The organism is Caulobacter sp. GW821-FHT12A07, assembly GCF_058807655.1.
Map to the genome: position 1 here is coordinate 108,229 of NZ_JBXAQX010000007.1, position 111,618 is coordinate 219,846.

110 protein-coding genes and 2 tRNA genes (2 of these 112 cut by a window edge) are annotated in these 111,618 nt (G+C 68.7%); 63 read left to right on the forward strand and 49 right to left on the reverse strand.

Annotation, left to right across the window (positions count from 1 at the left end; all coding sequences use genetic code 11):
* The 7 genes from AC1RRS_RS15755 to AC1RRS_RS15785 all read left to right on the forward strand — a co-directional run.
* Positions 1-861, forward strand: the 3' portion of a protein-coding gene (locus tag AC1RRS_RS15755; protein WP_492855950.1) for a DMT family transporter. The gene continues 18 nt to the left of window position 1, outside the view; 861 of the gene's 879 nt are visible here — the last part of the coding sequence; the start codon falls outside the window, past its left edge; the stop codon is at positions 859-861.
* Positions 862-1,222: 361 nt separating this feature from the next.
* Positions 1,223-2,266 (forward strand): rod shape-determining protein, encoded by a 1,044-nt coding sequence (locus tag AC1RRS_RS15760; RefSeq protein ID WP_056761599.1) that lies wholly within the window; start codon positions 1,223-1,225, stop codon positions 2,264-2,266.
* A 48-nt stretch (positions 2,267-2,314) separates the two neighbouring features.
* Entirely contained in the window at positions 2,315-3,421 is a 1,107-nt protein-coding gene (gene mreC, locus AC1RRS_RS15765; protein WP_492855951.1) for a rod shape-determining protein MreC, read from the forward strand.
* Complete coding sequence (locus AC1RRS_RS15770; RefSeq protein ID WP_487288365.1) at positions 3,418-3,927, forward strand: hypothetical protein; 510 nt, start codon at positions 3,418-3,420, stop codon at positions 3,925-3,927. Before mreC ends, AC1RRS_RS15770 begins: the two co-directional genes overlap by 4 nt.
* Before the next feature lie 4 nt (positions 3,928-3,931).
* Positions 3,932-5,971 (forward strand): penicillin-binding protein 2, encoded by a 2,040-nt coding sequence (gene mrdA, locus AC1RRS_RS15775; protein WP_487288364.1) that lies wholly within the window; start codon positions 3,932-3,934, stop codon positions 5,969-5,971.
* Positions 5,968-7,125: a rod shape-determining protein RodA gene (rodA, locus tag AC1RRS_RS15780; RefSeq protein WP_110119952.1), complete on the forward strand. Its 1,158-nt coding sequence runs from the start codon at positions 5,968-5,970 to the stop codon at positions 7,123-7,125. The genes mrdA and rodA overlap by 4 nt, the downstream gene beginning before the upstream one ends.
* An 81-nt stretch (positions 7,126-7,206) precedes the next feature.
* Positions 7,207-8,082 carry a hypothetical protein gene (locus tag AC1RRS_RS15785; protein ID WP_492855952.1) on the forward strand — a complete coding sequence of 292 codons (876 nt, stop codon included), beginning with the start codon at positions 7,207-7,209 and terminating at the stop codon, positions 8,080-8,082.
* Positions 8,083-8,109: 27 nt separating this feature from the next.
* Here the strand turns inward: AC1RRS_RS15785 and AC1RRS_RS15790 are convergent, their stop codons facing one another.
* The 3 genes from AC1RRS_RS15790 to AC1RRS_RS15800 all read right to left on the reverse strand — a co-directional run bounded on the left by AC1RRS_RS15790 (position 8,110) and on the right by AC1RRS_RS15800 (position 9,700).
* Complete coding sequence (locus AC1RRS_RS15790; protein ID WP_492855953.1) at positions 8,110-8,409, reverse strand: winged helix-turn-helix domain-containing protein; 300 nt, start codon at positions 8,407-8,409, stop codon at positions 8,110-8,112.
* Positions 8,410-8,411: 2 nt separating this feature from the next.
* The gene (locus tag AC1RRS_RS15795; RefSeq protein WP_492855954.1) at positions 8,412-8,987 is read right to left on the reverse strand and encodes a hypothetical protein; all 576 of its coding nucleotides are present in this window, start codon (positions 8,985-8,987) and stop codon (positions 8,412-8,414) included.
* Positions 8,988-9,073: 86 nt separating this feature from the next.
* Positions 9,074-9,700, reverse strand: a complete 627-nt coding sequence (locus AC1RRS_RS15800; RefSeq protein WP_492855955.1) for a LysE/ArgO family amino acid transporter — start codon at positions 9,698-9,700, stop codon at positions 9,074-9,076.
* Between the two features lie 68 nt (positions 9,701-9,768).
* On the opposite strand from AC1RRS_RS15800, the gene AC1RRS_RS15805 reads away from it, so the two are divergent.
* Positions 9,769-10,665, forward strand: a complete 897-nt coding sequence (locus tag AC1RRS_RS15805) for a LysR family transcriptional regulator ArgP (RefSeq protein WP_492855956.1) — start codon at positions 9,769-9,771, stop codon at positions 10,663-10,665.
* Here AC1RRS_RS15805 and AC1RRS_RS15810 read toward each other — a convergent pair.
* Both AC1RRS_RS15810 and AC1RRS_RS15815 read right to left on the reverse strand, forming a co-directional pair.
* A complete protein-coding gene (locus tag AC1RRS_RS15810) occupies positions 10,662-11,918 on the reverse strand; it encodes a DNA polymerase IV (RefSeq protein ID WP_492855957.1) in 1,257 nt (418 codons plus the stop codon). The two genes, AC1RRS_RS15805 and AC1RRS_RS15810, sit on opposite strands and share 4 nt — an antisense overlap.
* Positions 11,915-12,571: a hypothetical protein gene (locus tag AC1RRS_RS15815; protein WP_492855958.1), complete on the reverse strand. Its 657-nt coding sequence runs from the start codon at positions 12,569-12,571 to the stop codon at positions 11,915-11,917. Before AC1RRS_RS15815 ends, AC1RRS_RS15810 begins: the two co-directional genes overlap by 4 nt.
* Before the next feature lie 122 nt (positions 12,572-12,693).
* Here AC1RRS_RS15815 and divK point away from each other — a divergent pair, with 122 nt between their 5' ends.
* Positions 12,694-13,062, forward strand: a complete 369-nt coding sequence (gene divK, locus AC1RRS_RS15820) for a cell-cycle response regulator DivK (RefSeq protein ID WP_487288354.1) — start codon at positions 12,694-12,696, stop codon at positions 13,060-13,062.
* Positions 13,063-13,068: 6 nt separating this feature from the next.
* Positions 13,069-14,436: a PleD family two-component system response regulator gene (locus tag AC1RRS_RS15825; RefSeq protein ID WP_487288353.1), complete on the forward strand. Its 1,368-nt coding sequence runs from the start codon at positions 13,069-13,071 to the stop codon at positions 14,434-14,436.
* 28 nt (positions 14,437-14,464) lie between these two features.
* Here AC1RRS_RS15825 and AC1RRS_RS15830 read toward each other — a convergent pair whose 3' ends face one another.
* From AC1RRS_RS15830 to AC1RRS_RS15845, 4 genes are all read right to left on the reverse strand, one after another.
* The gene (locus tag AC1RRS_RS15830) at positions 14,465-15,226 is read right to left on the reverse strand and encodes a glutaminyl-peptide cyclotransferase (RefSeq protein ID WP_492855959.1); all 762 of its coding nucleotides are present in this window, start codon (positions 15,224-15,226) and stop codon (positions 14,465-14,467) included.
* A 138-nt stretch (positions 15,227-15,364) separates the two neighbouring features.
* Positions 15,365-15,532, reverse strand: a complete 168-nt coding sequence (rpmG, locus tag AC1RRS_RS15835; protein ID WP_004620056.1) for a 50S ribosomal protein L33 — start codon at positions 15,530-15,532, stop codon at positions 15,365-15,367.
* Positions 15,533-15,613: 81 nt separating this feature from the next.
* Positions 15,614-16,048, reverse strand: a complete 435-nt coding sequence (locus tag AC1RRS_RS15840; RefSeq protein ID WP_492855960.1) for a DUF6265 family protein — start codon at positions 16,046-16,048, stop codon at positions 15,614-15,616.
* A gap of 2 nt (positions 16,049-16,050) precedes the next feature.
* On the reverse strand, positions 16,051-16,785 hold the full coding sequence (locus AC1RRS_RS15845) for an NUDIX hydrolase (RefSeq protein ID WP_492855961.1): 735 nt from the start codon (positions 16,783-16,785) through the stop codon (positions 16,051-16,053).
* A gap of 163 nt (positions 16,786-16,948) precedes the next feature.
* On the opposite strand from AC1RRS_RS15845, the gene AC1RRS_RS15850 reads away from it, so the two are divergent.
* Both AC1RRS_RS15850 and AC1RRS_RS15855 read left to right on the forward strand, forming a co-directional pair.
* The gene (locus AC1RRS_RS15850; protein WP_492856092.1) at positions 16,949-18,205 is read left to right on the forward strand and encodes an amidohydrolase; all 1,257 of its coding nucleotides are present in this window, start codon (positions 16,949-16,951) and stop codon (positions 18,203-18,205) included.
* A gap of 211 nt (positions 18,206-18,416) precedes the next feature.
* On the forward strand, positions 18,417-19,328 hold the full coding sequence (locus AC1RRS_RS15855; RefSeq protein ID WP_487288348.1) for an Hsp33 family molecular chaperone: 912 nt from the start codon (positions 18,417-18,419) through the stop codon (positions 19,326-19,328).
* Positions 19,329-19,508: 180 nt separating this feature from the next.
* On the opposite strand, the gene AC1RRS_RS15860 is transcribed toward AC1RRS_RS15855, so the two are convergent.
* From AC1RRS_RS15860 to metZ, 4 genes are all read right to left on the reverse strand, one after another.
* Positions 19,509-19,784: a hypothetical protein gene (locus AC1RRS_RS15860; RefSeq protein WP_110119967.1), complete on the reverse strand. Its 276-nt coding sequence runs from the start codon at positions 19,782-19,784 to the stop codon at positions 19,509-19,511.
* A gap of 100 nt (positions 19,785-19,884) precedes the next feature.
* Positions 19,885-20,232, reverse strand: coding sequence for a hypothetical protein (locus tag AC1RRS_RS15865; protein ID WP_492855962.1), 348 nt, complete (start codon positions 20,230-20,232; stop codon positions 19,885-19,887).
* 74 nt (positions 20,233-20,306) lie between these two features.
* Positions 20,307-20,771, reverse strand: a complete 465-nt coding sequence (apaG, locus tag AC1RRS_RS15870; RefSeq protein ID WP_110133203.1) for a Co2+/Mg2+ efflux protein ApaG — start codon at positions 20,769-20,771, stop codon at positions 20,307-20,309.
* Positions 20,752-21,936, reverse strand: a complete 1,185-nt coding sequence (gene metZ, locus AC1RRS_RS15875; RefSeq protein WP_492855963.1) for an O-succinylhomoserine sulfhydrylase — start codon at positions 21,934-21,936, stop codon at positions 20,752-20,754. Before metZ ends, apaG begins: the two co-directional genes overlap by 20 nt.
* A gap of 206 nt (positions 21,937-22,142) precedes the next feature.
* Here metZ and AC1RRS_RS15880 point away from each other — a divergent pair, with 206 nt between their 5' ends.
* The 10 genes from AC1RRS_RS15880 to AC1RRS_RS15925 all read left to right on the forward strand — a co-directional run bounded on the left by AC1RRS_RS15880 (position 22,143) and on the right by AC1RRS_RS15925 (position 29,810).
* Positions 22,143-23,444 (forward strand): glycosyltransferase, encoded by a 1,302-nt coding sequence (locus AC1RRS_RS15880; RefSeq protein WP_492855964.1) that lies wholly within the window; start codon positions 22,143-22,145, stop codon positions 23,442-23,444.
* Between the two features lie 74 nt (positions 23,445-23,518).
* Complete coding sequence (locus AC1RRS_RS15885) at positions 23,519-24,547, forward strand: 2'-deoxycytidine 5'-triphosphate deaminase (protein WP_110119971.1); 1,029 nt, start codon at positions 23,519-23,521, stop codon at positions 24,545-24,547.
* A gap of 74 nt (positions 24,548-24,621) precedes the next feature.
* A complete protein-coding gene (locus AC1RRS_RS15890; RefSeq protein ID WP_492855965.1) occupies positions 24,622-25,506 on the forward strand; it encodes a TraB/GumN family protein in 885 nt (294 codons plus the stop codon).
* A 27-nt stretch (positions 25,507-25,533) separates the two neighbouring features.
* Positions 25,534-26,427, forward strand: coding sequence for a kinase (locus tag AC1RRS_RS15895; protein ID WP_492855966.1), 894 nt, complete (start codon positions 25,534-25,536; stop codon positions 26,425-26,427).
* Positions 26,428-26,587: 160 nt separating this feature from the next.
* Positions 26,588-26,854 carry a hypothetical protein gene (locus tag AC1RRS_RS15900; protein ID WP_492855967.1) on the forward strand — a complete coding sequence of 89 codons (267 nt, stop codon included), beginning with the start codon at positions 26,588-26,590 and terminating at the stop codon, positions 26,852-26,854.
* A gap of 82 nt (positions 26,855-26,936) precedes the next feature.
* Entirely contained in the window at positions 26,937-27,386 is a 450-nt protein-coding gene (locus AC1RRS_RS15905; RefSeq protein WP_492855968.1) for a hypothetical protein, read from the forward strand.
* A gap of 12 nt (positions 27,387-27,398) precedes the next feature.
* Complete coding sequence (locus tag AC1RRS_RS15910; protein ID WP_492855969.1) at positions 27,399-27,992, forward strand: hypothetical protein; 594 nt, start codon at positions 27,399-27,401, stop codon at positions 27,990-27,992.
* Positions 27,993-27,999: 7 nt separating this feature from the next.
* On the forward strand, positions 28,000-28,194 hold the full coding sequence (locus AC1RRS_RS15915) for a helix-turn-helix transcriptional regulator (protein ID WP_110119977.1): 195 nt from the start codon (positions 28,000-28,002) through the stop codon (positions 28,192-28,194).
* Between the two features lies 1 nt (position 28,195).
* Positions 28,196-28,867: a hypothetical protein gene (locus AC1RRS_RS15920; RefSeq protein ID WP_492855970.1), complete on the forward strand. Its 672-nt coding sequence runs from the start codon at positions 28,196-28,198 to the stop codon at positions 28,865-28,867.
* A gap of 52 nt (positions 28,868-28,919) precedes the next feature.
* Positions 28,920-29,810 carry a TraB/GumN family protein gene (locus AC1RRS_RS15925; RefSeq protein WP_492855971.1) on the forward strand — a complete coding sequence of 297 codons (891 nt, stop codon included), beginning with the start codon at positions 28,920-28,922 and terminating at the stop codon, positions 29,808-29,810.
* A gap of 7 nt (positions 29,811-29,817) precedes the next feature.
* Here AC1RRS_RS15925 and AC1RRS_RS15930 read toward each other — a convergent pair whose 3' ends face one another.
* A complete protein-coding gene (locus AC1RRS_RS15930; RefSeq protein ID WP_492855972.1) occupies positions 29,818-30,324 on the reverse strand; it encodes a hypothetical protein in 507 nt (168 codons plus the stop codon).
* Between the two features lie 69 nt (positions 30,325-30,393).
* Positions 30,394-30,981 (reverse strand): HD domain-containing protein, encoded by a 588-nt coding sequence (locus AC1RRS_RS15935; RefSeq protein WP_492855973.1) that lies wholly within the window; start codon positions 30,979-30,981, stop codon positions 30,394-30,396.
* A gap of 273 nt (positions 30,982-31,254) precedes the next feature.
* Here AC1RRS_RS15935 and AC1RRS_RS15940 point away from each other — a divergent pair, with 273 nt between their 5' ends.
* A complete protein-coding gene (locus AC1RRS_RS15940; RefSeq protein WP_492855974.1) occupies positions 31,255-31,884 on the forward strand; it encodes a sce7726 family protein in 630 nt (209 codons plus the stop codon).
* Here the strand turns inward: AC1RRS_RS15940 and AC1RRS_RS15945 are convergent.
* The 3 genes from AC1RRS_RS15945 to AC1RRS_RS15955 are packed head-to-tail and all read right to left on the reverse strand — an operon-like array spanning position 31,799 to position 34,601.
* Complete coding sequence (locus AC1RRS_RS15945; protein WP_492855975.1) at positions 31,799-32,890, reverse strand: beta family protein; 1,092 nt, start codon at positions 32,888-32,890, stop codon at positions 31,799-31,801. The two genes, AC1RRS_RS15940 and AC1RRS_RS15945, sit on opposite strands and share 86 nt — an antisense overlap.
* Before the next feature lie 11 nt (positions 32,891-32,901).
* Positions 32,902-34,155 (reverse strand): helix-turn-helix domain-containing protein, encoded by a 1,254-nt coding sequence (locus AC1RRS_RS15950; protein ID WP_492855976.1) that lies wholly within the window; start codon positions 34,153-34,155, stop codon positions 32,902-32,904.
* Complete coding sequence (locus AC1RRS_RS15955; RefSeq protein WP_492855977.1) at positions 34,152-34,601, reverse strand: DUF6932 family protein; 450 nt, start codon at positions 34,599-34,601, stop codon at positions 34,152-34,154. The genes AC1RRS_RS15950 and AC1RRS_RS15955 overlap by 4 nt, the downstream gene beginning before the upstream one ends.
* Positions 34,602-35,185: 584 nt before the next feature.
* On the opposite strand from AC1RRS_RS15955, the gene AC1RRS_RS15960 reads away from it, so the two are divergent.
* A tRNA-Gly gene (locus tag AC1RRS_RS15960) sits at positions 35,186-35,260 on the forward strand.
* 79 nt (positions 35,261-35,339) lie between these two features.
* Here AC1RRS_RS15960 and AC1RRS_RS15965 read toward each other — a convergent pair.
* From AC1RRS_RS15965 to AC1RRS_RS15985, 5 genes are all read right to left on the reverse strand, one after another.
* The gene (locus AC1RRS_RS15965; protein ID WP_492855978.1) at positions 35,340-35,777 is read right to left on the reverse strand and encodes an EF-hand domain-containing protein; all 438 of its coding nucleotides are present in this window, start codon (positions 35,775-35,777) and stop codon (positions 35,340-35,342) included.
* A gap of 148 nt (positions 35,778-35,925) precedes the next feature.
* Positions 35,926-37,422, reverse strand: a complete 1,497-nt coding sequence (locus AC1RRS_RS15970) for a PepSY-associated TM helix domain-containing protein (RefSeq protein ID WP_492855979.1) — start codon at positions 37,420-37,422, stop codon at positions 35,926-35,928.
* Positions 37,422-37,985 (reverse strand): hypothetical protein, encoded by a 564-nt coding sequence (locus tag AC1RRS_RS15975; protein WP_492855980.1) that lies wholly within the window; start codon positions 37,983-37,985, stop codon positions 37,422-37,424. The genes AC1RRS_RS15970 and AC1RRS_RS15975 overlap by 1 nt, the downstream gene beginning before the upstream one ends.
* Positions 37,982-40,288 carry a TonB-dependent receptor gene (locus AC1RRS_RS15980; protein WP_492855981.1) on the reverse strand — a complete coding sequence of 769 codons (2,307 nt, stop codon included), beginning with the start codon at positions 40,286-40,288 and terminating at the stop codon, positions 37,982-37,984. Before AC1RRS_RS15980 ends, AC1RRS_RS15975 begins: the two co-directional genes overlap by 4 nt.
* A 119-nt stretch (positions 40,289-40,407) precedes the next feature.
* The gene (locus AC1RRS_RS15985; RefSeq protein WP_487288324.1) at positions 40,408-41,142 is read right to left on the reverse strand and encodes a helix-turn-helix transcriptional regulator; all 735 of its coding nucleotides are present in this window, start codon (positions 41,140-41,142) and stop codon (positions 40,408-40,410) included.
* A 95-nt stretch (positions 41,143-41,237) separates the two neighbouring features.
* Here AC1RRS_RS15985 and AC1RRS_RS15990 point away from each other — a divergent pair, with 95 nt between their 5' ends.
* Both AC1RRS_RS15990 and AC1RRS_RS15995 read left to right on the forward strand, forming a co-directional pair.
* A complete protein-coding gene (locus AC1RRS_RS15990) occupies positions 41,238-41,999 on the forward strand; it encodes a glutathione S-transferase family protein (RefSeq protein WP_492855982.1) in 762 nt (253 codons plus the stop codon).
* Between the two features lie 83 nt (positions 42,000-42,082).
* Entirely contained in the window at positions 42,083-42,808 is a 726-nt protein-coding gene (locus AC1RRS_RS15995; protein ID WP_492855983.1) for an energy transducer TonB, read from the forward strand.
* Positions 42,809-43,839: 1,031 nt separating this feature from the next.
* Here AC1RRS_RS15995 and AC1RRS_RS16000 read toward each other — a convergent pair.
* The 6 genes from AC1RRS_RS16000 to erpA all read right to left on the reverse strand — a co-directional run bounded on the left by AC1RRS_RS16000 (position 43,840) and on the right by erpA (position 50,654).
* A complete protein-coding gene (locus tag AC1RRS_RS16000) occupies positions 43,840-44,919 on the reverse strand; it encodes a cytochrome c peroxidase (RefSeq protein WP_492855984.1) in 1,080 nt (359 codons plus the stop codon).
* 3 nt (positions 44,920-44,922) lie between these two features.
* Positions 44,923-47,430 (reverse strand): TonB-dependent receptor, encoded by a 2,508-nt coding sequence (locus AC1RRS_RS16005; protein ID WP_492855985.1) that lies wholly within the window; start codon positions 47,428-47,430, stop codon positions 44,923-44,925.
* Positions 47,431-47,590: 160 nt separating this feature from the next.
* The gene (locus tag AC1RRS_RS16010; protein ID WP_492855986.1) at positions 47,591-47,956 is read right to left on the reverse strand and encodes a hypothetical protein; all 366 of its coding nucleotides are present in this window, start codon (positions 47,954-47,956) and stop codon (positions 47,591-47,593) included.
* 67 nt (positions 47,957-48,023) lie between these two features.
* Positions 48,024-48,935 (reverse strand): hypothetical protein, encoded by a 912-nt coding sequence (locus AC1RRS_RS16015; RefSeq protein ID WP_492855987.1) that lies wholly within the window; start codon positions 48,933-48,935, stop codon positions 48,024-48,026.
* Positions 48,936-49,004: 69 nt separating this feature from the next.
* The gene (gene xth, locus AC1RRS_RS16020; protein ID WP_487288316.1) at positions 49,005-49,793 is read right to left on the reverse strand and encodes an exodeoxyribonuclease III; all 789 of its coding nucleotides are present in this window, start codon (positions 49,791-49,793) and stop codon (positions 49,005-49,007) included.
* A 528-nt stretch (positions 49,794-50,321) separates the two neighbouring features.
* Positions 50,322-50,654, reverse strand: a complete 333-nt coding sequence (gene erpA, locus AC1RRS_RS16025; RefSeq protein WP_110120917.1) for an iron-sulfur cluster insertion protein ErpA — start codon at positions 50,652-50,654, stop codon at positions 50,322-50,324.
* Between the two features lie 77 nt (positions 50,655-50,731).
* Here erpA and AC1RRS_RS16030 point away from each other — a divergent pair, with 77 nt between their 5' ends.
* From AC1RRS_RS16030 to AC1RRS_RS16095, 14 genes are all read left to right on the forward strand, one after another.
* Positions 50,732-51,916, forward strand: a complete 1,185-nt coding sequence (locus tag AC1RRS_RS16030; protein ID WP_492855988.1) for a deoxyguanosinetriphosphate triphosphohydrolase — start codon at positions 50,732-50,734, stop codon at positions 51,914-51,916.
* Positions 51,917-52,057: 141 nt separating this feature from the next.
* Entirely contained in the window at positions 52,058-52,873 is an 816-nt protein-coding gene (gene ftsN, locus AC1RRS_RS16035) for a cell division protein FtsN (RefSeq protein WP_492855989.1), read from the forward strand.
* A gap of 14 nt (positions 52,874-52,887) precedes the next feature.
* On the forward strand, positions 52,888-53,916 hold the full coding sequence (nagZ, locus tag AC1RRS_RS16040) for a beta-N-acetylhexosaminidase (RefSeq protein WP_492855990.1): 1,029 nt from the start codon (positions 52,888-52,890) through the stop codon (positions 53,914-53,916).
* Positions 53,913-54,734 (forward strand): segregation and condensation protein A, encoded by an 822-nt coding sequence (locus AC1RRS_RS16045; RefSeq protein ID WP_492855991.1) that lies wholly within the window; start codon positions 53,913-53,915, stop codon positions 54,732-54,734. Before nagZ ends, AC1RRS_RS16045 begins: the two co-directional genes overlap by 4 nt.
* Positions 54,735-54,759: 25 nt before the next feature.
* Complete coding sequence (gene scpB / locus AC1RRS_RS16050) at positions 54,760-55,431, forward strand: SMC-Scp complex subunit ScpB (protein ID WP_492855992.1); 672 nt, start codon at positions 54,760-54,762, stop codon at positions 55,429-55,431.
* A 143-nt stretch (positions 55,432-55,574) separates the two neighbouring features.
* Positions 55,575-55,799: a twin-arginine translocase TatA/TatE family subunit gene (locus AC1RRS_RS16055; protein WP_492855993.1), complete on the forward strand. Its 225-nt coding sequence runs from the start codon at positions 55,575-55,577 to the stop codon at positions 55,797-55,799.
* Between the two features lie 104 nt (positions 55,800-55,903).
* Positions 55,904-56,542: a Sec-independent protein translocase protein TatB gene (gene tatB, locus AC1RRS_RS16060; RefSeq protein ID WP_492855994.1), complete on the forward strand. Its 639-nt coding sequence runs from the start codon at positions 55,904-55,906 to the stop codon at positions 56,540-56,542.
* Positions 56,539-57,441, forward strand: coding sequence for a twin-arginine translocase subunit TatC (gene tatC / locus AC1RRS_RS16065; RefSeq protein ID WP_110120911.1), 903 nt, complete (start codon positions 56,539-56,541; stop codon positions 57,439-57,441). The genes tatB and tatC overlap by 4 nt, the downstream gene beginning before the upstream one ends.
* Positions 57,442-57,481: 40 nt before the next feature.
* A complete protein-coding gene (locus tag AC1RRS_RS16070) occupies positions 57,482-57,730 on the forward strand; it encodes a ribbon-helix-helix domain-containing protein (RefSeq protein WP_492855995.1) in 249 nt (82 codons plus the stop codon).
* Positions 57,720-58,013, forward strand: a complete 294-nt coding sequence (locus AC1RRS_RS16075; RefSeq protein WP_492855996.1) for a type II toxin-antitoxin system RelE/ParE family toxin — start codon at positions 57,720-57,722, stop codon at positions 58,011-58,013. Before AC1RRS_RS16070 ends, AC1RRS_RS16075 begins: the two co-directional genes overlap by 11 nt.
* A gap of 81 nt (positions 58,014-58,094) precedes the next feature.
* On the forward strand, positions 58,095-59,390 hold the full coding sequence (serS, locus tag AC1RRS_RS16080; RefSeq protein WP_492855997.1) for a serine--tRNA ligase: 1,296 nt from the start codon (positions 58,095-58,097) through the stop codon (positions 59,388-59,390).
* On the forward strand, positions 59,387-60,202 hold the full coding sequence (surE, locus tag AC1RRS_RS16085) for a 5'/3'-nucleotidase SurE (protein WP_492855998.1): 816 nt from the start codon (positions 59,387-59,389) through the stop codon (positions 60,200-60,202). Before serS ends, surE begins: the two co-directional genes overlap by 4 nt.
* Entirely contained in the window at positions 60,202-60,861 is a 660-nt protein-coding gene (locus AC1RRS_RS16090) for a protein-L-isoaspartate(D-aspartate) O-methyltransferase (RefSeq protein WP_487288303.1), read from the forward strand. Before surE ends, AC1RRS_RS16090 begins: the two co-directional genes overlap by 1 nt.
* A gap of 105 nt (positions 60,862-60,966) precedes the next feature.
* On the forward strand, positions 60,967-62,871 hold the full coding sequence (locus AC1RRS_RS16095) for a LysM peptidoglycan-binding domain-containing protein (protein WP_492855999.1): 1,905 nt from the start codon (positions 60,967-60,969) through the stop codon (positions 62,869-62,871).
* A gap of 88 nt (positions 62,872-62,959) precedes the next feature.
* Here AC1RRS_RS16095 and sodC read toward each other — a convergent pair whose 3' ends face one another.
* Positions 62,960-63,484 (reverse strand): superoxide dismutase[Cu-Zn], encoded by a 525-nt coding sequence (gene sodC, locus AC1RRS_RS16100; protein WP_492856000.1) that lies wholly within the window; start codon positions 63,482-63,484, stop codon positions 62,960-62,962.
* A gap of 115 nt (positions 63,485-63,599) precedes the next feature.
* Here sodC and gyrA point away from each other — a divergent pair, with 115 nt between their 5' ends.
* From gyrA to AC1RRS_RS16130, 6 genes are all read left to right on the forward strand, one after another.
* Positions 63,600-66,356, forward strand: a complete 2,757-nt coding sequence (gene gyrA, locus AC1RRS_RS16105) for a DNA gyrase subunit A (protein ID WP_492856001.1) — start codon at positions 63,600-63,602, stop codon at positions 66,354-66,356.
* Positions 66,357-66,378: 22 nt separating this feature from the next.
* Positions 66,379-66,867 carry a pantetheine-phosphate adenylyltransferase gene (gene coaD / locus AC1RRS_RS16110; RefSeq protein ID WP_110120905.1) on the forward strand — a complete coding sequence of 163 codons (489 nt, stop codon included), beginning with the start codon at positions 66,379-66,381 and terminating at the stop codon, positions 66,865-66,867.
* Between the two features lie 237 nt (positions 66,868-67,104).
* Positions 67,105-67,950 carry a peptidylprolyl isomerase gene (locus tag AC1RRS_RS16115; protein ID WP_492856002.1) on the forward strand — a complete coding sequence of 282 codons (846 nt, stop codon included), beginning with the start codon at positions 67,105-67,107 and terminating at the stop codon, positions 67,948-67,950.
* Positions 67,951-67,962: 12 nt separating this feature from the next.
* Positions 67,963-68,847: a peptidylprolyl isomerase gene (locus tag AC1RRS_RS16120; protein ID WP_492856003.1), complete on the forward strand. Its 885-nt coding sequence runs from the start codon at positions 67,963-67,965 to the stop codon at positions 68,845-68,847.
* Between the two features lie 68 nt (positions 68,848-68,915).
* Entirely contained in the window at positions 68,916-69,383 is a 468-nt protein-coding gene (locus AC1RRS_RS16125; protein ID WP_110120902.1) for a peptidylprolyl isomerase, read from the forward strand.
* A gap of 51 nt (positions 69,384-69,434) precedes the next feature.
* Entirely contained in the window at positions 69,435-70,007 is a 573-nt protein-coding gene (locus AC1RRS_RS16130) for an HD domain-containing protein (RefSeq protein WP_492856004.1), read from the forward strand.
* Here the strand turns inward: AC1RRS_RS16130 and AC1RRS_RS16135 are convergent.
* Positions 69,994-70,974 carry an endonuclease/exonuclease/phosphatase family protein gene (locus tag AC1RRS_RS16135; protein ID WP_492856005.1) on the reverse strand — a complete coding sequence of 327 codons (981 nt, stop codon included), beginning with the start codon at positions 70,972-70,974 and terminating at the stop codon, positions 69,994-69,996. The two genes, AC1RRS_RS16130 and AC1RRS_RS16135, sit on opposite strands and share 14 nt — an antisense overlap.
* Positions 70,975-71,121: 147 nt before the next feature.
* On the opposite strand from AC1RRS_RS16135, the gene queA reads away from it, so the two are divergent.
* Entirely contained in the window at positions 71,122-72,228 is a 1,107-nt protein-coding gene (queA, locus tag AC1RRS_RS16140) for a tRNA preQ1(34) S-adenosylmethionine ribosyltransferase-isomerase QueA (protein WP_492856006.1), read from the forward strand.
* Entirely contained in the window at positions 72,229-73,338 is a 1,110-nt protein-coding gene (tgt, locus tag AC1RRS_RS16145; protein ID WP_492856007.1) for a tRNA guanosine(34) transglycosylase Tgt, read from the forward strand.
* Between the two features lie 845 nt (positions 73,339-74,183).
* On the opposite strand, the gene AC1RRS_RS16150 is transcribed toward tgt, so the two are convergent.
* Together AC1RRS_RS16150 and AC1RRS_RS16155 are read right to left on the reverse strand one after the other, a co-directional pair.
* Positions 74,184-75,002 (reverse strand): hypothetical protein, encoded by an 819-nt coding sequence (locus AC1RRS_RS16150; RefSeq protein WP_492856008.1) that lies wholly within the window; start codon positions 75,000-75,002, stop codon positions 74,184-74,186.
* Between the two features lie 183 nt (positions 75,003-75,185).
* Positions 75,186-75,260, reverse strand: a tRNA-Lys gene (locus AC1RRS_RS16155).
* 227 nt (positions 75,261-75,487) lie between these two features.
* On the opposite strand from AC1RRS_RS16155, the gene AC1RRS_RS16160 reads away from it, so the two are divergent.
* The 4 genes from AC1RRS_RS16160 (at position 75,488) to AC1RRS_RS16175 (ending at position 81,186) form a co-directional block, all read left to right on the forward strand.
* A complete protein-coding gene (locus AC1RRS_RS16160; protein WP_492856009.1) occupies positions 75,488-76,738 on the forward strand; it encodes a rhamnogalacturonan acetylesterase in 1,251 nt (416 codons plus the stop codon).
* Positions 76,739-76,746: 8 nt separating this feature from the next.
* Positions 76,747-77,736: an alpha/beta hydrolase gene (locus AC1RRS_RS16165; RefSeq protein ID WP_492856010.1), complete on the forward strand. Its 990-nt coding sequence runs from the start codon at positions 76,747-76,749 to the stop codon at positions 77,734-77,736.
* Positions 77,733-79,175, forward strand: a complete 1,443-nt coding sequence (locus tag AC1RRS_RS16170; RefSeq protein ID WP_492856011.1) for a rhamnogalacturonidase — start codon at positions 77,733-77,735, stop codon at positions 79,173-79,175. Before AC1RRS_RS16165 ends, AC1RRS_RS16170 begins: the two co-directional genes overlap by 4 nt.
* 187 nt (positions 79,176-79,362) lie before the next feature.
* Entirely contained in the window at positions 79,363-81,186 is a 1,824-nt protein-coding gene (locus tag AC1RRS_RS16175; protein ID WP_492856012.1) for a hybrid sensor histidine kinase/response regulator, read from the forward strand.
* Between the two features lie 317 nt (positions 81,187-81,503).
* Here the strand turns inward: AC1RRS_RS16175 and AC1RRS_RS16180 are convergent, their stop codons facing one another.
* From AC1RRS_RS16180 to rhmD, 8 genes are all read right to left on the reverse strand, one after another.
* Positions 81,504-83,138 carry an MFS transporter gene (locus AC1RRS_RS16180; RefSeq protein ID WP_492856013.1) on the reverse strand — a complete coding sequence of 545 codons (1,635 nt, stop codon included), beginning with the start codon at positions 83,136-83,138 and terminating at the stop codon, positions 81,504-81,506.
* Positions 83,139-83,240: 102 nt separating this feature from the next.
* The gene (bglB, locus tag AC1RRS_RS16185; protein WP_109099342.1) at positions 83,241-84,350 is read right to left on the reverse strand and encodes a beta-galactosidase BglB; all 1,110 of its coding nucleotides are present in this window, start codon (positions 84,348-84,350) and stop codon (positions 83,241-83,243) included.
* Positions 84,351-84,390: 40 nt separating this feature from the next.
* The gene (locus AC1RRS_RS16190; RefSeq protein WP_492856014.1) at positions 84,391-88,164 is read right to left on the reverse strand and encodes a beta-galactosidase; all 3,774 of its coding nucleotides are present in this window, start codon (positions 88,162-88,164) and stop codon (positions 84,391-84,393) included.
* Between the two features lie 5 nt (positions 88,165-88,169).
* Positions 88,170-88,505 carry an L-rhamnose mutarotase gene (locus AC1RRS_RS16195; protein WP_110122029.1) on the reverse strand — a complete coding sequence of 112 codons (336 nt, stop codon included), beginning with the start codon at positions 88,503-88,505 and terminating at the stop codon, positions 88,170-88,172.
* 31 nt (positions 88,506-88,536) lie between these two features.
* Positions 88,537-89,442, reverse strand: coding sequence for an amidohydrolase family protein (locus AC1RRS_RS16200; protein ID WP_492856015.1), 906 nt, complete (start codon positions 89,440-89,442; stop codon positions 88,537-88,539).
* A 57-nt stretch (positions 89,443-89,499) separates the two neighbouring features.
* The gene (locus AC1RRS_RS16205; protein WP_487288285.1) at positions 89,500-90,249 is read right to left on the reverse strand and encodes an SDR family NAD(P)-dependent oxidoreductase; all 750 of its coding nucleotides are present in this window, start codon (positions 90,247-90,249) and stop codon (positions 89,500-89,502) included.
* Positions 90,246-91,109: a 2,4-didehydro-3-deoxy-L-rhamnonate hydrolase gene (locus tag AC1RRS_RS16210; protein WP_110122026.1), complete on the reverse strand. Its 864-nt coding sequence runs from the start codon at positions 91,107-91,109 to the stop codon at positions 90,246-90,248. The genes AC1RRS_RS16205 and AC1RRS_RS16210 overlap by 4 nt, the downstream gene beginning before the upstream one ends.
* Positions 91,110-91,152: 43 nt before the next feature.
* Complete coding sequence (gene rhmD, locus AC1RRS_RS16215) at positions 91,153-92,331, reverse strand: L-rhamnonate dehydratase (protein WP_487288284.1); 1,179 nt, start codon at positions 92,329-92,331, stop codon at positions 91,153-91,155.
* Between the two features lie 212 nt (positions 92,332-92,543).
* Between rhmD and AC1RRS_RS16220 the strand changes: the two genes are divergently transcribed.
* From AC1RRS_RS16220 to AC1RRS_RS16255, 8 genes are all read left to right on the forward strand, one after another.
* Positions 92,544-93,377, forward strand: coding sequence for an IclR family transcriptional regulator (locus AC1RRS_RS16220; protein WP_110122024.1), 834 nt, complete (start codon positions 92,544-92,546; stop codon positions 93,375-93,377).
* Positions 93,378-93,409: 32 nt separating this feature from the next.
* Positions 93,410-94,171 carry an L-rhamnose 1-dehydrogenase Lra1 gene (gene lra1, locus AC1RRS_RS16225; RefSeq protein WP_492856016.1) on the forward strand — a complete coding sequence of 254 codons (762 nt, stop codon included), beginning with the start codon at positions 93,410-93,412 and terminating at the stop codon, positions 94,169-94,171.
* Positions 94,172-94,175: 4 nt separating this feature from the next.
* Positions 94,176-95,315, forward strand: a complete 1,140-nt coding sequence (gene lldD, locus AC1RRS_RS16230) for an FMN-dependent L-lactate dehydrogenase LldD (RefSeq protein ID WP_492856017.1) — start codon at positions 94,176-94,178, stop codon at positions 95,313-95,315.
* Positions 95,315-96,106, forward strand: a complete 792-nt coding sequence (locus AC1RRS_RS16235) for a rhamnogalacturonan acetylesterase (RefSeq protein ID WP_492856018.1) — start codon at positions 95,315-95,317, stop codon at positions 96,104-96,106. Before lldD ends, AC1RRS_RS16235 begins: the two co-directional genes overlap by 1 nt.
* Positions 96,107-96,428: 322 nt before the next feature.
* The gene (locus AC1RRS_RS16240) at positions 96,429-97,673 is read left to right on the forward strand and encodes an SGNH/GDSL hydrolase family protein (protein WP_492856019.1); all 1,245 of its coding nucleotides are present in this window, start codon (positions 96,429-96,431) and stop codon (positions 97,671-97,673) included.
* 76 nt (positions 97,674-97,749) lie between these two features.
* Positions 97,750-97,929 (forward strand): hypothetical protein, encoded by a 180-nt coding sequence (locus tag AC1RRS_RS16245; protein WP_492856020.1) that lies wholly within the window; start codon positions 97,750-97,752, stop codon positions 97,927-97,929.
* Positions 97,930-98,157: 228 nt separating this feature from the next.
* Entirely contained in the window at positions 98,158-99,420 is a 1,263-nt protein-coding gene (locus AC1RRS_RS16250) for a serine hydrolase domain-containing protein (protein ID WP_492856021.1), read from the forward strand.
* A gap of 31 nt (positions 99,421-99,451) precedes the next feature.
* A complete protein-coding gene (locus AC1RRS_RS16255; protein WP_492856022.1) occupies positions 99,452-100,219 on the forward strand; it encodes an SDR family oxidoreductase in 768 nt (255 codons plus the stop codon).
* Positions 100,220-100,248: 29 nt separating this feature from the next.
* Here the strand turns inward: AC1RRS_RS16255 and AC1RRS_RS16260 are convergent, their stop codons facing one another.
* From AC1RRS_RS16260 to AC1RRS_RS16270, 3 genes are all read right to left on the reverse strand, one after another.
* The gene (locus AC1RRS_RS16260; protein ID WP_492856023.1) at positions 100,249-100,665 is read right to left on the reverse strand and encodes a hypothetical protein; all 417 of its coding nucleotides are present in this window, start codon (positions 100,663-100,665) and stop codon (positions 100,249-100,251) included.
* Between the two features lie 117 nt (positions 100,666-100,782).
* Positions 100,783-101,628, reverse strand: coding sequence for an arginyltransferase (locus AC1RRS_RS16265; RefSeq protein ID WP_492856024.1), 846 nt, complete (start codon positions 101,626-101,628; stop codon positions 100,783-100,785).
* A gap of 110 nt (positions 101,629-101,738) precedes the next feature.
* Positions 101,739-102,638 carry a flagellar motor protein MotB gene (locus tag AC1RRS_RS16270; protein WP_487288271.1) on the reverse strand — a complete coding sequence of 300 codons (900 nt, stop codon included), beginning with the start codon at positions 102,636-102,638 and terminating at the stop codon, positions 101,739-101,741.
* Positions 102,639-102,765: 127 nt separating this feature from the next.
* Here AC1RRS_RS16270 and AC1RRS_RS16275 point away from each other — a divergent pair, with 127 nt between their 5' ends.
* Together AC1RRS_RS16275 and AC1RRS_RS16280 are read left to right on the forward strand one after the other, a co-directional pair.
* The gene (locus tag AC1RRS_RS16275; RefSeq protein ID WP_492856025.1) at positions 102,766-103,623 is read left to right on the forward strand and encodes an NAD(P)-dependent oxidoreductase; all 858 of its coding nucleotides are present in this window, start codon (positions 102,766-102,768) and stop codon (positions 103,621-103,623) included.
* 3 nt (positions 103,624-103,626) lie between these two features.
* Entirely contained in the window at positions 103,627-104,694 is a 1,068-nt protein-coding gene (locus tag AC1RRS_RS16280; protein ID WP_492856026.1) for an alpha/beta fold hydrolase, read from the forward strand.
* Positions 104,695-104,857: 163 nt separating this feature from the next.
* On the opposite strand, the gene AC1RRS_RS16285 is transcribed toward AC1RRS_RS16280, so the two are convergent.
* From AC1RRS_RS16285 to AC1RRS_RS16305, 5 genes are all read right to left on the reverse strand, one after another.
* Positions 104,858-105,748: an exonuclease domain-containing protein gene (locus AC1RRS_RS16285; protein WP_492856027.1), complete on the reverse strand. Its 891-nt coding sequence runs from the start codon at positions 105,746-105,748 to the stop codon at positions 104,858-104,860.
* Entirely contained in the window at positions 105,724-108,075 is a 2,352-nt protein-coding gene (ligA, locus tag AC1RRS_RS16290; RefSeq protein ID WP_492856028.1) for an NAD-dependent DNA ligase LigA, read from the reverse strand. The genes AC1RRS_RS16285 and ligA overlap by 25 nt, the downstream gene beginning before the upstream one ends.
* Positions 108,076-108,249: 174 nt before the next feature.
* The gene (locus AC1RRS_RS16295; RefSeq protein ID WP_492856029.1) at positions 108,250-109,236 is read right to left on the reverse strand and encodes a DUF2891 domain-containing protein; all 987 of its coding nucleotides are present in this window, start codon (positions 109,234-109,236) and stop codon (positions 108,250-108,252) included.
* Positions 109,217-110,170 (reverse strand): DUF979 domain-containing protein, encoded by a 954-nt coding sequence (locus tag AC1RRS_RS16300; RefSeq protein ID WP_492856030.1) that lies wholly within the window; start codon positions 110,168-110,170, stop codon positions 109,217-109,219. The genes AC1RRS_RS16295 and AC1RRS_RS16300 overlap by 20 nt, the downstream gene beginning before the upstream one ends.
* Positions 110,167-110,835 carry a DUF969 domain-containing protein gene (locus AC1RRS_RS16305; RefSeq protein ID WP_492856031.1) on the reverse strand — a complete coding sequence of 223 codons (669 nt, stop codon included), beginning with the start codon at positions 110,833-110,835 and terminating at the stop codon, positions 110,167-110,169. Before AC1RRS_RS16305 ends, AC1RRS_RS16300 begins: the two co-directional genes overlap by 4 nt.
* A gap of 164 nt (positions 110,836-110,999) precedes the next feature.
* Between AC1RRS_RS16305 and AC1RRS_RS16310 the strand changes: the two genes are divergently transcribed.
* On the forward strand, positions 111,000-111,618 hold the 5' portion of the coding sequence (locus AC1RRS_RS16310) for a class II aldolase/adducin family protein (protein ID WP_492856032.1). Its footprint extends 158 nt past the window's final position; the window shows 619 of its 777 coding nt (coding positions 1-619); it begins with the start codon at positions 111,000-111,002; its stop codon lies beyond the right edge, outside the window.

Sequence of the window (111,618 nt, forward strand, 5' to 3'; positions counted from 1 at the left end):
ACCATCGGCGCGGCGGCCCTCCAGGTCGCCCGCAACGCGGCGCAGCGATCGGTGATGGGCGGGGCCGGCCCCTGGGGCGCGACCCTCGTTAGGTTCCTGTTCGGCCTGCCGTTCGCGATCGTCTTCGCCGCGATCGCGTTCCTGGTCACCAAGGACCCTCAGGCGCATCTGACCACGCGCTTCTGGCTGGGCGCCTTCGCCGGCGCCGGCCTGCAGATGGCGGCGACGGCGGCGCTGCTGGTCGCCATGCAGCGCTCCTCCTTCGCTCTCGGCACGGCCATGCAGCAGAGCGGCCTGCCGTTCGCCCTGGTCTGGGGCGCGCTGCTGTTCGGCGACCAAATCAGCGGCCTGCAATGGGCCGGCGGCCTGGTGGCCACGGCCGGTCTGGCGGCTCTTTCCTGGCCGCGTGGTCCGGTGACGATGAAGCGCGGCGCGGCCCTGGCCGGTCTGGGCGCGGGGGCGATGTTCTCGCTCAGCGCCAACTGCTTCCGCCAGGCCTCGCTGACCTTCGATCCCGCGCACCTGGCCTATTCGGCCTTCGTGACGGTGATGGTGGTCCAGGCCATCCAATCGGTCGCCCTGACGGCGATCCTGATGGTCCGCAATCCCGACGCCGTGGTCGCCGTGCTGGCGGCCTGGCGCAAGTCGCTGGGCGCCGGTTTCTGCGGCGCGGCGGCTTCGGGCCTGTGGTTCACGGCCATGGCGCTGTCGCCGGTGGGGCCGGTGAGGGCTGTCGGCGTGGTCGAAATTCCCTTGGCCGCATTGGCCGGACGCCGGTTGTTCGCCGAGCGGTTGACCCTGTTTCAGATCCTCGCCGGGGTGGTCACGGCCGCCGGAGTCATCATGGCGGCGCTCGGCTAGTTTTCGCCACGTTTATGCGTTCCCCCTGCCGCTTCGCTCACGAGTTTGAAACAGGTGAGAAGGCTTGGCGAATAGACCTTGAAATCAACGCTTTCGCGGTGCAAACGGGCGGCGTCTCCCACACTCTTCCGGTGGTTGGACGACGGCGCGGCCCGGCGGCTGCGCTCCCGTCGCCGCAGGAAGGCGCAGGGCAGGGCAAGGCGATGATCCGCGTACGCGGGGAATCATGTTGTCCTCTCCTCGATTTGCAGTAGGAGCCTTTTTCTCGTCTGCTCCGTCCTCGCGGCGGAAAAGGCTCCTCGCCCACGGTTTCCGTGGTTTTTGACGTCTCGCCCCTTCTACCCCTCAGTCAGGGTTTTCGATGTTCTCTTCCCTCTTCGGCGTCATCTCGAACGACATCGCCATCGACCTGGGCACGGCCAACACCCTGATCTACCAGAAGGGCAAGGGCATCGTGCTGAACGAGCCGTCGGTGGTTGCGCTGCGCAACGTCGGCGGCCGCAAGATCGTGCACGCCGTCGGTATAGAGGCCAAGCAGATGCTGGGCCGCACGCCGGGCCACATGGAAGCCATCCGCCCGATGCGTGACGGGGTCATCGCCGACTTCGAAGTCGCCGAAGAGATGATCAAGTACTTCATCCGCAAGGTTCACAACCGCAAGGGCTTCGTGAACCCGAAGGTGATCGTGTGCGTGCCGTCGGGCGCCACCGCCGTCGAACGCCGCGCCATCAACGACAGCTGCCTGAACGCCGGCGCCCGCCGCGTCGGCCTGATCGACGAGCCGATGGCCGCCGCGATCGGCGCCGGCCTGCCGATCCACGAGCCGACCGGCTCGATGGTCGTCGACATCGGCGGCGGCACCACCGAGGTGGCCGTGCTGTCGCTGTCGGGCATCGTCTATTCGCGCTCGGTCCGCGTCGGCGGCGACAAGATGGACGAGGCGATCATCAGCTACATGCGTCGCCACCATAACCTGCTGATCGGCGAGACGACCGCCGAGCGCATCAAGAAGGAAATCGGCACCGCCCGCGCGCCGGCCGACGGCGAAGGCCTGTCGATCGACGTCAAGGGCCGCGACCTGATGCAGGGCGTGCCGCGCGAAGTCCGCATCAGCGAAAAGCAGGCCGCCGACGCCCTGGCCGAACCGGTCGGGCAGATCGTCGAAGCCGTGAAGGTGGCCCTGGAAGCCACCCCGCCGGAACTGGCCTCGGACATCGCCGACAAGGGCATCATGCTGACCGGCGGCGGCGCGCTGCTGCGCGGCCTGGACGCCGAGATCCGCGACCACACCGGCCTGCCGGTGACCGTGGCCGACGACCCGCTGTCGTGCGTCGCCCTCGGCTGCGGCAAGGTGCTCGAGCATCCCAAGTGGATGAAGGGCGTCCTCGAGTCGACCCTGGCCTAAGCGTAGTACAATCCGTATCGGCGCCGGGGGGCGCCAGGAGAACAGTTCGTGCCCTTTCGTGAAGGTCCGCTCGGCGACCTGAAAGTGCCGCTCACCTGGACCGCGGCCGTGGCGCTCATCGTCGCGGTCGTGATCGCGGTGGCCTTCCTCCTGGCCGACCGGCGCGAGACCCTGCAGCTGCAGGCCTACGGCGTCACTCGCCAGACGGTCGACACGGTGGCCAAGCCGGTCAGCGGCGTCATCGCCGCGCCTGGCCGCTGGACCGGCGTCGGCGTCGGCGCCGTGCGCAACTACTTCTTCGCCGGCGCCGAGAACGCCCGCCTGAAGGCCGAGCTTCAGGAGATGCGGGCCTATCGCGACAAGTACCTGGCGCTGGTCGACGAGAACGACCGCTACAAGTCGCTGCTGGGCCTGAAGACCGATCCGCCGATCCCGATGGTCGCCGCCCGCGTGGTCGCCGACAGCCGCGGCCCCTTCGCCAACACCCGTCTGGCCGACGCCGGCAAGGAGAAGGGCGTCGTCGTCGGCAATCCGGTGATGAACGAGCGCGGCCTGGTCGGTCGCGTGGTCGGCGTCGCGCCCGGCGTCAGCCGCGTGCTGCTGCTGACCGACATCGCCTCGCGTACGCCGGTGATGATCGACCGCACCAACGCCCGCGCCATCCTGACCGGCGACGGCGGCCCCAATCCCAAGCTCGACTACCTGCGCGGCGCCGATCCGATCCAGCCGGGCGACCGCGTCGTCACCTCGGGCGACGGCGGCGTCGTGCCGCGCGGCCTGCCGGTGGGCGCGGCCGTCAAGGGCCTGGACGGCCGCTGGCGGGTGGTGCTGTTCGCCGACAGCACCTCGATCGACTACATCCGCATCCTGCTGTTCAAGGACTTCGCCCAGCTCGCCGACCAGCAGGCCCTGGCCGCCAAGGTGCTGCCGCCGGTGATCACCGAGAACCCCGAAGAGTCGATGCTCGGTCCGGTGAAGCCCGCCGCGCCGGCTCCGGCCGCGGGGACCGCCGCTCCGGCGACGACCACGGCTCCGAAGCCCGCCGCGCCCAAGCCCGCAACGGCTGGAACCACGCCTCCGGCCAAGCCGCCCGCCGCCAGGCCTCCGGCCGCCGCGACGACGCCGCCGGCCGCTCCGGCCAGGACGCCGCAATGACCGGCGCCCGGCCCCTCAATCCGGGGCGCTGGCTGGGCGTCCCCATGCTGTTCGTGATCCTGGCGACGCTGGCCTTCGCCGCGCCGATCCGCATGTGGGGCCTGCAACTGCCCGAGCCGGTGTTCGCAATGGTTCCGGCCTTCGCCTGGGCGGTGATCCGGCCCTCGATCCTGGCCCCGTTCGCCCTGCTGGTGCTGGGCCTGTTCCTCGACACCTTCTGGGGCGGGCCGACCGGCCTGTGGGGCCTGTCGCTGCTGGTCGCCTACGCCTCGGTGCTGGCGGCGCGCAACATGCTGACCGGCCAGAGCCGGCCGATGATGTGGGCCTGGTACGCCGGGGCCTGCGCCGTCTCGATGAGCGCCGGCTTCCTGTTCACGATGATGGACAGCCTGGCCATGCCCAGCCTGGTGGCGGTGTTCTGGCAGTTCCTGGTCACGGCGCTGCTGTTCCCCTTCGCGCACCGGCTGATCGATCGCTTCGAAGACGCCGACGTCCGGTTCCGGTGAGGCGATGAGCGAACCGTCGATCTTCTTCTTCGAGGTCAACGAGCGGCAGGGGGTCTTCCACCGCCGGGCCTTCCTGCTGGGCGGCTTCGCGGGCCTGGGCTTGCTGACCCTGACCGGGCGCCTGGCCCAGCTGCAGCTGGTCGAAGCCCAGCGCTACCAGAAGCTTTCGGCCGGCAACCAGTTCAACTACCGCCTGGTGCCGCCGCCGCGCGGCCTGATCCTCGACCGCAACGGCGTGGCCCTGGCCTCCAACCGCCCCAACTTCCGCCTGATGGTGATCAAGGAGAAGGGCATGGACGTCGAGGCGACCCTCGACGACCTTGCCACCCTGGTGCCGATCGACGGCACGCGCCGCGCCCGCCTGCTCAAGGAAGTCAACAACGCCCCGCGCAAGGCGCCGGTCGTGGTGATGGAGGACATGAGCTGGGAGGAGTTCTCCCGGATCAACATCCGCACCCCCGAACTGCCCAACATCAGCGCCGACATGGGCGAGGTGCGGGTCTATCCGTTCGGCGGCGCCTTCGCCCACGTCATCGGCTATGTGGCCAAGGTGTCGGACAAGGACGTCGAGGCGGCCCGGACGGACCTGACCCAGGACCAGGAACTGCTGCACAATCCCGGCTTCCGCATCGGTCGCCAGGGCGTGGAGAAGGCCTTCGACATTGCCCTGCGGGGCAGGGCGGGGGCCATCAAGGCCGAGGTCGACGCGCAAGGCCGCGTGGTCAGCCTCGACCCGGCCGGCGACATCCCGGCCACGCCTGGCAAGGAAGTGCGCCTCACCCTCGACGCCGACATCCAAAACCGCGCCCTCGAGGTGATGGGCGAGGAGAGCGGCGCCATCGTGGTGATGGACGTGCGCAACGGCGACCTGCTGGCCATGGTCTCGGCCCCCAGCTTCGACGCCAACCGCTTCGTCAAGGGCCTGTCGGGGGCCGAGTACAAGGCGCTGTCGGAGTACGAGCGCAAGCCGCTGCTCGACAAGGCCATGACCGGCACCTATCCGCCGGGTTCGACCTTCAAGCCGACGGTGGGCCTGGCCGCGCTGACGGCCGGCATCGATCCCGAGGTCCGCATCAACTGCCCGGGCAGCTGGTACTACGGCGGCCGCACCTGGCGCTGCTGGCAGAAGGGCGGCCACGGCGCCCAGAACATGCACGACGCCATCAAGAACTCGTGCGACATCTACTTCTACCAGACGGCCCTGAAGATCGGCCCGGACGCCATCGCCACCGCCGCGCGCGGCATGGGCTTCGGCCAGGTGTTCGACATCGGCATCCCCGGCCAGAAGAAGGGCATCGTCCCCGACCGCGAGTGGAAGAAGCGGGCCTTCAAGCGCAATCCGGCCAACCAGATCTGGTTTCCGGGCGAGACCCCCAGCTACGGGATCGGGCAGGGGGCCCTGAACGTCAACGCCCTGCAGCTGGCGACGATGACCGCGCGCCTGGCCAACGGCAAGAAGGCCCTGGTGCCGCGCTTGGTGAAGTCGGTGGGCGGCGAGGAGCAGCCCAGCGGCGCCGACGTGCCCGACCTGCCGTTCTCCAAGGAGCACCTCGACTACGTGCGTGGCGGCATGGCCGCCGTGGCCAACGACGTGCGTGGCACGGCCTACAAGCAGAGCCAGCTGGGCCTGGGCGACGTGCAGATGGCCGGCAAGACCGGCACCGCGCAGGTCCGCAGCTACGACAAGGTCAAGAGCCGCAACAGCGCCTCGGTGCAGTGGAAGCTCAAGGACCACAACCTGTTCGTGGCCTTCGCGCCCTATGACGATCCGCGCTACGCCGTGGCGGTGCTGGTCGAGCACGGCGGCCTGGGCGGCGCCACCGCCGGCGCGCCGCGCGCCCGCGAGGTGATGCGCGTGGCCCTGCTGAAGGATCCGGAGATCCGCGCCCGCATCGAAAGGCCGATGCCGCTGCCGGAGGCTCCCGTCGAAACCGTCGACGGCGTGGTCGAGGGCGCGGCCCCCGACGAGCCCGAACTGGGCGCGCCGTCGCCGCCGGAGGCGACCCCGCCCACCGGCCAGCCGCCTCAGGGAGGCCACATATGACCCTCAGCGGCGGCCTCTCCCGGCCCGGCGAACGCGACCGGCCGATCATCAAGTTCATGGAGATCGACTGGACCTTCTGCCTGCTCCTGTGCCTGATCGCCGGCTCCGGGGCGCTGATGCTGTTCTCGATCGCCGGGGCCTCGTGGGAGCCCTGGGCCGACAAGCACCTGCTGCGTTTCGGCCTCTACTTCGTGATGATGATCGTGCTGGCGATGATCGACCTGCGGGTCTGGTTCTCGCTGGCCTATCCCGTCTACATCATTGGCCTGCTGCTGCTGGTGGCGGTGGAGGCGATCGGCGACGTGTCGCTGGGCGCCCAGCGCTGGCTGTCGATCGGCGGCTTCCGCTTCCAGCCGTCAGAGATCATGAAGCTGGGCGTGGTGCTGGCCCTGGCCCGCTACTATCACGGCCTGTCGGCCGACAGCGCCCGGTTCTCGTGGCGGCTGCTCGTCCCGGCGGCGATGATCGGCGCGCCGGTGCTGCTGGTGGCCCACCAGCCCGACCTCGGCACGGCCATGCTGATCGCCCTGACGGGCCTGGCCATCGTCATCCTCGCCGGCCTGTCCTGGCGGGTGATCGCCACCGGCGTCATCGGCGCCCTGGTGGCCATCCCGCCGTTCGTGCTGTTCGTGCTGCACGACTACCAGCGCAAGCGGGTGCTGACCTTCCTCAACCCCGAGGCCGACCAGTCGGGTTCGGGCTACCACATCTACCAGTCCAAGATCGCTCTGGGCTCGGGCGGCCTGCTGGGCAAGGGCTTCGGCCTGGGCTCGCAGAGCCAGCTGAACTTCCTGCCGGAAAAGCAGACCGACTTCATCTTCGCCACCCTGGCCGAGGAGTTCGGCTTCATCGGCTGCCTGTGGGTGCTGGCGCTCTACGGCGTGGTGATCTTCATGGCCCTGCGCATCGCCTCGATCAGCCACAGCCACTTCGGACGCCTGGCGGCCTCGGGCGTGACGGCGACCTTCGCCCTCTATGTGCTGATCAACGGGGCCATGGTCATGGGCCTTGCGCCGGTGGTGGGCGTGCCCATGCCGATGCTGTCCTACGGCGGCACCGTGATGATGACGGTGATGATCGGCTTCGGCCTCGTCCAGGCCGTGCGCGTGCACCGCTACACCGAAGTCACCAGCGGCAAGGGCTCGCTGATGTAGGAGGCGACCCGCGTCGCTTTGCTGTTTACGTGCGTCAATTGAAGTGCGACGCTCTCCCATCATGCGAGTTGGGAGGCTGAATTGAAGCTCTGGTTGATCGGCGCCGCTCTGGCTACGGTTTGCGTCGCGGGCGCCGCCGAGGCGGGCATTCCCACGCCCATCAAGATGCAGTGCGCCGTGGGCGGCGAGAGCTTCACCCACGTCGGCACGGCCTCCTACAGCACCTGGGGCCGACGGCCGGACGGCAAGCCCTACGGCAGCTGGGAGTTTCCGATGCCGGTCCCGGTGTGCCCGGGCAACGGCCTGGTCATGTACCGCGACTTCTCCAAGTCGGAGATCAAGCAGCTGGAGACCCTGGTCGCCTCGGACGACTACAAGCGCCTGGTTCGCGCGGACACCAGCTACTATCGGGCCGCCTGGCTGGAGGCGGCCCTGAAAGGCGAGGGCGATCCGCTGTGGCTGTTGCTGCAGGCCAGTTGGCAGGCCGACCGTCAGCCGGAGCTCAAGGCCCGCTATCAACGTGAATTCGCCGAGCGGGCCGAGGCCGAGCCGGTCAAGTCCGAGGACCAGGGCTGGCTGGGCCTGCTGGGGCAGGCGGCCAACAGCCGGCGGGAACTGGGTCAGTTCGACGCCGCCAAGGCCGATCTCGCCCGGCTGGAGATCGACAAGCGGCTGGCCGCCCTGCCGGCCGCTCCGGCCGACGGCGCCCAGGAGTCCGAGGAGGTCGCCAAGCGGCGCGGTCTGCTGGGTTTCCTCGTCCGGTTGCGGGCCGTGATCGACCGCGGGGACGCCTCGTCCGAGCCGATCGACATGATCCCGCCGATGGCGGCGGCCAACCAGTGTCTGGACCTCGAGGCCAAGGGCCAGAGCCACGAGGTCTGCAAGGCCGAGCGGGTCGCCAAGCAGATGGAGTTCATGCGCAAGGCTCGCTCCGAGCGGAGCGCGGCCGGCTCCTGACGGAGGGGCCGCGCCTAGGGGCGGGGATCAGTCCTGAACGCCCTCGACCAGTTCGCGCAGATAGGCGACGTGGCCGCGAAAGGCCTTGGATCCGGTCGGCGTCACCTTCACGCGGGTGCGGGGGCGCTTGCCGACGTGGTCCTTCAGGATCTCGACATAGCCGGCCTTTTCCAGGGCCGTCAGGTGGCTGCCGAGATTGCCGTCGGTGGCCTCGGTGATGGTCTTCAGCCGCGAGAACTCCAGCGGCTCGCCCTGCCGCTCGGCATAGAGGGCGGCCATGATCTTCAGGCGCAGGGGCTGGTGGATCAGGTCGTCTGCTTGCGCCATGGTCAGGCCCTCGCCAGCCAGACGCCGCTGACGAATAGCGCCGCGCTGGCGCTGGCCATCCAGAAGGCCAGGTATTCCTTGAAGGCGTAGAAGCCGATCAGGGTCAGGGCGAACATCACCGCGCCGATCAGCAGGTAGCGGCGGGCCAGGAACACCCCGACCGCGGCGTAGATCGTACCGACCAGCAGGCCGGGGAAGGCGAGGTAGCCGGCCGGGTCGGTCGGTCTCAGCACCGAGAACACCGCCAGCACGAAGAGGATGACCACGCCCATGCCGCCCAGCATGCGCAGGCTGGTGACGTCGGCCCTGCCGCCCTTGCCGCCTACGCCCGCCTGGCCCTTGAGGCGCTGGGCCAGGAGCAGGCTGCCGATGGCGCCGATCGCGTCCAGCCCGAACCAGGTCCAGCTCCAGAACGCGGGCGGCAGCAGGCCCATGTTCAAGTAGCCCAGGGCCCAGATCACGCTCCACAGCATCAGGATCGGCCCGCCGATGCGATAGCCCTTGAGCATGCCGCTGCGGCGGGTGGTCGTGTCTATCTCGGCCAGCGCGGCGGCGGCCTCGTCCTTGGTCAGCACCATCACATCCTCCATGGGGGCGCATGGCCCTCTGTGGTGCAGAGTGATGTCGATTAATTACTCTGTCAAGCAGAGTTCTCTGAAGGTGGTCAGGCGGCGGCCGCGCCGACCAGGAGGCTGGCCGCCAGGGCCAGCATCACCACGCCGATGCAGAGATCGAGCACGCGCCAGGCCGCGGGCCGGGCGAACAGCGGCGTCAGGAAGCGGGCGCCGAAGCCCAGCCCCGAGAACCACGCCAGGCTGGCCAGGGCCGCGCCGGCCATGAACAGCGGCCGCTCGCCCGTCGGCAGGCTGGCCCCCACCGCGCCCATCAGCATGACGGTGTCGATGTAGACGTGCGGGTTCAGGAAGGTGAAGGCCGCCGTCCCGGCCAGGGCGGCCGCCAGGGTCAGGCCCGCCTGGTCGGCGACCACCAGGGCGGCCGGGCTGGCGGCGCGGCGCAGGGCGCTCACCCCGTACCAGGCCAGGAACGCCGCCCCGCCCAGGCTGAGGATCAGCGACAGCGCGGGGACCAGGGCCAGCACCTGGCCAAGGCCGCTGACCCCGGCGACGATCAGGCTGGCGTCGGCCAGGGCGCAGAACAGCACGATCGGCAGCACGTGCTCGCGCTTCAGCCCCTGGCGCAGCACGAACATGTTCTGCGCGCCGATGGCGACGATCAGGCCGGCGGAGAGGGCGAAGCCCTTGATGAAGGCGGGGAAAAGAGCGCTGGTCATGGCGGCTTGATGCCGGCCGGCGTCGCTGTAGTCTAACTAAGGATGCTAAATCGAATTTAGGCTGGCTAATGTTGGACTATGCGTCCCTGGCCGCCCTGGCGGCGGTGGCCCGCGAGGGCGTCTTCGACAAGGCAGCGGCGGCGCTGGGCGTCACGCCGTCGGCGGTCTCGCAACGGGTGAAGGGGCTGGAGGAGCGCCTGGGCGCGGTGCTGCTGACGCGCGGCCAGCCCTGTCGGCCGACGGCGGTCGGGGCCAGACTGTGCGCCCATGTCGAGCAGGTGCGCCTGCTGGAAAGCGACCTCGTCGCCGACCTGCCGCGCCTGGCCGCGCCCGACGCCGGCCCGGCCGTGCTGCGGATCGCGGTCAACGCCGACAGTGTCAGCACCTGGTTCCCTCAGGCCGCCGCCCGGTTCGCGGCGCAGACCGGGGCCATGCTCGATCTGGTCATGGACGACGAGGCGCACACCGCCGAGCGCCTGCGCGACGGCCAGGTGCTGGCGGCCGTCACCGCCGACCTCGCGCCGGTCCAGGGCTGCCGCACCTATCCGCTGGGCGCGATCGACTATGTCGCCACCGCCAGCCCCGACTTCGTCGCCCGGTTCTTCGCGAGCGGGGTGGACGGCGAGAGCCTGGGGGCGGCCCCGATGCTGCGCTTCGACCGCCGCGACGGCCTGCAGGCCCGCTGGGCGCAGGAGGCGCTGGGCGTGAAGCCCGCCGGCCCCGTCCACTTCACCCCGGCCACCCAAGGCATGCTGGACATGAACCTGGCCGGCCTGGGCTGGGCGATGACGCCGCGTGTTCTCGCCAAGCCGCATCTGGAGGCCGGACGCCTGGTGGAGCTGCCGCCCAAACGGTCCATCGCCGTCGCGCTGTACTGGCAGCGCACGCGGCTTTCGGCGCGACTGCTCGACCAGCTGACCCTGGCCGTGCGGACGACGGCGGGGGAGGCCCTGGCGGGCGCCTAGCGGTTCTTCAGCGCCCGGCCGGTGACGACGGCGCCCAGGCCGAACTTGCCGCGCAGGGCGTCGATGGCGGTCTCGCTCTTCAGGGCCCGGCGCTCGTCGCCGGCGAAGAAGTCGTCGGCCGCTCCGGCGGCGGGGACGAACTCGGTCAGGCCCGCCCCAATCAGGCGATAGGACCGGCCCGCCGGCTCGGCGGCCAGCAATTCGCGCGCCACCTGGAACAGGGTCTGGGCCGTCTGGGTGGGGACGGGCAGGGTGCGGCGGCGGGTGTGGATCTTGAAGTCGGGGGTGCGCAGTTTCAGCGTCGCCACCCGGCCGGCCACTTCCTCGCGACGCGCCTGGCGGGCGACCTTCTCGCACAGGGGCCAGAGCTGGTCCTCCAGCTCCTCGCGGCGGAAGAGGTCGTCGTTGAAGGTGGTCTCGGCGCTGATCGTCTTGCGCACGCTGTCGGGATCGACGGCCCGGGCGTCCTCGCCGTGGGCCAGCCGGTGCAGTCGCAGTCCGCCCGCGCCCAGCTCCTTGGCCAGCATCTTCAGGTCCGCATTGGCGATGTCGCCGACCGTGCGCAGGCCAAGCCCGGCCAGGCTGGTCACGGTGGCCGGACCCACGCCCGGCAGGATCGACACCGGCTTGGACGCCAGGAACGCCACCGCCTCGGCCGCGCCGATCGCCGAGAAGCCGCGCGGCTTGTCCAGCTCCGAGGCGATCTTGGCCAGGAACTTGTTGGGCGCCAGGCCCACAGAGACCGTCAGGTTCTGCTCGGCCTCGATCTCCTTCTGCACCTTGGCCAGCATCACCGCGGGCGGCGCGCCGTGCAGGCGCTCGGTGCCGGACAGGTCGATCCAGGCCTCGTCCAGCGACAGCGGCTGGACCAGCGGCGTCAGGTTCGACAGCCGCGCCATGATCAGCGCGCTCTCGTGCTTGTACTTGGCGAAGTTGGGCTTCACCACGACGGCGTCGGGGCACAGCTGCAGCGCCTTGTACATCGGCATGGCCGAGCGCGCGCCGCTCATCCGGGCGATGTAGCAGGCGGTGGTCACGACCCCGCGCTTGCCGCCGCCGACGATCACCGGCTTGTCGCGCAGCGACGGATCGTCGCGTTTCTCCACCGAGGCGTAGAAGGCGTCGCAGTCCAGGTGGGCCATGGACAGCTGGCCGAGCTCCTCATGGAAGACCGTGCGCGGCGAGCCGCACGACGGACAGCGCGGCGCCTTGCGCTCGCCGGTCCACAGGCAGTCTCTGCAGAGGGCTTTCATCGGCCTTCGAGCGCCAGCGCCTCGCGGATGGCGACCTTCAGGTCGGGCCAGAGGTCGATGCGGGCGTGACGGTCGGGAGCGCTGGGGGCCAGCGGGCGCAGGCGCTTGTCGGCCACCATCTGGAAGCGGCCAACGCTGGGCGCGCTGGCGGCCACCGATTCGAGCTGCGGCAGCAGGTCGTCGATGAACACCGCCGGGGCCTCGACCCGTCCGGCCAGCTCGGCGGCCGACGGACCCTTGGGACCCGAATTGATCACCAGCGGATAGTCGAAGCCGTGAGTCTTCAGCCACTTGGCGCGGGTCTGGCGGCCGTGCTCGGGGGCATTGGTCAGGATCACCACATTGGCGTCCAGCGACAGGTCGGCCAGGGCGTCGGCCGCGCCCTCGGCGGGCTCCAGGTCCTCGCCGCCGTCACGGAAGAAGTCGTCGAACAGGGCCCGGCCGGCGATCAGGTCCAGGTGTTCGGTCTCGCCGGGACGATAGATGTTCTGGAACAGGGCGAAGCGGTCGACGCGCAGCTCGAAGCCGTGCCGGCCGATGAACGCGCCGAAGCCGGCCATGAACTGGGCCAGCACCTCGTCGACATCCACGATGACGAGCGGACGGTGCGTATCGAGCGTGCAGGCCTTAAGGTCTAGGGAGCAGGGGTCCATGTTCTGCAATCGGGCGTTGGAAACGCGATTAGCGCGGGCTTAAGGATATTCGTGCGATCTGAGGATGAAGAAGCGGCGCGAATCCCTCACGTGTCGCCACGGACCGTATGGTCGGGGTCAGGATGACGAAGAAGGTCCTCATCGTCGAGGATAACGAGCTGAACATGAAGCTCTTTCATGATCTGCTCGAAGCCCAGGGCTATGAGACCCTGCAGACCCGTGAGGGCCTGCAGGCGTTGTCGATCGCCCGTGAGCACCGCCCCAATTTGATCCTCATGGACATCCAGTTGCCCGAGATTTCGGGCCTGGAAGTGACCAAGTGGCTCAAGGAGGACGACGATCTGTCACATATCCCAGTCGTCGCCGTTACGGCATTTGCGATGAAGGGCGACGAGGAACGGATTCGCGAGGGCGGCTGCGAGGCTTACATCTCGAAGCCCATCTCGGTGACGCACTTCCTCGAAACCATTCGCCGACTGCTGGAGAGGTAACAGGCCGTGAGCGCGCGAATCCTCGTCGTCGACGACATCGAGGCCAATGTGCGCCTGCTCGAGGCCAAGCTTTCGGCCGAGTATTATCAGGTCTCCTGCGCCTATGACGGCCCGACCGCGCTTGTAAAAGCGGCCGAGGAACTGCCCGACATCATCCTGCTCGACGTGATGATGCCCGGCATGGACGGCTTCACCGTCTGCCGCAGGCTCAAGGAAGATCCCGCCACCCGCCACATCCCCGTGGTGCTGGTCACGGCCCTCGACGGCCGCGCCGACCGCATCCAGGGCCTGGAGGCCGGCGCCGCCGACTTCCTCACCAAGCCCATCGACGACGTCATGCTGTTCGCCCGCGTGCGCAGCTCGACCCGCCTGAAGATGGTCATCGACGAACTGCGCCAGCGCGAGGCCTCGGGCCGCCGCATCGGCGTGATCGCCGGCGCCGCCACCCGCCTCGACGGCATCGGCGGCCGCGTCCTGATCGTCGACGACAACGAGCGCCAGGCCCAGCGCGTCGCCGCTGAACTGGCGGTCGAGCACCGCCCGGTGGTCGAGACCGATCCGGCCAAGGCCGAGGTCAGCGCCAGCGGCCCCGTGGACCTGGTCATCGTCAACGCCGCCGCCCGCGGCTTCGACGGCCTGCGCTTCGCCGCCACCCTGCGCTCGAGCGAGCGCACCCGGCATCTGCCGATCCTGGCCGTGGTGGATCCCGACGACCGTCCGCGGATGGTCAAGGCGCTGGACCTGGGCGTCAACGACGTGCTGCCGCGCCCGATCGACCCGCAGGAACTGGCGGCCCGCGCCCGCACCCAGGTGCGGCTCAAGCGCTACACCGACTATCTGCGCAACAATCTCGACCACTCGCTGGAGCTGGCCGTCACCGATCCGCTGACCGGCCTGCACAACCGTCGCTACATGACCGGCCAGCTGTCGGCCCTGGTCAACCGCGCCACCATGGGCGGGGACCCGGTGTCGGCGCTGATGATCGACATCGACTACTTCAAGAAGATCAACGACGGCTTCGGCCACGACGTCGGCGACGAGGTGCTGCGCGAGTTCGCCCTGCGGCTGGCCTCGAACGTCCGCGCCATCGACCTGCCTTGCCGCTTCGGCGGCGAGGAGTTCACGGTGATCATGCCCGACACCCAACTGGTCGACGCCGTGCGCATCGCCGAGCGGATCCGCATGCACGTGGCAGGCTCGCCGTTCCGCGTGGCCGGCGGCCAGGAACTGCTGACGGTGACCATCTCGGTCGGCGTCTCGGCCACCAGCGGCGCGGGCGACACCCCCGAAGCCCTGCTCAAGCGCGCCGACAGCGGCGTCTACGAGGCCAAGGCCTCGGGCCGCAACGCGGTGGTCGGCAAGGCGGCAGCCTAAATCCCTCTCTCCGAGAGGAGAAGCTGGCCTACTTCGCGATCTTGATCTCGTACAGCCACGGCCAGAACTTTCCGGTCACGAAGATCCGGTCGCCCTTGGCGTCGTAGGCGATGCCGTTGAGCACGTCGGCATGGGCGGCTTCCTGCGGCGTCAGCAGGCCCGACATGTCGAGGCGCCCGATCACGTTGCCGGTCTTGGGGTCGATGCGGATGATCTGGTCGGTCTGCCAGAGATTGGCCCAGACCTCGCCCTTGATGAATTCCAGTTCGTTGATCTGGTCGACCGGCTGGCCGAACTCGGTGACCTTGATCCGGCCGGTCTCCTTCAGGGTTTCCGGATCCAGGAACCGCAGCTCGCTCGTGCCGTCGCTCATGATGATGCGGCGATCGTCCCGGGTCAGGGCCCAGCCTTCGCCGGTGTAGGTGAAGGTCGATTTCACGGCGAAGGTCGCGCGGTCGCGCACGAAGCCGACGCCGTCCTTCCAGGTCAGCTGCACCAGCTTGTCGCCCCAGTCGACGATGCCTTCGCCGAAATACTTGGGGTCCATGTCGGCCTGCTGCTGCACCGCGCCGGTCTCCAGCGACACTCGGCGCACCCAGGAGCGGCCTTCCAGGCCCGTGCTCTCGTAGAGCTGGCCGTCACGGAACAGCAGGCCCTCGGTGAAGGCCTGGCGGTCGTGCGGATAGGTGCGGACGACCTCGTAGCCCTGGGTGTGCGGGACCGGCTCCGGCGCCGAGCAGGCGGGCACGGCGGCGAGGATCGAGAAGGCGAGGGCGAGGCGAACGATCACGCGGGGGAATCCTATGCCAGGGCAGGCGCCCACTGCGTCACTAGCCGAGTTGAGCCGGAAAAACAAAAACGCCAAAAACAAAAACGCCCGGCGTTGCCGCCGGGCGTTTTCGAAATTCGTCGGTGCGACGAGGCGATCTTACTTGATCTTGCCTTCGCGGAATTCGACGTGCTTGCGCACGACCGGGTCGTACTTCTTCAGCACCATCTTCTCGGTCTTGGTGCGGGCGTTCTTCTTGGTGACGTAGAAGAAGCCGGTGTCCGCCGTCGAGTTCAGGCGGATCTTGATCGAAGCCGGTTTGGCCATGGTCGAATCCCTGCGGTAATCGCGCAGGTCCCCGCGCGGTCGAAATGAGAGGCGCGGAACATACTCATGAACGGGGCAAAGTCAATTGCCGGCTGCGCATCGCTTGTAAGGGAAATCCACCGACCGCGCCTTGCCGTCGATTTCCCCCTCGATCCGGCCCAGAAGCCCGTCCGGGCCTTGGCTGCGATAGATCACCCGCTGCGGAAAGTCGTGGGCGAGGTTCTCGAACACCAGCTCGCCGGGGCCGGCGCTCTTCAACGGAAAGGCGCCTTCGGCCTGGCCCGAGGGCAGGGCGACGAAGGTGAGTCGTCCGTCGGCCTCCTGGATTCGGGTGAATTCCCAGCCGCGCGCCTTGCCGTCGCGCACCGTGCGGCTCATGCCCAGCATCATCCCGCCGCCGGGCGCGAGCCACTGCTCCTCGACGACGCCGTTGGGCAGCGTCTGCTTCCAGCAACCGGCCAGGAAGGCGGCCTGGTCGATCGGGGCGGTCTGCAGGGCGAGGAGGAGGGCGAGCATGGTCAGAGTTCCGTCATCACCGCATTGCCCCGCAGAAAGCGCATGAACGGCGCCGGGCGGCCCGGGTCCTTCATCTGCTGGGCGGTCTCGCGCAGCACCATGCGGGTGATGCTGGGCAGATCAAGGTCGCGGGTCTCGTCGAAGCTGACCCAGGCGATCTCGTCCAGCTCGCCGCAGTCGGGCTGGCGCTCCAGGCTCAGGAGGGCGCTGGCCGGGGCCATGAAGAAGCGGGCGTCGAAGCGGCGCGGGCGATAGGGCGGGGTGATGGCCCGGGCCACGAAGCTCAGCGGCGCCAGGTCGGGCAGGGCGCCCTGGGCCAGGAAAGGCCGCCAGGCGCCGGCCCCGGGACGCGGCGGCGCGGCCTTGGCCAGCAGCAGGCCGGTCTCCTCGAAGGTTTCACGCACCGCCGCCAGCGCCAGGGCGCGGGCCAGGCGGGCGGGGGAGGCGTGCCGGGGATGCTTGGCCAGGCGCTCGGCCACCTCCGGAGAAAGCTCGCTGGCCGAGGGGGCGTCGAAGTCGCCGCGATCGACCCGGCCGCCGGGGAACACCCACTTGCTGGCCATGAAGGCGTGGCCGCGATTGCGCCGGCCCATCAGCACGCGCGGCGCGGGGCCGTCGTCGCGCACCACGATCACGGTGGCGGCGTGGCGGGGGCGGATGACGCCGGAACTCGGATCCAGCGCCTCGCCATCGTCCCTTGAGTCAAAGGTTGGGGAGTCGAATGCGGGCTCGGTCATGGACGAAGCTTAGTCTCCGTGACGCTTCTGCAAAGCCGTTCCTTAGGGAAAGCATGGCCGGCCTTGACCCGGCGGCGGGAACCGCCAAGCTCGCCCGCAAAGTCTTCTCTAGGAGTCGGGTATGGGCGTGCGCACGACGGTTTCGGTTCTGGCCCTGGCGATCATGGCGGCAAGCCCCGCTCTCGCGGCCCCCTCCAACGCCAAGGTCGAGGCGGCGGCGAAGGCGGTCCAGCCCCAGGTCGTGGCCTGGCGGCGCGACGTCCACGAGCATCCCGAACTGGGCAACCAGGAGGTCCGCACCGCCGCCTTGGTGGCCAAGGAGCTGAAGGCCCTGGGCCTGGAGGTCCGCGAGGGCGTCGGCAAGACCGGCGTGGTCGGGATCCTGAAGGGTGGCAAGCCCGGCAAGGTCGTCGCCCTGCGCGCCGACATGGACGCCCTGCCGGTGCTGGAAAAGACCGGCCTGCCGTTCGCCTCCAAGGCCACCGCCACCTGGGAAGGCAAGACCGTTCCCGTCATGCACGCCTGCGGCCACGACACCCACGTGGCCATGCTGCTGGGGGCGGCCACGGTGCTGGCCGGCATGAAGGCCGACATCGCCGGCACGGTCGTCTTCATCTTCCAGCCGGCCGAGGAAGGTCCCCAGGCCGGCGACGAGGGCGGCGCCAAGCTGATGATCGCCGACGGCGCGCTAGACAATCCCAAGGTCGACGCCATCTTCGGCGTCCATATCGGCCCCGGCGACGCCCATGCCCTGAACTATCGCCCCGAAGGCTTCTACGCCGGCGCCGATCGCCTCACCATCACGGTCAAGGGCAAGCAGACCCACGGCGCGCGGCCCTGGGCCGGCATCGACATGGCCAGCGTCTCGGCCGACATCATCCAGGCCCTGAACCAGATCGCCGCCCGCCAGATCGACGTCGGGTCCTCGCCCACGGTGCTGACCATCGCCACCATCAACATGGGCGTGCGCAACAACATCATCCCCGAAGACCTGGTGATGAGCGGCACCCTGCGCACCTTCACGCCAGAGCGTAAGGCCGAGGTGATCGCCAAGACCCAGAAGGCCGTGGCCGCCATCGGCGACCGCTATGGCGCCAAGGCCGAGGCGGTGTTCACCCAGCCCTATCCGGTCACCTGGAACGACGCGGCCCTGTCGAAGTGGGTCAAGGGTCCGCTGGAGAAGGCCTCGCCGGGCAAGGTCGACGACCAGGCCGCCCTGGTCACCGGGGCCGAGGACTTCTCCCTCTACGGCCAGAAGGTCCCGGCCGTGTTCGTCCAGCTCGGCGGTCGCAAGGCCGACGTCCCCGCCGCCGGCGCGCCCGCCAACCACTCGCCCTATTTCGATATCGACGAGGCGGTGCTGGAGACCGGCGTGAAGGCCGAGGTGTTCATGGCGCTGGATTACCTGGCGAGGAAATAAGCCAAGGCTTCCTTCTCCCCTTGCGGGAGAAGGTGTCAGCGAAGCTGACGGATGAGGGGTCTCTCAAACATCGAACGCCGCGACAGCTGAACAGCCGTCGCGGCGTTTTCGCCTGTGCGACCCCTCACCCGACCCGCTTCGCGGGCCACCCTCTCCCGCAAGGGGAGAGGGGAGGTTGGATTTTCCGCCAAAGCGCCTATCTAACCGCCCCATGAGCGACGCCGCCCCCCAGATCACCGTTCCCGACGACCTCGTTTCCGCCTTCCAGATCGAAGGCCTGCCCGTGCGCGGCCGCGTCGTGCGGCTGGGCGAGGCGGTCAACGAGGTGCTGACCCGTCACGCCTATCCCGAGCCGGTGGCCAACCTGCTGGGCGAGGCCTGCGCGCTGGCCGCCCTGGTCGGCTCCAGCCTGAAGTTCGAGGGCCGGCTGATCGTCCAGGCCCAGGGCGACGGTCCGGTGCGCTACGTGGTCGTCGACTACGACACCACCGGCGGCCTGCGCGGCTATTGCCGGTTCGACGAGGCCGAGGTGGCGGCCGTCTCGGAAGGCTTCGTGCGTCCGGGCGCCAAGACCTTGCTGGGCGGCGGCGTATTCATCATGACCCTCGACCAGGGCCCCGACATGGAGCGCTACCAGGGCGTCACGGCCATCGAGGGCGAGAGCCTGGCCCTGTGCGCCGAGCAGTACTTCATGCAGTCCGAGCAGATCCCGACCCGAGTGCGCCTGGCCGTCGGCCAGGTGGACACCGGCGAAGGCCCGACCTGGCGCGCCGGCGGCGTGCTGATCCAGACGATCGCCGGCGACGAGACCCGCGGCGAGACCAAGGAAGCCTGGAACCACGCCCAGGCGCTGTTCGAGACCACGGGCGAGGACGAGCTGGTCGATCCGACCGTGCCGACCACCACCCTGCTGTGGCGCCTGTTCAACGAGGACGGCGTGCGCCTGATCGAGGAAAAGCCGCTGCGCGCCTTCTGCCGCTGCTCGGAAGAGCGGATCGGCGTGGTGCTGCAGTCCTTCTCTCCCGAGGAGAAGGCCGAGATGATCGAGCCGGACGGCAAGATCCACGTGACCTGCGAATACTGCTCGCGGGTCTACGCCCTGGAGCCGAACGGCGAGGCTTAAGCCTCCGGTCGCGCCGTGTCTTCAGGAACCTCCCCCTGTGGGGGAGGCGATCGCGTAGCGATCGGTGGGGGGAGTTGGTGAAACCTCCCGACGCCCCGCAAGCTGAAAACGGCCCCCCACCGGCCTTCGGCCGCCTCCCCCAGAGGGGGAGGTTCCCGTAGGGTCGGGAGAGCTGGCCCCCTAAGCCCGCCCGATCACGTATTCATGCGTCAGGTCGAGATCCAGCCGCACCGAGCCGGCCGGCGGTTCGCATGCGTCCAGATGCGGCGGCTCGCCCAGCACCAGATAGGCCTGGGCGTTGGGCTCGAGGTTGTTGAAGCTGATCTTCGACGAGCCGCCCGGCGGGATCGTGCGCGCCAGGCTGACCGGTCTGGTCGCGGCCTTGGAAAACACCACGACCGTCGAGTTCTGGGTGTCGTCGCTTCGGTTGATGAGGGTCAGCTCGTAGTCGGCCACGCCGCAACCTCCCTGTGTTTCGCGGTCTGACGCCGCAAAAGGAAGTAAACGCGTAACGCCGTTACTTGGCAACGGCGCAGGTTGCGGCGTGGCCGGCCGGTTATTCGTAGCTGACCAGGAAGGCCCGGTTGGGCTGCTGGATCACCGTGGCGGTGGTCTCGCTCTTGTCGGTGAAATCGACCTCGATCGGGGCGCTGGCCACCGAGCTGTGGTCGATCTCCTCGCCGGCCTCATAGGCGATGTCGTTGACGTAGAAGTGCGGCGCCGGCTCGCCGTCTTCGGGCGTGTAGTTGACGACGTCGAAGCCGCCGTTGGTCACGTGCTGGAGGGTGGCCCAGGCGTTGGTGTAGACGCCCGGCCCGGCCGTCGCGGGCTGCTGGGCGAAGATCGTGTAGCTCTGCGGCGCTACGGAATGGTTCTCGACGCGGATCGTGTAGGTGGTCGCCATGGTCTTCCCCCTGTGGCTGAGACAGGGGGATTCAATATCTCAAAGTTGCAGGCTGGGAAGGGGCGCGCGCGAGTTTAGTTCGCGCGGCGCGCGGCGCCCGGCAGATGCAGCGAGAACTCGGGGATCTCGGCGGTGAACGGCTCGCCGGCCTCGGTGACCATCTGGTAGCGGCCGACCATCGTGCCCGACGGCGTCGGCAGCGGGCAGTTGGACACGTAGCGGAAGGCCTCGCGCGGCCGCAGTTCCGGCTGCTCGCCGACCACGCCCGAACCCTCGACCTCGTTGCTGCGGTTCATGGCGTCGGTGACCTTCCACCAGCGCGCCACCAGATGCACGGTCTCGACGCCGTGGTTCTCGATCTCGACGGTGTAGGCCCACAGATAGAGGCCCTGCTCGGGCGAGGATTCCTCGGGCAGGTAGCAGGGCGCGACCCGCACGACGATGTCGCGCGTGCGGGCCTCGTAGATGCCGGTGTCGGCGCCGCGGCGCCGACGGATCCGCTTCAGGGGCGGACTGGACTCACGCCTGGTCGAGCGCACGGATCACGTCCCGGGTCAGGTCGTCGAGGCTTTCCAGGCCCACCGACAGGCGCACGCCGCCCTCGGTCACGCCCAGCAGCGGGCGCATCTCCTCGGGCACCGAGCGGTGCGTCGTGGTCGGCGGGTGGGTGGCCATCGACTTGGCGTCGCCCAGATTGTTGGAGATGTCGACGATCTCCAGCGCGTTCAGGAACTTGAAGGCCGCCTCGCGCGAGCCGAGGTCCAGCGCGATCACCGTGCCGCCGCCGCTCATCTGGCTCTTGGCGACGTTGTGGCCCGGGTGGTCGGGGCGGAAGGGATAGAGCACCTGCGTCACCTTCTTGTGCTCGGCCATGGTGTTGGCCAGGGCGAAGGCGCTGTCGGTCTGGCGGCGCACGCGCAGGTCCAGGGTCTCCAGGCCCTTGAGCATCACCCAGGCGTTGAACGGCGACAGCGACGGGCCGGTGTGGCGCATGCTGTCGCGGTAGAATTCCTCGTTGATCGCCTCGGTGGTCAGGATCGCCCCGCCCAGCACCCGGCCCTGGCCGTCGATGTGCTTGGTGGCCGAATAGACGACGACGTCGGCGCCCAGCTCCAGCGGCTGCTGGAAGATCGGCGTGGCGAAGACGTTGTCGACGATGACCTTGGCGCCGACGGCGTGGGCCAGTTCCGACACCGCGCGGATGTCGGTGATCGCCAGCACCGGGTTCGACGGCGTCTCGATCAGCACGGCCTTGGTGTTGGGGCGGATGGCCGCTTCCCAGGCCTTGATGTCGGTGGCGTCGACGAAGGTGGTTTCGACGCCGAAGCGCGGCAGCCACTCGGCGATCAGCCAGCGGCACGAGCCGAACAGGGCGTTGCCGGCCACCACGTGGTCGCCGGCCCGCACCAGGCCCATCAGCGAGGAGTGGACGGCGGCCATGCCGGTGGCGGTGGCGCGGCAGACCTCGGCGCCTTCCAGCAGGGCCAGGCGGTCCTCGAACATCTTCACGGTCGGATTGTTGAACCGCGAATAGACGAAGCCGGGGTCCTCGCCCGAAAAGCGGCGATCGGCGCCCTCGGCGCTGTCATAGGTGAAGCCCTGCGTCAGATAGAGCGCCTCGGCGGTCTCCATGAACGGCGAGCGCGCCAGACCCCCGCGGATCAGCTTGGTGGCGACGTCCCAGTTCTTCGGATCTTCGGACACGCGATACTCCCGATGACGAAAAGGCCCGCGCCTGCCGCTTCGGCGGACGCAATCGCGGTGGGTATAGGCGATCTTTCACCGCTTCGTCACGGTCCGAGCGCGCCAGGCGAGCGAGAGGGTGGTGTCGGTCGCCTGACGGGCGTCGCAAGCCTTGCCTTGGCGCGCCGTTGCGGTTCCCATCCAGGCGGGCGGTAAAGGGGGCAGGGATGGCGGCCGGACGAAGGATCGTGCTGGCGACCACGGGTTCGCTCGGCGACCTGCACCCCTTCCTGGCCCTCGCCCTGGCCCTGCGGCGCCTGGGCCACGTTCCCGTGCTGGCGACCCACGAGGACCACCGGGCCAAGGTCGAGGCCGAGGGGCTGGAGTTTCGCCCGCTGCGGCCCAGCACCGAAGAGATCCAGGCGCGGCTGGGCCTGGATATCGCCGACGTGTTCGAGCGGATGGCGCGCGATCCCGACTTCCTGCTGCGCGACCTGCAGATGCCCTTCCTCTCCGAGACCTATGAGGACGTCCGCGCTGCGGCCCAGGGCGCGGACATGGTCGTGACCCACAACATCGTCTTCGGCGCGCCGCTGGCGGCCCGGGCGCTGGGCCTGCCGCTGGTCCGCGTCGCCCTGGCGCCGATCTTCCTGCAGTCGGCGACCGAACCGTCCGAGACCGGGCCGGCGCCCTACGTCTTCTCGCCGCGCTCGCCCGTGGCGGTCGGCTGGAACCGGTTCGTCCGCTCGCTGGTGCGTCACAGGATCGCCGCGTCCCTGAAGCCCCTGCGCCGGCTGGGCCGATCGCTCGGCGTCGCCCATGCCGGCGCCGACGCCCTGTTCGACTGCGGCCACGGCGACGGCGCGCCGATGCTGGGCCTCTATTCGCCGCGCTTCGGTCCGGTCCAGCCCGACCATCCCGCCGGCCTGACCCTCGTCGGCTTTCCGTCCTACGACAGCGAGGCGGGCGGGACGCAGGCCCTGGATCCGGCGCTGGCGGCCTTCCTCGACGCCGGTCCGGCCCCGATCGTGTTTTCGCTGGGCAGCTTCGCGGTCCACGCGCCGGGCGACTTCTATCGCGCCAGCCTCGAAGCGGCGCGCGGCCTGGGACGACGGGCGCTGCTGCTGGCCGGGGCGGAGGAGGCGCAGCGCCTCAAGGGCGAGCGGGGAGGGGACGTGTTCGTGGCCGCCTACGCCCCCCATTCCCAGGTCTTCCCGCGCGCCGCCGCCATTGTCCATCACGGCGGGATTGGCACGACCGCCCAGGCTCTGCGGTCAGGTAGGCCGCAGCTGGTGACGCCGTTCCTGGGCGACCAGCACGACAACGCCCGACGGGTGAAGCGCCTGGGCGTGGGGCGCAGGCTCCGGCCCGACCGCTACGAGGGCGGCGGCGCGACCGAAGCTCTGCGGATCTTGCTGGAAGACCCCGCCTATGCGGCCGCCGCCGAGGCCCTGGCTCCGGCGTTTCGAGTCGAGGACGGCGCCGAGGCGGGCGCTCTCTATCTGGACGGGCTGCTCGAGCGGGCCTGACGGCGCCCAGATTCTCGCGGCGGCTCCCATAGCGCCCTTGCCTCGCGGCGCCGCTTTGGGGGAGTGTGCCGCCGATGACCGACGCCCATTTCGCGGGGATTCTGCCCTGCCAGACCATCGAGGACCTGATCGCCCAGGAGGCGATCACCTCGCAGACGCCGTTCGACCGTGACCAGGTTCAGCCGGCCAGCCTCGACCTGCGCCTGGGCGTGCGCTGCTGGCGGGTGCGGGCCTCGTTCCTGCCGGGCGTCGCGCGCCGCGTGCCCGAGCGCCTCAAGGACGTGGCCATGCACGAGCTCGACCTGTCGAAGGGCGCGGTGCTGGAGAAGGGCTGCGTCTACATCGCCGAGATCCAGGAGCGCCTGGCCCTGCCGGCCAACGTCGCCGCGCGCGGCAATCCGAAGAGCTCGACCGGCCGGGTGGACGTCTTCGTGCGCCTGCTCAGCGACCGCTCCAAGGCCTTCGACGACATCGAGGCCGGCTACGAGGGCCCGCTCTATATCGAGATCGCGCCCCAGACCTTCTCGGTGCTGGTCCGCGCCGGCACGCGCCTGAACCAGCTGCGCCTCAAGCGCGGCGAGCCGGCCAAGCTGGCCATCCGCAGCGTCGGCGTCGACCTGACGCCGGGCGAGACCGGCATTGTTGGCTTCCGCGGCCGCCGCCACGCTGGCGTCGTCGATCTCGACCACGAGGACGGCCACGACCCGCGCGATTTCTGGGAGCCGCTGGAGACCCGCCATGGCGAGCTGCTGCTCGATCCGGGCGAGTTCTACATTCTCGCGTCCAAGGACGACGTCGAGATCCCGGTCATGGAAGCTGCCGAGATGACCCCGATCGATCCGTCGGTCGGCGAGTTCCGCGTCCATTACGCCGGCTTCTTCGATCCGGGCTTTGGCACGGAAGAGGCCGGGGCCGTCGGCTCCAAGGGCGTGCTCGAGGTGCGCAGCCACGAGACCCCGTTCCTGCTGGAAGACGGCCAGACCGTCGCCCGCCTGGTCTACGAACCCCTGACCGCCCGTCCGGCCCGCCTCTATGGCGAGGGCGGTTCGCACTATCAGCGGCAGGGGCTGAAGCTTTCGAAGCACTTCAAGCCGTGGCGTTAGGCCGCGGCGCTCGCCGCTCGCGCGGTTAACCCCCTTCGCTCTAGGCTGAGACCGTATTCCTGTCGGGGGAAGCGATGGTTTCAGCGTGGGTGAAGGGCGTGCGACGCCTGCTGGCGGTCATGACGGCCGTGGCGGGGCTGTCCGGCGTCGCCCATGCCGCCCCGGCCATGTGGGAAGTCAGCGACGGCGACTCCCGCATCTATCTGTTCGGCTCGATGCACGTGCTGTCGCCTAAGCTCCAGTGGCGCACGCCCGCCTTCGACCGCGCCTACGCCCAGGCAGGCAAGCTGTGGTTCGAGACCCGGGTCGACGCCGACCCCGCCGCGGTGAAGGCCCTGGTCGATCGCTACGGCGTCGATGTCGACCGCTCCCTGACCGAAAAACTGCCGCCGCGCACCGTCGCCAGCCTGCGCGCGGCGCTGGACCAGCGCGGCGCCAGCCTCGACCGCGTCGATCACCTGCGGCCCTGGGCGGCGGCGATGATGCTGTCGGTGCTGCCGCTGACGCAGGCCGGCGGCTCGGTGGCCAGCGGCGCCGACGCGGCCGTCACCCGCCAGGCCGTCCGCGCCGAAAAGCCCGTCCTGGCCTTCGAAAGCTTCGAGCAGCAGTTGCGCCTGTTCGCCGACCTGCCGGAAGCGGTCGAGGTGCAGTATCTCGACGACGTCGCCGCCGAGCAGAACGCGCCGCCGCGCCGGGGCGTCGACTTGCAGAAGGCCTGGCTGAAGGGCGATGTCGATCGCCTGGGCGCGATCCTGGTCGCCGGCATGCGCCGCGACCGTCCCGAATTGTACGAAGCCCTGCTCAAGCGCCGCAACCTCGCCTGGGCCGAGGTTCTCGACCGCGAGATGGCCGACTCGGGCGTCGAGCTGGTCACGGTCGGGGCTCTGCACATGGCTGGCCCCGACGGCCTGCCGGCCCTGATGAAGGCGCGCGGCTATCGCGTGCGGCGGGTGCAGTAACCGCGCGAAGCGGTGCATGGTCGGGGCATGAGCGCGCCCGACCCGTCCTGGCTTTCCGATTTCATGCGCGACGAGCGGCTCGGTCCGGACTTCGTCGAAGCCTTCCACGTGCTGCACCGGCCTTTGGCCGAGCGTCTGGCCGCCGCCGCGCGCGCCCATGGCCGCCCGGGCTTCGTCGCCGGCCTGTCGGGACCGCAAGGGGCGGGCAAGTCCACCCTGGTGGCGGTGGTCGCCCGGCTGCTGGAGGACGAGGGGCTGAAGGTCGCCACCCTGTCGCTGGACGACCTCTACCTGACCCGCGCCGAACGCCTGAAGCTGGCCGCCGAGGTCCATCCGCTGCTGGCGACGCGCGGCCCGCCGGGCACGCACGACGTGGCGCTGGGCCTCGCGACGCTCGACAGCCTGGCCGGGCAGGGGAGCACGGCCCTGCCGCGCTTCGACAAGGCCGCCGACGACCGTGCGCCGGGCGCGGCCTGGCCGACGTTCGACGGTCCCGCCGACGTCGTCCTGCTGGAAGGCTGGTGCCTGGGTGCGCGGCCGCAAGGTCCGGCGGCCCTGGCCGAGCCGGTCAACGCCCTGGAACGCGACGAAGATCCTGACGGCGCCTGGCGCGGCTTCATCGACGCCGCCCTGGCCGGTCCGTATCGCGAGCTCTTCGACCGCCTCGACTGGCTGGCCGTGCTGACCGCGCCCGACTTCGCCACGGTCAGGACCTGGCGGCGCGAGCAGGAGGCGAAGCTTCAGGCGCGGCTCGCCGCCGAAGGCAAGCGAGGGGGCCTCGACCCTGCGGCCCTGGAGCGCTTCCTCGACCACTACGAGCGGCTGACGGCCTGGTGCGCCGCTGACCTGCCAGGGAGGGCCGACATGCACGTTCGGCTGGATGCGAACCGACGGCCGCTTACCCCGCCGCGAGTCGCCTAAAAGGCAAGTCGGGCGACCTGCTCAAGCTGTCGCGCGACACGGCGTCGCACTACATGTGGTGTCGGTCACGTTAACGGTCATCAAGTGCTAGTGTCCGGTTGTTGCGATTACACGCAGATTCGGTTTCGGATCCGCACGCGTCGACAGGAGCCATCGCGTCATGAACCGCCTCTTTTCCGGCCCGTTCTCGACCCACAGCCAGCGCGTTTCCGCCTGGGAGCGGGCCGAGCGCATCCCCGGTTGCGACAAGGCCGTCTGGCGTTGCGACGCCGAGGGCCGGGTGATCCGCTGGGACGACTACGGCGACCGCTTCTCGCAATACGGCTGGCTGCTGCACGCTGACCCCAGGGCCCACTGGCTGGCCAAGGCCCTGGGCGTCATCCCGCCGATGCCGCTCCACTGGCGGGGGGAGCGTAACGCGGCTTAAGCGCGATTTTTGTACAGGGTCCTTGACACGACTCTGGATTGCGATGTCAATGTACCTTGTCATTTTGACGGGGGTGCTTGGCATGTCGGGGCTCAGCAGAGCGAATAAACGCCTGATCGGCGTTGTCTTCGGAACGTTCGCGGTCGCCATTTTCGGCGGGATCATCGGCGGCGTGCTGATGGTGCTGAGCCGCAAGTCGCCTCTGGCCGCCAGCCTGTCGGAACTGGCCGTCGCCGGGGTCATGGCCGTGGTGATTGTCGTGACCCTGTGGCTCAGCGCCCGCTGGTGGCGCGCGGCCGACGAGATGGTGCGCGAGGCGCACAAATGGGCCTGGTACTGGGGCGGAAGCAGCGGCATCGGCGCCGGCGCGGTCCTGTTCGCCAACGTCGCCCTGTTTCCCGCCTCGTTCAACGCCTCGCTGGCCGGCGCCGCGCCGTCCACGATCTTCATCGGCGGCGTGGGGCTGTGCTTCATGCTGCAGATCGCGGGCTACGTGCTGGCCTGGGCCGGCTGGTGGCTGGTGCGGCGCTGAGGGGGCGAAACGATGAACGCCTTCAAGAAAAAGAACCGTCCCGCCGAAGCCAAGCCCGCCGCCCTGGCCATCATCGCCGTCAGCGGGATCGGCGGCTCCATGGCCCTGCTCCTGAACGGCGACGGCGAATGGCCCAGCTATATCGGCGCGGTGGGCATGGTGCTCGCGGCCGTCGCCTTCAGCACGACGGCGGGCCGGCTCTACGGCGGCGACCCGGTGCGCCCGGCGTTGCGCGGCTTCCTCATCGGCTTCTTGGTGTCCATCACCGCCTATGCCCTGCTGTTGTTCGGCGCGATCCGGCTGCACGCGGCCGGACTGGCCGAAGGCGCGCTGGGATACGCCGCCGCCCTGGCCCCGGCGCTGGCCCTGGTCGGCGCCTTCGTCAGCCTCGGGATCTACCTCCATCGCGAGACCGACGAACTGTTGCGGCGGGTGGCGGTCGAGAGCCTGCTTTGGGCTCTGGGCGGCGTGCTGACCCTGGCCACGGCCTGGGGGATCCTGGAGGGCTTCGGCCTGGCGCCGCATCTCCAGCTGTGGGTGGTCGCGCCGGTGTTCGCCGTGCTGTTCGGCCTCTCCCACGGCCTGGTCTCCTGGCGCTACCGCTGACGCTGACATGAAGAACCGCCTCAAGGTGCTGCGCGCCGAACGCGACTGGAGCCAGGCCGACCTGGCCCAGCGGCTCGACGTCTCGCGCCAGACCATCAACGCCCTGGAGACGGGCAAGTACGATCCCAGCCTGCCGCTGGCCTTCAGGATCGCCCGTCTCTTCGGCCAACCCATCGAAGCCATCTTCCAGGACGAGGCCTGACATGAGCGCCGAGCCGCAAGTTTCGAAAGTTTCGCCCCGCGCCCGCCGGGCGCTGATCCTGATGATCGCCGGCCTGCCTGTCGGCTTCTTCGGCGGGCGCTGGCTGCTGGACCTCAGGCGCGACGGACATTGGGGCGGGTTCGACCCGTCGGGCGGCGACATGCTCGCCCTGATCCTGGCGGCGTTCCTGGTCTTCGCGGGACTGGTCACCGCCGGCCTCGCCGGCAGCCGCAAGGCCCTGGGCCGGCGGATCAACGGCGACGACGCCCGCGCCGCCACCCCCGCCCAGGCCCGGTTCTACGCCGGCCAGGGGCTGGTGCTGATCCTGGCCGGCGCGATGCTGGCCGCGCCGCCGCTGGCCGTGACCCTGTTCGACCCGCTGTCGCCGCTGCTGGCCTCCGCGGTGATGACCGGCCTGATCGCCCTGTTCCTGCTACAGGCCGTCGGCAACATCAGCCAGTGGATGCGCAGCGACGAACTGCTGCGCCGGACCATGGCCGAGACGGCCGCCGTCTCGTTCATCCTGCTGCAGGGGCTGCTGTTCCTGTGGGCGGCGGGCGAGAAGCTGGCCCTGCTGCCGGCCCTGACCCTGTGGGACGCCTTCAACGTCACCATGATCGGCTATCTGGCGATCTCCATGCTCGTCGCCTGGCGGCGAGGCTTCGTCGACTAGCCGCCGACCCGATCCTTTTTCCTTTCCGACCGACCTTCACTAGGGGAGCTGCATGTTTCATTCGTCCATCAAGACCCTGCGCCGCGCCGTCGTCGGCCTCGTCTCGGTCCTCGCCCTGGGGGCGGCGACTCCGTCCCTGGCCGATCCCGCCCTGTGGGTGATCAAGGACAAGGACTCGACGATCTACCTCTTCGGCACGGTCCACGTGCTGCGGCCGGAGACCCAGTGGCGCACGCCGAAGCTGGACGGGGCCCTCAAGGCCTCGAGCGAACTGGTCACCGAGGTGGCCGGCGCCGATGACCCTGCCGTGATGCAGCCGCTGGTGATCCAGTACGGCATTGACCGCGCCACCCCGCTGTCGAAGAAGCTGTCGCCCGCCGACTGGGACAAGGCCGAGGGCTATGCGGCCGAGATGGGCCTGCCGCCCGCGGCGTTTGACGGCCTGCGTCCCTGGATGGCCTCGGTCACCCTGGCGCTCGGCCCAATGCTGAAGGCCGGCTTCGACCCGAAGAAGGGCGTGGAGCAGGTGCTGACCGCGCAGGCCAAGGCCGCCGGCCAGTCCCTGGGCAGCCTGGAGACCCCCGAGCAGCAGATCCGCTTCTTCGCCGACCTTTCGCCCAAGGACGAGATCGACCTGCTGGAATCCACCCTCGACGAGGTCGACGAAGGCCCGGCCAAGCTCGACGCCCTGGTCACCGCCTGGGCCGCCGGCGACCAGAAGGCGCTGGAAGCCGAGTTCGTCACCGAGATGCGCGGCAAGTATCCGCCGCTCTACAAGAGCCTGATCGTCGCCCGCAACACCGCCTGGGCCGGCCAGCTCAAGACCAAGCTGGACGGCAAGGGCGTCAGCTTCGTCGCCGTCGGCGCCGGCCACCTGGTCGGTCCCGACAGCGTCCAGGCCGAACTGGCCAAGCTGGGGATCAAGGCCGAGCGGGTTCAGTAAAGGCCGCTCAGGCCTCGGCCGCCGGCGCCCCGCGCAACGGGACGGCCCGCTTCACGCCATGCTCGTCGAGCATGCGCGCGAACGGGTCCCCCTCGGGGATCGGCGCGCCGAGCGCCCTGGCGACGACGGTTCCTGCCTGGAACAGCAGGCCGGTCGGCACGGCTCTGACCGCATAGCCGGCCAGGGCTTCGTGGTGCTCGAAGGCGTTGATCTTCAGGACCCGCAGGTTGGGCTCGTAGAGCTTGGCGTAGCGGTCGGCGTTGATACGGGTCACGCCGAAGCCGACCCCGAAACAGACCAGCAGCAGCGGTATCTTGCCCGGCGGCGGATCGCTCGCCAGGCTGTGCGCGAGGAACGCGTCGCCGCCGACCTCGTAGGCCTTGCCCTCGAACAGCCTGCGGTCGCACCGTCCGCACTGCGCGGCGATGGCGGCGGCGGCGGCATGGAAGTTGTTGTGCGTTCCGCAGTGCGGACACGCGGTTCCATGGATCGCGGTCCCCTGGATGTCGACCATGTTCGCCCCCCGCCGGATCGTCCGGCGTAGTCTAGGGGAGGTCGCGTCCGGAGCAACCTGGGCGGGTGCTCATTCCGGGCGCAGATAGATCGATCGCTTCGGCGTGCTCATCACCCGTCGCAGCATCGGCTCGAACGCCTCCAGCGGCATCTTCTCATAGGCCGGGTCGAAGGCCGGCTGGTCGTACTGGTGGCAGAACTTCGCCGTCCGCTCGAAGTGCGGATGACCCCTGAACGCCTCGCGCATGTCGCGGTCCAGGCCCAGGTGATGGAAGAAGTAGTAGCCCTGGAAGATCGCGTGGTTGGCCACCATCCAGTGGTTGGCCTCCGACACGAAGGGCTGGACGATCGCCGCGGCGATGTCGGCGTGATTGCGCGGCCCCAGGATGTCGCCGATGTCGTGGAGCAGAGCGCAGACCGCGTACTCCTCGTCCTCGCCGGCCAGGTGGGCGCGGGTGGCGGTCTGCAGGCTGTGCTCCAGCCGATCCACCGCGAAGCCGCCGCAGTCGCCCTGTAGGAGCTTGAGGTGCCCGATCAGCCGGTCGGGCAACTCGCGCCCATAGTCGCCCGCCGCCCGGGCGATGATCCCCCAGTCCTCGGCCGTGCCCTCGGTCATGGCGTGAAACCGCGCCCGCGGATGCTCCTCGCCGTCGGCCATGGCGTCCTCCTCCCGAACGTCTGTTTGACACGGAGGCTGCGCCCGTGCGGGGCGGCCGTCAACTTCGGGGCGGGGAGGGGGGGGGGGCAGCGGCTGAGCGATGGGGCGTGGGGCGCCTAGTTCCAATGTCCGTTGCGACAGCCGCCAAGGGTCAGCTTGGCAACGCCCTGTGGCAAACCTGCCGCCCATAGGCGTCAGCAGCGGTATCGCTCGCAGCCCCTTCGCATCGATTGCTGATTGCGTGCGACGGAGTCCGGGGTTTAGACCAAGGCCATGACGGTTCGGCTCAAGGACGGTGATCTGCGTGAGGCGGCGCTTCGGCGGCTGCTAGCGCACGCACGCGCCTGCCCCGACACTCTGGTCCTGAACGAGCTTGGCTTGGCGCACGGCGCTTCGCGCGTCGATATCGCGGTGATCAACGGCCACATCCGTGGCGTTGAAATCAAGGCCGAGGCCGACACGCTTGAGCGACTCCCACGTCAGGTCGAAGCCTACGGACGGGTGGTGGACCGGGCCACTTTGATTGCTTCCGAGCGTCACCTGCCGGCGGCGATCGATCTGCTTCCCGACTGGTGGGGCGTCATGTCCGCGCGTCGGGCGGCCAACGGCGCGGTGGTGTTTCGTTGGGTTCGCGAGGAGCGCGCTAATCGGAGCACTGACCCTGTGACGCTGGCGCGCTTGCTTTGGCGAAGCGAGGCGCTGGCGCTTCTTGAGGCCAATGCATGTGATCATGGTCTTCAACGCGCGCCACGGTCGGTTCTCTACACCGAACTGGCCAACCGCCTGCCCAAGACCAAGCTGGCGGCGCTCGTGCGCGCTACGCTAAAGGCGCGTGCAGATTGGCGAGATCGTCCACCACCTTCGTCATGTGATGGTTCGTTCCCACCCAGCGCCATGTCGTGAGGGTGCCGGTACTGTTCTTGCCCTCGCTACATTCACGGATGTAGTCGCTTCCCTTGGAGAAGCCGGGCGGAAACACTTTACCCGATTTTACGACCGTTCCGCAGTGGGTGCGATATTGGCCAAAGCCGTTGTCGCGAACATTGTTGCCTTTGATGATCAGCCAGTTGTCCTCGATCGTGTAGCGGACCGAGGCCGAAGGCTTCAGAAGCCGCATGTCGCCCGAGGGAATATCGGTCGAGGCGATGGTGTAGTCGCCAAAAGTCAGCCGGCGGAACGTTGCCGGCAGAAGACCATCGAGCATCTTGTAGAGCCGCCATTCCAGTCGGGGCAGCGTCTGACTCGTCGCCTTGATGTCGCCCATCGAGACCGGGAACGAGGTGCCTACCAGCACCAAGCTTCGAGCCTGGGAGAAGGCGTCTTCGCCCTGCAGGACGGCGGCCAATAGACCGGCGAGATCCTCCAGCGGATCGAAGTTCTTGGCAGCCAGATCGATGATCAGGTCGGTATGCGCCAGATCCGCCTCGAGATTGGCCAGCAGCCTGGCGAGCTTGCTGCCGAAGTCCGGTTCGGTGATCTCATCGAGACTGACCCGGATCGCCAGACCAAGCTTATCCTCGGCCATGGCAGCGGCGATGGCGTTGTAATGGGCCAGGTCGCGCTCCAGCCGCGTTACCGGAATTAACGTACCGCCTTTGCCACGCACCTCAGACATCAGGTAGGTCAGCGGATGGGTTCCGTCGGACATTCGCGCCAACGGGTCAAGCAGGGCGGTCTCTAGAAAGGCTAGACGGGCACCCCACTTGAGATCGAGGCGCTTGGCGAACGGTTCCAGCTGTTCGTCGATCGTCTTTTTGACCTTCTTCTTCTCAAAGTCGTACTCGGGAGGCGTGACCTCGATTAACGGCACGACCCGCTCAGCCACTTCATCGCCAAGCCGCATCAACGCCTGGTACTCGCCTTGCCGCCATTTCAGGACGGGCACGTAGTCAAAGGCGGTGAGCGACATCTTCCAGGCTCCTATTGGAACTGGCGGCGGACCTCGCCGGCGCCGACGAGATCGCGAAACAGGGTGTAGTCCCCGGCTTCACGGCGGATGCGACCGGCGATGATCGCGGGGTGAACGCCAAGCTTGGAGGCGTCGGCCTTGATGGCGCGTTCGGTGCGCGTGAACCGCGAGACGCAGGTCTTCCAGAGGTCCGCTGGCAGCAGCGCTTCCTGGGCGAAGAGATCGGCCTCGTCCTCGACGGCCGAATGACCGGGTGTCTCGGTGTCGTCGAAGATCGCCTGGAATTGGCCCGAACCTATGTGCAGGGCCAGATGTCCGACCTCATGCAGCAGCGTGAACCAGAAATTGTCGAGGCGATCGTGACGAAGCGTCAGGCCCACGACGAAGACGCCGCTGCCCGTCCTCAGAGCCGCCCCGTCCAGCAAGGTTCCAGGAAGGTGAGGCTCGATGACCAAGGCGACGCCGACCTCGCGCAGAACAGCCTCAGCGCGTTGGGGCCCGTCGTCATGAATGCTCGCGTGAACCAATTCCCGAGACCAGGCTTTGTCGAGGCTGGATGCATGGAATTTCGCAGGCGGCGCGCGACGCTCGGCCAGCATCGACACGCGCGCCTCCCAAGCCAGCAGAGCGGCCTGCTGGGTGTTGGAGCCCGCGCGCACAGAGCGTCGATGCAGCGCGCTCGGCGACCAGGCTGACGACTGAAAGAAGGCGGGCACAAGTCTATCGGCCGTCTTCTTGGCTTGCGACAGCGTGCCTTCGAAGCCCTCGAAATAGCCACGCTTGAACATCTCGGTGATCGGATAGGCGAGCGGATCCTCGCCGACCCCGCGTCCGCTCGTCTCCACGCGTAGCAGAGCGTGTTCGCGCACCTGGATATCGAGCGCGGAGACGATTTCGGCCAGTCGGCCGAGGTTGGCGGTCTGATACCGCTCGGCTTCGTAGCGCTGGATCTGCTGTTCGGCGACTCCGATGAACTGACCAAGCTCGCGCTGGCTCATACCCCGCGCGATCCGCGCCTTGATCAGAATGTCAGGGAGGTCGTGCAGGCCTTCGGCCTCGAAGGCGATGATCCGGCCCGAACGCAAATCCTCATACTGGTCCGCGTCCTCGACCAGTTCGTCGATCTGGCTTTTCAGCCCCGCGATCTGAGCCTGGCGGAGTACGGGGTGCACGCCGTCCTGAGCGACGGAGACCGCGGCTAGTTCGGTCGACAGACGGTCGATGATCGCTCGTGCGGATCGATACTGCTTTTCGTTGGTGATCATGCGTTGGGTCCCTTGGGGGCGCCGAGATCGACACGCAAAATGCCCTTGGGGCGAGCCGAGAATTTCTCATTTTGGAAGAGAGGGAGATTGCCAGGCTGTCCCGGCAACAGGATCGGGAACATTTCCCCGAAGTATTTCGCCTTTTGCGCCTCGCGCTTGCCGACAAAGTCCAAAAGCACCGGATCGAGCAACGTGTAGTCGACGCCGGCCATGTCCCAGCAGCCATCAAAGTCGCCGGGATCAGGCTTTCCGGTCACGAAGCTGCCATCAAGGAAAATCGTGGCGCAGCCGGCACCGATCAGCTGCGCGACCACGCGCTGAAACCCGCCGAACAACCAGCGCCGATGCAGCGTCGTGGCGAAACGCGTTTCGATCTCGTCCATCGACGCGACATGGATTCCTGGCGGCAAAACCGGCCAAGGCGCGGGCGATCCGATGTCGATCAAATCAGGAATCATGTGAACACAATAATTATGTTGTGTCGAAATAGCAAATTTGCCAAGCGCGACTTCCGTGGGTCGCTCTCGCATAGCGTGAGGCTTCGCTGTGCGCATTCAAAATCGCGCGGCATCTCGCGAGCTCATGAAACGCTGGATCGATTCCATAAGATACTGAAAAGCCTAAATATGGAGATCGGTCGACGGGCGCGATCGGTCCCGTCGCGTCCTTCGAGCCGCTTGCGCTCGCGGCTCCTGCTGGTCCGCACCTTTGCCGCCCCTCACACCCTTGGCCTGGAGATTCCGGTGTCTCAGATGGTCGCGCTCCACCGCCTAGGAGCGTCGCATGCAGCGGTTCATCGTCTACAATCGGGCCTCCATCAAGCGGCAGGGCGATAGCCGCCTGGAGGCTCGGATCTCGGTGTGAAGCAGTCCGCTTCCATGACCCCATCCCCACGCCTCATTGCGCTTGAGCACGCCACGAAGACCGGGTAGACGGGACGCCTTCGGAACGGTCTCTGTAGACCGCTGTGTAAACCGATCAGGTTCAGAACAGCGGTGAGGGCGGTAAGCTCTTGAAAACATTGACGCGCGCGGGCGTAGTTCAGAGGTAGAACGTCAGCTTCCCAAGCTGAATGTCGGGGGTTCGATTCCCCCCGCCCGCTCCAAACTTCCCAGACAGTCGAGACCAAGCCCCGGCCGGTCGGCGCGGTCCGGATCGTCGGATCCGTCCGCGCCGGAAGCGTCCTACTTGTCGTCGCCGGTGATGAAGCCGTCGCCGTCCTTGTCGCGGCTCTTGAACTCGCGGTCGGCCAGGGCGGTGATCTCGGCCAGGGTGACCTTGCCGTCCCCGTTCCCGTCCTTGTCGGCGGCGGTGACCGCGTCGATGCGCTTCTGGGTCTTGGGATCGTCGGCCGGGGCGGCCTTCAGGTAGAACTGGGTGATCTCGTCCAGGGTCAGCTTGCCGTCGCGGTCGGCGTCGAGCCTCTTGAACAGGCTGGCCCGCTCGGTGGTCCATTCGGCCGGGCTGACCTTGCCGTCGCCGTCCTTGTCGATCCGGGCCAGGCCGCCGTTCAAGGGCTCGCCGGCCAGGGCCGGGCCGGCCAAGGTCAGGCCGGCCAAGGTGAGGGAGGCGCCGGCCGACAGGATCGCGGCCAGGGCGACGAGGGTCTTCGTGCGCTGCATGGGAGTGTTTCCTCGCTATCGTTTCTTGTTGTCGGGCGTGCGTCGGACGGGTTCGGAGGCGTTGCCCCCGCGTCCTGCTCGCACGCCCGAGATAGCGGCATTATTTCAATATACGAGTCAATGACTCATATATTGGGATTTATATCCATCACGCCTGGGCCGTCCGGCGCGACGCCCAGGCCGACGCCGCCAGCAGGCCGGCCCCCAGCACCAGCGAGGCGTCTAGGATCCAGGCTACCGGATCCACCGTCCGGCCGGTGTTGAGGCCCAGGTGCACCAGGGCCACCAGGGCAAGGCCCACGGCGCTGGCCAGGCGCAGGCGGATCGACAGCGTCGCCGGCGTCCACAGGAACGCGCAGGCGTTGGCCGCCAGGGTGACGCCGCCCCACACCGCGACCGGCGGGACGCTTGGCGCCAGCAGGGCGACGATGGCCGAGACGGCGTAGGCCAGGGGCTGGCTCCAGCAGAAGGCGACCCACACCCGCTCCCAGCGCGGGGCCGGGCGGCCCTTGTCGCGCCGGCGGGCCAGCCAGATGGCGACGCCGCTGGCGGTGACGGCCGTGAGGCCAAGGCCCAGCAGGAAGTAGGCGACCTTCACCGGCCAGCCGCCGAACCAGCCGAAGTGCAGCGGCGTCAGGCTGGAATAGATGGCCATGCCCAGGTTGCCGCTCTCGAAGCCGGCCGGGCCCAGCACCTTGGCGTTTCCGTCGACGATGATGATCTCGCCGCGCGACAGCTTGCCGGGCGTGGTGCGGTTGACGCTCATGTGCTGGCCGGTCTCGCCGGGGTGCTCGACGAAGATGTAGTTGAAGCCGGCCTTGGGGTTCTGGGCCTGCAGCACGGCCAGGCCCCTGGCGACGTCGATTACCGGGGCGGGGCGGGCGTCGTCGGCCACCGGCGGGCCGCTGAACAGGGCGAAGACCTTTTCCCGGTTCCCGTCGAACACCACCATGGCCAGCACGCCGACGATCAGCACGCTAAGGCCCAGGAACGCGCCGGTCAGCGACACCACCACGTGGAAGGGCAGGCCCCAGACCGAGATGCGGTTGTGCAGGTCGGCCTCCTGCAGGCGCTTGGAGCCGCCCCATCGGAAGGCGAAGGCGTCCTTGAACACCCGGGGATGCGACAGCACGCCCGAGACCAGCGAGGACAGTAGGGCCACGCCCGTCAGCCCGACCAGGAAGAAGCCCCAGGTGCCGGGCAGGTGCAGGGCGGTGTGAAGCTTGGCCTGGAACTGGCTCCACGGCGTCTTCTGCTCGGCGACGATCTTGCCCGAGGCGTCGGCGAACCAGGTGTGCTCGCCGCCCTTGGCGTCGTCGCCGTGCACCGACAGACGGGGCAGGGCGGGCTCGGGCATGCGGATGAAGAGGTCGTGGGCCTTGGGGTTCTTGGCCAGCACCTCCTCGAAGGCCGCGCCGACGGCGGCCGGGGTCACGCTGTGCAGGACGGGGGCCGTGGGCTGCTCCCAGCGATTGAACTCGCTGGTGAACACCGCCACCGCGCCCGAGAAGCAGACCAGATAGATCAGGGCGGCGAAGGCGAGACCCAGCGCCGAGTGGCCGGCCAGCATGGCGCGCACGAAGGCGGCGGGGATCTTCGGCCAGATCGGCTTGCCGGGCTTGGGCTTGGCTTGCGGGGCGTGCATCAGAGGGAGCCCTTCAGGAACACGGCGCCGAAGCCGAGGACGGTGACGCCGACCAGCACGGCCAGGGCGCGCAGGATCTTGTCGTCCGACAGGGTCCAGGCCATGCCGCCGGCCCACAGGAACGGCACCAGCATGCCGCCGATGATCAGCCGGGTCTTGACCTCGGCGGGAAAGCAGACGGCGACGGCCAGGCCGACGCCCATGGCCGCGGCGCCGCCCAGCGGTCCCGCCAGGAAGCCGCGCAGCCAGCCGCGCCAGGCGACGCGGCGGCGGTCCGACGGCTCCAGGGCCAGCTCGCGCGGGGCCTTGCGCCTGGCCGTGCGCAGCTCGACCCCGACCGCGACCACGGCCAGGGCGACCGTGGAGGCCAGGGCCAGCATGATCGACGGACCGCGCACCACCCCCAGGATCGGGGCGGAGGCGACGAGCGCCGCCGCCAGCAGCGCCCAGCCGCCGACGATCAGCCAGGGGCGGCGGGCGTCGGCGTGGGTCCAGGCGCGCCGCAGCAGCAGCGCGCCGGCCAGGGCGATAGGCGCGAGGGCGAGACCACCTAAGCCGATCACCAGCGGGTCTCCAGCGTCACGCCGAGAATGCGCGGCTCGCCCAGCAGGGCTACCGGCACGTCTTCGCGGGTGTACTGCTTGTACTTTTCGTTCAGCAGGTTCTTGCCGAACACATAGGCCCCCCAATGGGCGGCCTCGTAGCCGAAGCGGCCGTTGACCAGAGTGCGGGCGTCGGCGATGCGGCCGTCCTGCTCGCCGCCGGCCTCGGTGAAGGCCTTGGCGCGGTAGTTGGCGTTGAGGTTGGCGACCAGGCCGTTGTCCCAGCGGTAGTCGCCGCCGACCGCGAAGGTCCAGTGCGGAGCGTAGGGGAATTCCGAGCCCGACAGGTCGCGGATGTCCGACCCCGTGCCGACGCGGAACTCGTCGAACTTGGTCCTGGTGTGGCCCAGCGACGCCCACCAGCTGGCCTTGGGCGACAGGCGCTGGTTCAGCTCCACCTCGAAGCCGTAGAGGTGCGAGGTTCCGGCGTTCTCGACCTGGTAGTCATAGGTGTTGAGGCCCAGGTTGACGATCACCTGCTGGTCGCTCCAGTCGACATAGTAGGCGTTGGCGTTGGCCGTCAGCCCCCACTGCGGCCAGTAGGAGCGCAGCGACAGCTCGTAGTTCCAGGTGAATTCCTGGTCGTAGGGCACGACGGTGGCGCGGGCGACGTTGACCGTCGAGCCGCCCGAGCGATAGCCGCGCTGCACGACGAAGCTGGTCGAGAGGTCGTCGGTCCAGGCGTACTTGACGCCGAGCTTGGGCAGGAAGGCGTCGAACTTGCGCGTCGAGCCGGGCGAGGCGGCGCCGGCCTGGGCCACCATCGAGGCGACGAAGTTGTTCACCAGCACCACGTACGGCGCGTAGGCGCCGAAGTTGGCCGGGGTCGGATAGGTTCCGGCGAACACGGCCGTCTGCGACGACTCCTGCTCGTTCTCCTCGTGGTCGTAGCGGAAGCCGGCCAGCAGGCTGAGCTTCGAGGTCAGGTCGAAGCTGCCGTCGGCGAACAGGGCGGTGGTGGTGACGATCTCCGGCGCGTCCGACGAATAGTCGACCGGGATCACCGGCAGGGCGGCGACATAGATGGCCGCGAAAACGTTGGCCTGCGCCTGGGCCGTGGCCAGCGGCGTTCCGCCGCTCACCAGGGTCGAGGTCAGCACGCTGACCAGGGTGGCGGTGGGGAAGGTGACGTTGGTCAGGCTGGCCGACTTGCGGTCGGAGTCGCGTTTGGCGTGATAGAGGCCGACCAGGCCCTTCAGCCGCTCGCCGTCGTAGTTCAGGCGCACTTCCTGGCTGGTGGTCTTGGTCAGCTCGTCCTGGCCGCCGTAGGACAGGGTCTGCGGCGTCAGGTCGGCGTCGTAGCGCTGCACCAGGTCGACCTTGCTCCACGAGAACGCGCCCGAAAGGGTGAAGCGCTCGCTTAAGGCCTGTGAGAGCTCCAGGTTGAAGATGTCGGTGGTGATGTCGCTGGTGTTGGGCGTGTCGGTCTTGCTGACGCGGTGGTCGTAATAGTCCGGCGTGTCGGTGCGGGCGTAGGTGTAGAGATAGCCCGACTTGTTTTCGTTGCGGCTGTAGGTGGCGATCGCCTTGAAGCCTTCGAGGGCCGTGGGCGTCAGCAGCAGCTTGCCGCGGTAGGAGCGGGTGTCGGTCGCGTCGTCGTCGCGCTTCTGGACGGTGTTGTAGATGAAGCCGTCGCTCTGGCGATCCTCGAAGGCTAGGCGGAAGGCCAACTGGTCGGCGACGATCGGGCCGCCGCCGGCCAGGCCGATCGAGCGGTCGTCGCCGCTGGCCGCGGTGGCGCGGGCCTTGAAGTTCCAGTCGAAGGTCGGGTCGGTGGTGCGGATGATCACCGCGCCGGCCAGGGCGTTGCGGCCCTGCAGGGTCGATTGCGGACCCCGGAAGATCTCGACCTGACCGACGTCCCACATCTCCAGTGGGCCGCCGTACATGGCGCGCTCGGGAATGGCCGCGCCGTCCAGATAGACCGTGGCCAGGCCGCTGGTGCCGCCGCCCGAGACGTTGTTGTTGGCCACGCCCCGGATGGTGAAGCCGCTCTTGCCGTAGGTCTCGCTCATGTTCGCCGTGCGGGCGACCACGTCGTAGAAGCTGCGGATCTGCTCGCGCTCGATCGTGCGGGCGGTGGTCACGGCTACGCTGGTGACGGTGTCCTGCAGCGAGCGGGCGGTCTTTTCTCCGGTCACGACCACGGCGTCGACCGCGGTGGGGGCTTCGGGCGCCGTCGCGATCGGCTCCTCGGCTCGAACCACGCTCGCCAGCGCCGCCCACGCGCCCAGGGCGCTCGCCATCATCAACCGCGATCTCATGCACTTCCCCCGTTACTAAGAACGGGTCGCAGCTACCGGGCGTTCAATTGCGAGTCAAATGCAAACTCATTCGCAAAAGTAATCGCTGGGCGCGTGGTTTCGATGGCTGACGCCCAGGTTCAGGAGGAGGGCAGGGCCGGTCCCGCCGCCTTGGCCGCATCGTAGGCGGCCCATTCCTCCTCCATCTGCCGCTGCCAGCGCGCGCGCAGCACGGCCGGCCGCTGGCCGTGGCGGTCGTCGAGGAACTGCGCCGCCACCACCCGGTCGGTGCGGAAGTTGCGGAAGTCGCTGCGCAACTCGCACCAGGCGATCAGCATCCGCACGGTGGAGAGGTAGCCCACCGTCACCGGCCAGACGACCCGCTGGCTGACCGCGCCCTTCTCGTCGCGATAGTCCAGCCGGATCTTGCGGCCGGCGTGGATCCAGGCCCGGGTCTGGGCCATGTCGATATTGTCGGGCGTCGGGTTCCACGGCGCGGGGGCGCGGGTCGCCGGCTCCAGCACATAGGGCCGCAGGTTGTCGGGCACGGCGGCGGCGATCTTGGCGATCAGATCGCGGGCGGCGGTGGCCAGGGCGGGATCCCCGCGGCCGGCCACCCATTGGGCGCCCAGCACGGCGGCTTCGATCTCGTCCGGCGTCAGCATCAGGGGCGGCATGTCGTATCCGGCCTCCAGAACATAGCCGACGCCCGCCTCGCCGCGGATGGGCGCCCTCTGACCGACCAAGGCGGCGATGTCGCGATAGACGCTGCGCTTGGAGGTCTCCAGTTCGGCGGCGATGGAGTCGGCGGTGACCGGCGTCCGGCTGCGGCGAAGGATCTGGATGATCTGGAATAGGCGTTCAGCGCGTCTCATGGGTCCCACAGTGCCGGATCGTTGCTGACAGCATGCTGGCAGCAGGGTGGCGGCAGTCTGTCCTCATCGCAAGACCGCACGAGAGGGACCTCGAGATGATCACGCTCTACGCCGCCGGCCCGGCCTACGGCCTGCCTGAGGGAAGCCCCTACGTCACCAAGACCGAGATCCACCTGATGATGGCGGGCCTGGCCTACCAGAAGGTCCCGGCCCATCCCGAGACCTCGCCCAAGGGTCAGCTGCCCTGGATCGACGACGACGGGGTCAAGGTCGCCGACTCCACCTTCATCCGCGCCTATCTCGAGCGCAGCTACGGCGTCGACCTCGACGTTGGCCTTACCCGGGTCGAGCGCGCCCAGGCCTGGGCGATCGAGCGGATGGTCGAGAACCAGCTGGGCTGGGCCAACTGCTACTTCCGCTTCTTCGACTTCGACAATTTCGAGAAGGGGCCGGCCCACTGGTTCGACGGCGCGCCTGAGGCCATGCGCCAGGACCTGAAGGCGGGCCTGCTTGACGCGGTCGAGGCCAATCTCAAGGCCGTCGGGATCGGTCGCCATGGCCCGGACGAGATCGTCGAGCTGGCCGCCTGGTCGCTGACCGCGCTCTCGGAGATGCTGGGCGACAAGGCCTTCCTGATGGGCGAGCGGCCGACCAGCGTCGACGCCATCGCTTTTTCCATGTTGGCCCAGATCCTGACGCCGTTCTTCGACTCGCCGATCCGCCAGCGGGCCGAGGGGTTCTGCAACCTCGTGGCCTATGCCGAGCGGATGCTGGCGACCTTCTATCCGGCCTTCGCGCCCCAAGGCCGTGAGGAGGTGAGGCCTCAGGCTGGGCAGGAGACCCTGTGGGCCGCGTGATCCGTAGCCGTCCGGACGTTGTTTCGGGGCGCGCCTTCCTGTAGATGCGACGCATTCTTATCGAGTGCGTGGAGTCTATCGGCGTGGGACGACCCCGGACGGGCGGGCGAGGCGGGGACAAGGCGCTCGCGGCGGGCGTTTCCCTGGGCCTGCACGCGGCCGCCGTTCTGGCGCTCGTCGGCTTCGTGCGCACCATGCCGGGCCTGTCCGAGCCGCCGGCCATGGAGGCGGCGCTGTTCGAGGCCCTGACTCCCAGCCCCGAGCCTTCGCCGTCCCAGGCGTCCAGCGAGCGGCGGGCGCAGGAAGTGCCGCGCGAGGCCCGCAGCGTTTCGCCGATCCGGCCGCGTTCGCTCCCGATCCCCGCGCCCGAGCCGCTGTACGCCGCCCCGCAGGTCGCGCCACAGCCGGTCGAGAGCCGGGTTTCGTCGTCGGTGACCCCCGTCGCGGCGGTCGCCGCGGCCGCCTCGGCCCCGGCCGGCGGCGGCGCGCCGGTGCAGGTTCGCGGCGACGCGTCCAAGTCGCACGACCCCTACGCCGCCCAGGTGCTGTCGTGGATCGAGGCCCGCAAGACCATGCCCGAGGCCCTGCGCCGCCGCCGCTCCCAGGGCGTCGTGGTGGTGGCCTTCACCCTCGACCGCTTCGGCCGGATGTCGCGGGCGGTGGTGGTCGAAAGCAGTGGCGACCACGCCCTCGACGCCGCCGCCATGGACCTCCTCACCGCCGCCGCCCCCTTCCCCAAGGCCCCCCGCGACTCCGACTGGAACCGCCGGCGCTTCGAGACCCCGATCGCGTACGCGGTGAAGGGGTAGGCCAGGATCCTCCCCCTCTGGGGGAGGTGGCCCGAAGGGCCGGAGGGGGGCCGTTTTCAGCTTCCGCAACGCCGACCTTCTTCCCCCGTAAAATCCCCGCGAAAGCGGGGACCCAGGCTTTTTCTGAAATCCACGACCGCTGATCCCTCTCCCCTTGCGGGAGAGGGTGGCCTGCGAAGCAGGTCGGGTGAGGGGTCTCTCAAAACTGAAAGCCGCGTGCAGCGGTCAGGCCGGGCGGTAGCGTCTCCCATCTGAGAGACCCCTCATCCGTCGGCTTCGCCGCCACCTTCTCCCGCAAGGGGAGAAGGAAAGGTTGATACGCACGCTGCTCACACGGCGTAATCGGAAAAGAGTTGAGCGAACTCAACGCCCTACAACTTTATAACCCCAACTTATCCTCCCCTACCCAAACCACCCCCATAATCAAAGCCATCCCAGCCATGGGGAGGGCTCTTGGTACCGGCCCGAGTTAGCGGCTGCGGATCGCATCGAGCGGGGCCGCTTGGGGCGTCATGGGGAGGGCGGGTTTGCAGGATCGCTCAGAAGGCGTGATTGGGCCGCCAGCCGTTCGGTGACGAGACTTGCGGGTCGACAGGGCCGGGATCGTTTCAAACCGGCCTAACAGGATCAGCCGAGGCGCCGCCGGATCACCGCGGGGCTATTGGTCCTGCCCGTCCGAGGGACAACCGGGTCCAGGGTTGAAAAAGCACCCGCGCCCCCGGTCCTTCGAGCCTACGGTGCGGCGGAGCGGTCAGACGAAGCCGAAACGCTAAAACACATCACGGTCTCCGGGCTCCGCCCGGCCGCTCCGCGCCTCCCCACCAACTTTCGTGAGTTTTCACGGGAGATCGTCAACCCGTGCCCTCTCCCCTTGCGGGAGAGGGTGGCCTCCGAAGGAGGTCGGGTGAGGGGTCTCTCAAATCTCAAAGCCGCGTGCAGCGGTCAGGCCGGGCGGCAGCGTCCAATGTCAGCGCGACCCCTCATCCGACGGCCTTCGGCCGCCACCTTCTCCCGCAAGGGGAGAAGGACGTTCAAAGCGTCTCCAAAAACGCCACCAGCGCGGCCTTCTCCTCGCGCGTCAGGCCGAGCGGCTTCAGCAGCGGGGTGGTGGTCGGGAACAGGCGGTCGCCGACCTGGTCGGGCTTGGGCCGCAGCCGCGCGCCGCCTTCGTTGTAGAAGTTCACCGTTCCCTCCAGCGTCGGGAAGATGCCGTTGTGCATGTAGGGCCCGGTCCGCGAGATCCCGCGCAGCGACGGGGTCAGGAAGGCCCCCACGTCGGCCGGGTCGCCGCTGACCTCGTAGCGGCCCAGGTCCTGCAGCTTGCGGCCATAGAAGCTGAGGCCGATGTTGTGGAACTTGCCGTCCGACAGCAACGGGCCGTTGTGGCAGTTGGCGCAGCCGGCCTTGCCCTGGAAGAGCTCCAGCCCCTGCAGCTCCTGGTCGCTCAGCACCCGACCGCCGAGGCTGAGCACCCGGTCCCACTTGCTGCTGCGCGGCTTGAGGGTGCGCTGGTAGGCGGCCAGGGCCTTGGCGGCGTCCTGGGCGGTGACGCGCTTGCCGCCGAAGACCTGCGAGAAGGCCTTGCGGTAGTCGGGGTCGGCGTTCAGCCGGCGCTCGACCTCGCGCGGGTCGGCGGCCATCTCCTTGTGGTCGACCAGCGGACCAAGCGCCTGGGTCTCCAGGCTGCCGGCCCGGCCGTCCCAGAACAGTGGCGTGCGCCAGGCCACGACGGTCAGGGTCGGGGCGTTGCGCCGGCCGCGCTGGCGGTCGTGACCGAACGAGGTCTTCACCCCGTCGCCGAACGCCAGCTCCGGATTGTGGCACGAGGCGCAGGCGATCTGGCCCGAGCCCGACAGCCGCGGATCCTCGAACAGCTTCTGGCCCAGCGCGACCTTTTCCGAGGTCTGCGGATTGTCGGCCGGAACGACCGGGGCGGGCAGGGCGCCGAACGGGGTGAACGAGGCCCCGGCCAGCAGGGTCGGGGCCGGCCAGCTGTCGGGCTGGCCGGAGAAGGCGGCGCGGCGAACCGCGTTCGCGTCGGGAAGCGGCGCCAGCCCGATCAGGGCCGCCGCCGTTCCCAGCAGGAGCAGGAGATTCGCCGCGCGCTTCATGGGTTAGAACTTGTAGCTCATGCCCACCCAGAACGAACGGCCAAGCTTGTAGGGCTGGCTGGTCGTCGAGGCCGTCACCGTCTGAGGCGTCACGTCGAACAGGTTGGTGATCCGCAGGTCGAGGCGGGCCTCGCCGTACGCCGTCTTGGCGATCAGCGCCTGGATGTTGGCGTTGAAGGTCGTCTGGGCCTTGTAGCGGACCACGTCCCAAACCGCGTAGCGCACGCTGCTGACGGTCTGGTACGTGCCCGTCTCCTCGATCTGGTCGAAGCCCGAGCGCCAGCGGGCGTTCAGGTTGGTGCGGATGCGGCCGCTCCACCAGTCGGCGCTCCAGTCGGCGTTGACGAGGCCCGGGGCGGCGTAGTTCAGGCGCTGGTTCTCGGAGATCACGCCCAGCAGGCTGCGCACCTCGCCCTTGTAGTAGATCAGCTCGTCGGCGTACTCGCTCTCGTCCGACGGATCCTCGTAGTAGTTGTCGCTGAGGTTGTCCTCGGTCTTCGACCACGAGCCGTTGACGGTGACGGTGTGGCGACCGAAGCCCCGGCTCCATTCGGCCGACAGGCCGCGGAACGAGGTCTCGCCCTCGTTGCCCAGGTGCGTGGTGTTGTAGGTGTAGGTCTGGTTGTTGGTCTCGCGGACGTAGCTCTGCACCGTCACCACACCGGCGGTGAACTGGTCGCGGGCCTCGCGGGCCACGCCCTTGATCCGCGCCACGCCGCCGAACACCGGCTTGGAGAGGGCGAAGGTCAGCTCGTCCGAATAGGGCGTCTTGACGCCGGTGCCCGCCACGCCGGCCGTCACCGAGTGCGAATAGAGGTACCAGTCGCCGGCCACCAGCTGGCCGTTCACCGTCGAGGTGGTGCGGCGATAGACCTTGGTGCCGGGGTACTGCGACTTGATCGCGTAGCCCAGGAAGTCGCGCGAATAGTAGCGGTTGGCGCCCACCGTGGCGGTGACCTCCCACGGCAGTTCGTAGACCACCGACAGGCGCGGGGCGAAGCTGTGGTTGTCGAGCAGGCTCTCGTGGTCGTAGCGCAGGCCGCCGCGCACGGTCAGCGGGCCGCGGCTGACCTCGTACTCGGCGAAGGCCGAGACCGAGTCGAGGCTCGCCTCGGCGTCATAGGCCGCATAGTAGATGGCGCTGGTCAGCACGACGTCGCCGGTCTTGCAGGCCACGTCGCCCGTGGCGCACGAGACCAGGCTGCTGACCGTGCCCTGGCTGTAGGCGTAGTTGTCCTCGGGGCGGCGCTTGCGGGCCGTGACGTGGCCGTAGTCGGCGCCGACGCGCAGTTCGCCGCCCAGCAGGGGCTGGCTCCAGCGGGCCTGCAGGCCGATGTCTTCCTGCCACTGGTCGAGGTCGCCGAAGCTGCCCTCGGTGCAGTTGGTGTTGGAGCACCAGTCGGCGTAGGTCGAGGCCGAGGGCCAGGAGAAGTTCGGATCGGGCGCCTTGCGGCCGCTCTGGGCCTTGGCGTAGGTCGCCGCCAGCGACCAATTGGCCTCGTCGCGCTTGCCGGCCAGTTCGAGCTTGCCGGTAAGGCCGCCGCCCTTCTGGGTCATGACGGCGTTGCGCGAATTGTTGGCCGAGTTCTCGCTGGTGTAGGGGCTGTAGGCGATCTGGCCGCGCAGCACGAGGTCGGGCGCGAGGTCGGCCTCGACCTTGGCCAGCACATTGTCGCTGCGGCTCTTCAGGCCGAAGGGCGTGCCGCCATAGGCCGCCGCCCGGTAGTAGGTCATCTCGGTTTCCTGCCGGCCGGCGCCGAGCAGGACCCGAACCTTGTCGTTGATCGGCAGGTCGACCGTCGCGTTGACCTTGCACTTCTCGTAGTTCGGGTGCGCCGGCACGCTGGAGCCGAGGGCGTCGCGCGTGGCGTTGGGGATCTTGAACGAGGTCAGGCTGTCGTTGGTGCAGCCGAAGGTGAGCGAGCCGCCGAACACGTGGGCCGGCTGGCGCGTCTCGATCTGCACCATGCCGCCGGTGAAGCCGCCGTACTGCGCCGAGATGTTGCTGTCGCGGACGGTCAGGCTCTCGATCAGGTTGCTGTCGAGCCAGATCGACTGGGCGCTGCCGCCGGCCGTCTCGTTATAGTTCTGGGCGTTGCTCGACAGGTCGACCACGTTCAGGCGGCTGTTCACGCCCACGCCGTCGATCGAGAAGTAGTTGTCGTAGTACTGGCCGCCCGAGAGCGAGATGTTGGCCGGCCGGAGGTCCTGGATGCTGTCTTGCGTCGCCAGGCCCTGGTCGGCGTCGAAATTGGCGTAGGGCAGGATCTTCAGGGTCTCGATGACGTCGCCGTTGCCGGGCGTGCGGTCCTCGATGGCGCGGCGGGTGATCTTCGAGGTGCCGGAATCGACCGGGTCGGCGGCCTCGTAGGCCGCGGCCGGCGGCTGGGCGGCGGTCGCCTCGATGCTGACCTTGGGAAGGCGCTCGGCCTGTTCGTCCTGGCTCCAGGCCTGTCCGGCCGCGCCCAACGCAACGGCCATCGCCGCGGTGGCCAACATCGCTTGCTTCATCACTCGCCCCGTACTCAACGCTTGTGCGTATCAATCGCAATAAGGGCGCGGGTCATACGGGCGTTGAGATCGACTCGCAACTACGTGCTGGCCGCAATGGCAAAAAATGGGCGCGATCGAGAAGGATTGGGGCGGATGGCGACGCGTCGATCGCCTACCGTTACTTGCGGCGCTCGCGCAGCTCTTCCTGGAAGCGATATTCCAGGGCCTGCTCGAACTCGCTGGCCTCCACGAAGCGCCGCTTCATCGCCAGGGCGGGAAAGCCGCTTTCATCGCGCTCCTGGGGCGGCACGAACTTGATCGGCAGGCGCTTGGCGATGGTCTCCGGCTGCGCGGCGGCCGGAAACGCCTCGGCGTCGGCGATCGCCAGGCGTTCGGCGGCCTCGGCCTGGCTGACCACGCCGTCGCCGTCGCGGTCGGCGAGGTTCAGCACCAGCTTTTGCGGGGCCGGGGCGGCGGCCGTCGGCTGGGCCATGGTCGGGGCGGCCAGCAGGAGCGGCAGGGCGAGGGCGGCGAGGCGGATCATGGCGCGTCTCCACGGGACGGCGAAGCGTGACCCAAGTGACGGACTTTCGCAACCCTGGCGGGAGGACTCAGTCCTCGTCGTCGAGGTCGAAGGGCAGCTCGTCCTGGTCGTCCCTGGGCGAGCGCGAGGCCTTGGACACCGGCTTGTAGGGACGTTCGGGCGGCTGGTAGGCGGGACCGTCGTCAGTGTGGGCGTCGTCGTCGGCCCAGGCCTGGATCGGCGCCTCGGGATCCGACCAGGGCGGATCGGCGGCCTCGGGGCCGTCGTCGATCTCCTCGAACAGCGGGGCGGTGGCCACGGCCGCTCCGCTCGCGCCGGTCGCCACCGCCTCACGCGCCGAACGGTAGGGCGCGGGCTTGTCGAAGGCTTCGGCCGGAGCGGCCGGCGCCGGACGACGGGCGATCTCGGGCTCGGCGGCCTTGGCGGCCGGAGCGGGCGGGGGGCCGCGCGGCGCCAGCGGCCGGCGCACGATGGCCTCGGCCCGGGCCAGCCAGCGGTTGGCCTCCTGGATCGCCAGGGCGGGCGAGCGGCTCTGGCGCTGCTGCTGGTCGCCTTCCAGCCACAGGTCCAGCTCGAAGTCGGGGTGGCGCGGATCGTCGAAGATCATGCGCAGGCAGACCCGGCTGGCCTGCTGGACGATCTGGTCGATGGCCCGGCGCTGCTCGCCCCGGAAAACCCGGCCGATCACCTGGTTGTCGACCGAAAGCTCGGCCCCCATCAGTTCGTCGATGCGGTAGAGCAGGCACCAGGTCCCGTTGTCCCAGGCGACGGCGGCGGTGTTGGTGTCGAACGAGAAGCCCGCGCCCTTGCCGCGGCCGTGAGCGATGATCACGGTCTCAGGTTCGCCCTTCAGCACGTGGCGGAGGGCGCGGCGGATACGCCGCTCTTCGTCCATGAACCAGATGGCCGCGCTGCCCATGAAGGTGACGGCCGAGCCGGCGATGGCCACGAGCACAAGGAGACGCCAGAACTCGCTCATGGTTTCGGAAACTAGCGGCGTTCGCGGATTCGCGACAGGGGCGCCGGCTACCGCCCGCCGCGCGTGGTTCTAGAGGGCCAGCCTGGCCACGACCGGCACGTGGTCCGACGGCTTTTCCTTGTCGCGCTCGTCGCGATGGATGGTCACGTCTTCGAGGATGTCGGCGGCCTGGGGCGACAGCAGCAGGTGGTCGATGCGGATGCCCAGGTTCCTGGGCCAGGCGCCGGCCTGATAGTCCCAGAAGGTGTAGCCGCCCGGAGCGCCGTCGTACTGCATGTAGGCGTCGGTGAAGCCGAGGTTCTTCAGCGCCCGGAAGGCGGCGCGGCTTTCGGGCTGGAACAGGGCGTCGCCTGCCCAAGCCTCGGGATTGGCCACGTCCTCGGCCTCTGGAATGACGTTGTAGTCGCCGGCGATCACCAGCGGCTCCTCGAAGGCGAGCAGGCCCTTGGCGTGCTCATGCAGGCGGCGCATCCACGACAGCTTGTAGGCGAACTTCTCGGTGCCGATCGGATTGCCGTTGGGCAGGTAGATGCCGACCACCCGCACGGGCTTGGGACCAGAGATCACCGCCTCGACATAACGGGCCTGCTCGTCCTCGGCGTCGCCGTCGAGCAGCGGCAGCCCCTTGCGGACGTCCTCGAGCGGATGCTTCGAGAGCAAAGCGACGCCGTTGTAGGTCTTCTGGCCGTGGACGACGACGTTGTAGCCCAGGCGCTCGAAGGCCTCGGCCGGGAACTTCTCGTCGACGCACTTGATCTCCTGCAGCACCGCGACGTCCGGCGCCTCGGCCTCGAACCAGGCCAGGACGTTGTCCAGGCGGGCGTTGACCGAATTGACGTTCCAGGTGGCGATGCGCATGGCGGGCTCCGAGCAGGCGCGCGAGGCTAGGGGGCGCGGGCTTCGGGCTCAAGCGGCCGAGGGGAGATTTCGGGGGATAGGGCGCTTAGCCGATCTGATCGATGATCAGTTCGCGCAGTTCGGCGCGGGTGAGGCCGGGCCAGGCCCAGAGGGTGGCGGGCGAGAGCGGGGAGGTCACGGCAGGCGAAAGGTTCGGAGTGCGCGGCTTTTGGACAGCGATGGGCGCACGAGTGGTGTTGGTTTTCATAAAGTTCCAGTTTGGGAACGACGATGTCGTCGTTCCGGATGATCGAATTAGGGGAAAAGTTCGCCCGCGCCGCGGGGCGGCGGTAGGGCGAGGATGGCGCTTTCGTGCGGCATTGAGGGCCGCAGGTAATGAGCGCTCGCTTACATATAGGGGAGGGAGCGTCGCATTACAATGGTCACGCGACAATCGCGACGCCAGGTCGCAGGCGCCGAAAAGCGCGACGGGCGCCAGGTCGCGCCCGTTTCAAGCCCCTGTCGGCGTTGGCCAGCAGGCCTTCGCGATCAGATCGAGAAGCTGACGCCGCAGCCGCAGCTGGACTTGGCGTTGGGGTTCTTCACTCGGAACTCGGCGCCGGCCAGTTCGTCGACGAAGTCGATCTCCGAGCCCTTCAGTAGAGCCAGGGAGATCACGTCGACCAGGGCCGCGGCCCCGTCGCGCTCGATCTTGAGGTCGTCGTCCTGCGCGGCCTCGACCAGGTCGAACCGATATTGGAAGCCCGAGCAGCCGCCGCCGTCGACGGCGACGCGCAGCATCACCTCGCGGCCTTCGGCCTCGGAAAGCGCGTGCAGCCGGCGGGCGGCGTTCGAAGAAAGCGTAACGGTGGTGTCGGTCATGGCTGTGGAAACTTCATCTATGGCCTATATGAGGACGTCCGCGCCCCGGGGAAAGGGGCGATCAGCAAAGGCCGCTCATGTCGACGTCTCCGTTCGCCGTCCCCCGCGCCCCTTACGCCGAGGATCCGGCCAAGTCTCGCGGCCGGCGATACCAGGAAGACGAGAGCCGTACGCGCACCCCGTTCGCTCGTGACCGCGACCGCATCATCCACACCTCGGCCTTCCGCCGGCTGAAGGAAAAGACCCAGGTGTTCGTCGCCCACGAGGGCGACCAGTTCCGCACGCGCCTGACCCATTCGCTGGAAGTGGCCCAGATCGCCCGCTCGCTGGCCACGGCCCTGGGGCTGGACGTCGATCTGGCCGAGACTATCGCGCTGGCCCACGACCTGGGCCATCCGCCGTTCGGCCATGCCGGCGAGGACGAGCTGGAGCTGCAGACCAAGGACTTCGGCGGCTTCGACCACAACGTCCAGACCTTCCGCGTGGTGACCGAGCTGGAGCACCGCTATCCGGATTTCATCGGCCTGAACCTGACCTGGGAGACCCTCGAGGGGGTCATCAAGCACAACGGTCCGGTGGTTCATAAGCTGGGCGAGCCGTCGTGGAAGGCGATCTCCAAGTACGACGCCGAATACGGCCTCAAGCTGGACACCTGGGCCTCGGCCGAGGCCCAGGTCGCGGCCCTGTCGGACGACATCGCCTACAACAACCACGACATCGATGACGGCGTGGAGGCGGGGCTCTTCACGCTGGACGAGCTGATGGACGTGCCGCTGATCGGCCCGATCCTGGCGGCGGTGCGCAGCGAGCGTCCGGAACTCGACGCACGCATCACCCGCCTGGAGGCCGTTCGCCGGATGATCGGCGCCATGGTCGACGACGTCATGGGCGAGACCCTGCAGCGGGCAGCGGCCACCGGCGTCGCTTCGGCCGACGACGTGCGGGCCCTGCCGCACGCGCTGGTGTCGTTCTCGGCCGACATGCTGGAAGACCTGGCCCGCCTTCGCCAGTTCCTCCACGCCAAGATGTACCGCCACTGGCGAGTGAACCGCACCCGCAGCCAGGCGCGCCGCATTCTGGCCGAGATGTTCACGCTTTTCTTGGCCGAACCCGAGGTCCTGCCCTCTGAATGGTTCGCCAAGTCGCAGAACCGCGACCAGGCCGGAAGGGCCCGCGTGGTGTGCGACTACATCGCCGGCATGACCGATCGTTTCGCCATCGAGGAGCACCGCAAGCTGTTCCATCTGGATGTCTGGAACTGACGGCCTGCCGCCGCGGAAGGAACATGCACAACCGGCAAGGGTGCGACAGTTCTGAACGGGGATCGGGTCCAGTACAGTACGAACTTGCGCGCGTGATTCGCCGATGGCGATGCGAGCGCCGGAATTCTGGAGCCTTGTGAGATGTCCGACCCGCACCGCGGCGCCTATGCGCCGCCCACCGATGCGCCGCTGTCCTTCGATGCGCGCCAGCCGGTGCGTGGGTCGAGGCCCCTGCCTCTGACCCTGATCATCAGCGCGGTGGTGCTCGCCACCTTGCTGGTCGGCGTGTTCCTGGTCTATCGCAACGGCATCCGCGGCCCCAACGAGCCGCCGCGCACCGTGGGCGAGCCGGTGGCCGAGATGAAGGCCGCTCCGGCGCCCGACCAGAACAAGCCCGACGAAGCCGCCGGCCTGCAAATCTACAGCCACGAGAACCCGACGGCCTCGCCGACCTACGCCGCGCCGCCGGAAGAGCCGATGGCCCGTCCGACCGCGCCGCCGCCGGCCGCCCCGGTGCAGAGCGCCAGCCTGCCGCCGGCCAAGCCGCCTGTCGCCGCGCCCAGCGCGCCGGTCTCCGCCGCTCCGGCCAAGCCCGCGCCGACCAAGCCGGCTCCGGCGCCCAGCATCGAGAGCCTGGCCACCGCCGCCGTCGCGCCGCCCAAGACTGTTCCGGCCAAGCCGGCCGCCGCCGCGCCGAAGCCCGCCGCGACCGCTTCGGGTCCGGCCAGCGTCCAGATCGGCGCCCTGTCCTCGACGGCCCTGGCCGACAAGGCCTGGGGCGACGCCGCCCGCATCGCGCCGGGCCTGGCCGCCGGCAAGGGCAAGAAGGTCGAGGCGATCGACAAGAACGGCTCGACGCTCTACCGCACCTCGGTCACGGGCTTCTCCAGCCGCGCCGACGCCAAGGCGTTCTGCGACGCCCTGACGGCCGCCGGTAAATCCTGCTTCGTGAAGTAGGCGAGGGGATCCCCATGAGCGTGTCGTCCGCCGCCATCCTCGGCTGCGCCGGGACCGTCCTGAGCGCGGAAGAAGCCGCCTTCTTCCGCGACGTGCGGCCGTGGGGCTTCATCCTCTTCAAGCGCAACATCGAGACGCCCGACCAGGTGCGGGCGCTGACCGCCGCCCTGCGCGAGACGGTCGGCCGTCCCGACGCGCCGATCCTGATCGACCAGGAAGGCGGCCGCGTCGCCCGCCTGCAGCCGCCCCACTGGAAGAAGTATCCGCCGGGCCGCGCCTATGGTGAGCTCGTCGCCAACGACCCGCTGGTCGCCCGCGAGATCACCCGTCTCGGCGCGCGCCTGATCGCCCACGACCTGACCTCGCTGGGCATCAACGTCGACTGCGTGCCGGTGCTGGACGTGCCCGACCCCAAGGGCCACGAGATCATCGGCGACCGCGCCTACGGCGACACGCCCGAGCAGGTGGCGACCCTGGGCCGCGCGGCGGCCGAGGGCCTGCTGGCCGGCGGCGTGCTGCCGATCATCAAGCACATCCCCGGCCATGGCCGCGCCATGAGCGACAGCCATCTGGAGCTGCCGGTCGTGAAGGCCAAGCTGGCCGAGCTCGAAGCCCGCGACTTCGCCCCGTTCCGGGTGCTGTCGGACATGCCGATGGCGATGACCGCCCACGTCGTCTACACGGCCATCGATCGCCGCAACCCGGCCACCACCTCGAAGAAGGCCATCAAGAAGGTCATCCGCGAGTCGCTCGGCTTCGACGGCCTGCTGATGAGCGATGATCTGTCGATGAAGGCGCTGTCGGGCGACTTCAAGCAGCGGGCCAAGGACAGCCTGTCCGCCGGCTGCGACGTGGTCCTGCACTGTAACGGCGACATGGACGAGATGAAGGCCGTGATGGCCGGCGTCGGCAAGCTCTCCAAGGAAGCCCGCCGCCGCGCCCAGGCGGTCATGGGCCGCCTGGTCAAGGTGCACGAGCCGCTCGATGTCGCCGAGGCCCGCGCCCGCTTCGACGCCGCCTTCGACGGCCGGTTCGCCGGGTGAGCACGGGCTTCCAGCCCACATTCGACTTCGCGGCCGCCCGGGAGGCGGCGGAAGACGGCGCGGCCCTGGTCATCGACATCGACGGCTACGAAGGCCCGCTGCACGTTCTGCTGGCCCTGGCCCGCAACCAGAAGGTCGACCTGCTCCAGCTGTCGATCACCAAGTTGGCCGAGCAGTACCTGGCCTTCGTGCAGCAGGCCCGCCGCGTGCGGTTTTCGCTGGCCGCCGACTACCTCGTCATGGCCGCCTGGCTGGCCTACCTGAAGTCGCGTCTGCTGCTGCCCAAGCCCGATCGCCCCAAGGCCGAGGAGCCGCCGGCCGAGGAAATGGCCGCCCTGCTGGCTTTTCGCCTGGCCAAGCTCGACGCCATGCGCAAGTCGGTCGAGGCCCTGAAGGAGCGTCCGCAGCTCCAGCGCGACGTCTTCGTGCGCGGCGATCCCGACGCGGTGAAGATCGTCTCCTCCACCCGGTTCGAGGGCGACCTCTACGCCCTGATGAGCGCCTACATCTCCCAGCGAAAGCGCGAGCACGGCCGTCACTACGCCCCGCGTCCGCCCCAGGCCTATCCGCTGGAAGACGCCCGCGACCGCCTGCGCACCTTCCTGCCGAGGATGGAGGAGTGGACGGCCCTGTCCGGCGTCGCTCCCGTCGAGCGCTGGGAGGACGACCCCGACGGCCCGACGCCCGCCAGCTACCTGGCCTCGACCCTGTCGGCCAGTCTGGAACTGGCCAAGGAAGGCGCGCTGACGGTGCGCCAGATGGGCGCGTTCGAGGAAATCTACCTGCGCACCCGGACGGACGTGGAGGAGGGGGCGTGATCGTGTTGAGAGACAGCTTCTACCCATGACCCTCGACCCTCTCTTCACCGAACGCTGCATCGAGGCCCTGCTGTTCGCGGCGGCCGAGCCGCTGAGCGTGGCCGACCTCGCCAAGCGCCTGCCGGACGGCGCCGACATCGCCACCGGCATCGCCGACCTGCGCGCCCGCTGGGATGGGCGGGGGATCGAGTTGGTCGAGGTCGCTGGCCGCTGGCGCTTCCAGACCGCCGCCGACCTGGCCTTCCTGATGACCGAGGAACGCGAGGAGCCGCGCCGCCTGTCCAAGGCCGCTCAGGAGACCCTGGCCATCGTCGCCTATCACCAGCCCGTCACCCGGGCCGAGATCGAGGCCGTGCGCGGGGTGCAGGCCAGCCGGGGCACGCTGGACGTGCTGCTGGAGCTGGGTTTGATCCGCATGCGCGGCCGTCGCCGCACGCCGGGCCGTCCAGTGACCTTCGGCACGACCGACGCTTTCCTCGAGCACTACGGCCTGGCGAATCTGGGCGACCTGCCCGGCGTCGCCGAAATGAAGGCCGCGGGCCTGCTCGATCTGAACCTGCCGCCCGGCTTCAGCGTGCCCGATCCGATGGGGCTGCGGGCTGACGGCGAGGAGGAAGACCCGCTGGACGAAGGCGAGACGCCCGAATTCGCTCAGGATTTCCTGGGCGAGCCGGAGGGCGGAGAGCCGGGCCGTTGAGGCGAAGCCTGCCTTGGCCGGGGTGCAATCGCCGCGATTTGCGCCGCTTGGCTCATGGCCATGCGGACGCCTATATTATCTGAGACATTGTAACGACACGCCGCAGCGGCTAAAGCGCCGCTGTCGCAAGGAGCACCGCCGCTATGGGTAGCATGAGCTGGATTCACTGGGTGATCGTGATCGCGGTCGTCGCCCTGCTTTTCGGTGGTCGCGGCAAGCTGTCCGGGATCATGGGCGACGCGGCCAAGGGCATCAAGGCGTTCAAGGACGGCTTGAAGGACGACGGCAGCCAGGAAGTCGCCGACAACAAGTCCACGGGCGCGCTGCCGCGCACCGAGGCCGAGAAGGAAGACCTGCGCAAGTCGTAAGGTTTGTTTTCGCCGCGCCTTCCTAGGAGGGCGCGGTTTCGTTTTTCCAAATCTCTCGGCCCAGGTCTCCACGGGGGAGCGCCGGGCCGGTCTGAGGCGCTTTCATGCTTCCTGATATCGGCGGCGCTGAGCTTCTGGTTATCGCCGCGGTCGCGCTGATCGTGGTGGGGCCGAAGGATTTGCCTGTTCTTCTTCGCAAGCTCGGCCAGTTCGTCGGCAAGATCCGCGGCATGGCTGCGGAATTCCGCGCCAGCTTCGACGAGATGGCCCGCCAGTCGGAGCTCGATGAGCTGCGCCGCGAGGTCGAGGCCATGCGCGCCGGCCAATACGCCAACCCGGTGCAGGCCGCGGTCGACCAAGCCAAGGACGCCACGGTCGACGAAGTGTTCGCCGATATCGACGCCAGCCTCAACAGCGGCGCCGTCCAGGCCCATCCCTACGCCGGGTACAATCCCGAGCCGGTCGCCGAGCCTGAAGCCGCCATCGAGGCCCCGGCCATGCCTGTCCGCAAGCGCGCCCCCAAGGCTGTCGCCGAGCCGACCGTCGAAATCGTCTCCAAGACCTCGCGCGCCAAGGCCGCGTCCAAGGACGTCGGCGTCGCCGCCAAGGCTCCGGCCAAGAAGGCCGCCGCCCCCAAGGCGGCTAAAGCCGTCGCCGCCGGTGGGACGACCGCGGCCGTCGTCAAGCCGCCGCGCAAGCGCACCACCAAGACCGCCTCTTCCAGCTCGGACATCGTCTCGTGACCAACTCGATCGGATACGATCCCGAAGAGGAGATCGAGGCCTCGCGCGCGCCGCTGCTCGAGCACCTGACCGAGTTGCGCTCGCGCCTGATCGTCTGCGTGGTGGCGCTGTTCGTCGGTTTCGGCGTCTGCTTCTACTTCTCGAACCAGCTTTTCCTGTTCCTGATCCACCCGTTCGAAGTGGCCGCCGGCATGGTCGCGGCCAGCAAGGCGGGCGGCGCGCACCACAACCCCTTCGACCTGATCATGGTGCTGACGGGCCTCAAGGACGCGCCGGCCGATGTCGCCCACCAGAAGTTCGTGTTCACGGCGCTGCTGGAACAGTTCTTCACCAAGCTGAAGCTGTCGGCGTTCGGTGCGGTGGTCATCACCTTCCCGGTGCTGGCCTGGCAGCTCTACCGCTTCGTCGCGCCCGGTCTCTACAAGAACGAGCGCGGCGCCTTCCTGCCGTTCCTGATCGCTTCGCCGGTGCTGTTCGTCATGGGCGCGGCGCTGGTCTACTACGTCATGCTGCCGTTCATTGTCTGGTTCTCGATGAACCAGCAGATCTTCGGCGACGCCATCTCGGTCGAGCTGCTGCCCAAGGTGTCGGACTACCTGACCCTGGTGACCTCGCTGCTGCTGGCCTTCGGCCTGTGCTTCCAGCTGCCGGTCGTGGTGTCGCTGCTCGGCATGGCCGGGATCATCGACTCCAAGATGCTGCGCGGCGGTCGCCGCTACGCCATCGTCGGCGTGTTCATCGCCGCCGCCGTCCTGACCCCGCCCGACCCGATCAGCCAGCTGACCCTGGCGATCCCCATGTGCCTGCTCTACGAGATCGGCATCTGGTGCGTCTGGATCATCGAGCGCGGCCGCAAGAAACGCGAAGCCGAAGAGAGCAAGGACGTCGTGGCGGTCTAGGCCGTTTGACAATCCTGTCGGCCGGTCTCAGGCTGAATTCATGGCGACCATGAATGTGCCTCTGTCGGAAGACGCCAAGAACTGGGTCGAGGAGCAGGCCCGGGCCGAGCGCTATGACACGCCGGCCGACTATGTGCGGGATCTGATCGAACGGGATCGTACGCGGCACGCCAAGATCCAGGCCATGCAGACGCTCGTGGACGAGGCCTTGGCCTCGGGCGACAGCGAGCACAGCATGCCGGAAATCCTGGAGATTGCTCGGGCTAGGGCAAAGGCCCTTGGCCTATAGGCTCAGCCGAAGGGCCAGGGACGATCTTGTAGGGATCTATATCGAAGGCGTGCGCGCGTTCGGCGCATCCCAGGCCGAGCGATATCACCTGAGCCTGGAGCGGGCCTTCGACTTTCTCGCCGCCTTCCCGCGAGCCGCTCCGGAACGTTCGGAAATCACGCCGCCCGTTCGCGTCCATCCTCACAAGGCGCACCTCATCGTCTACCGAGTGGATGAGCGGGGCGTGCGCGTGCTCCGCATTCGGCATGCTCACGAGGATTGGGGCGGCGACCCTAACGGCTGACCCAGCGCGAAAAGGTTGGCGCCCTTGGCGACGCGCCTTAGAGAAGGGCGTTTCTTAACGACTTCCTTCCGAGCGCTCCCGATGCACGACATCAAGGCCATCCGCGAAAACACCGAAGCCTATGAAGCCGCCTGGTCGGCCAAGGGCCGTTCGGGCGCGGCGTCGGAAGCCGTCAAGCTCGACGCCCAGCTGCGCGCCGCACAGACCGCCCTGCAGGAAGCCCAGGCCAAGCGCAACGAAAGCTCCAAGCTGATCGGCGCGGCCAAGGCCAAGAAGGACGAGGCCGAAGCCGCCCGCCTGATGGCCGAGGTCGAGGCGCTGAAGGGTCGCATGGCCGAAGCCGGCGAAGAGGAAGCCCTCGTCGGCGCCAAGCTGAAAGACCTGCTGGCCTCGCTGCCGAACATCCCCGCCGCCGAAGTGCCGGAAGGCGAGGACGAGACCGGCAATGTCGAGCAGCGCCGCTGGGGCGACCGCTCCAAGCTGCCGGCCGGCCGCCTGAACGCGCCCAAGGACCACGTCGACCTCGGCGCGGCCCTCGGCGGCATGGACTTCGAGGCCGCCGCCCGCATGAGCGGCGCCCGCTTCGTGGTGCTCAAGAAGGAGATCGCCCGCCTGGAGCGCGCGCTCGGCCAGTTCATGCTCGACCTGCAGACGGTCGAGCACGGCTACACCGAGATCAGCCCGCCCGTGCTGGTCAAGGACGAGGCCCTGTTCGGCACCGGTCAGCTGCCCAAGTTCTCCGAAGACCTTTTCCGCACCACCGGCGACCACTGGCTGATCCCCACCGCCGAGGTCTCGCTGACCAATATCGTGCGCGAGCAGGTCACCGGTGAGGAAGAGCTGCCGCTGCGCCTCACCGCCCTGACCCACTGCTTCCGTTCGGAGGCCGGCGCCTCGGGCCGCGACACCCGCGGGATGATCCGCCAGCACCAGTTCCAGAAGGTCGAGCTGGTCTCGATCACCACGCCCGACCAGTCGGAAGCCGAGCACGAGCGCATGGTCGAGTGCGCCGAGGCCGTGCTGAAGAAGCTGGAACTGGAATTCCGCACCATGCTGCTGTGCAAGGGCGACATGGGCTTCGGCGCCCGCAAGACCTACGACCTGGAAGTCTGGCTGCCGAGCCAGGCGACCTTCCGCGAGATCAGCTCGTGCTCCAACTGCGGCGACTTCCAGGCTCGCCGCATGGACGCCCGCTTCAAGAAGGCCGGCGAGAAGGGCACGCACTACGTCCACACCCTGAACGGTTCGGGCCTGGCCGTCGGCCGCACCCTGGTGGCCGTGCTGGAGAACTATCAGGACGAGGGCGGTCGCATCCATATCCCGGCCGTGCTGCAGCCCTATATGGGCGGCCTGACCCACATCGGGGGCGCGGCTTGAGGATCCTCCTCACCAACGATGACGGCATCCACGCTCCGGGTTTGCAAAGCCTGGAGCGTATCGTCGCGGCTCTGTCGGACGACGTCTGGATCGTCGCGCCGGAATACGAGCAGTCGGGCGCCAGCCGGGCCCTGACCCTGTCCGATCCGCTGCGGGTGCGGAAGATCGACACCCGTCGCTTCGCCGTCGAAGGCACGCCCACTGACTGCGTGGCGTTGGCCTTCCAGGAACTGATCGAGGGCAAGAAGCCGGACCTCGTGCTGTCGGGCGTCAACCGCGGTCAGAACCTGGCCGAGGACGTCACCCTGTCGGGCACCGTCGCCGGCGCCATCGAGGGCATGGTCCTGGGCGTTCCGTCGATCGCCCTGTCTCAGGCCATGACCTATTTCCACGACGAGGTCGTCGCCCACTGGGAGACCGCCGAGCACTTCGGGCCGGGCGTCATCCAGCGCCTGCTGGAGATCGGCTGGCCGACCGACGTCGTCATGAACGTCAACTTCCCGCCGCTGCCGCCGGAACGGGTCGATGCCGTGGAAGTGACCCGCCAGGGCTTTCGCGACTCGCACTTGCGGCGCATGGAAAAGCGGACGGACCTGCGCGGTCGCGACTACTACTGGACCGGTTTCACCGTGAAGCCGTCCAATCCGCCGGAGGGCACCGATCTGAAGGCCGTGTACGAAGGGCGCATCTCGGTGACGCCCCTGCATATCGACCTGACGCACAACGCCACCGTCGCCGCCCTCAAGGGCGTGCTGGGCGGAGCGCCGCCGAAGCTTGCCCAAAAGCCGGAGAGCCCGGAGCCCGGCCTGTGATGGCGAGCGCCAAGCGCCCGGAAACGCCCGAAGCGCTGCTGAAGCGGCTGCTGGATGCGCTGCGCGAGCAGGGGGTGACCGATCCCAACGTGCTGTCGGCGATCGAGAAGACGCCGCGCGACCTTTTCACTCCCGACCTCTTCAAGGAGCGGTCGTGGGAGGACTCGGCCCTGCCGATCGCCTGCGGCCAGACCATCAGCCAGCCGTTCATCGTCGGCCTGATGACCCAGGCCCTGACGGTCGAGCCGCGTTGCCGGGTGCTGGAGATCGGCACGGGCTCGGGCTATCAGACCGCGATCCTTTCCCGGGTGTCGCGCCTCGTCTACACGGTCGAGCGCTATCGCACCCTGATGAAGGAGGCCGAGGCGCGCTTCGCCGTGCTCGGTCTGACCAACGTCATCACCAAGTTCGGCGACGGCTGGGAAGGCTGGCGCGAGCAGGCGCCTTTCGACCGCATTATGGTCACGGCTGCGGCGCAAGAAGAACCTAAGGGGCTCCTGGCCCAGCTCAAGCCCAACGGCGTGCTCGTCGCACCCGTCGGACGTGGGCCGGTCCAGAGCCTTCGCCGCTATGCCGGCGACGGGAAGGGGGGCTTCACGGTCGAAGTCCTGTGCGAAGTGCGTTTCGTCCCGATCCTGGAAGGCGTCGCCCGCGAGTAGTGCGGGTTCGGCGTCCACAGGTTCGGTGACGCCGTGCGTGTTTGGTTAAGGTTTGATTCACCCTTGCGGCGGCGACTTGAAGGCTCCGTGAGGAAAGGAGAGGTCATGAGGCAGTTGTGGACGCAAGCGGCGGTCATCGCCCTGACGGCTGGAACGCTCGCGGCCTGCGAGACGACCGGCGCGCAGTATCCCACCCGCGCCAGCGAGGGCGTCAGCCCGCCCGTCGTCCAGGCGCCGCCGGCCGCCCAGACGCCGCCTCCGACCCAGGCTCCGCCGCCTGAGGACGACGCTCCGCCGGTGACCGCCCCGGTCGGCGCCGGCGCCGTGTCGAGCCAGCCGCTGGCTCCGGTGACGACCGCCGAGATTCCGCCGCCGCCCCCGCCGCCGGCCGACAGCCGTCCGCTGCCGGCGCCCGTGCAACATCAGCCGCCCGCCCAACCGGCCCTGCGCCCCGTCGTGGTCACCACGACGAACGGCAAGGTCGTCGACGTCGGCGGCGCGCCTGAGACCTATGTCGTCAAGTCGGGCGAGGGTCTCGACGCCGTCGGCCGCAAGATGGGCCTGTCGCGCGCCGAGTTGGCCAAGCTGAACGACCTTGATGAGCCCTATCGTCTGAAGCCCGGCCAGAAGCTGAAGGGCAAGTCGACCAAGGCCAAGGCTTATGTCGTCGAGAGCGGCGACACCCTGAGCTCGATCTCCCGCCGCTTCAGCGTCACCCCGGCCGCCCTGGCCGAGGAAAACGACCTGTCGTCGGGCGCCTCGATCCGCGCCGGCCAGAAGATCCGTCTGCCGCAGGGCTACAAGGACAAGGGTCCGGCCAAGACCACGGTGATGCAGCCGGTCCCCGGAGGCTCGACCTCGCTGGCCGGCGCCGCGCCCGCGCCGACCTATTCGGCCCCGCCGATCGGTTCTTCGCGTCCGTCCACGCCGCCGCCGTCGCGTCCTGTCGTGGCCGAGCGCGACCCCGAGCCGACCCCGGCCGCCACGACGACCACCACCGTCTCCATCGCCGGCAAGGTGATCGAGGTGGCCGGCAAGCCGAAGATCCACACGGTGAAGTCCGGCGACGCCATCGACTCCATCGCCCGCGACCTCGGCACCACCCGCAAGGACCTGGTCGAGGACAACGACCTGAAGGCCCCTTACGTCATCCGTCCGGGCCAGAAGCTGAAAGGCCCGGCCATCACCGACAAGGCCTATGTGGCCGAAAGCGGCGACACCCTGGCTGGCGTCGCCAAGCGCTTCAACGTCAGCGTCTCGGCGCTGTCCAAGGAAAACAACCTGCGCGCCGGCGCGTCGCTCAAAAAGGGCCAGAAGGTCGTTCTGCCCGACGGCTACAAGGACCGGGGTCCGATCCGTACGACGGTGACCACGCCCGCGCCGCGTCCCGCCGGTTCGACCACGACGGCCCAGGCGCCGGCCAGCTCGCCGCCGACCACCGGCCTGCCGTCGGCTCCGCGTCCCTACACGCCGTCGGGTTCGACCCCGTCGACCACCTATTCGCGCCCGAGCGCCCCGGTGTCGGCCCTGCCGGCGACGCCGCCGTCGGCTCCGTCGCGCCCGATCATCGAGAGCAGCGCTCCGCCGACCGAGGCCGAGATCGCCGCCGCCGGCCGTGGCCGCTTCGTCTGGCCGCTGCGCGGCGACATGATCAACGCCTACGGTCCCAAGGGCCCGGGTCAGCGCTTCGACGGCCTGGACATCCGCGCCCCGGTCGGCACGCCGGTCAAGGCCGCCGCCGCCGGCGACGTGGTCTATGCCGGCAACCAGGTGCCGGGCTTCGGCAATCTGGTTCTGATCAAGCACGCCGACGGCTGGGTGACGGCCTACGCCCACCTGTCCACGACCAGCGTCAAGATGCGCCAGGCGATCGCCCAGGGCGAACAGCTCGGCACGGTCGGCCAGACGGGCGACGCTCCGGAACCCATGCTGCACTTCGAGGTTCGCTTCGCCCCGACCCCGAAGGACAAGGCCAAGCCGGTCGACCCCGCCTTGGTGCTGCCGCGCTAAGCAGCGGCTTCAAGCCCATACGACAACGGCCTCCGGAGCGATCCGGAGGCCGTTCTTGTTTCCACCCGGGAGCCGGGGGAGGGGAGGTCTACTTCACCACCCCGCAGGCGCTGCGCGCGCCGGCGCCGCCGATCGGCTGGCTGGTGTAGTCGTCGGGGCTGGCGTGGATGACGATGGCCGAGCCGTCGGCGTCCAGTAGGGCCGGGCGGCCGCGCCCGCCTTTCAGCGAGACGAGCTGCGAGAAGAACTCGGCGCTGGCCACGCCATCGCCCCCGGCATGCAGGTTGGGCAGGTCGCCATTGTCGTTGCCTTCGGCGTTCAGCAGGCCGTGGACCACCGTGGTCGCCGCGTGAACGTGGGCGCCGGCCGACTTGAAGTCCGGCGTTCCGCAGTCGCCCTTCTCGTGGAAATGTAGGCCGTGCCAGCCCGGCGTCAGGCCCTTGGCCTCGATGCGCAGCAGCACGCCGCGCGGCCCTTCGGTGAGCGTCGCCGTGCCGATCGACTTGCCGTCAGCGCCCTTGATGTCGGCGGTCGCGGTGGCGGGCGCCTCGGCGGCGGAGGCCGCGGTGGCGGCGACGAGGCCGGCGGCCAGGAAAAGGGCGGTCAGACGCATGAAACTGCTCCTGCAATCAAAGGGACGCATGGGGCCGCGAAGGTGGCGCCGTCCGTGGTGGAATGCTAACTGTTTCCGACTGTTCCGTGTTCGATTCTGACGGCGAAAAATCCCCTTGAGCGACGATCAAAACACTCTGCCCCCTGAAGGGCCGCGCGGAGACATCGCCCCGATCAACATCGAGGACGAACTGCGCCGTTCGTATCTCGACTACGCGATGAGCGTGATCGTCAGCCGCGCCCTGCCGGACGCGCGCGACGGCCTCAAGCCGGTGCACCGCCGGGTGCTGTTCTCGATGCACGAGCAGGGCCAGACGCCCGAGCGCCCGTACGTCAAGTCGGCCCGCGTCGTCGGTGACGTCATGGGTAAGTATCACCCGCACGGCGACGCCTCGATCTACTTCACCCTGGTGCGCATGACGCAGTCGTTCTCGATGGGCCTGGTGCTCATCGACGGCCAGGGCAACTTCGGCTCGGTCGACGGCGATATGCCCGCGGCCATGCGATACACCGAGTGCCGCATGGCGCCGCCGGCCATGTCGCTGCTGGCCGACCTTGACAAGAACACCGTCGACTTCGCCGACAACTACGACGGCAAGGAGCAGGAACCCACCGTCCTGCCGTCGCGGATCCCCAACCTGCTGGTCAACGGCGCGGGCGGCATCGCCGTCGGCATGGCCACCAACATTCCGCCGCACAATCTGGGCGAAGTCATCGACGCCTGCCTGCTGTTGATCGACGAGCCGGACGCGACGACCGACCAACTGCTCGACCTCGTGCCCGGTCCGGACTTCCCGACCGGCGGCGAGATCATCGGCCGGGCCGCTCCGCGCCAGGCGCTGCTGACCGGCCGTGGCTCGGTGATCATGCGCGGCGTGGCCTCGGTCGACGAGATCCGCACTGGCCGCGAAGCCATCATCATCACCGAGATCCCGTATCAGGTGAACAAGGCCAACCTCGTCGAGCACATCGCCGAGCTGGTCCGCGACAAGAAGATCGAGGGCGTCTCCGACATCCGCGACGAGTCCAACCGCGACGGCATGCGCATCGTGGTGGAACTGAAGCGCGACGCCTCGGGCGAGGTGATCCTCAACCAACTCTACCGCTTCACGGCGCTGCAAAGCTCGTTCGGCGTCAACATGCTGGCCCTGAACCGCGGCCGTCCCGAGCAGATGGGCCTGCGCAAGCTGCTCGAGGTGTTCGTCGAGTTCCGCGAGGAAGTCGTCGTCCGCCGCACCAAGTTCGAACTGGGCAAGGCCCGCGACCGCGGCCACGTCTTGGTCGGCCTGGCCATCGCCGTCGCCAATATCGACGAGTTCATCCACATCATCCGTTCGTCGAAGGACCCGGCCGAGGCGCGCGAGCGCCTGGTGGCCAAGGCCTGGCCGGCCGGCGACATGCTGCCCCTGGTCGACCTGATCGCCGACCCGCGCACCGTGCAGGAAGACGGCGGCCTGATCCGCCTGACCGACGAGCAGGCCCGCGCCATCCTGGCCCTGACCCTGTCGCGCCTGACCGGCCTTGGCCGTGACGAGATCGGCAACGAAGCCGCCACCCTGTCCGACGCCATCCGCGGCTATCTCGAACTGCTCTCCGACCGCGCCAACATCATGGCCGTGGTCCGCGAGGAGCTGGTCGAGGTGAAGGACAGGTTCGCCATTCCGCGCCGCTGCCAGATCGTCGACGGCGACGCCGACATGGAAGACGAGGACCTGATCGTCCGCGAGGACATGGTCATCACCGTCACCATGGGCGGCTACGTCAAGCGCACGCCGCTGGCCAACTATCGCACCCAGCACCGGGGCGGCAAAGGCAAGTCGGGCATGGCGACCAAGGACGAGGACGCCGTCACCCGCGTGTTCTCGGCCTCGACCCACGCGCCGCTGCTGTTCTTCACCTCGGGCGGCAAGGTCTACAAGCTGAAGGTCTGGAGGTTGCCGCTGGGCGCCGCCAACTCGCGCGGCAAGGCGTTCGTGAACCTGCTGCCGATCGAGCCGGGCGAGACCATCACCTCGATCCTGACCCTGCCCGAGGACGAAGCCACCTGGGACGGCCTGGACGTGATGTTCGCCACCCGCTCGGGCAGCGTCCGCCGCAACAAGCTGTCGGATTTCGTCGACGTCCGCCGCAACGGCAAGATCGCCATGAAGCTCGATGACGGCGACGGCATCGTCGGCGTGTCGGTCTGCAACGCCGACCAGGACGTGCTGCTGACCACGGCCGCCGGCCGCTGCATCCGCTTCTCGGTCGAAGAGGTGCGGGTGTTCGCCAGCCGCGATTCCACCGGCGTGCGTGGCGTGAAGCTGGCCGACGGCGACACCGTGATCTCCATGGCCGTGCTGCGCAGCGTCGCGGCCACCCCGGCCGAACGCGCCGCCTATCTCAAGCACCAGCGCGCCCTGCTGCGCGCCGCCTCGGGCGAGGAAGGCGAAGACGCCCCGGCGCCGGAGGAGACCGAGGAAGAGGCCGACGAAACCAGCCTGTCGGTCGAGCGCATCGCCGAACTGGGCGCGGCCGAGGAGATCATCCTGACGATCTCGTCGGAAGGCTACGGCAAGCGCACCAGCGCCTATGACTTCCGCCGCACGGGTCGTGGCGGCCAGGGTCTGGCGGCCCAGGATCTGAGCAAGCGCGGCGGCAAGCTGGTGGGCTCGTTCCCCGTCGAGGAGAGCGACCAAATCCTGCTGGTGACCGACGCCGGTCAACTGATACGGTGCCCCGTCACGCAAATTCGTGTTGCGGCGCGGAATACTCAGGGCGTAACCGTCTTCCGTACGGCGGCAGACGAGCATGTCGTGAGCGTCGAGCGTCTGGCGGAAGCCGGCGGCGACGAAGGGCAAGGCGACGTAAGCGGGGCGGATGAGACCCCGTAAGTCAGAGGACGCAGGGGGTTTCATGCGCATTGGCCTCTATCCCGGGACGTTCGACCCGGTCACCAACGGTCACCTCGACATCATCGGTCGAGCGGTCAAGCTGGTCGATCATCTGGTCATCGGGGTGGCTGTGAACATCGGCAAGAACCCCCTGTTCACGCTTGAAGAGCGGGTCGCCATGCTGCAGCGCGAGACGGCCCATCTGGGCGGCGCGGTGATCGAGGTCCGGCCGTTCGACAGCCTGCTGATCCACTTCGCCCGCGAAGTCGGCGCCCAGATGATCGTCCGCGGCCTGCGGGCCGTGGCCGACTTCGAGTACGAATTCCAGATGACGGCGATGAACCAGCAGATGGATCGCGAGATCGAGACCGTCTTCCTGATGGCCGACCCGCGCCACCAGGCCATCGCCTCCCGCCTGGTCAAGGAGATCGCCTCCCTCGACGGCGAAGTCGGCAAGTTCGTCACGCCCGGCGTGGCGGCCGAGCTGATCGGGAAGATCAAGAACCGCTGACGCCCTTCTCCCTGAAGGGGGAGGTGGCCTCGCGGAGCGAGGTCGGGTGAGGGGGCTCTCAGAACCGTCCGCGCGACCCCTCATCCGTCGGCCTTCGGCCGCCACCTTCTCCCGCAAGGGGAGAAGGATTGTGGGAGCCGCCCACAAGTCGTCGAAATCGTCGGCGCATATCGGCAGCGCTTGTCGTACCGCTTCGCGCGCTTTAACGCGGAGCGGGAGATCTGTTCGGGGAAATCCATGAAGTCTGCGTTCCGCGTTCTCGGCGTCGCCGCCCTGGCGCTCGTTTCGGCCTCGGCCGCGCCCATCGCCGCGTCGGCTCAAGTGGCCGAATGGCGCACGCCCGACCCGCAGAACGTGCTGGTGGTCGAGACCAACAAGGGCCGCATCGTCGCCGAGCTGGTTCCCGAGGCCGCGCCGGGCCACGTCGAGCGCGTGCGCGAACTGGCCCGCGCCGGCTTCTACGACGGCCTGACCTTCTTCCGCGTCATCGACACCTTCATGGCCCAGACGGGCGATCCGAAGAACGACGGCACCGGCGGTTCCGACAAGCCGGACCTGACGGCCGAGTTCACTTTCCGCCGCGCCGGCACCGGTGGTTCGTTCGTGCCGGCCGGCAAGCTCGGCTCGCTGGAGACCGGCTTCGTGGGGCCGCTGGCCGTGACCAGCCAGTCGTCGATGCTGGCGGCCATGACCGCCGACGGCAAGGTGCAGGCGTGGGGGAACTTCTGCCCCGGCGTGCTGGGCATGGCCCGCGCCGGCGATCCCAACAGCGCTAACAGCCAGTTCTTCTTCATGCGCCAGCACTACCCGTCGCTGGACAAGACCTACACCGCCTTCGGCCGTATTCTGTCGGGCCTCGACGTGGCGCGGGCCATCAAGGCCGGCGAGCCCGTGGCCGATCCGCAGGACAAGATGATCAGCGTGAAGGTGCTGGCCGACATCCCGGCCGACAAGCGCCCGACCGTGCAGGTGATGGACACCCGCAGCGCTGCCTTCGCCGAAGTGCTGAAGAAACGTCAGGCTGAGCTTGGCGTCGGCTTCAACATCTGCGACGTGGAAGTGCCCGCCAAGGTCAGCAAGTAAGCCGAGGTCCTGATGCGCCTGCCGATCGCCGTCGCCGCCGTCTCCCTGGCCGCCTTCGCGGCGGTCGTCCCGGGGGCGCAGGCCGCGTCCAAGGCCAAGCGGGCCAAGGCGGTCGCGGTCGTGGCGGCTTCCGGTCCCAAGGCCGCCGACTGGCGCGCGCCGGCGCCGGAAACGGTGATGGTGATCGACACCAATCGCGGCCGCATCCTGGTCGAGCTGATCCCCGAGGTCGCGCCCGCCCATGTGGCGCGCCTGCAGGAGCTGACCCGGGCCGGCGTCTATGACCGTCGCACCTTCTTCCGGGTCATCGACCGGTTCATGGCCCAGACCGGCGATCCGGAGGACACCGGGCAGGGCAATACCGACAAGCCCAACCTGAAGGCCGAGTTCACCTTCCGCCGCGACCAGGACCTGCCGTTCGTCGTCGCCGCCTCGCCGGCGGGGACTGAGGTGGGCTTCCTGAAGTCGTTGCCGGTGGTCAGCCAGGGCTGGGCCTGGAGCACCATGACCAGCGACAAGAAGGTCGCCGCCTGGGGCACCTATTGCCCGGGCGTGGTCGGCATGGCCCGCGACGACGCGCCCGACAGCGCCAACAGCCAGTTCTTCCTGATGCGCCAGCCCTATCCGTCGCTGGACAAGCGCTACACGGCCTTCGGCCGGGTGATCTCGGGCCTCGACGTGGTGCGGGCGATCAAGACCGGCGAGCCGGTGGCCGATCCGCAGGACGAGATGACCACGGTGCGGTTGCTGGCCGACATCCCCGAGGCCGAGCGCCCGAAGGTGAAGGTGATCGACCCGAAGGGCGCCTGGTTCCAGGGCCAGATCGCCGCCGTTCGCAAGGCGCGCGGCGCGGATTTCTCGGTCTGCGACCTCGAGGTTCCCGTCGAGGTTCGGTAACCGGCTGGTTCACAGCCGCTGTTCGACGGGCTAAAGAGCGCCCAATATTCCACTCCGAAGGGACGACCATGTCGGCTGACCTCGAAAACACCCTGATCCTGACGCTGGAGACCGGCCCGGTCACCATCACCCTGCGTCCCGACCTGGCGCCCGGCCACGTCGAGCGGATCAAGGAACTGGTCCGCGAGGGCTTCTATGACGGCGTCGTCTTCCACCGCGTGATCCCGGGCTTCATGGCCCAGGGCGGCGACCCGACCGGCACCGGCCGCGGCGGTTCGTCCAAGCCCGACCTGAAGGCCGAGTTCTCGGCCGAGCCGCACGTCCGCGGCGTCTGCTCGATGGCCCGCACGCCGGATCCGAACTCGGCCAACAGCCAGTTCTTCATCGTCTTCGACGACGCCACCTTCCTCGACAAGCAGTACACCGTCTGGGGCGTGGTCAGCGAAGGCATGGAGCACGTCGACAGCCTGCCGAAGGGCGAGCCGCCCCGCGCGCCGGGCAAGATCGTCAGCGCCAAGATCGCCGCCGACGCCTAAGTCAAAGAGGGCCCCTTCGGAAACGGAGGGGCCCTTTTCTTTGGAGGCGGCATGACCGTCTATCCTTCCCTCCCGCGCGAGGCCTACCAGGAGCCTCATCGGCGCTATCACACGCTGGTCCATATCGAGGACTGCCTGGCGAGGCTGGCGGCGCTGCCGGACCTGGATCCGCATGAGCGCGAGCTCCTGGCGCAGGCGATCTGGTGGCACGACGCGGTCTACGACCCGCTTAGACCCGACAACGAGGCCCGGAGCGCCGAGCTGGCGCGCCAGGCCATGGTCGCCACGGGCGTCCCGGAAGCCGACATCGCCGAGATCGAGCGGCTGATCCTGCTGACCAAGGGCCACACGGTCGAGCCTGGCGACAAGCTGGGCGCGCTGATGGTCTCGATCGACCTGTCGATCCTGGGCGCGTCGCCAAGGGCCTATGCCGACTATGCCCGGGCCATCCGCGAGGAGTACGCCGCCGTGCCCGAGGACCTCTATCGGGCTGGCCGGGCGCGGGTGCTGGAAAGCTTCCTGGCCGCGCCGACACTGTTTCCCGACTCCGGCTTCGCGCAGGCGCTGGACGCCGCGGCCCGCCGCAACCTGGCCGACGAGGTCGCCGCGCTCAGCTCCGCTTGAGCAGGATCACCACCGGCCGGTGGTCCGAACCCAGGTGCGGGCCGCGCTTGACCGAGACCGTCTTCCAGTCCTTGCCCGCATAGACGTGGTCGATGGGCATGAACGGGAAGGGGGCCTTGAACAGCCGGGTGAAGGCACCAGAGGGCCAGGAGGCCAGGGCCAGGGTCCGCCGCTCCAGGCCGAAAAGCTTGTCCTGGCGGCGCAGGCTCCACGACCAGGGCGTGGAGTTGAAGTCGCCGGCGACGATCATCGCCCGCTTGTCGAAGCCGCCCAGCATCTCGGCCAGGCGACGGGTCTGCACCTGCTGGCGGCCGGCGGGGATCGGCCAGACATAGTGGGTGGCGACCACGGTGAACGGCCCCTTCGGGTCGGCCAGGGTGGCCCAGGCGGCCGAGAACGGCCGGTCGCGGTCATAGACGCCGCCCCGGGCGACCATCTTCTTCTTGCTGAAGATCCAGGTGTCGCAGGGCCGGGTGTTGCCCACGCACGAGACGACGAACGGATAGAGCCGGCGCAGCGGGCCGACCAGGGCCCAGGCGCTGCCGCCGCCCTCCTCGACGAACAGCACGTCGGGATCCTGGGCCAGCACCCATTCGAGGGCCTCGGTCGGGTCGTCGTTGGAGGCCCAGGCGTTGAACTGGACGATCTTCAGCGTCGCGGGACCGGGATCGGCCTTGCGGGTCTGGGCGGCGATCAATTCTGGCGCCATCAGGCCGCCATGGGCCAGCAGGGCCAGGACGCCCATCGCCACGATGGCCCAGCGCTCGCTTCGCCGCGAGACGACCGCGCCGACCAGGGCGCCGGCCAGGGCCAGCACCAGCCAGATCGGGGCGAAGTGGTTGGAGATGTCCAGGCGGTCGCTGAAGGCGCCGGCCAGTCCCGTCAGGCCCAGCGTCAGGGCCAGCAGGACCAGCATCAGGGCGCCGCCGCGGAAGAAAAGCCGGACGAGGTGCAGGATCAGTTGCATGCGCCATGCCTTAGCATGGCTTGGCGACGGCTGTGTAAGCCGGCCGACGATCCTGGCCTTTGGAAAGGCGGTTGCACGGTCGCCGGGCGCCGTGCGGCGGCCGCGCGCCTTGACCTTGCCGCCCCTTCGTGGCCTTGAAGCCGGCCCATGCGCCTTTCCGACTTCGACTTCGACCTTCCCGACGACAGCATCGCCCTGCGCCCGGCCGAGCCGCGCGACAGCGCGCGCTTTCTCGTCGTGCGTCCGGGGCAGGGGCTGGCGGACCACGTCGTCCGCGAGCTGCCCGATTTCCTGCGTCCCGGCGACGCCCTGGTGTTCAACGACACCCGCGTGATCCCGGCCCGTCTGTCGGGCCTGCGCGAGGGCCGCACGACCGGCGGAGCCGACGGTACGCCCGTCGCCGTCGAGGCCACTCTGCATCGCCGGATCGCGCCCGACCGCTGGAGCGCCTTCATGCGCCCGGGCAAGCGGCTGAAGGCCGGCGACCGCGTGGCTTTCGCCGCCGTCGGCTCGACGCCCTGCGAGGCCGAGCGGCTGGACGCGACCGTCGTCGAGAAGCACGAGGGCGGCGAGGTCGTGCTGGCCTTCGACCTGTCGGGGCCGGACCTCGATATCGGCATCGCCCGGCATGGGATGATGCCGCTGCCGCCCTACATCGCCGCCAAGCGCGCGGAGGACGACCGCGACCGCGCCGACTACCAGACCGTCTACGCCCGCGAGGACGGCTCGGTGGCCGCGCCGACGGCGGGCCTGCACTTCACGCCAGGCCTGCTGGAAGCGCTGAAGGCCAAGGGCGTTTCCCTGCACTTCGTCACCCTGCACGTGGGCGCGGGCACCTTCCTGCCGGTGAAGACTGACGAGGTTTCCGAGCACAAGATGCACGCCGAATTCGGCGAGGTCTCCGCGCAGACGGCCGACGCCCTGAACGCCGTGCACGCCGCCGGCGGGCGCATCGTCTGCGTGGGCACCACCAGTCTTCGCCTGATCGAGAGCGCCACCGGCGAGGACGGGGTGATCAAGCCGTTCGCCGACGAGACGGCGATCTTCATCACGCCGGGCTACCGCTTCCGGGCCGTCGACGTGCTGATGACCAATTTCCACCTGCCCAAGTCGACCCTGTTCATGCTGGTCAGCGCCTTCGCGGGGCGGCAGGCGATGCGCGCGGCCTATGAGCACGCCATATCGACGGGCTACCGCTTCTATTCCTACGGCGACGGCTCGTTGCTGTTCCGAGCCGAAACCGAGACCGTCTAGATGGCCGCCTTCCCCTTCGAGATCCAAGCCACGGACGGCAAGGCCCGCACGGGCGTGCTGAAGACCCCGCGCGGGGACATCCGCACCCCGGCCTTCATGCCGGTGGGCACGGCCGGCACGGTGAAGGCCCTGACGGTCGACCAGGTCAAGGAGACCGGCGCCGACATCATCCTGGGCAACACCTATCACCTGATGCTGCGGCCGACGGCCGAGCGGGTGAAGCGCCTGGGCGGGCTGCACAAGTTCATGCGCTGGGACAAGCCGATCCTGACCGACAGCGGCGGCTTCCAGGTGATGAGCCTGTCGGGGATCAGCAAGGTCACCGAAGAGGCCGTGACCTTCGCCAGCCATATCGACGGGACCAAGCACGTGCTTTCCCCGGAGCGGTCGATGGAGATCCAGGCCGACCTGCTGGGCAGCGACATCGTCATGCAGCTGGACGAATGCGTGGCCTGGCCGGCGGAAGAGGCCAGGGCGCGCCAGGGCATGGAGCTGTCGGCGCGCTGGGGCCTGCGCTCGAAGACCGCGTTCGGCACGCGCGATACCCAGGCGCTGTTCGGCATCCAGCAGGGCTCGACCTTCGAGAACCTGCGCAAGGAGTCGTCCGAGCGCCTGCAGGAGATCGGCTTCGACGGTTACGCCATCGGTGGGCTCGCCGTGGGCGAGGGGCACGAGGCCATGTGCGAGGTGCTGGACTACGCGCCGGGCCTGCTGCCGGCCGACAAGCCGCGCTACCTGATGGGCGTGGGTAAGCCGATCGACCTGGTGGAGGCCGTGGCGCGCGGCGTCGACATGTTCGACTGCGTGCTGCCGACGCGTTCGGGCCGCCACGGCCAGGCCTGGACCTGGGACGGGGCGATCAACATCAAGAACGCCCGCTTCGCCGAGGACGAGAGCCCGCTGGATCCGACCAGCGACTGCCCCGCCAGCCGCGACTATTCCAAGGCCTATCTGCGCCACCTGTTCAAGGCCGAGGAGATCCTCGGCCAGGTGCTGCTGTCGTGGCACAACATCGCCTTCTTCCAGGCCCTGACGGCGGCCATGCGCGCCGCGATCGCCGAAGGACGGTTCGAGCAGTTCCGCCGGGATTTCGCGGCGCGGCAGAAGTAGATCCTTCTCCCCTTGCGGGAGAAGGTGGCGGCGAAGCCGTCGGATGAGGGGTCTCTCAGACATGAGACGCTCCACCCGGCCTCACCGCTGCACGCGGCTTCGAGTTCTGAGAGACCCCTCACCCGACCTGCTTCGCAGGCCACCCTCTCCCGCAGGGGGAGAGGGAACGGGTTGGCGATCTCACGCGGTGGACCGCGGAGTTGATCGGAGAGGGCGCGGGGCGTCCGGGCCTCGCCCGGAGCTGTGAGTTTGAATACCGTTTCGACGAAGCTGGACGCCCCGCGCGATCGTTGTGCCTCAGGCCGGCGCGCGCGGGCCTCTTCCGCCCTTCACCCCTTCCCCACGCAAGGCTCCCCCGTTCATGCGGCCAGAAGTGCGTCAGGGCGCGAACCCTTGGACGGGCGGAGGTCCATACCGACGGACCAACCGATAGGCGGGTTTACGTCCCCCGCCTTCTCACCCGCTCGATCGCATCACCGTCGCACGCTTCAGGCCGGATCCTTGCGCCCTCTCCCTGCGACGGGACAGCTCTGATTATGCAGCGGGTTTCAGCGCGTCTGATCCAGAGCGCTGAGAAAGTTTTAAGCGGCTGGATTGGTTGGGGTTTGGTCTGAGGTCAGCGGGGATAGACGGCGCTCTGTCCCCGTAAACCCAACCTCATCTCCGTAAAATCCCCGCAAAAGCGGGTACCCAGGCTTTTTCTGAAACCCGCGGCGCTCGACGATAAAACACCTGGGTCCCCGCTTTCGCGGGGATTTTACGGGAGGAGGGGAAGGCCGACGCTTCGGCAGTTGAAAACGGCCCCCTCCGTCGCTCCGCGACACCTCCCCCAGAGGGGGAGGGTCCTACCCCACCGGTCCCTGCGGACCCGTCGGCGGCGCGGGCTGCACCGGGGTCGGGGCGGCGGGGACCACGGGGTAGCGGGGTTTGCGCTTGGCCTTGGCGGTTTCGGACGTCGCCGGTTCGGCCGGGGGGGCGTGGACGTCGGGGATGGGCTCGACCGTCGGGCCGACCACTGAGGGCGCCGGCTTGGGCGGCGGGGGCGGGGGAGCGTCATTGCCGCCCATGAACGGGAAGCGGCGCTTCTTGGGCTCGGGCTGGGGCTCGCCGCGGTGCTGGGGCGTGGCCGGCGGCATGCAGCCGCGCGCCTCGCCCAGGCCCTTGAGATAGGCGCGGCGCACGGCGCCGGAGGCCATGGCCGACTGGACGAGGCGGTCGTGCTTTTCGGCGCCGGTCAGCTTGCGGACCCAGCCGCGCATCGGGATCAGGTCCTGGGCGGCGCTGGCCATGGCCCCGAGGGCGGCGTCGCCGGCGGCCTTGCGGCCCCGGTCCATGAGGTCCTCGTCCTCGCCGGGCGGGACCTGGTCCATGTCGATGCCCAGGGCCGCGTCGAGCGGCTTGATCAGGGCGGTCAGCTGGCCGCAGCTGGAGGGCATGGGCCGGGCGTAGGGATCCTGCATGGCCTCCAGCAGGGCGGGCGGGATCTTGGTGCGCATCAGGTTGACGTCGCGCAGGGGCGCGGTCACCGCGCCGCCGATGCCGTCCTTGTTGGCCTCGGAGGTGGTCTGGATCTTTTCGGGCGGCGGCTCCGGGGCCGGTTCACGGGTGCTGGCGCAGGCGGCGAGCAGGGGAAGCGCGGCGGCGAGGAGGAGCAGACTTCGCATGACGTGACCCTAACGCGCCTGAAGCCAACTCGTCATCCGCCGTTGAAGACGAATCGAGCGGGGCTTCCGAATGGTTGAGCCGAGTTGGCCTCGAACCAAGGCGCAGTTTGGGCGGGAGGGGCGTCGCGGGCGCCCGGGTCCCCGAAGGGGAAACTCAAAACACGATGGATTTCAAAGGGAAGGTGGTGGGCCGGCTGGGATTCGAACCCAGGACCATTCGATTAAAAGTCGAATGCTCTACCACTGAGCTACCGGCCCGCTGTCGACACGGGGGTGGCCGTGAGAAGCGGCGCGGAACATAGTCGGGCCTCCCATGCGTCGCAAGCCGCGTTTCGTCGGATCGGTCCGGCGGGTCTCACTATTTGTCCCACATATTGGTTTGGCGTGGCGACATATGAAATATCTTGCGCTGAGCGCCGATATTCGGGAATGGTCCGGCGAAGAACGGCGGCCGTCAGCCGCGCGCGAGGGGGAGACCGACGAGGATGCAGCTGAAGCGACGCAGCGTTCTGGCCGGCCTGATTCTGGCGTCCGCGACCGCCGCCCTGGCGGGAGAGACGCCGATGACCGCCCTCAAATTCGACTTTACCAGCAAGCCGCGCGAGGGCTGGACGGCCGTCGCGGCCGATCGCCTGTACGACCCCGCCGCCGGCTACGGCTTCGAACCGGGGGAGGGGCGCTCGTTCTCGGTCGCCGTTCCGGAAGGCGACTGGCGCGTGACCCTGGAGGTGGACGGCGGCGCCGACCTGACCGTGAAGGCCGAGTCCCGCCGGCTGGTGGCCGAGCAGGTCCGCACCAAGGCCAAGGAGCGCCGCGAGGTGGTGTTCGTCGTGAACACCCGCACCGCCGCCCTGCCGCCGCCGCCCAAGAACGCCCCGGGCGGGACCGAGGTGATCCTCAATCCGCGCGAGAAGGGCACGCCCAACTGGGACGACAGGCTGACCGTCGAGTTCTGCGGCCCGGCCCCCAAGGTGGCGCGGATGAGCGTGGAGCCGGCGAGCGTGCCGCGCGTCTTCCTGCTGGGCGACTCGACGGTCACCGACCAGCCCTTCGAGCCGGCGGCCGGCTGGGGCCAGATGCTGCCCAGGTTCTTCGCCCCGACCGTGTCGGTGGCCAGCCACGCTGAGTCCGGCGAGACGATGAAGTCGTTCCTGATGGAGCACCGGCTGGACAAGGTGCTGAGCCAGACGCGGGCCGGCGACTTCGCGCTGATCCAGTTCGGCCACAACGACCAGAAGGAAAACTGGCCCCAGACCTATGTCGAGGCGGCCACGACCTATCGCGACTACCTCAAGGCCTATGTCGGCGAGTTCCGGCGCAGGAAGGCCATGCCCGTGCTGGTGACCTCGATGCATCGCCGGCGCTTCGACGCGGACGGCAAGATCATCAACACCCACGGCGACTATCCGGCCGCCGTGCTGGCGGTGGGCCAGGAACTGGGCGTGCCGGTCATTGATCTCGCGGCCATGAGCAAGGTCTTCTACGAGGCCCTGGGGCCGGCGCAGGCGCCCAAGGCCTTCGCCGACGGCGGCAAGGACATCACCCACCACGACAACTACGGCGCCTATGAGCTGGCGCGGTGCATCGTGGAAGGGATCAAGGCGGGCGTTCCGGAGCTGGCGCGCCATCTCAGCGCCGACGTCGGATCGTTCGATCCCGCCAGACCGACCCCGCCCGACAGCTTCGTCATGGCTCCCAGCGCGGCGCGCAGCAGCGCGGCCCTGCGCGGAAATTGAGGTATCCGATGATCGACCGTCGCTCCCTCCTGGCCCTGGCCGGCGCGACCGCCGCCAGCCCGGCCCTGGCGCAAGGCGCCGCTCCCGAGGCCGCCCAGAAGGATGGCAAGCCCGCCGTCTCGCTGCTGGAGATCCAGCCGATCTGGCCGGGCAAGGCCCCGGGCGGCGAGAAGGTGACCGCCAAGGAGCAGGTCATCCTGCGCACGCCGGGCGGCGATCCCAACGACACGGCCTTCCTGCACATCAACGATCCGGTGCTGATGATGCGCCGGCCCAAGAACCCCAATGGCGCGGCGATCCTGATGATCCCGGGCGGCGGCTATGTGCGCGTGGCGGTCAGCAAGGCCGGCGGCGCGATCGACCAGTGGATCGCCGACCAGGGCGTCACCGCCTTCGTCATGACCTACCGCCTGCCGGCCGACGGCTGGGCGGCGGGGCCGGACGTGGCCCTGCAGGACGCCCAGCGGGCCATCCGCATCATCCGCTCGCGGGCCGGCGAGCTGGGGCTGGATCCCGAGCGCGTGGGCGTGATGGGCTTCTCGGCCGGCGGTCACCTGGCCGGGCGGCTGTCGACCCAGTTCAAGCGCCAGACCTATGCGCCGATCGACGCCATCGACACGCTGTCGACGCGGCCGTCGGTGGCGGGGCTGTTCTATCCGGTGGTGACCATGCAGCCGCCTTATGCGCACGGCGGCTCGCTGAAGGAGCTGCTGGGCGCCGACGCCTCCGAAGCGCGGCGCAAGGCGATCTCGCTGGAACTGGACGTGCCGGCCGACACGCCGCCGACCTTCATCGCCACCGCCGCCGACGACAGGGTGGTGCCGGCCGACAACTCGCTGCTGCTCTACTCGGCCCTGCGCAAGGCTGGCGTGCCCAGCGAGCTGCACATGTTCGAGAAGGGCGGCCACGGTTTCGGCCTGACCGGGCCCAAGGGCCTGGACATGAGCTGGCCGCAGCTCTTGCCGCCGTTCCTGCGCCGCCACGGCCTCTACACGTGACCTTCGACGTCCGGAGCTTCGGGGCCGCCGGCGACGGGCAGGCGCTGGACACCGACGCGATCAACGCGGCCATCGTGGCGGCGAGCGAGGCCGGCGGCGGGACCGTGCGGCTGCCGGCGGGGCGTTATCTGAGCTTCTCCATCCGGCTGGCCAGCGGGGTGACCCTGCGGCTGGACGAGGGCTGCACGCTGGTCGCCGCCGATCCGGCGCGGCACGGCGGGGCCTATGATCCGCCGGAGGACAATCCGCACGACCTCTACCAGGACTTCGGACACAGCCATTGGCGCAACAGCCTGATCTGGGGCGAGGACCTGGAGGACGTCGCCATCGTCGGTCCGGGCCGCATCGACGGCGAGGGCCTGACCCGCGAGGGGTCGGGCTCGCGCTGGCGCCGGCAGGCCGGCGAGTTTCCGCTGAGCATGGTGGGCCTCTCCGCCGAGGCCATGGCCGAGCTGGTGCCCGAGCGGGCGGCGATGATCGGCCAGGGCAACAAGTCGATCGCCCTGAAGCGCTGCCGAGGCGTGCGGCTGTCGGGCTTCACGATCCATCGCGGCGGCCATTTCGCGCTGCTGGCGACGGGCTGCGAGGACCTGGCGATCGAGACCCTGCTGATCGACACCAACCGCGACGGGCTCGACATCGACGCCTGCCGACGGGTGCGGATCGCTCACTGCCGGGTCAACACCCCCAACGACGACGCCATCGTGCTGAAGGCCTCGATGGCGCTTGGCGAGGCCCTGCCGACGGAAGACGTCGAGATCGTCGGCTGCCACGTCTCGGGCTTCGACCTGGGGACGGTGCTGGACGGCAGCCTGGGGCGCACCCAACAGATCGCGCCGGACCAGGACCGGGTCACCGGCCGCATCAAGATCGGCACCGAGAGCAACGGCGACTTCCGCCGGATCCGGATCAAGGACTGCCTGCTGGAGCGCTCGCGCGGGCTGGCGCTGGAGACGGTCGACGGCGGGACCATCGAGGATGTCGAGATCGAGGACGTGCGGCTGGTCGAGATGACCAGCGCGCCGCTGTTCCTGCGGCTGGGCGCGCGGCTGCGCGGGCCGGAGGGGACGAAGGCCGGGGCGCTGCGCCGGGTGCGGGTGCGCAATCTTTCCGGAGCCGAGGCGTGGGCCGACCTGCCGGTGATCCTGGCTGGCCTGCCGGACGCGCCGATCGAGGACGTGCGGCTGGAGGGGCTGGAACTGTCGTTCCTGGGCGGGGCCAAGGCGGCGGGCGTCGAGCCGCCGGACCTGGCCGACGCCTATCCCGAGCCCAGGATGTTCGGCGATCCGCCGGCCTGGGGCCTGTGGGCGCGGCACGTGAAGGGCCTGTCGATCGACGGCCTGGCGCTGAATGCGAATCTGGACGCCCGCGCGCCGGTGCGGATCGACGGCAAGATCGTGCCGCTGGACGCCTTCGCCCGCGCGGCGGTGGTCGGCTAGCCGACGCCTGGCCGCGAGAGCTTGAGCACAAGCGCTACCTTGGGTGCGGTCCAGCCTGCGGCCTAGCGTCGCGATGGGCGTTTCGAAGGCTTCCGAGGCTTCGATTTTAGCACCTCGGACTCCTAGATGATGGACAAACGGGGGTGGGTCGAGCCGTTCGATCCGTCGCGCCGTCGATCCTGGGGTCATGTTCAGAGCCAGCATCCTTCGCACCCTCGCCACCATCGCCGTCGTGGCGCTCCTGGCGGTCGGGACGGACTACGTGGTGAACGTGGTGCTGCTGGCGCGGCCGTACATCTTCACGCCGTGGATGACGATGACCATCGTCGCGGTCGCCGGCGGGCCGCTCGTCTATTTCCTGCACCACCAGCGCCTGAACCTGAAGGCGGCCAAGCGCGACCTCTATGAGAGCCTGAAGGTGCAGCGCCAGTCGGCCGAGGAGGCCGAGCGGCGGCGGCTGGAGGCCGAGCGCGCCCTGTCGCGGCTGCGCGAGCAGGAGTCGCTGTACAGCATCCTGGCCAACAACCTGACCGACGCTCTGTCGCTGTGGAACCGCGAGGGCAAGCGGCTCTACAACTCGCCCGCCATCGAGCGCCTCACCGGCTACACGCCCGAGGAGTTCCTGGTCGCGCCGAACCTGCTGGGCGTCGATCACGAGGACGGGGCCAAGGCGGTGGCGGCCATCCGCGAGCTGAAGGGGCCGGCCGACACCCGCACGCTCGAATACCGTTTCCGCCGCAAGGACGGGACGCGGATCTGGATCGAGAGCACCTATTCGCTGGTGCCGGCCGAGGACGGCGGCGGCTTCATCGCCACCAGCCGCGACGTCACCGAGCGCAAGCGCCTGGCCGAAGACCTGGCCCAGGCCGCGCACGAGGCCCAGTCGGCCGCCGCGGCCAAGGCCGACTTCCTGGCCAACATGACCCACGAACTGCGCACGCCGCTGACGGCGATCATCGGCTTTTCGGGCCTGCTGCGGCAGTCGTCGGCCCTGTCGGAGACCGACGCGCGGCAGGTTCGGCTGATCCACGAGGCCAGCAACACCCTGCTGGGCGTGATCAACGACGTGCTGGACTTCTCGCGCCTGGAGGCGGGGTTGGAGTTCGACGCCGAACCCTTCCGCCCCTGCGACATGGCCCGCTCGGCCGCCGCCCTGATCGAGACCCAGGCCCAGGAGAAGGGCCTGCCGGTGCTGGTCGAGTTCGGGCCGGGCCTCAAGCCCCTGGTCGGCGACGCCGCGCGCCTGAACCAGGTGCTGCTGAACTTCCTGTCCAACGCCGTGAAGTTCACGAGCGAGGGACGGATCCTGATCTCGGTCAGCCAGGAGACCTCGGCGGTCGGCCAGCGCCTGCGGATGGAGGTGCGCGACACCGGCATCGGCGTGCCGGGCGACATGCACGAGGCGGTGTTCGAGCGCTTCATCCAGGCTGACGCCGGCGTCTCGCGGCGGTTCGGCGGCACGGGCCTGGGCCTGGCGATCTGCAAGCGGATCATCGACGCCATGGGCGGCCGCATCGGCGTGGAGAGCACGCCGGGCAAGGGCTCGACCTTCTGGTTCGAGGTCGACCTGCCGATCACCGAAACGGTCGCCGACATTCCCGTCGCGGCCCAGCCGGCGGCGCTGGAGCGGCCGGCCCGGGTGCTGCTGGTCGAGGACAATCCGGCCAACCGCGAGCTGATCGGGGCGCTGCTGGCGCCTTTCGACGTCGAGGTGGAGACGGCCGTCGACGGGGTGGGGGCGGTCGACGCCTTCAAGGCCGGCAAGGCCTATGACCTCGTGCTGATGGACGTGCAGATGCCGGTGATGGACGGCCTGACCGCCACCCGCCGCATCCGCGCCCTGGAGCACGCTGGCCGCCACACGCCGATCGTCGCCATGACCGCCAACGTCCTGCCCGAACAGGTCGCCAACTGCCTGGCCGCCGGCATGGACGACCACCTGGGCAAGCCGATCAACCCAATGCGGTTGCTGGAGACGGTGGCGCGGTGGAGCCAGGCGGAGGCGGCTTAGATCTTGAGGAACCTCCCCCTGTGGGGGAGGTGATCGCGAAGCGATCGGTGGGGGGCGTGATTACGAACTCACCCACGCCCTGAAAGCTGAAACCGTCCCCCCACCGGCCTTCGGCCGCCTCCCCCACGGGGGGAGGTTCCTGGGCTCGTCCTTCTCCCCTTGCGGGAGAAGGTGTCGGCGAAGCCGACGGATGAGGGGTTGCACGAACGAAAACGCCGCGAAAGCTGATCAGCTTTCGCGGCGTCTTGCTTTTGAGAGACCCCTCACCCGACCTCCTTCGGAGGCCACCCTCTCCCGCAAGGGGAGAGGGATCTTGGTCAGGTGATGTCCGGGATCTTGTCGCTGGCGACCGCCGGTTTGGCCTTGGCGCCGCGACCCCAGAGGGTCTCGTACTTCCAGCCGGTGAGGTCTTCGACGATGGCCTTGGACTCAGGAGTCTCGGCCTCGGTCGCGCCGGCGCGGAGGCGTTCGACTTCGTGGACCAGCACCTCGTGGGTCTTGGCGTTGAGGCGGAACTTCCAGGAGATGACCATGCCGGCGATCATCACGATCAGCGGGCCGCCGACCATGACCAGCACCAGGGCGCGGATGGCTTCCGGCGACTGCTGGACGGGCGGGGCGCCCTTGGCGGCCGAGACGAAGCCGCCCAGGCCGATCAGGCTGGTGGTCAGCAGGATCGCGCCCGACTGGGCGATCTTGCGCACGAAGGTCATGACCCCGGCGAAGATGCCTTCGCGGCGCAGGCCGGTGACGGCCTCGTCGACGTCGGGCAGGTAGTTGTAGACGCCCCAGGGCACGAAGTTCAGCGTGCCGCGGCCCAGGCCCGCCAGGATGATCGGCAGGAACAGCCACAGCAGGACGGTCGGGTTGAAGCCCGCCGCGCCGGGCAGGGCGGTGAAGATGTTGCCGTTCAGCGCCGCCACGCCGGCCGAGAAGCCGGCCGGCTTGACCAGGTAAAAGCCCAGGAACAGCAGCAGGGCCGCGCCGACGAAGCTGATGGCCATGCGGTAGGCGGCGGTCGGGCCGGTCTTGATGATCACGCGGATGGCGACCATCACCGAGATCAGCTGGGCCACGTACATCATGGTCATGGCCTGGGAGATCACCAGGGTCGAGCCGACCATCACCGTGGCCACGAACAGCGGGAAGGCGGTGTTGAAGATGTCCTGGCTGATATAGCCGCCCAGATAGAGCGACAGGTGCTGGCGGAAGGCCTTCAGCTTCAGGGTCGAGAACAGGTCGCGGAACATGTTGACCGGGATCAGGGCCGCCTTGCTCCAGTCCATCGGCTCGGGCTGGATCAGCTTTTCTTCCTCGGTGTAGGGGCGCTCCCAGGTAAACAACACCACCAGCAGCACCACGAGGCTGAACAGGCCGCCGAAGATGGCCGCCATGATCAGGAAGGTGTTGGGGCTGTCCTTGCCGCCGAAGTGGTTGATGATCAGGGTCGGCAGGTAGGAGGCCAGGATCGCCGAGGTCTGGGCGACCATCATGCGCACGCCGGCGAACTTGGCCTTCTCCTTGTAATCCTTCGTCATTTCCGCCGCGAGGGTTTCCCACGGGATCAGGAACATCGTGTAGACGAACTCGAAGAAGATGAAGGTCACGAGGTAGTAGAGGAACGGCTTGCCGGTGACGAAGATCAGGGCGAAGGCCGGCAGCAGCGGGATGGTCGCCAGCAGGAAGATCTTCCGCCGCCCGACCTTCCGGCCGATCCAGGTGTGGCGCAGGTTGTCGGAGATGTAGCCGATCAGCGGGCAGGTGATCGCCTCGAGCAGGCGCGGCAGGCCCAGGATCAGGCCGGTCTCGACCGGCGACAGTCCACAGAAGGTGATGAAGAAGTAGGCCAGCCAGCCGGTGATCACGGCTTGCGCGCCGGCCCCCAGCATGTCGCCGGAGCCCCAGCCCCAATAGGTGACCCAGGACGGTTTGCGGGGGTCTGGCGTGGCCATGTTCGTTTCGTATCCCAAACTTCGAAAGGCTTCTGGTGAGCCTCTGAATTGCAGTCCCTCGTCCGACCATCCCCACCTGCGCGGGGATGGTCGGTGAAAGGGTTAGATGAAGGCGCGCTGGAACTCGCCGAGGGCCAGCATGGCCAGCGACTGGCCGTAGGGCATCGAGGTCAGCGGGATGTCCTTGTAGCCCTGGATCGTGTCGAACACCGGGGTGCCGAACGAGACCTGCTGCAGTTCACCGGCGTCGTCGATATTGGCCAGCACGCCCTTGATGGCGCGGATGGCGACGGCTTCGTATTCCTTGCCGATGTAGCGCTTGCGGACGGCCTTCAGGACGCCGTAGGCGAAGCCGGCCGTGGCCGAGGCTTCCAGGTACGAGGTCTTGTCGTTGATGATCGTGTGCCAGAGGCCGGTCTCTTGGTCCTGGTACTCGGTCAGGGCCTTGATCTGGGCTTCCAGGGCGTCGATCAGGAAGGCGCGCAGGCCGTCGCCCGGCTTCAGGTCGAGCAGCTCGATGAATTCCGGGATGGCGATCGTCACCCAGCAGTTCCCGCGCGCCCACAGGGCGTCGGCGAAGTTGTGACGACCTTCGAAGGTCCAGCCGTGGAACCACAGGCCGGTCTTGCGGTCGGCCAGGTACTTGATGTGGACCATGAACTGGCGCTTGGCCTCCTCGACGAAGTCGGGGCGGTCGAGCAGCAGGCCGATCTTGGCCAGCGGCAGCACGCTCATCATCAGCGTGTCGTCCCACAGCTGCTGCGGGTTCTCGCTGTTGAAGACGATGTGCTGGAAGCCGCCTTCCTCGGTGCGCGGACCCTCGTACATGACGTAGTCGGCCCAGGTCTCGAGATAGGGAATGTAGGTGTGGTCGCCGGTGGCCTCGTAGAGATAGGCCAGGGTCAGGAACGGCGAGACCGTGTTGATGTTCTTGGTCGGGGTGCCGGCCTCGAAACGGTCGGCGAACCACTTGGTCATGATGTCGAAGGCGCGCTCGTCGCCGTACATCTCGTACTGCTTCCACAGGCCGTAGAGACCCACGCCATGGGTCCATTCCCAGTCGTTCCAGCCCTTGGTGTCGATGACGCGGCCGTCGTCGAGGCGCAGCAGGAACTCGCCCGTCTCGTCGGTGATGTCGACGAGGTTGCTGATCAGAAGGGCGATCTTGGCCTTGACGTCCTTGGCCTCGATGCCGTGTGCGAGATTGGGCACGGTAGTCTCCTAAAGGGTAGGTCTAGCGGTAGGCGGGGGCCTACGGTTTGTAGTTCGGCGCGGGGACGCGGGCGACGGGCACGCCGCCTTCCACGTTGCGCAGCACTTCGAGTTTGACGGCTTCCAGGGCGTCGCCGGGGGCGCCGTCGCTGGTCACGGTCAGGGCGATGGTGTTCTTGCCGTGCTCATCGATGATTCCGCTCGGCAGGACGAAGGTCCGCTGCGGGCCGACATGGGCGATGAACTGGCCCATGTTCCAGCCGTTGACGAAGATCAGCACGCGGTAGCGGCCCGGCGAGCGCGGGGTCTTCGGATCGCCGATCGTCAGGCCCAGGGTCACGTCCTGGTCCTTGGGCAAAGCCAGATCGAAGTTCGTCCGATACCAGGTGGTGCCGGCGTAGGGCTGGGTGGCGGCCATGTCGGCCTTGGCCCAGCTCTGGTCGGGGAAGCCCGGCAGGTGCCAGCCGTTGCGCTCGCCGTACTGGCCGCCTTCGTTCAGCGAACCGCGCACCGGATCGGCGATGTCTTCGCCGCCCTTGTTGCCCTGGATCTTCCAGGTGATCGGCACGGCGAAGCTGTAGCTGGTGGGGCTCGACAGCGAGGCCGAGACCAGGCCGCGGGCTTCCTTGTGGAAGTCGTCGGCGTCGAGGTCCCAGTTGTGGCCGTTGTTGCGCACCATCACCGACAGCACGTGCTCGCCGTCGCCGCGCAGGTCTTCCGGCAGCTTGAAGGTCGCCACGCCCGTGGTGATCGGGCGGGGCAGGCCGCCGTCCAGCTCGTGCTGGCCCAGGAACTTGCCGTCCAGCCAGACCTGCAGCAGGCCCGCGCCGCCGGCGCCGTAGTGCAGGGTCAGGGTGTCGATGTCGGCGCGGCCCTTGTAGCGGCCGCGGTACCAGACGTCGCCGTTGTGGAAGCCGTGGGTGCTCATGTCGAGCGCCGGCTGGCCCGTGGGCGGACGCACGGTGGAGCCGCCGCGCTTGCCCTCGGCCTTGGCCCAGGCGCTGTCGTCGAAGGCCGGGTCGGACTCCGGCGAGCCGGCGGCGGTCTTCCAGTCGAGCTTGGCGAGGTCGGGAACGGTGACGGCGGCAGGGCCGGCGAGGGTCTTGGACGCCAGCAGCGAACCCGAAGCGGTGGTCTTGGCCGCGACGGCGGCGCCGTTCCAGCGGACCGACTTCACGCCCTTAGGGGCGAAGACTTCCAGCGGGCTTTCGGTCTCGGTGTCGCCGGTCAGGGATAGCACGCCGCCCTTGACGGCGGCGGTGCGGACGAGGCCGGGGCCGCGCTGCAGGGTCGGGCCGGCAGGCGTGTCCTGGCGCCAGAAGGTCTGGCCCGTCGCCTCGTCGGCCAGCAGTAGCACCAGGGGCGGGCGGCCGCCGCCGGTGATGCGCACGCGGGCCAGGCCCGTGTGCTGGTAGGTCAGCTTCAGGTCGCCCTTGGCGGCGTCGAAGCTCGAGGCGACATCGCCTTCCAGCACTTCGACCTTGGGGGCCTGCGCATAGCGCAACACGGTCTCGCCCGCTTCGCCGGCGCGGCCGTAGAGCAGGGCCAGATCGCCGCCGTTCCAGGGCAGGTGGGTCTGGATCTCGGAGGTCGAATAGACGAGGCGCTGGCCGCCCAGGTCGTAGCTGGCCATCAGCATCTTGCTGTCCTGGCCCTTGATCCGCGATGGGACCACGTACTCGCCGTCGCGGGTCTTCAGCTTGAAGGTGAAGGCCTCGTCGCCGGTGGCGCTGCTGGGATTGTGGACGACCACATAGAGGTGGCTGCCGGTCTCGGCGTTGACGTTGTGGTAGACGCGGACCTTGTCGTTCGAGACGGTGACGAACTCGCCCTTGTCCATACGGGTCAGGTCCGGAACAGCGTTCAGGAACTGGCCCATCTGCTTCATGACGCGGGCCTTGTCGCGAAGCCCGCGGGCCTCGTCGATGGCCGAGCCGTAGTCGTAGGAGCTGAACACCACCGGGGCCGGCAGCCAGCCCCAGCTGGTTCCGCCATAGGTCATGTAGAAGCTCTGGATCGTCAGGCCGTTGGCGATGTTGGTTCCGTAGAACACCCGCTGGTAGCCGACGCCGCGATGGATGGCGGTGCAGTCGTAGTCGCCGTTGCTGCCCCAGTAGTCGAACCAGCCGCCGCCGAACTCGGCCGCGAAGCCGGGGGTGTTGGGGCTGGCCGAGGCGCCGCCCTTGGCCCCGCCGGCGCCGTAGAGGCCCCAGTCGGGCGCGACGCCGGCCGCCGACGGCGTGGAGTCGACCTTGCACGAGCCGCCCGGATAGCCGTCGAAGGCGTAGAGGTCGGTCGGGCCTTCCACCGTGCCGGGGACCTTGGAATCCTTGGGCACCCAGTAGCCGTTGCGGCCCTTGTCGTTGTGGAACAGCGGAACCGTGATGCCGTCCGCGCGGGCCTTGTCGGCCAGCCACTGCATGTAGCGTTGCTGCGGGGCGCCGACGACGTCGAGCTCGTTCTCGATCTGGTGGGCGATGACCGTGCCCTGGCCGGTGGTCAGCTGGTGGCGGGCGATGACCTTGTTGATCTGGCTCAGCCACTCGTCGGCGGCCTGGACATACTCAGGCGCGTCGGTGCGGGCGCGGGCCTGCTGGTTGACCAGCCAGCCGGGGAAGCCGCCGCGCGTCAGCTCGGCGTTCACATAGGGCCCGGCGCGGGTGATGACGTAGAGGCCTTCTTCCTTGGCCATGGTCAGCACGCGGTCGATGTCGCGCACGCCGCTGAAGTCGTAGACCCCCTGCTTGGGCGAGTGGTAGCCCCAGTCGATGTAGATCGCGACGGTGTTGTAGCCGCTGGCCTTCATCTTCTGGAGGATGTCGCGCCACAGGTCGGGGCTGGGCACGCGGAAGGGATGGAACTCGCCGCCCCAGGAGTAGATGCGATTGCCGTCGACCTTCAGGGAGTACTTGTCCCAGGTGATCTTGTGGGCTTCGGCGGGCTTGGCCGCGACCGCTTGGTCGCCGCCTTCCTTCAGCACGGTGAAGTGGCGCACCGTGCCGGAAAGCTCGGGCAGCTCCTGCTTCTTCGTCCAGGTGCGGAAGCCGTCCTTGCTGTCGGAGTACCAGTAGCGCTTGGCCATGTACTCGTCGAAATAGACGCGCCATGCCCCTTCGGGGGTACGGGTGACGGCGGGGCCTTCGAGGAACTTGCCCCAGCCGGCCCAGTCGCCGCCGCCCTTGACCTGCCAGGGACCGTCCAGCGACGGGGCGGTCAGCAGCTCGATGTACTTGGTCGTCTCGTTCTTGGCGAAGGCCTGGTACTGCGAGCCCTCGCGCACGACGAAGGCGTCGATGTAGTTGGGACCCATGCCCGACAGCGGGCGCGGCGCGCTCCAGGCGGTCAGGTCGGCGTCCTGGGCGGTGATCCGATAGGGCTGAAATTGACCGCCGATGCCGGTGGTCGAGACCGACAGGATCAGGTGCTCGGAGCCGTCCTGGTCGACGAACCACTCGGGCGCCCAGCTGTTGGTGACGCCAGGCACGTCGATGGTGACGTCGCGCAGGAAGGTCCAGTCGACCAGGTCCTTGCTGCGGGCCAGGCCGATCGTGTTGCCGGTCCAGCCGGTGGTGTAGGCGACGTAGTAGAAGCCGTCCTTGCGCTTGAGCACGCTGGGATCGCGGATCAACCCCTTGGGCGGGGTGTAGGCCAGCGGCTTCTGCAGGGTGAAGCGCGTTCCGTCGGCCGAGTCGTAGATGCTCATGTTCGACTGGCTGGCGTTGGTGAACGCCGTCATGACGTAGCGCGTCGGCTCGGCCAGAGCCGTCGTGGCGAGCAGGGCGGCGGCGAGGCCGAGGAAAGCGGTGCGCTTCACGGTCTTCAGCCCTCGAAGAAGAAGACGGGCTTCAGCGGCCACTCGACGGGCTTGTTGTCGGGGTGGACCTCCATCAGGTCGGCCATGAAGTCCCACCAGCGCTTCATCACCGGCTGCAGGGGCAGGGCGTCCTTGTTGTTGTCGGGCTTCAGGCGCAGCACGGCGAACAGGCTCATGGTCTCTTCGTCGAGGAAGATCGAATAGTCGTAGATGCCCGCGCCTCGCAGGGCCTCGGCCAGGTCCGGCCACAGCTCGTCGTGACGGCGCTCGTACTCGGCGGCGACGCCGGCCTTCAGCTGCATGCGGAAGGCGATCGGGCGACCTTCGATCTTGCTGCTCATGGGGTGTCCTCCGGGCGTCTTTTTATGGTTGTCAGGCGATGCGGTAGATGTCGGCGGCCGTGCCGGCGAACAGGCGCTGGCGGTCGGCGTCGCTGAAATCGGCCGTGATGGCGTCGTAGGCCGAATAGAAGGCGTCGAAGCTTCCGTGCACCTTCTCGACCGGGAAGTTGCTGGCGAACATGCTGCGTTCCGCGCCGAAGGCCTCGATCACGTACAGGACGAACGGGCGCAGGCTTTCCACCGTCCAGGCGCGGTCGACCATGGCCAGGCCCGAGATCTTGCACGAGACGTTGGGACGCTTGGCGAGGTCCGCGAGGCCGGCGCGCCAGAGGGCGAGACCCGCCTCGTCGCGGTCGGTCGGCATGCCGGCGTGGTTGACGATCAGCGGGATGTCGGGATGGGCGTCGGCCAGGGCGGCCGCCGTCGCCATCTGCGAGGGATAGAGCTGCAGGTCGAATGACAGGCCATGGTCGGCCAGCAGCGCGAAACCCCGGCGCCACTGGTCGTTCAGCAGCAGGTCGGACGGGCCGTAGCTCTTGGCCGGGTCCTGGTGGAAATTGACGATCTGGCGGATGCCGCGAACGCGCGGGCGCTCGGCGTGGGCTTCCAGCAGCAGTTCGACGTTCGGATCGTCCAGGTTGGCGCCGGCGACGATGGCCCCGATGGGCGCGCCGGCCTCGGCCAGGCCTTCCAACCAGTCGGTCTCGGAGAGCTGCTTGTCTGTCGGCAGGCCGCACTCGACGTGAACCAGGCTCTGGACGCGCCAGGGCAGGGCGTCGGCGGCGTAGTCGGCGGGCAGGTAGTCCTTCCCGGCGATCAGGCTCATGTCGCCGGCCGGATTGTTGGGCAGCGGGTCGTCCTGCAGCCAGGAATAGTAGTGCTTGTCGAGGTCCCACAGGTGCATGTGGGCGTCGATGATCGGACCCGCGTACGCCATGGTTCCTCCCTTTGAACCCGCCCGCCCCGAAGGGCGGACGAGCCCGGATACAAAAGCTTAGAAGGTGGTCCGGCCGCCGGACGTGTCGAAGGTGGCGGCGGTGGTGAAGCTGCACTCTTCGCTGGCCATGAAGCAGACCATGGCGGCGCTTTCCTCGACTTCGCCGAGGCGGCCCATCGGGATCTTCGAGCGCATGTACTCGACCTGGCTGGCGGGCAGCTGTTCGAGGATCGGGCTCTCGAAGGTGGCGGGGGTCAGGGCGTTGGCGATCACGCCCTTGCCGGCCAGTTCCTTGCCCAGCGACTTGGTCAGGCCGATCACGCCGGCCTTCGACGCCGAATAGGCGCTGGCGTTCGGGTTGCCTTCCTTGCCGGCCACCGAGGCGACGTTGACGATGCGGCCGTAGCCGGCCGCCAGCATGTGCGGCACCACCGAACGGCAGCAGTAGAAGAGGCCGTTCAGGTTGATGTCGATGACGCGCTTCCAGCTGTCGAGCGGGAACTCGTGCACCGGCACGGTGGCGCCGGTGATGCCGGCCGAGTTGACCAGCACGTCGATCTTGCCCAGGGCCTCCAGGCTGGCGGCCGTGGCGGCCGCGACCTGGGCTTCGTCGGAGACGTCCAGGGCGTAGGTGAAGGTCGCGCCGATCTCTTCGGCGGCGGCCTTCAGGGCCTCGGCGTTGACGTCCCACAGGGCGACCTTGCCGCCTTCGGCGATCAGGCGGCGGGCGGTTTCCTTGCCCAGGCCCGAGGCGCCGCCGGTGATGACGGCGGCGCGGTTTGCAAAGCGGTTGGCGTAGACGGTCACGAGACGCCTTCCTTGGTCCAGGCGATGACTTCCTGGCGCTGGCTGCCGAGCTTCTCGATGCCCAGCTCCATGACGTCGCCGGCCTTGAGGAAGATCTTTTCCGGCTTCTGGCCTTCGCCGACGCCCGGAGGGGTGCCCGTGGTCAGGATGTCGCCCGGCTCCAGGGTGACGAAGCGGCTCATGTAGGCGATCAGTTCGGCGACGCCGAAGATCATCGTCTTGCTGTTGCCGGTCTGCATGCGCTTGCCGTTGAGGTCGAGCCACATGTCGAGGTTCTGGCAGTCGCCGACCTCATCGGCGGTGACGACCCACGGGCCGACCGGGCCAAAGGTGTCGCAGCCCTTGCCCTTGTCCCACTGGGAGCCGAGCTCCTTCTGGAAGGCGCGCTCGGAGACGTCGTTCACCAGCACGTAGCCGGCGACGTAGTCGAGGGCTTCGGATTGCTCGACATAGCGGGCGCGCTTGCCGATCACGACGCCCAGTTCGACTTCCCAGTCGCCCTTCTCGGCGCCCTTGGGCAGCATGACCTGGTCGTTCGGGCCGTTCAGGCACGAGATCGCCTTGGTGAAGAAGATCGGCTCGGGCGGGGGCTCGAGGCCGGCTTCCTTGGCGTGGTCGGCGAAGTTCAGGCCGATGGCCAGGAACTTGCCGACATTGCCGATCGGCACGCCGTAGCGCGGCGAGCCTTCGACCACCGGCAGGGTGGCCGGGTCGATGGCGGCGATCTTGGCCAGGCCCTCGGGCGACAGCTCGGCGCCGGTGATGTCGGACACGTGGCCCGACAGGTCGCGGATCTTGCCTTCGGCGTCGAGCAGACCGGGCTTTTCGGCGCCCCGCGGGCCGTAACGCAGCAGTTTCATGATCTTCTGGCTCTAGGGGGAAATGGGGGAGGAAAGGCGCGGATTACCGCGGATAGGGACGGTGCAGGGCGATGTCGCGGTTCAGCTCGACGCCGAAGCCGGGCGCGTCGCCGAGCTTGAGCTTGCCGTTGACCGGCACGGGCTCGCCGATCAGCTGCGGATGGAACATCGGCACGACTTCGTCGGCCTTGGGCGCCATCATTAGGAACTCGGCGAACGGGCTGTTATGGCGCGTGATGACGAAGTGGTAGCTGTACACCGACGAGCCGTGCGGGATCATCATCACGCCCTTGCTGTCGGCCAGGTTGGCGATCTTGATCAGTTCGGTGACGCCGCCGCACCAGCCCACGTCCGGCTGGATGATGTCGCAGCATTCCATCTCCAGCAGCATGCGGAAGCCCCAGCGGGTGGCTTCGTGCTCGCCGGTGGTGACCAGCATGCCCTTGGGGGCGTTCTTCTTGAGGTCGCGATAGCCCCAGTAGTCGTCGGGGCTCAGGGCCTCCTCGATCCACTTCAGGCCCAACTCGTGAGCCTTGTGGGCCAGCTTGGTGGCGTAGTTGAGGTCCAGCGACATCCAGCAGTCGAACATCAGCCAGAAGTCCTCGCCCACGCGCTCGCGCATGGTGGCCAGTTCCTGGATGTTCTTGTGCAGGCCTTCCTCGCCCTCGGCCGGGCCGTGGTGCAGGGGCATCTTGCCGCCGATGAACCCCATCTCCTTGGCCAGGTCCGGACGCGCGCCCGTGGCGTAGAAGGTCAGTTCGTCACGGACCTTGCCGCCCAGCAGGGCGTAGACCGGCTCCTGGCGCAGCTTGCCCAGCAGGTCGTAGAGCGCCAGGTCGACGCCCGAGATGGCGTTCACGACCAGGCCCTTGCGGCCGTAGTACTGGGTGGAGAAGTACATCTGGTCCCAGATCTTCTCGACCTCGGTCGGGTCGCGGCCTTCCAGGAAACGGGCCAGGTGCTTTTCGACGATGAAGGCGGCCGGTTCGCCGCCGGTGGTCACCGCGAAGCCGATCGTGCCGTCGACGGCCTCGATCTCGACGACCAGGGTGCCCAGCACGTTGATGCCGAAGCTCTGGCGGCTCTGGCGATATTCCGGATAGCGCGACATCGGGGTGGCGATGTGATCGTCGATCCAGTGGCCTTCGCCCTGGTCGTGATAATCAGCGCCGCCGCCGCGGACCACGAAGGCCCGGACATGCTTGATCAAGGGAAGCGGCATCCTAGTGCTCCAACAACGCCCGGTCGCTCGACCGGATCAACCCCAAACCGGGGGAGGGCGCGCCAGCGGGGCCGCCGAACGGCGCGAACACATGTTCGCGCTACCTCCCCAGAACATCGTATGACACGCTCGCCGCGGTAGATCCGTGACCCGAAGAGTCGCGAAGCGAGCCCTTGTCTTGCGTTCCATATTATGAGAGGTAGTGCTACAAAATGAAACCCAGCACGTCAAGGGGAGCGGAACCAGTGGCTGACGACGAAGGCGCGGCGACCAAGAGCCCAAGCGGCAGCCAGACGCTGTTTCGCGGCCTGGACGTGCTCGACGTGGTGGCCGATGCGGGCGCCATCGGCCTGCCGGCCCTGGCCGCGCGACTCGGCCTGACCCGCAGCACCACCCACCGACTGGCCACGGCGTTGGTCGAACGGCGTATGCTCACCCAAACGCCGCGCGAAGGCTATAGCCTTGGCTCCAAGCTGCTCGAGCTGGGCTATCTGGCCAGCCAGCAGATGGACCTGCCGCGCGTGGCGCGCCCGCACCTGGAAAAGCTGTGGGAAGAGCTTGAAGACACCGTCCACCTGGGCGTGCTCGACGACGACCGCGCTCTTTATCTGGACAAGCTGACCGGCCGCCGCCGCATCAACATCTCCTCGCGCGTGGGCGATCGCCAGCCGATCCGCTCGACCGGCCTGGGCAAGGCCCTGGTGCTGGACGACGAGGAAGCCCGCTGGCGGGCGCTCTATCGCAAGGAAGGCCCGGCCGCCGCCGGCGCGCCCAATGAAGAGCAGTGGATCGCGTGGATGCGCGACTACTCCCAGCGCGGGGTCGCCTTCGACCTTGAAGAGAATGAAGACCGCATCCGCTGCGTGGCCGCGCCCGTGCGCGGGGCGGGCGGTCAGATCGTCGCCGCGATCAGCGTCTCGGGCGCTGCTCAGTACATGGACGACGAACGGATGACCGGCCTGGTGGACGACGTCCGCCTGGCCGCCGACGCGATCAGCCGCGATTTGGGCTGGAACGGTAAGCGGGGTTCGGGCGCCAAGACCTGACGCCTCCCGCGCGTATGTATGACGGAGGAACTATGCTTCTGAAGGACAAGGTGGTGCTGGTGACCGGCGCCTCGGGCGGCATCGGCAAGGCGGCCGCCATCGGCGCCGCGCGTCATGGCGCCGACGTGGCGATCAACTACCACTCCGACGAGGCCGGCGCGGCCGACGCCGTGGCGCAGATCGAGGCCCTGGGCCGCCGCGCCATCGCCGTGAAGGGCGACGTGGCCGAGGTCGCCACGGCCAAGGCCTTCGTCGACGCCGCCGTCGAGGCCTTCGGCAAGATCGACGTCTTCGTCAACAACGCCGGCATCTGCCCGTTCCACGCCTTCCTAGACATGCCGCCCGAGATTCTCGAGCGGACCATGAAGGTCAACCTGCACGGCGCCTATTACATGGTGCAGGCGGCGGCCAACCAGATGGTCAAGCAGGGCCACGGCGGTTCGATCATCGCCGTCAGCTCGATCAGCGCCCTGGTCGGCGGCGGCATGCAGACGCACTACACCCCGACCAAGGCCGGCGTGCACAGTCTCATGCAGTCGACCGCTATCGCGCTCGGGAAGTACGGCATTCGCTGCAACTCGGTGCTGCCGGGCACGATCGAGACCGCGATCAACAAGGAAGACCTCGCCGACGTCGCCAAGCGCGAATACATGAGCGGCCGCATCCCGCTGGGCCGCCTGGGCGAGCCCGACGACCTGGCCGGCCCGATCGTGTTCCTGGCCTCCGACCTGGCCAACTATGTCACCGGCGCGGCCCTGCTGGTGGACGGCGGCGCGTTCGTGAACCTGCAGTAGTCCCGTGATCATCTCGTCGACCACCGACTTCCGCGAGGCGGCGCGGCGCAAGCTGCCGCGCTTCCTCTTCGACTACATCGACGGCGGCGCCTATGCCGAGCGGACCCTGGCCCGCAACGTCTCCGACCTCGCCGACCTGGCCCTGCGCCAGCGGGTGCTCAAGGACGTGTCCAGGGTCTCGACGGCGACCAGCCTGTTCGGCGTGGAGCAGTCCATGCCGGTGGTGCTGGCCCCGGTCGGCCTGACGGGCATGTACGCCCGTCGGGGCGAGTGCCAGGCGGTGCGCGCGGCTTCGGCCAAGGGCGTGCCGCTGTGCCTGTCGACGGTGTCGGTGTGCGACGTGGATGAAGTGGCGGCCGCTTCCAGCCGGCCGCTGTGGTTCCAGCTCTACGTGCTGCGGGATCGCGCCTTCATGCGCGACCTGCTGGCGCGGGCGGCGGCGGCGGGGGCGAGCACGCTCGTCTTCACCGTCGACATGCCCGTGCCGGGAGCCCGCTATCGCGACGCGCATTCGGGCATGAGCGGTCCGAACGCTTCGCTCCGCCGGATGCTGCAGGCCGTGGGCCGGCCGCAATGGGCGTGGGACGTCGGCCTGATGGGTCGTCCCCATACCCTGGGCAACGTGGCTCCGGTGCTGAAGGGCAATACGGGTCTGGAGGATTTCATGGGCTGGCTGGGGGCGAACTTCGACCCCTCGATCCAGTGGAAGGATCTGGAATGGATCCGCGAGTCCTGGAAGGGGCCGCTGATCATCAAGGGCGTGCTCGATCCCGAGGACGCCAAGGCCGCCGCCGACATCGGCGCTGATGGCGTCGTGGTGTCCAACCACGGCGGTCGCCAGCTGGACGGGGTGCTGTCCTCGACCAAGGCGCTGCCGGCCATCGCCGAGGCGGTGGGCGACAAGCTGACGGTGCTGGCCGACGGCGGCGTGCGTTCGGGCCTCGACGTGGTGCGGATGCTGGCCCTGGGGGCCAAGGGCGTGCTGCTGGGCCGGGCCGCCGTCTACGCCCTGGCGGCCAACGGGCAGGCGGGGGTGACCCAGCTGCTCGACCTGATGGAGAAGGAGATGCGGGTGGCCATGGCCCTGACCGGCGTCAATTCCGTCTCCGAGATCGATCGTTCCATCCTGGCGGAGACCCGCTGATGAAAGTCGCCACGCTCGCGCTTGCGCTCGCTTTGGCCGTTGCTCCTGCCGCCCTGGCCGATCCCAACCGCATCGTCATCGCCAGCGACTCCACCGCCGCCAACTACAACTCGGGAAGCTTCCCGCAGATGGGCTGGGGCATGGTGCTGAAGTGCTCGCTGAAGCCGGAAGCCGAGATCGTCAACCTGGCCCGCGGCGGCCGCTCGACCAAGACCTTCCAGGAGGAGGGGCTGTGGGCGGTGCTGATGGCGCAGCTGAAGAAGGACGACACCGTCCTGATCCAGTTCGGCCACAACGACGCCGACACCAAGAAGATCGTCCGCTTCACCGATCCCAACGGGGCCTATGCCGACAACCTGCGCCGGTTCGTGGCCGACGTGCGGACGGCCGGGGCCAAGCCGGTGCTGATCACCCCGATCGCCAAGCTGATCTTCAAGGACGGCCAGATCCAGGACACCCACGGTCCCTATTCGGCGACCGTGCGGCGGGTGGCGGCTGAAACGAAGACCCCGCTGATCGATCTCGACAAGGAAAGCCAGGCCGCCCTGCAAAAGATGGGCGAGGCCGAGGGCGCCAAGCGCTTCATGATCTATTCGGCGGCCGACAAGATCGCCAGCCACCCCGAAGGGATCAACGACACCACCCACCCCAACGAGCTGGGCGCGCGCATGGCGGCCGGCATCGTGGCCAAGGGCCTGCGGGGGGCGAAGGTTCCGGTCTCCAAGCTGGTGCTGCCGGGTGTGGCCGACGCCTCGGCGCGCGGCGAGCCCAGCTGCGCGGGGCGGCCTTAGACGGTTCATCTCCCGTAAAATCCCCGCGAAAGCGGGGACCCAGGCGTTTTATCGTCGAGCGCTGCGGGTTTCAGAAAACGCCTAGGTCCCCGCTTTCGCGGGGATTTCACGGAGTGAATGGGGCCGGGAGCCGTTCAGGCAAAAAGAAAGGAGCGCTGGCCAAGCCGGCGCTCCTGCGACCTCAGGGGGAACGAGGTCAGGCAGAACGGGGAAGGATCGAACTCGATCCAACGATCAATTCTCACAATATGGACAATTGATCGATATATTGAGAATATCACTGAAGTGGCGGACGTCAACCGCCGTTGCGTGGGGAAACGCCGTGAAACGACTTCTTCTGTCCGCCGCCCTGGTTCTGGCCCTGGCCCCGAGCGCGCCGCTGCTGGCCGCCCCCTCGAAAGCTTCGAAAGCCCGTCCCGCCGCCGCCGCCGCGACCGCGCCGGCCTGGCGCAGCGCCTGGGGCAATGCGCCGATCGCGCCGCAGGCCGTGGCCCGGCCGGGGGAGGCGCGGGCCTTCACCGACGTCACGGTGCGCCAGGTCATGCGGCTGAACGCCGGCGGCGACGCGCTGCGGCTGCGGCTGTCCAACGAACTCAATGAGCGCCCGCTGGCGGTGGGGGCGATCACGGTCGCCCCGGCCGACGCCGACGGCAAGATCCTGGGCGCGCCGGTCGCGGTGACCGTGGGCGGCAAGTCCGAGTTCACCCTGGCGCCGGGCGCGCCGCTGCTGACCGATCCGGTCGCCCTGCCGGTCAAGGCCATGGACCGGGTGTCGGTGGCGATCTTCTATGTCGGGACCCAGGCTCCCGCCGGCCACCGCGTGCGCCTGTTCGTGGCCCCGTCCGGCAACCACGTCGCCAAGAGCCTGATCCCGGGCGAGGAGACCCTGCGCGGTCCGGGTCTGGTCAGCGGCGTCGAGGTGCGAGGCGCGGGCGAGGCGCAGGTGCTGGTGGCGATCGGCGACTCGATCACCGAGGGCTCCGGCTCGACCGCCAACGCCGACAAGGGCTATCCCGAGCAGCTGGCCCAGCGGCTGGCCGCGCGCGGCGAGGGCTGGAGCGTCGTCAACATGGGCGTCGGCGGCGGGCGGCTGCTGCGCGAGGTGTCGGGACCCAGCGCCCTGTCGCGTTTCGACCGCGACGTTCTGAGCGTGGCGGGCCTGAAGGCGGTGTTCCTGCTGGAAGGCATCAACGACATCGGCCGTCCGGCCCAGCCGGGCTTCGCCGCCGATGCGGTGACGCCTGAAGACCTGATCGCCGGATACCGCCAGCTGATCGCCCGGGCCCACGCGCGCGGCGTGAAGATCTATGGCGGCGTCATCCCGCCGTTCGAGGGCGCGGCCTATTACCACGAGAAGGGCGAGGCCACGCGCCAGGCGGTCAACGCCTGGATCCGCACCAGCGGCGAGTTCGACGGGATCGTCGACTTCGACGCGGTGCTGCGCGACCCGGCCAAGCCCAGCCAGCTGCGCGTCGAGACCCACGGCGGCGACCACCTGCACCCCAACGACGCAGGCTACGCCCTGATGGCCGAAGCGATCGACAAGGCGCTGTTCTCGGCGAAGTAGAAGTCCGGCGTCGGCTTGTCGCGATGGTGGAAAGCGGGCTAGCTCCCTGCGGTATTCGTGTGAGGGGGCTTTTCCGATGAAGACCATCAAGTCGCTGCTGGCCGGCGCGTTCATCCTGGCGGCGCCGACCCTGGCCCATGCGGCCGACGGCGACTCGAAGAAATCCACGGCGGTGTTCATCGCCCTGTTCGCGGTGTTCTGCGGCGTGGGGACGATGTTCCTGGCCGTGGCCGCTAACGCCAAAAAGAAGAAGTAGGCGGCCTTCCCTTTCTCCCTTCCCCATCAAGGGGGAGGGGATCGCGGAAAACCTCCGCTCCCCTTCCTGACACCATCCCGCTCTTCCAAGGCGTGATTGCACCTGTCGCAATCCCCGGTAAGGTCGCCTCCAAACGGCTGTTTGGGGTGATGTATGGCGATGCAGGGTTTTGGGCGGCGTTTCGGGTTGGCGACGGCCCTGGCCTTCTCTCTGGCGATGGGTGGGGCGATGGGCGCATCGCCCGTCCTGGCCGCCCCGAAGCCGGCGTTGCCGACCGCCGCGCCGCAGAGCGTCGGCGTCTCGCCCGAACGGCTGAAGAGCCTCGACGCCCTGATGAAGAGCCTGGTCGCCGAGGGGCATCTGCCGGGCGCCAGCACCATGCTCATCCGCCACGGCAAGGTGGTCAGTTTCGAGACCTACGGCGTCCAGGCCTATGACGGGCCGCCGGTGACCAAGGACACGATCTTCCGCATCTATTCCCAGACCAAGCCGGTCACGGGCGTGGCGATGATGATCCTGTTCGAGGAGGGCAAGTGGCGCCTCGACGACCCGGTGACCAAGTACATCCCGGAGTTCGCCAACCTGCGGGTCTACAAGGGCGTCAACGCCGACGGCTCGTTCGTCACCGAGCCCGCCGACCGGCCGCCGACCATGCGCGAGATCATGAGCCACACGGCCGGCTTCGCCTATGGCCTCAACCCCGACAATCCGGTCGACAAGGCCTATGTCTCGACCGGGGTGCTGAGCTCCAAGAGCGGCCAGGAGTTCGTCGAGAAGGTCGCCAAGCTGCCGCTCTACGGCCCGCCGGGCAAGCAGTGGAAGTACAGCGTCGGCGTCGACATCCAGGGCTTCATCGTCGAGAAGCTGTCGGGCCAGAGCCTGCCGGAGTTCATGCGCGAGCGCATCTTCGAGCCGCTGAAGATGCAGGACACCGGCTTCTCGCTGCCGCCGGAGAAGTTCTACCGCCTGGCCGACCTCTACATGTGGAGCGGCAAGGACAAGAAGATCGTCCCGGCCGAGGGCTTCATGGTGCTGGACATCACCAAGCCGCCGGTCGTGGCCTCGGGCGGCGGCGGGCTGGTCTCGACCAGCACCGACTACGCCCGCTTCGCCCAGATGCTGCTGAACGGCGGCGAACTGGACGGCGTGCGCATCCTGTCGCCGGCGACGGTGAAGCTGATGGCGTCGGATCACCTGCCCGACGCGATTCTGGACGATCCCAAGGCCGGGTTCTCGAAGGCCACCGGCAAGGGCTTTGGCCTCGACTTCATGGTCGTCACCGATCCGGCCCGGGCCGGGACGCTGGCGGGGAAGGGGACCTACAGCTGGGGCGGCGCGGCCGGCACCTGGTTCTGGATCGACCCGGCCAACGACCTGATCTTCCTGGGCATGATCCACGTGCTCGGCAAGGACGGCGACCCGGCCCTGCGCAATCTCGACGAACGCACGGCGACCCTGGTCTACCAGGCGCTCACCAACCCTGAAAAATAAGCCCGGAAGAACGGGCGCGGAGGAAACGCTAATGCTGGAAATGTTCTCCCTCGAGGGCCGGGTGGCGCTCGTCACCGGCGGGTCGCGCGGCATCGGCCGGATGATCGCCGAGGGTTTCCTGCGCTACGGCGCGGCGAGGGTCTACATCACCGCCCGCAAGGCCGGCGCCTGCGACGCGGCGGCCGAGGAGCTGTCGGAGTTCGGCGAGTGCGTGTCGCTGCCGGGCGACATCTCGACGCTGGAAGGCGTGCAGGGCCTGGCGGCGCGGATCACCGAGCGGGAGAAGAAGCTCGATATCCTCGTGAACAACGCCGGCGCGGCCTGGGGCGCGGCCTTCGGCGAATTTCCCGAGGCCGGCTGGGACAAGACCGTCGACCTCAACATGAAGACCCCGTTCTTCCTCACCCAGGCCCTGATCGGTCCGCTGCGCGAAGCGGCCAAGGCCCGCGTGGCCAAGGTGATCAACGTCGCCTCGATCGACGGCCTGTCGGTGACCAAGGAGGAGACCTATCCCTACGGCGCCAGCAAGGCGGGTTTGATCCACATGACCAAGCGCATGGCCCTGCGCCTGGCGGCCGACAACATCGCCGTCTCGGCCATCGCGCCGGGCGCCTTTCCCAGCGACATGAACCGCGTCGCCCGCGACCACGCCGACGCCGTGGCCAAGCACATCCCGGCCGGCCGTATCGGCGAACCCGAGGACATGGCCGGCGCGGCGATCTACCTGGCCTCGCGGGCGGGCGACTATGTGGTGGGATCGACGATCACGGTCGACGGCGGGGTGGCCTGGTCGCGATAAGTCACCCTCTCCCCGGTTGGGTCCTGGGCTCAGCGGGAGAACCGCTTGTCGAGGCATTTCTCCTCGATGACCTCGTCGATGCTCACCCGGTAGACCGCCACGACGACGGCGCAGAGATCCGGGGCGAGCGGACGGGTCGCGGGTCTGTGCTGGGTCTTGGGCGCGTTCAGCAGGGGCGGCTTGGCGGACAGGGCGACGTAGATCCGGCGTTCGCCGTACTGCGAGTTGCCGTAATAGGTCCGGTCATGAGCTTCGCCGGGAGCGAAGAGCCGCACCGCCTTGAACTTGGGATCGCTCTGGAACCGCGCCAGCGCCGCGTCGACCTTGGCGACTTGCCGGTCGGTCGGCCGCCAGTCGCTCAGGAGCGTGTTTGACCTAACGCGATCGCAGCCCGCCAGGACGGCGAGCGAGGCGAGCAGGGGGATCGTGAGCCGTGAGCAGTGCAAGACGTTGACCTCGGGGAACTGGGTGTTCCTCCGATCATGAGGTCGCAACCTGCGCCATGTAAATCCAGGGTGTCGCGCGGATGGGTTTCATCCACCGCCGCGTGAGCCGGAGGAAGGCTAGGGCTTCCCCGCCGCCGGCAGTTCCGTCAGCGGCACGGCGTCCGACAGCTCGACCTCGCGCACGGCTGGGGCGGGGGCGGCCTTGGGCGGGCGGGCGCCGCGTTCGCGGGCCGACATCAGCGACCAGCCGCCGGGCTTGAGGATCTCCAGCGGCGAGAACTTGGCCTTGTAGGCCATCTTCTCCGAGCCCGGCACCCAGTAGCCCAGATAGACGTAGGGCAGGCCGGTCAGGCGGGCCTGGACGATGTGGTCGAGGATGATGAAGGAGCCGAGGCTCCGACGGACCTCGGTCGGGTCGTAGAAGCTGTAGACCAGCGACAGGCCGTCGGCGAGCACGTCGACCAGCACGCAGGCCACCAGTTCGCCCGGACCGCGATCGACCGACGGGCGGCGGTATTCGATCAGGTGGGTTCGGACAGCGGTGTCCTCGACCATGGCGACATAGTCGGGCCAGGTCATCTCGGCCATGCCGCCGTCGGCGTGACGGGCGACGAGGTAGCGGCGCAGCAGTTCGAACTGCTCCAGCGTGGCCTCGGCCTCGACCAGGTGGCGAACGAGGTCGCCGTTGCGGCTCAGGGCGCGGCGCTCCGAGCGCGAGAATTCGTAGTCGACCGCGGGCGCGCGCGCCGACTGGCAGGCGCGGCAGGTCTCGCAGGCGGGCCGGTAGGCGATGTTCTGGGAGCGGCGGAAGCCGACCTGGGTGAGGCCGTCGTTGACGCCGGGGCCGTCGGACAGGGGCAGGTGCGTGAAGACCTTCCGCTCCTGGCGACCGGCCAGGTACGGGCATGGGGTCGGCGCCGTCAGGAAGAACCGAAGCTGTCGCGTCGGAAAATGCTGCGTCACGTCGTCCTTGTCCCCTTCCTCCGGCCAGGCCCCCGCCTATGCCTCAAGGGTGATTAGGCGGCATGCCGAGCCGTTGTGCAAGCAGGACAAACGCGTGACGCGTCATACGGTCACAGGTTGTCGGGCAGGACGGGCTTTTCGCGCAACAGGACGATGGAGATCCGGCGGTTGCCGGCCAGGGTGGGATCGTCGGCGTAGAGGGGCTCGGAATTGGCCTTGCCCGACACCTGGTAGATGCGGTCGTCGTCGACGCCGGCCCCGCGCAGGATCTGGCGCGAGGAGTCGGCGCGCTGGGCCGACAGGGACCAGTCGCTGTCGGCCTTGCGGCCGCGGGCGTCGGCGCTGGTGTGGCCCGAGACGGTGATGCGGTTGGGCAGCTGGTTGATGACCTTGGCCACGGCGCGCAGCAGCAGGCGGGCCCGGTCGTTGGGCTCCTTGCTGTTTTCCTTGAACATCGAGCGGCCTTCCTGGTCGATCAGCTGGATGCGCAGGCCTTCCGGGGTCTGGTCGATCATGATCTGCTTCGACAGTTCGGCCAGTTCGGGCATGTCCTGCAGCGACTGGCGCAGCGACTGGGCGGCCGAGGCGAAGCTGTCCTGCTCCTTCTTGGCCAGGGCGTCGCGCAGGGCCTGTTCGCTGGCCGAGTCGAGGCTGGCGGTGGTCGAGGACTGGCCGTCCTGGTTGGTCTGGTCGGGAGCCTCGGGGGCCATCTGCTGGACGACCGACATCTTGCCGTCGGCCTTGGCGCCGTCGTCGCCGAGCGAGGTGCCGCCGAGAATGCCGCCCGAGCCGCTGGTGCTGGACGAGATCGAGGCGGGGGCGAAGTAGTCGGCGATGCCCTGCTTCTGCTCGGGGCTCGTGGTGTTGAGCAGCCACATCAGCAGGAAGAAGGCCATCATCGCCGTCACGAAGTCGGCATAGGCGACCTTCCAGGCGCCGCCATGGTGACCATGACCGCCGCCCTTCTTGATCTTCTTGATGATGATCGGCGCTTCGCCGGTCGACGCCATCGTGCTTAAGCCTGCTTAACCCTGTCGGGGCAACCTGAAGGCAGGACGTTAAAATGGCGTTGCGATCGCAGGCCCGAGGGGCCAGACACGGGGCCGAAACCGCAGGGTGCGGCAAGGAGTCTCGCGCATGAAGACGGCGTTCATCGGCCTGGGAGTGATGGGCTTTCCGATGGCGGGCCACCTGCAGGCCGCCGGCCACGACGTGACCGTCTATAATCGCACCGCGCAGAAGGCCGCCCGCTGGGTGGAAAAGCACGGCGGCGGCAGCGATCCGACCATCGCCGGGGCGTCGAAGGGCGCGCAGCTGGTCGCCCTGTGCGTGGGCAATGACGACGACGTCCGCGCCGTGGTGGGCGAGATCCTGCCGGCGCTGGAAGCCGGCGCGATCATCGTCGACCACACCACGACCTCGGCCAAGGTGGCGCGGGAGATGGCGGAGCTTTGCGCCGCCAAGGGCGTGGGCTTCCTCGACGCGCCGGTCTCCGGCGGCCAGGCGGGGGCCGAGAACGGCCAGCTGACGATCATGGTCGGGGGCGACGAGGGAGCTTACGCGGCGGCCGAGCCGGTGCTCAACGTCTACGCCAAGGCCATGCGCCGCATGGGGCCGTCGGGCGCGGGGCAGCTGACCAAGATGTGCAACCAGATCGCCATCGCCGGCGTGGTTCAGGGCGTGGCCGAGGCCCTGCACTTCGCCAAGCGCGCGGGCCTGCCGACCGACGACGTGCTGGCGGCGATCTCCAAGGGCGCGGCCCAGTCCTGGCAGATGGAGAACCGCTGGGGGACGATGTCGCGCGGCGAGTTCGAGTTCGGCTTCGCGGTCGACTGGATGCGCAAGGACCTGGGCATCGCCCTGGACGAGGCGGCCAGCAACGGCGCGACCCTGGAGGTCACCCAACTGATCGACGGCTTCTACGGCGAGGTGCAGGACCTGGGCGGCAGCCGCTGGGATACGTCGAGCCTCGTGGCGCGACTGGAGAAGAAGTAAGCCATGCGCCGCCTGCTGCTGACCCTGGCCGCCTGCGCGGCCTTCGCGCCCGTCGCCGCCTTCGCCGCTCCGGCCGTCGCGCCTAAAGACGGCGAATTCGTCGTGAAGGACTTCAAGTTCCGTTCGGGCGAGACCCTGCCGGAGCTGCGGCTGCACTACACGACGCTGGGCGAGCCCAAGAGGGACGCCCAAGGGCGGGTGACCAACGCGGTGATGGTGCTGCACGGCACGGGCGGGTCGGGCAAGCAGTTTCTGTCGCCGCAGTTCGCCGACGAACTGCTGGTCCCTGGCGGTCTGCTGGATCCGGCGCAGTGGTACGTGATCCTGCCCGACGGCATCGGCCACGGGAAATCGTCCAAGCCCTCGGACGGGCTGCGGGCGAAGTTCCCGCACTATGATTACGACGACATGGTCGAGGCTCAGCATCGGCTGCTGGTCGAGGGGCTGAAGGTGGATCGCCTGCGGCTCCTGATGGGCACGTCGATGGGCTGCATGCACGCCTTCGTCTGGGGCGAGACGTATCCGGGCTTCGCCACGAGGCTCGCGCCGTTCGCCTGCCAGCCGGTGGCCATCGCCGGCCGCAACCGCATGTGGCGCAAGATGACCATGGACGCCATCAAGGCCGATCCGGCCTGGAGCGGCGGCGACTATGTCGAGCAGCCCAAGCAGGGCCTGCGCACGGCGACCGACTTCCTGATCATCGCCGGCGCCTCGGCCCTGCCGATGCAGCTGGCCCTGCCGACCCGCGAAGCCACCGACAAGGCCCTGGAGACCGACTTCGCCCGCCGCATCGCGGGGCTCGACGCCAACGACCTGCTCTACCAGGTGGACGCGTCGCGCAACTACGACCCGTCGGCGGAGCTGGAGAAGATCGAGGTCCCGGTGCTGTGGATCAACTCGGCCGACGACTTCATCAACCCGCCGGAACTGGGGATCGCCGAGCGCGAGGTGAAGCGGCTGAAGCGCGGGCAGTTCGTGCTGTTGCCGGCCAGCGAGAAGACCAAGGGCCACGGCAGCCACACCTGGGCGGTGCTGTGGAAGGACCGTCTGGCGGCGTTTCTGGGGAAGTAGGCGGCCTGGCATCGAGGAACCTCCCCCTGTGGGGGAGGTGATCGCGAAGCGATCGGTGGGGGGCGTAGTTGCGAAGCCAGCCAACGCTTCGAAAGCTGAAAACTTCCCCCCACCGGCCTTCGGCCGCCTCCCCCACGGGGGGAGGTTCCTCAAGTCGTAAGGGCTAGCTGACCAGGGCCAGCCACGCCTCTTCGTTCAGGATCTGCAACCCCCGCTCGCGGGCCGTGCGCAGCTTGGCGCCCGCGCCGGGGCCGGCGACGACGAGGTCGGTGGTCTTGGTCACCGAGAGCACCACCCGCGCGCCCATGGCGGCGGCCAGATCCTGGGCGTCGGGGCGGCTCATGGTGTCGAGCTGTCCGGTGAACACCACCGTGCGGCCGGCCAGCCGGCGCTCGGCGCCGGGCGGCAGGACGGGGCGGGGCGGCGGCGGGGCCTTCCTGGGGAGATGGCGGCTCTGCGAGGGGGCATAGCCGCCCTGGTCCAGCCGGCCGAGCGTCAGGCCGATGCGGCCGGGCAGGGCGTGGACGCCGCCCGCGCCGGTCTCGGTCGCGGCGGCCAGGGCCAGCGCGCCGCAGGCATAGGCGTCGCCGGCCGCGTCGTGGTGCTTGAAGTCGATCCCGAGATGGCGGCCGACAACGTTCAGCTTGTGCGACACGAGGTCGGGCCAGACGCTGCGGGCGACCTGCACGGTGCACATGTAGTCGAAGGCCGGCGGGGCTACGCCGTAGTGCTCGCAGGTGCGGCGGATGACGCTGATGTCGAAGGCGGCGTTGTGGGCCAGCACCAGGGCGCCGTCGAGATCCTCGCGCAGTCGGTCGAGCACGGCGGGGAACTCGTCGGCGTCGCGGACGTGGTTCGGGCCGATGCCGTGGAAGGCGATGTTGAACGGCGCGAAGCGCATGTCCCACGGCCGGATGTAGTGGTGGTCGACGCGGGCGACCGCGCCGTCCTCGATCCAGGCCAGACCGATCGAGCAGGGGCTCGACCGGGTCTCGTTGGCGGTTTCGAAGTCGATGGCGACGACCTTCATCAGCCGGCGACCAGGGCCAGCCACTCGTCCTCGGTCATCACCTGGATGCCGAGGTCCTGGGCGGTCTTGAGCTTGGAGCCCGCGCCGGGGCCGGCGACCACGAGGTGGGTCTTCTTGGACACCGAGGAGGCGACCTTGGCGCCCAGGGCCTCGGCCTGGGCCTTGGCCTCGTCGCGGGTCATCTTCTCCAGCGCGCCGGTGAAGACCACGGTCTTGCCGGCCACGGCGGTGTCGGTCTTGGGCTTGGCCACGGCCTGGACGTCGAGCTGGGCCAGCAGGTTCTCGACCTTCTGGCGGTTGTGCTCCTCGGCGAAGAAGCGGGCCAGGGACTGGGCGGCGACGGGGCCGACGCCGTCGACGGCGGCCAGGTGCAGATAGTCCTCGCCCGGCGCGCCCTTGGCGGCCTCGGCCAGGCCTTGCGCGAAGGCGTCCCAGGTTCCGTAGCGCTGGGCAAGGGCCGCGCGGGCGGGCTTGGTCAGCTTGGGGACCACCTGGCCGATCTTCAGTTCCAGGTCTTCCGACTGCGGCCAGGGATCGGCGGGCACGCCGGCGCGGCCGGCCTCGACCAGCAGGTCCAGCGCCTTGGGGCCGACGCCGGCGGCGGTCGACAGCTCCAGATAGGTCGCGCCGGGCAGGCCCTTGGCGGCGGCTTCGGAGGCGGCCTGCAGGTCGGCGAACTGGTCGAAATGGCGGGCCAGGACGGTCGAGGTGGTCTCGCCGATGTCGCGGGCGCCCAGGCCGTAGATCATCCGGTCGAGGCCGATGGTGCGGCGGGCGTCGATGCCGGCGATCAGGTTCTTGACCGAGGTCTCGCCGTAGCCGTCGCGCTCACGCAGGGCCGCCAGCTTCTCCTCGTCGCGGGCCAGACGGAAGATGTCGGCCGGCTCGTTGATCCAGCCTTCCTCGAAGAAGGCCTGGAGCTGCTTTTCGCCCAGGCCCTCGATGTCGAAGGCGCGGCGCGAGACGAAGTGGCGCAGGTGCTCGACGCGCTGGAACGGGCAGGCGAACTCGCCGGTGCAGCGACGGACGACGGACTCCACGCCGTTGGCGTTGATCTCCTGGGCCAGGGCCGTCTTCAGCGGGCATTCGCAGACGTGCGGGAACTCGTAGACGGGCGGCTCCGGGTCCGGCCTTGCGGCGAAATCGACCTCGACGATCTGCGGGATCACGTCGCCGGCGCGTTGCAGGACGACGGTGTCGCCGATGCGGACGTCGAGGCGGGCGATCTCGTCGGCGTTGTGCAGGGTGGCGTTGGTCACCGAGACGCCGCCGACGGTGACGGGCTTCAGCCGCGCGACCGGGGTGTGGGCGCCGGTGCGGCCGACCTGGATGTCGATGGCTTCGAGGATCGTCCTGGCGCGCTGGGCCGGGAACTTGCGGGCGATGGCCCAGCGGGGCGAGCGCGAGACGAAGCCCAGGCGGCGCTGCCGTTCCAGGTCGTCGACCTTGTAGACCACGCCGTCGATGTCGAAGGGCAGTTGCGGGCGCAGGGTCTCGAAATGGGCGTAGACGTCGAGCAGGCCTTGCGCGCCCTCGACCTTCTGGGCCGGCGGGGCGGTGGTGACGAAGCCCCATTCCTCGAGCTTTTCCAGCGCTTCCCACTGGCCGGCGGCGAAGGGCTCCGACGCCAGGCCCCAGGCGTAGCCGAAGAAGCGCAGCGGCCGGGTGGCGCTGATCTTCGGGTCGATCTGGCGCAGCGACCCGGCGGCGAAGTTGCGCGGGTTGGCGTAGGTGCGCGAACCGGCTTCCTCGGCGGCCCGGTTGAAGGCGGCGAAGGCCTCCAGCTCGACATAGACCTCGCCGCGGATCTCGATCACGTCAGGCCAGCCCGAGCCCTTCAGCTTGTGGGGGATGTCGGCGATGGTCTTGAGGTTGGCCGTGACGTCCTCGCCGACACGGCCGTCGCCGCGCGTGGCGCCTTGGACCAGCACGCCCTTCTCGTAGCGGATCGAGGCCGACAGGCCGTCGATCTTGGGCTCGGCGGTGTAGAACACCGGCTCGTCGGCGCCGATGCGCAGGAAGCGGCGGATGCGGGCGTCGAACTCGGTCGCCTCGTCGTTGGAAAAGGCGTTGTCGAGGCTGAGCATCGGCACGCCGTGCTCGACCGGCGAGAACTGGGCCGAGCGCGCGGCGCCGACCTTCAGCGACGGCGAGTTCTCGCGGACGTGCTGGGGAAAGCGCGCCTCGATGTCGGCGTTGCGGCGCTTGAGCTCGTCGTACCCGGCGTCGTCGATCGTCGGCGCGTCGTCCTGATAGTAGCGCAGGTCGTGGCCGGCCATCTCGTCGGCGAGACGCTCCAGTTCCTCGACGGCTTGGGCTTCGGTGAGGTCGGCGACGGGGATCTGAGACACGGGCAGGCGAATCCGGTTGCGGGCGGCGGGGCACAGTAGAGGAACCTCCCCCTCTGGGGGAGGCGGCCGTAGGCCGGCGGGGGGAAGTTTTCAGCTTCCGGCGTGCTGGCCGTCCCCGCAGTCACGCCCCCCACCGATCGCTGCGCGATCGCCTCCCCCAGAGGGGGAGGTTCCTTATTCCAGCATCGCCAGCAGGGCGAAGCTCGCCAGCCAGTGCTCGCCCATGTAGTCGCCGGTGACGTGGGGCAGGGCGGTTTGCAGGTGCAGCTCGGCGGCTTCCAGGGCGACGGCCGCCACGGCCGGAGGCGCATCCTTGGCGACGGCGCGCCAGCACCAGGCGCGGGACAGAGACAGGCCGTCGAGGTGGGCGATCTTGCCGTCGGTGCGGTCGCTTACGCTGGGCGGGGCGAACAGCGTGGCCGGCTGGCGCTGGGCCAGGTCGGGCAGGAAGGCGGCGAACCAGGCGGCGAAGCCCTCCGGCTGGAGGCGGCGCATGGCCAGGGCCTCGACCAGGGCGGGCGACAGGAAGTCGTCGCCGGACGGCTCCCAGGCCTGACAGGCGCGGTCGTCGCCGTACCAGGCGGCGGCCTTGCCGGCGAGCAGGGCGCGGAAGTCGGCGTCGCCGGTCGCGTCGGCGTAGTCGGCGGCCAGGGCGAGGGCGAAGGCGGTGTTGGAGTGCACGCCGGCCCGGATGGGATAGTCGGCGATCGGCAGGAAGGCGCGGTAGCGGGCGACGAAGGCGTCGGCCAGCGGCTGCATCGTCGCCGCCCAGGGCGCGTCGTGGGCGAGGAGCTCGGTTTGCAGCTTCAGCAGCCAGGCCCAGCCGTAGGGGCGTTCGAAGCCGCGGCTTTCGGGGCGGGCGAGATAGGCGACCTCGGCGGCGACCTTCTCAGGCCTGAAGGCGTCGTCGAACAGGGCGCGGATGGCGGGGGCTTCGGGTAGGTTCGGATGCAGGCGCAGCAGGGTGGCCAGGGTCCAGTAGCCGTGGACGCAGGAGTGCCAGTCGAAGCTGCCGTAGAAGATCGGGTGCAGGGCGCGCGGGCCGAGCGCGTCGGCGTCGCCGGCCATCACGTGGTCGAGCTTGTTGGGATATTCGCGGACCACGTGACCAAGGGCGGCCTGGGCGAAGCGGGAGGCGGTCTCAGCGGAAGGCGAGGACATACATCAGGACCATGTTGATCAGCAGCATCAGCACCGCCGTCGGCGCCTGGGCGCGGATGACGGCGTAGCGGTTCTTGAGCTGGAGGAGGGCGGCGGGGACGAGGTTGAAGTTGGCGGCCAGCGGGGTCAGCAGGGTGCCGCAGAAGCCCGACAGCATGCCGATGGCGCAGACCACGGCCGGGTCGCCGCCGAAGCGGCCGATCACCAGCGGCAGGCCGATGCCGGCGGTCATCACCGGGAAGGCGGCGAAGGCGTTGCCCATCATCACCGTGAAGATCGCCATGCCGAGGCAATAGGCGACGACCACGGCCAGGCGGCTGTCGACCGGGGTGATGGCCAGGGTGATGTCGCCGATAGTCTGGCCCACGCCGGCCAGGGCGAAGACCGCGCCGAGCGCCGCCAGCATCTGCGGCAGCAGGGCGGCCCAGCCGACCAGGTCCATCAGCCGTCGGCCCTCCTGCAGCGGCGCGCCGGCCGGTTGCCTGAAGAGGCGCTGGGCCAGGATCGCGGCGACCACGGCGGCGATGGCCAGGGAGACCAGGGTGGCCTGCTTGGGATCGACCACGTGCTGGCCGTGCCAGGTCAGGGCCTTGAAAGTGAAGGTGCCGGCCAGGACGATGACCGGGATCAGCAGGGCCGGCAGGAACAGCTTGAGGCCGAAGCGCTGGGCCAGTTCGACGCGTTCTTCGGCGGTGGTGGTCTTGGGCTGGCCCACGCCGAGGCGGCCCGTGCCGGCCAGCAAGGCCAGGGCGACGACGAGGAAGCCGTTGCCGAGATCGCCCAGGCGGTCGCCGAACAGGAAGCTGATCGCGAACAACCCCCAGAAGGCGGCGTTGCCCCAGCGCTTGGGATTGGCCTTGTCGCCGGCGCTCATGACGGCGAAGGCGGTGAACATGAACCCGGCGAGCAGGTAGACGAGCGGCAGGCCGATCATGCCTTCCCCCCCCGCTTCGAAAGCTTGCGATCGAACAGCAGCAGGCGCGCGCCATGCACCAGGAAGGCGCAGATCGCCGTGGGAATGGCCCAGACCGACAGGTGCAGCGGCTCGACGATCAGGCCGTTCTGGTCGAGGAAGCCGACGATCAGCAGGATCGAGCCGATGGCCATGAAGATGTCCTCGCCGAAGAAGACGCCGACATTGTCTGTGGCCGCGCTCATCGCCTTGACCTCTTCGCGGGTCGCATCATCGAGCGGCGCCTGGCCTTCGGCGGCGGCCTCGGCCATGGGGGCGACCAGCGGGCGGACGGTCTGGGCGTGGCCGGCGATCGAGATCAGACCCAGCGCCGCGGTCAGCTGGCGGGCCAGCAGGTAGACGACGAGGATCCGTCCCGCCGTTGCGGCCTTCATCGCTCGGATCGCGGTGCGGGCGCGCTCCTGCAGGCCCGAGCGTTCGAGCACGCCGATGGCCGGCAGGATCACCCAGACGATGCTGACATAACGGTTCTGGTTGAACGCCTTGCCGAAGGCGGCCAGCACCTCCAGCGGGCCAAGGCCGGCGGCCAGGCCCGAGGCCATGGCGGCGCAGACCACCACCAGCAACGGATTGAATCTCAAGGCGAAGCCCAGGACGATCACGCCCACGCCGATCAAGGGCAACATGCCGGCCGTCCCCCGTATACGAATCTGGATGGACCGTCCGACGGGCCGGCGGCGCTGGCAAGTCCGTTCCCGTGGAACACGGGTCGCTTGACCCAATCTCTTGACGGGGGCGCCCGTCGGCGCGACGCTCAACTCAACAATGATAACCTACGGGAGCAAACGTCATGGCCGACGGCGCCGGCGCGATCGCCGCATCGATCAAGGACAAGGTCAGCGAGGCCGAATGGCAGGCCCGGGTCGATCTGGCCGCCCTCTATCGACTGGTCGCCCTGCACGGCTGGGACGACATGATCTTCACCCACATCTCGGCCCGCATCCCTGGGCCCGAGCACCACTTCCTGATCAACCCGTACGGCATGTTCTTCGGTGAGATGACCGCCTCGTGCCTGGTGAAGGTGGATCTGGAAGGCAACGTTATCGACAAGACGCCGTACTTCATCAATCCGGCGGGCTTCACGATCCACTCGGCGATCCACGCCGCGCGGGAGGACGCCCAGTTCGTCATGCACCTGCACAGCGACCAGGGCGTGGCCGTGGCCGCCCATGCCGAGGGCCTGCTGCCCCTGAGCCAGCACGCCCTGATCGTGACGCCGCAGCTGGCCTATCACGACTACGAAGGCATCGCCCTGAACCTCGACGAGCGCGAACGGCTGGTTGCCGACCTGGGCGACAAGCGGCTGATGCTGCTGCGCAACCACGGCACCCTGTCGACCGGCCGCACGGCGGCGGAATGCTGGCTTGGGATGTTCTTCCTGGAGCGCGCCTGCGCCCAGCAGGTGATGG

Coding starts and splice junctions, on each gene's coding strand:
- AC1RRS_RS15845 (WP_492855961.1), bottom strand. CDS start 16,785: ATGACCGAGCCCGCATTCGACTCCCCAACCTTTGACTCAAGGGACGAT.
- AC1RRS_RS16255 (WP_492856022.1), top strand. CDS start 99,452: ATGCTGGAAATGTTCTCCCTCGAGGGCCGGGTGGCGCTCGTCACCGGC.
- nagZ (WP_492855990.1), top strand. CDS start 52,888: ATGAGCGTGTCGTCCGCCGCCATCCTCGGCTGCGCCGGGACCGTCCTG.
- tatB (WP_492855994.1), top strand. CDS start 55,904: ATGCTTCCTGATATCGGCGGCGCTGAGCTTCTGGTTATCGCCGCGGTC.
- AC1RRS_RS15815 (WP_492855958.1), bottom strand. CDS start 12,571: ATGGACCCCTGCTCCCTAGACCTTAAGGCCTGCACGCTCGATACGCAC.
- ftsN (WP_492855989.1), top strand. CDS start 52,058: ATGTCCGACCCGCACCGCGGCGCCTATGCGCCGCCCACCGATGCGCCG.
- AC1RRS_RS15895 (WP_492855966.1), top strand. CDS start 25,534: ATGAGCGCGCCCGACCCGTCCTGGCTTTCCGATTTCATGCGCGACGAG.
- AC1RRS_RS15930 (WP_492855972.1), bottom strand. CDS start 30,324: ATGGTCGACATCCAGGGGACCGCGATCCATGGAACCGCGTGTCCGCAC.
- xth (WP_487288316.1), bottom strand. CDS start 49,793: ATGCGCATCGCCACCTGGAACGTCAATTCGGTCAACGCCCGCCTGGAC.
- AC1RRS_RS15850 (WP_492856092.1), top strand. CDS start 16,949: ATGGCGGCAAGCCCCGCTCTCGCGGCCCCCTCCAACGCCAAGGTCGAG.
- AC1RRS_RS16175 (WP_492856012.1), top strand. CDS start 79,363: ATGTTCAGAGCCAGCATCCTTCGCACCCTCGCCACCATCGCCGTCGTG.
- AC1RRS_RS15770 (WP_487288365.1), top strand. CDS start 3,418: ATGACCGGCGCCCGGCCCCTCAATCCGGGGCGCTGGCTGGGCGTCCCC.
- AC1RRS_RS15760 (WP_056761599.1), top strand. CDS start 1,223: ATGTTCTCTTCCCTCTTCGGCGTCATCTCGAACGACATCGCCATCGAC.
- AC1RRS_RS15950 (WP_492855976.1), bottom strand. CDS start 34,155: ATGATCACCAACGAAAAGCAGTATCGATCCGCACGAGCGATCATCGAC.
- AC1RRS_RS16295 (WP_492856029.1), bottom strand. CDS start 109,236: ATGTCCTCGCCTTCCGCTGAGACCGCCTCCCGCTTCGCCCAGGCCGCC.
- AC1RRS_RS16160 (WP_492856009.1), top strand. CDS start 75,488: ATGCAGCTGAAGCGACGCAGCGTTCTGGCCGGCCTGATTCTGGCGTCC.
- AC1RRS_RS16200 (WP_492856015.1), bottom strand. CDS start 89,442: ATGGCGTACGCGGGTCCGATCATCGACGCCCACATGCACCTGTGGGAC.
- AC1RRS_RS16270 (WP_487288271.1), bottom strand. CDS start 102,638: ATGGCGTCGACCGGCGAAGCGCCGATCATCATCAAGAAGATCAAGAAG.
- AC1RRS_RS16030 (WP_492855988.1), top strand. CDS start 50,732: ATGTCGACGTCTCCGTTCGCCGTCCCCCGCGCCCCTTACGCCGAGGAT.
- AC1RRS_RS15880 (WP_492855964.1), top strand. CDS start 22,143: ATGGCGGCCGGACGAAGGATCGTGCTGGCGACCACGGGTTCGCTCGGC.
- lra1 (WP_492856016.1), top strand. CDS start 93,410: ATGCTTCTGAAGGACAAGGTGGTGCTGGTGACCGGCGCCTCGGGCGGC.
- AC1RRS_RS15925 (WP_492855971.1), top strand. CDS start 28,920: ATGTTTCATTCGTCCATCAAGACCCTGCGCCGCGCCGTCGTCGGCCTC.
- AC1RRS_RS16305 (WP_492856031.1), bottom strand. CDS start 110,835: ATGTTGCCCTTGATCGGCGTGGGCGTGATCGTCCTGGGCTTCGCCTTG.
- AC1RRS_RS15910 (WP_492855969.1), top strand. CDS start 27,399: ATGAACGCCTTCAAGAAAAAGAACCGTCCCGCCGAAGCCAAGCCCGCC.
- erpA (WP_110120917.1), bottom strand. CDS start 50,654: ATGACCGACACCACCGTTACGCTTTCTTCGAACGCCGCCCGCCGGCTG.
- sodC (WP_492856000.1), bottom strand. CDS start 63,484: ATGCGTCTGACCGCCCTTTTCCTGGCCGCCGGCCTCGTCGCCGCCACC.
- AC1RRS_RS16135 (WP_492856005.1), bottom strand. CDS start 70,974: ATGCAACTGATCCTGCACCTCGTCCGGCTTTTCTTCCGCGGCGGCGCC.
- mrdA (WP_487288364.1), top strand. CDS start 3,932: ATGAGCGAACCGTCGATCTTCTTCTTCGAGGTCAACGAGCGGCAGGGG.
- AC1RRS_RS15810 (WP_492855957.1), bottom strand. CDS start 11,918: ATGAAAGCCCTCTGCAGAGACTGCCTGTGGACCGGCGAGCGCAAGGCG.
- rhmD (WP_487288284.1), bottom strand. CDS start 92,331: ATGCCGCTTCCCTTGATCAAGCATGTCCGGGCCTTCGTGGTCCGCGGC.
- serS (WP_492855997.1), top strand. CDS start 58,095: ATGCACGACATCAAGGCCATCCGCGAAAACACCGAAGCCTATGAAGCC.
- rpmG (WP_004620056.1), bottom strand. CDS start 15,532: ATGGCCAAACCGGCTTCGATCAAGATCCGCCTGAACTCGACGGCGGAC.
- AC1RRS_RS16195 (WP_110122029.1), bottom strand. CDS start 88,505: ATGAGCAGCAAGATCGAAGGTCGCCCGATCGCCTTCCGCATGCAGCTG.
- AC1RRS_RS16220 (WP_110122024.1), top strand. CDS start 92,544: ATGAAACCCAGCACGTCAAGGGGAGCGGAACCAGTGGCTGACGACGAA.
- divK (WP_487288354.1), top strand. CDS start 12,694: ATGACGAAGAAGGTCCTCATCGTCGAGGATAACGAGCTGAACATGAAG.
- AC1RRS_RS15805 (WP_492855956.1), top strand. CDS start 9,769: ATGTTGGACTATGCGTCCCTGGCCGCCCTGGCGGCGGTGGCCCGCGAG.
- scpB (WP_492855992.1), top strand. CDS start 54,760: ATGACCCTCGACCCTCTCTTCACCGAACGCTGCATCGAGGCCCTGCTG.
- AC1RRS_RS15945 (WP_492855975.1), bottom strand. CDS start 32,890: ATGTCGCTCACCGCCTTTGACTACGTGCCCGTCCTGAAATGGCGGCAA.
- tgt (WP_492856007.1), top strand. CDS start 72,229: ATGGCCGCCTTCCCCTTCGAGATCCAAGCCACGGACGGCAAGGCCCGC.
- AC1RRS_RS15970 (WP_492855979.1), bottom strand. CDS start 37,422: ATGCACGCCCCGCAAGCCAAGCCCAAGCCCGGCAAGCCGATCTGGCCG.
- AC1RRS_RS15990 (WP_492855982.1), top strand. CDS start 41,238: ATGATCACGCTCTACGCCGCCGGCCCGGCCTACGGCCTGCCTGAGGGA.
- queA (WP_492856006.1), top strand. CDS start 71,122: ATGCGCCTTTCCGACTTCGACTTCGACCTTCCCGACGACAGCATCGCC.
- AC1RRS_RS15855 (WP_487288348.1), top strand. CDS start 18,417: ATGAGCGACGCCGCCCCCCAGATCACCGTTCCCGACGACCTCGTTTCC.
- AC1RRS_RS15980 (WP_492855981.1), bottom strand. CDS start 40,288: ATGAGATCGCGGTTGATGATGGCGAGCGCCCTGGGCGCGTGGGCGGCG.
- AC1RRS_RS16300 (WP_492856030.1), bottom strand. CDS start 110,170: ATGATCGGCCTGCCGCTCGTCTACCTGCTCGCCGGGTTCATGTTCACC.
- AC1RRS_RS16010 (WP_492855986.1), bottom strand. CDS start 47,956: ATGATCCGCCTCGCCGCCCTCGCCCTGCCGCTCCTGCTGGCCGCCCCG.
- AC1RRS_RS15885 (WP_110119971.1), top strand. CDS start 23,519: ATGACCGACGCCCATTTCGCGGGGATTCTGCCCTGCCAGACCATCGAG.
- AC1RRS_RS15865 (WP_492855962.1), bottom strand. CDS start 20,232: ATGGCGACCACCTACACGATCCGCGTCGAGAACCATTCCGTAGCGCCG.
- AC1RRS_RS16280 (WP_492856026.1), top strand. CDS start 103,627: ATGCGCCGCCTGCTGCTGACCCTGGCCGCCTGCGCGGCCTTCGCGCCC.
- AC1RRS_RS15790 (WP_492855953.1), bottom strand. CDS start 8,409: ATGGCGCAAGCAGACGACCTGATCCACCAGCCCCTGCGCCTGAAGATC.
- AC1RRS_RS15935 (WP_492855973.1), bottom strand. CDS start 30,981: ATGGCCGACGGCGAGGAGCATCCGCGGGCGCGGTTTCACGCCATGACC.
- AC1RRS_RS16015 (WP_492855987.1), bottom strand. CDS start 48,935: ATGAGCGAGTTCTGGCGTCTCCTTGTGCTCGTGGCCATCGCCGGCTCG.
- AC1RRS_RS16245 (WP_492856020.1), top strand. CDS start 97,750: ATGAAGACCATCAAGTCGCTGCTGGCCGGCGCGTTCATCCTGGCGGCG.
- AC1RRS_RS16055 (WP_492855993.1), top strand. CDS start 55,575: ATGGGTAGCATGAGCTGGATTCACTGGGTGATCGTGATCGCGGTCGTC.
- AC1RRS_RS16180 (WP_492856013.1), bottom strand. CDS start 83,138: ATGGCCACGCCAGACCCCCGCAAACCGTCCTGGGTCACCTATTGGGGC.
- AC1RRS_RS15965 (WP_492855978.1), bottom strand. CDS start 35,777: ATGCAGCGCACGAAGACCCTCGTCGCCCTGGCCGCGATCCTGTCGGCC.
- AC1RRS_RS15920 (WP_492855970.1), top strand. CDS start 28,196: ATGAGCGCCGAGCCGCAAGTTTCGAAAGTTTCGCCCCGCGCCCGCCGG.
- AC1RRS_RS16210 (WP_110122026.1), bottom strand. CDS start 91,109: ATGAAACTGCTGCGTTACGGCCCGCGGGGCGCCGAAAAGCCCGGTCTG.
- AC1RRS_RS15900 (WP_492855967.1), top strand. CDS start 26,588: ATGAACCGCCTCTTTTCCGGCCCGTTCTCGACCCACAGCCAGCGCGTT.
- AC1RRS_RS15940 (WP_492855974.1), top strand. CDS start 31,255: ATGACGGTTCGGCTCAAGGACGGTGATCTGCGTGAGGCGGCGCTTCGG.
- AC1RRS_RS16095 (WP_492855999.1), top strand. CDS start 60,967: ATGAGGCAGTTGTGGACGCAAGCGGCGGTCATCGCCCTGACGGCTGGA.
- AC1RRS_RS16125 (WP_110120902.1), top strand. CDS start 68,916: ATGTCGGCTGACCTCGAAAACACCCTGATCCTGACGCTGGAGACCGGC.
- AC1RRS_RS16090 (WP_487288303.1), top strand. CDS start 60,202: ATGGCGAGCGCCAAGCGCCCGGAAACGCCCGAAGCGCTGCTGAAGCGG.
- AC1RRS_RS15905 (WP_492855968.1), top strand. CDS start 26,937: ATGTCGGGGCTCAGCAGAGCGAATAAACGCCTGATCGGCGTTGTCTTC.
- AC1RRS_RS15800 (WP_492855955.1), bottom strand. CDS start 9,700: ATGACCAGCGCTCTTTTCCCCGCCTTCATCAAGGGCTTCGCCCTCTCC.
- AC1RRS_RS16115 (WP_492856002.1), top strand. CDS start 67,105: ATGAAGTCTGCGTTCCGCGTTCTCGGCGTCGCCGCCCTGGCGCTCGTT.
- AC1RRS_RS16150 (WP_492856008.1), bottom strand. CDS start 75,002: ATGCGAAGTCTGCTCCTCCTCGCCGCCGCGCTTCCCCTGCTCGCCGCC.
- AC1RRS_RS16250 (WP_492856021.1), top strand. CDS start 98,158: ATGGGCGCATCGCCCGTCCTGGCCGCCCCGAAGCCGGCGTTGCCGACC.
- AC1RRS_RS15840 (WP_492855960.1), bottom strand. CDS start 16,048: ATGCTCGCCCTCCTCCTCGCCCTGCAGACCGCCCCGATCGACCAGGCC.
- AC1RRS_RS16130 (WP_492856004.1), top strand. CDS start 69,435: ATGACCGTCTATCCTTCCCTCCCGCGCGAGGCCTACCAGGAGCCTCAT.
- coaD (WP_110120905.1), top strand. CDS start 66,379: ATGCGCATTGGCCTCTATCCCGGGACGTTCGACCCGGTCACCAACGGT.
- AC1RRS_RS15985 (WP_487288324.1), bottom strand. CDS start 41,142: ATGAGACGCGCTGAACGCCTATTCCAGATCATCCAGATCCTTCGCCGC.
- rodA (WP_110119952.1), top strand. CDS start 5,968: ATGACCCTCAGCGGCGGCCTCTCCCGGCCCGGCGAACGCGACCGGCCG.
- AC1RRS_RS15915 (WP_110119977.1), top strand. CDS start 28,000: ATGAAGAACCGCCTCAAGGTGCTGCGCGCCGAACGCGACTGGAGCCAG.
- AC1RRS_RS16070 (WP_492855995.1), top strand. CDS start 57,482: ATGGCGACCATGAATGTGCCTCTGTCGGAAGACGCCAAGAACTGGGTC.
- AC1RRS_RS16275 (WP_492856025.1), top strand. CDS start 102,766: ATGAAGACGGCGTTCATCGGCCTGGGAGTGATGGGCTTTCCGATGGCG.
- AC1RRS_RS16235 (WP_492856018.1), top strand. CDS start 95,315: ATGAAAGTCGCCACGCTCGCGCTTGCGCTCGCTTTGGCCGTTGCTCCT.
- AC1RRS_RS16120 (WP_492856003.1), top strand. CDS start 67,963: ATGCGCCTGCCGATCGCCGTCGCCGCCGTCTCCCTGGCCGCCTTCGCG.
- AC1RRS_RS15795 (WP_492855954.1), bottom strand. CDS start 8,987: ATGGTGCTGACCAAGGACGAGGCCGCCGCCGCGCTGGCCGAGATAGAC.
- AC1RRS_RS15890 (WP_492855965.1), top strand. CDS start 24,622: ATGGTTTCAGCGTGGGTGAAGGGCGTGCGACGCCTGCTGGCGGTCATG.
- AC1RRS_RS16005 (WP_492855985.1), bottom strand. CDS start 47,430: ATGAAGCAAGCGATGTTGGCCACCGCGGCGATGGCCGTTGCGTTGGGC.
- AC1RRS_RS16000 (WP_492855984.1), bottom strand. CDS start 44,919: ATGAAGCGCGCGGCGAATCTCCTGCTCCTGCTGGGAACGGCGGCGGCC.
- AC1RRS_RS16165 (WP_492856010.1), top strand. CDS start 76,747: ATGATCGACCGTCGCTCCCTCCTGGCCCTGGCCGGCGCGACCGCCGCC.